We start from the raw sequence: 111,079 nt of genomic DNA, 5'->3' as shown, positions 1-111,079 counted from the left end.
AGCGCTGCTGCAGCACAAGAAAGCGGTGTTGCTGACCTTTACCCTGACCATCGGCTGCTCGTTGTTCTTCTACACCTTCACCGCCTACATGCAAAAGTTTCTGGTGGTGTCGGCCGGCATTCCGGCGCCGACCGTGAGCATCATCATGGCCTGCGCGCTGGTGATCTTCATGATCTGCCAGCCGCTGTTCGGGATGCTCGCGGACAAGATCGGCATCCGCAACAACATGATTATCTTCGGCCTGCTGTCGACCTTTCTGGTCGCACCGCTGCTGACCACCATCAGCACCGTGCAAACGCCGTTCATGGCCTTTGTGCTGGTCATGGCCGGGCTGCTGATTGCCGCGTTCTATACCCCGGTCACCGGTGTGCTCAAGGCCGACCTGTATCCGCCGACCGTGCGCGCCCTCGGCGTGGGCCTGCCGTATGCGGTGGGTGCGGCCATGTTCGGCGGCTCTGCCGAATACGTGGCGCTGACCTTCCGTTCAATGGGGGTCGAGCACTACTTCTACCTGTATGTCGCCGGCATCGGTTCGATCACCCTGATTTCTGCCTTCCTGATGCCGGACCTCAGAAAGCACGGCTATCTGGACGGCGATGGCCAAGTCGAAAACAACATCGGTTTCAAGTCCGGCGCGCGCTCGGCCAAACCCGCGTCCATCGCCAAGAATTCACTATGACCGGTGCTGGAGACTCGCATGCGTAACCCTGCTTCTATCAATGTCTTCAGGTTCGATGTCTGGTATCACCCGGTCATGCAGGAACGCTTTGCCCAGGCCGACGGTTTTGAGCTGCACACCTGCGCGCGGCAATCGCCCGACACGGTGATTTTCGAGCAACTGCAACGGGCGGATGTCTATCAGATTCCGTCCGCCAGGGACGAGGTCGCCGAGCCGTGGAAAATAACCCGCGACCTGCTGCAAGACCTGCCCAACCTGCTGTGCGTTTCAACCAACGGCGCAGGCTACGACACCGTGGATGTGCAGGCCTGCACTGCTGCCGGCGTGCTGGTGCTGAACCAGTCCGGCGCCAATGCCCAGTCGGTGGCCGAGGCCACCATCGGCCTGATGCTCGATGTGTCGCGGCGCATCAGCGAGTCCGACCGGCGCCTGCGCACCTGGCGTGGCTACAGCCGCGAAGACCTGATGGGCGCCGAGCTGTTCGAGAAAACCCTGGGCATCGTCGGCATCGGCCACATCGGCACCCGCGTGGCCAGGATTGCCGCCGCGCTGGGGATGAACGTCATCGCCTGCGACCCTGGCCTGGCCGAAGCCGATATCAGGGCGCGTGGCGCAACGCCGGTGTCTCTCGACACCTTGCTGGCCCAGGCCGATGTGGTCTCGTTGCACTGCCCTCGATCGCCCGAAACCCAGGGCTTCATCGATCGCGAGCGCCTGCAGTCGATGCGGCCCGGCGCCCTCTTCATCAATACCGCCAGAGGCGGGCTGCACGATGAAAGCGCACTGTACGAAGCCCTTCCCAGCGGCCATCTGGGCGGCGCCGGTCTCGATGTCTGGGACCAGGAGCCGCCGCCGCTGGATCATCCGTTGCTGACGCTGGACACCGTGGTCGGCCTGTACCACACCGCAGGCGTGACGCTCGAGGCCCGTCGGCGGATGGGGGACTGGGCGGCGCAGCAGATTATCCAGACGTTTCAGGGCGGCCAGCCGCCGCGCAGGGTCAATCCGCAGGTGTGGGACAGGTTCGCCCAGCGGCTGGCGGCGCGGCGGTCAGCGTAAATCATTCACTGAATAGTTGAAAAATGACGGGGTCATCCCCGTCATGCAGGCCCCGCCATTCACCCGCGCTAAAATTTCCCACCAAGAAAAAAACTTTCCAGATTTATCTGGACGGCACGTCCTCTTTCACCTATAAAACGACCTCAAGAATATTTAATTCCCATCAGGAATTTTTATTCACCCCTGAAAAATGATTTCACCCCTGAATTTTCGCCCTGCGCTGAGCTGCCGCCACTTTCCGAGGACGTGCCATGCAACACGAAAAGAACCATTTCATCCTGAAGATAAGCTGCCCGGCGACCTCCGGCATCGTTGCGGCCGTGACCTCGTACTTGGCCGGCAACAGCTGCTACATCGGTGAAATGGCCCAATTCGATGACGAATTCAGCGGCCGGTTCTTCATGCGTGCGGTGTTCCGCTTCAACGACGGTCATCAGGGCGATATCAAGCAGCTCAAGGCCGGTTTCGCCGATGTCGCCGGCAACTTCACCATGGACTGGGAGCTGCATGACACCCGCGAGCCGATGCGCGTGCTGTTGATGGTGAGCAAGTTCGACCACTGCCTGACCGACCTCTTGTACCGCTACCACAAGGGCGAGATGGACATGAACATCACCGCCATCGTCTCCAACCACCTCGACCTGCGGCCCATGGCCGAGCGCGAGGGCATTCGCTTTATCTACCTGCCGGTGAACAAGGACAACAAGGCGGCCCAGGAAGCGGCGCTGATGCAGGTGGTCAACGACACCGGCACCGAACTCGTCGTACTGGCGCGCTACATGCAGATTCTCTCCGACGACTTGTGCAAGCAACTTTCAGGCCGCGCGATCAACATCCACCACTCGTTCCTGCCCGGCTTCAAGGGCGCCAAGCCCTATCACCAAGCCTACGAACGCGGGGTGAAACTGATCGGCGCCACCGCGCACTACGTCACCAGCGACCTGGACGAAGGCCCGATCATCGAGCAGGAAGTGCAGCGTGTGGACCACGTCTATCTGCCGGACGACCTGGTCGTCACCGGGCGCAATACCGAAACCGTGGCGTTGTCGAAGGCGGTCAAGTACCACCTGGAACACCGCGTCTTCCTTAATACCGACAGAACGGTGATCTTCCGGTGAGCACATCCCAACTGATTGATGGCAAGGCCGCAGCCGTCCGTGTGCTGCAACAGGTCAAGCAAGACGTCCTGGCCCTCGAGGCACAAGGCATCACCCCGGCGCTGGCGGTGATTCTGGTCGGTGAAGACCCGGCCAGCCAGGTCTATGTGCGCAACAAGATTTTGCGTGCCGAAGAGTGCGGCATCCGCTCGATCGAACACCGGCTGGCGGCTGACTGCGCCGAAGACCGCTTGCTGGCGCTGATCGCCGAGCTGAATGCGGACCCTTTGGTCAACGGCATTCTGTTGCAGTTGCCACTGCCCAGGCACATCGAAGAAACCCGTGCCCTGCAAGCCATCGACCCGCGCAAGGATGTCGACGGCTTTCACAGCGAGAACGTCGGTGGCCTGAGCCAGGGCCGCGAGGTGCTGGCGCCCTGCACGCCGACCGGCTGCCTGTATTTGCTGGAGCAAACCCTTGGCGATCTGAGCGGCAAGCACGCGGTGGTCATCGGCCGCTCGAACATCGTCGGCAAACCGATGGCCGCGCTGCTGCTCAAGGCGCACTGCTCGGTCACCGTGGTGCACTCGCGCAGTCGTGATGCCCAGGCGTTGTGCAAACTGGCCGATATCGTCGTCGCCGCCGTCGGCAAGCCACGCATGATCGACGCCAGCTGGCTCAAGCCGGGCGCGGTGGTCATCGATGTCGGCATCAACCGCATTCAGGACGGCGACCGCAGCCGGCTGGTCGGCGATGTCGATTTCGACAGCGCCCTGCCCCAGGTTTCCGCCATCACCCCGGTGCCCGGCGGTGTCGGGCCGATGACCATCGCCTTTCTGATGCACAACACCGTGACGGCTGCGCGTCAGCAGCTGCAATCCCACGCTCAGCCCCTTAACAGCCAGCCGGAGGCCGCATGCCTTTCAGTCTATTGAAATACGGGCTCAGCTCGGAATACCCGGTCGAGGTCGACCTGCCGGCGCCCAAGGAACTCAAGTCCAGCTACGACGTGGTGATCATCGGCGGCGGCGGCCATGGCCTGGCCACGGCGTATTACCTGTCCAGATACCACGGCATCACTAACATTGCGGTGCTGGAAAAAGGCTATCTGGGCGGCGGTAACACCGCGCGCAACACGGCGGTGATCCGCTCCAACTACTTAACCAGCGAAGGCGTGCGCTTCTACGCCGAATCGGTGCGGATGTTCGAAGGCCTGTCCAACGAATTCGACTTCAACATCATGTACTCGCATCGCGGCCAGCTGACCCTGGCGCACACCGACGCCACGGTGCGCTCGTTCCGTCAGCGCGCCGAGGTCAACAAGCACTTTGGCGGGCGTACCGAGATGATCGACCGCCAGCAGATTCGCGAGCTGGTGCCGAGCCTCAACCTTGATCCCGGTCATTTGCCGGTGATCGCCGGCCTGTGGCACATCGACGGCGCGACTGCACGGCACGACGCCGTGGCCTGGGGCTACGCCAAGCAGGCGGCCAAGCGCGGCGTGGAAATTCACCAGCTCACCGAAGTGCAGGAACTGGTCATCGAGAACGGCACCATCACGGCGGTGAAAACCAATCGCGGCACCATCAAGTGCGGTTGCGCGGTGCAGGCGGTGGCGGGCATGAGTTCGCAGATGATGAAAAAGGCCGGCATCCGCTCGCCGATCCAGACCTTCCCGTTGCAGGCGATGGTCACCCAGCCGTTCAAGCCGTTTCTCGACCCGCTGGTGAGTTCGTCGGCGCTGCACTGCTATGTGCAGCAGACCAGCCGTGGCGAAGTGGTGTTCGGCGGCGGCTCCGATCCGTACCCGCTGTTCAACACCCGCTCCACGCTGGACCTGAAAGAAAGCCTGCTGGCCCATGCCATCGAGATGTTCCCGTTTCTGGCCAACGCCAAGTTGATGCGCCAGTGGGCCGGCATCACCGACATGACCCCGGACTACAGCCCGATCATGGGTCTGTCGCCGGTGAAAAATTACTACCTCGACGCCGGCTGGGGCACTTGGGGCTTCAAGGCCACGCCGATCTGCGGCAAGACCATGGCCGAGCTGGTCGCCAGCGGCGGCAAGGTGCCTGACCTGATCAAGCCGTTTGGCCTGGAACGCTTCTCGACCTTCCAGCAAGTCAACGAAATGGGCGCCACAGCGGCCAGCCACTAACGGAGAGCGACAGATGAAAGTCATGACATGCCCGCTCAACGGGCCGCGCAATATCAGCGAGTTCACCTACGGTGGCGAGTTCAAGGTCATGCCCGACCCGCAGACCTGCAGCGACGCCGAGTGGGCCGACTACGTGTTCAACAGCGAAGACACCCTGGGCGTGGTGCGCGAATGGTGGATGCATAACCCGTCCAGCTACTGGTTTCTGGCCGAACGCCACACCGGCAGCGATGAAATCATCCGCACCTTCGACCCCCGCGAGCTGTTCAACAGCCGGGTCGACTTCAGCACCGCCGGCCCCAAACCCACTCAGGAGATCGCAGGATGAGTACCGCCAACCGCCTGCCCGCCCCCATGGGCCTGCTGATCGAGCGTGATAAAACGCTGAGCTTCAGCTTCGACGGCAAGACCTATCAGGGCCTGCAAGGCGACACCATCGCCAGCGCCCTGCTCGCCAACGGCCGCTATCTGCTGTCGCGTTCGTTCAAGTACCACCGCCCGCGCGGCCCGCTGAGCATGGCAGGCCAGGACGCCAACACGCTGGTGCAACTGCCGCGCGAACCCAACGTGCTGGCCGACACCTTTGCCTTGCAGCACAACCTGCAAGTGAGCGGGCAGAACTTCAACGGCTCGCTGGACAACGACAAGGACGCCCTGCTCGGCAAGTTCTCCAAGTTCATGCCGGTGGGCTTCTATTACCGCTCCTTCTACAAGCCCAAGGGCATGTGGAAAGTCTGGGAGCCGGTGATCCGCAAAAAGGCCGGCCTTGGCGTGCTGGACCTGACCTTCCAGCCCGAGTACTACGACAAGGCTTACCTGTTCACCGATCTGGCCGTGATCGGCGCCGGTCCCGCCGGCCTGCAAGCGGCGCTGACCGCCGCCAATGCTGGCGCCAAGGTGCTGCTGATCGAGCAACAGCCGATTCTTGGCGGCTCGCTGACCTACGCGCGCTTCGACCTGCATGGCCAGCGCGCCGAGCAACTGCGTCGTGAACTGGTGTCGGCGGTGGAAAGCCACGCCAATATCCAGGTGCTCAAGCAGGCGACCTGCAACGCCTGGTTCACCGACAACTACCTGCCGGTGATTCAGGGCAAGCGCATGTACAAGGTGCGCGCCAGCCAGTGCCTGGTGTGCAGCGGCGCGTTCGACCAGCCGGTGATCTTCCGCAACAACGACCTGCCCGGCGTCATGCTGACCAGCGCCGCCCAGCGCTTGATGAAGCTGTATGCGGTCAAGCCCGGCCAGCGCGCCGTGGTGCTCACCGGCAATGACGACGGCTATCTGGCCGCCCTGGACCTGCACGATCAGGGCGTACAGGTGGTGGCGCTGGCCGACATGCGCACCCAGCCTTCGGACCGCGCCTTGCTGGTCGAGCTGGAAAAGCGCGGCATCACCTGCCACGCCAGCACCACCGTCTATGAGGCGCTGCACGAAAAAGGCATGCGCCACGTCAGCGGCGCCGACCTGCGCAAGATCACCGGCCAGGGCCAGGTGGCCAGTAGCGGCTTTACCGTCGATTGCGACCTGCTGTGCATGTCCGGCGGCTACATGCCGGCCTATCAGTTGCTGTGCCAGGCTGGCGGCAAGCTGGCCTACAACGACCAGAACGCCGCGTTCACCCTCAGCGGCCTGCCGGCCAACCTGCGCATTGCCGGTTCCGTGCACGGTTATTACGCGCTGGACAACGTGCTGGCGGATGCGATTCATGCCAGCGCCGAGATCGTCGCCAGCCTCGGTCTGGAGCTGACCGCCAAGCCGTTGCCGTTGAGCGGCGAGGCGCCGGTCAACTTCCCGTGGCCGATCTTCCCGCACCCCAAGGGCAAGGATTTCGTCGACTTCGACGAAGACCTGCAAGTGCAGGACATCATCAACGCCACGCGCATCGGTTACCGCGACGTGCAACTGGTCAAGCGCTACTCCACGGTCGGCATGGGCCCGTCGCAAGGCCGCCACTCGGCGTTGCCGACCGCACGCCTGGTCGCCGCCTCGACCCAGCGCAGCGTCAGTGAAACCGGCGTCACCACCGCGCGGCCGCCCTTCGAGGCCGAGAAACTGGCTCACGTTGCCGGTCGTGCGTTCGACCCTTACCGGCAAACGCCGATGCACAGCCGCCACGTGCAGGCGGGCGCGAAAATGATGCCTGCCGGCATCTGGCAGCGCCCGGCCTACTACGGCAAGCCCTCGCAGCGCGATGCCTGCATGCAGGCCGAGGCCCACCATGTGCGCAACAAGGTCGGCATCATCGATGTCTCGACCCTGGGTGGCCTGGATGTGCGCGGCCCGGACGCTGCCGAACTGCTCAACCGCATGTACACCTTCGCCTTTCTCAAGCAGCCGGTGGGTCGCTCGCGCTATGCGCTGATGACCAACGAACACGGCGTGGTGATCGACGACGGCGTGTGCGCCCGCTTTGCCGAAAACCATTTTTACGTGACCGCGACCACCAGCGGCGTCGATCGCATCTACCAGCAAATGCTCAAGTGGAACGCGCAGTGGCGCCTGAACGTCGATATCGCCAACGTCACCGCGGCCATTTCAGCGGTCAACCTGGCCGGTCCCGACTCGCGCAAGGTGCTGGAAAAGGTCTGCACCGACCTCGACCTGTCGGCTGAAAGCTTCCCGTACCTGGGCGTGCGCACCGGCACCGTGGCCGGCATCAAGGCACGCTTGCTGCGGGTCGGTTTCGTCGGCGAGCTGGGCTACGAGATCCATGTGCCGGCGCGTTATGCCGTGCAGCTGTGGGATGCGCTGGTCGAGGCCGGCAAGGATTTCGACATCAAGCCGTTCGGCGTCGAAACCCAGCGCTTGCTGCGCCTGGAAAAAGGCCATGTGATCATCAGCCAGGACACCGACGGCATGACCCATCCGGTCGAAATCGACATGGGCTGGGCAGTCAGCCGCAGCAAGCCGTTCTTCGTCGGTCGGCGCTCGGTGGACATCCTCGAAGCCCAGCCGCAAAAACGCAAACTGGTCGGCTTCACCTTGCCCAAGGCCAGCCCGCAACCGCTGGAAGGCCATCTGGTGCTGCAAGGCCCGGATATCAGCGGCAACGTCACCTCGTGCGAGTACTCGCAAACGCTGGACAAGATCATCGGCCTGGCTTACGCCGCCTTCGATCAGAGCCAGCCCGGCCAGCAGATTCCGATCCGCGTCGAAGACGGCGTGGTGGTTCAGGCCACGGTGGTGCCCTTGCCTTTCTTCGACCCTGAAAACCTGCGTCAGGAGCTTTGAACATGTCCAGCCTTGCCACTGAAAAACCTGCTGTACAGCGCCTGGTCGACGCCGGCGCGCAACCGCTGTGTACGCTTGAAGACCTGACCGATCTGGCGCGGGTCGGCTTTCGCGGCACGCAAAGCGCCGAGTACCTGCTCGGGCGCGGCTTCGAGCTGCCCCAGGCGCCGAACCGCGCCGTGACCCAGGCCGACGGCAGCCATGTCGCACGCCTGTCGCAGACCGAATACTTCATCCTCGGCAGCCGCGCGGATGAAGGCCAGCGCATCGCCGACGAAGAAGCGCGCTGGGAGCTGGATCACCTGGCCAACTACCTGCTGCCGCGTCAGGACAGCCATGCGTGGCTGCAACTGTCGGGCGTGGCCGTCAGCGAGGTCATGGCCAAACTGTGTGGCGTCGACCTGCGGCCCCAGGCCTTCGGGCCGGGTGCCGTGGCGCAGACCTCGGCGGCGCGGATCAACGTGATCGTGGTCAACGCAGGCTCTGCGCTGACGCCGTGTTTCCAGATTCTGTTTGACCGCTGCTCACGGGAGTATTTCAAGGCCGCGGTGAGTGATGCGATGGCAGAGTTCGCCTGATCCCCTGATACCCGGAGCCTTGCGCATGATCGAAACCGCGGACAAAGACACCGACTACAGCGTCCCGGCCCTGGCCCGGGGGTTGAGCGTGCTGGGCCTGTTCAATGCGCAGGTGCGCTCGCTGGGCATTCAGGAAATCGCCGAGCAACTGGGGGTCAGTACCTCGGCGATCTACCGGATTCTGTTTACCCTGACCCAGATGGGTTACCTGAACAAACGCAACACCCAATACGAACTCGGCGCGCGGGTGATCAGTGACGGCTTCAGCTATCTGGCCAGCCGCGACATTGTCGATATCGCCATGCCGCACCTGAACGAGTTGCGCGACAAGACCTCGTTGTCGTGCCACCTGAGCATTCGTGAACACACCGACAGCCTGTACCTGTACCGCGCCTTCGCGGCCCAGCGGCTGTCGGTGAATATCCCGGTCGGCACGCGCATCGCCTGCCATTGCACTGCCATGGGGCGCATGCTGCTCACCGAGCTGGACGACGCCCGTTTAGGGGCGCTGTACCAGCACATTCGTCTGGACGACTACCCGGCGCCGGCGCCGCGTACCCTGCCCGAACTGCAAGCCATGATCAGCGAAGACCGCGAACGTGGCTGGGTGCTGCACCGCTCTGACTACTCGACTGCGATTGCCACCTCGATCATGGATCACGCCGGCACGGTCACGGCGGCAATCAACCTGTCAGGCCCCGATGCCGTGATGGATTCGCAAGGCGCCCGCGAACGCTTTCAGGCGCTGTTACTGGAGTGCCGCGAACGCATCAGCCAGGAGTTGGGTTATCGGGTCAAAAATACCCAGGTTTGAATACTCGAAGCGTCGCGCATGCCCATTTTCCGGCTGCACCGGGTTCGGCACGCGGCGTGCATCAGCAGTGGCCAATTGCGATGTATAAAAAGAAGTCCGGAGCCTTAAATGAATATCAAGCAAAAGCTGACAGGGGCGTTCGCGGTCATCGCGTGCCTGCCCATTGTCGTTGTAGCCAGCATTGTGATCGTCAATCTGCGCAGCGAGGCCACGGAAGATTTTGTCGACAACAGCGGACGTGAAATCCGCCAGGTCGAAAACGCCATGCAGTTGTTTCTCGATGGCATCAGCCAGAACGTTGAATACCTGGCGGCCAACCCGTTGCTGGCCAATGCCGGCAACGACGTCAAAAGCTTCATGGGCGCCGACCCGACAACGACGCCGGCGTCGGAAACCGATAAACAATTGTTCGACATGTTCACCCGCCTGGCGCAGAGCCACCCTTCTTATTCCTATGTGTCCTACGGCCTGGCCAACGGCAGCTACGCAATGTGGCCCGAAGACAAGACCCTGAAAAACTACGACCCGCGCGTGCGCCCCTGGTACAAGACCGCACTGGCCAACCCCGGCAAGACCGTGCGCAGCGAGGCTTATTACTGGGCCAACGACGATGCTGTGCTGGTCAGCACCATCCGCGCGATTCCCAACTCGTTGGGCAATCCCGGTGGCGTGGTCAACATCGACGTGTCGCTCAAGCAACTGAGCAACATCGTCAAGCAGATCAAGCTGGGCGAAAGCGGCTATCTGATGCTGCTGGAAAACAACGGCAACGTGCTGGTCGACCCCAAGCAGCCAGAGCACAACTTCAAGAAACTCGGTGAGCTGGGCGGCGGCTTTGCCGAGCTGGCCAAATCGCCCAAAGGCCTGATCGAAGTCGAGCTCAACGGCGAGCGCTACATGGCCAACGTCTACCCGGCCGACAAACTGGGCTGGAGCTTCATCGGCCTGATCAAGCAGGACGAAGTCATGGCCTCGGCCAACAAGCTGACGTTGCTGATCGGCATTATCGCCGCCGTGCTGGCGCTGGTCTTTGCCTTGGTCGGCGCCAGCTTTGCCAGCCTGATCGTGCGGCCCATCAACGGTGTGTCCAGCGGCCTGGAAGGCATCGCCCAAGGCGAAGGCGACCTGACCGTGACCCTGCCGGTGCGCGGCAACGACGAAACCGCGCAACTGGCCGGCTGGTTCAACCAGTTCCTCGGTGCGATCCGTGGCCTGATCCAGCACATCGGCCAGGCCGCCTCGCGCATTCTGGACTCTTCGCAGAGCGCTACCCGAGTCTCGGGTGATATGGCCGAAGCCGCCAACCGCCAGCGCGAAGCGGTGGACATGGTTTCGACCGCGTTCCATGAAATGGTCGCCACCGCCAACGAGGTCGCCCGCTCGTGCAGCCAGGCGGCGGACTCTGCCGACACCAGCCAGCAACAGGCCCGCGCCGGGCAAAAGCAGATCGACGATGCGGTGGAAAGTGTCGACCGCCTGAGTGAAGAAATCTCGCGCTCGGCCCAGGACATGACGCAACTGGAGAAAGACAGCAACGATATCCAGTCGATCCTCAACACCATCCGTTCGATTGCCGAGCAGACCAACCTGCTGGCCCTCAACGCGGCCATCGAGGCGGCGCGGGCGGGCGAGCAAGGTCGTGGCTTTGCCGTGGTCGCCGACGAGGTGCGGGCGCTGGCCAAGCGCACTGCCGACTCCACCGCCGAGATCGACAGCTTGCTGGGCAACCTCGCCCGCCGCACCGCTTCGGTGGCGCAGCAGATGCACGCCAGCCTGGAAGTGTCGCAGCAGTCGGTGAGCAAGATCGGCCAGGCGCGCACCAGCTTCGGCCAGATCCGCGAATCGGTCGATGTGATCCGCGACATGAACACCCAGATCGCCACTGCCGCCGAAGAACAGCATCAGGTCGCCGAAGACATCAACCGTCACATCAGCCAGATTCATGGCGATGCGCAACTGGTGGTGGAACTGGCGCAATCGGCACGCACCGATTCGCAAAGCCTGGCGTCGCTGTCCAATGAGCTGGACGGCCTGGTACGCAAGTTCCGCACCTGATTTTTCCCCTCCCCCAAAGGCCCTGTTCAGGGCCTTTTTCTTTAAAGAACACCGTTCGTCGGCCGATATAACACCGTCACATTTCCGCGTTCCCGGATTTCCTGGGAGGACCTCGCCTGCGTGCACCTGGCAGTGGCGTGATCATGGAAGATAAGAACAATCCGGAGACAATATGAACATCAAGCAAAAGCTGACGGGGGCGTTTGCGGTCATCGCCTGCCTGCCCATCGTCGTGGTCGCCAGCATCGTCATCGTCAACCTGCGCACTGAAGCCACCGACAGCTTTGTCGACAGCAGCGGGCGCGAGATTCGTCAGGTCGAGAACGCCATGCAGCTGTTCTTCGATGCCATCACCCAGAACGTCGAATACCTGGCCGCCAACCCGTTGCTGACCAACGCCGGCAACGATGTCAAAAGCTACATGGGCGCCGACAGCAAAAGCATTCCAGAGTCGGACACCGACAAGAACATCGTGGCCCTGTTCAACCGCCTGGGCGCCAGCCACCCGGCCTACAGCTACATCGCCTACGGCCTGGCCAACGGCAGCTATGTGCCGTGGCCCGAAGGCCAGACCATCAACAACTACGACCCGCGCGTACGCCCCTGGTACAAGACCGCGCTGGCTAACCCCGGCAAAGCCATCCGCACCGAAGCCTATTACTGGGCCGGTGACGACGCCGTGCTGGTCAGCACCGTGCGTGCGATCAACAACGCGCTGGGCAACGCCGGCGGCGTGGTCAATATCGACGTGTCGCTCAAGCAACTGACCACCATCGTCAATCAGATCAAGCTGGGCGAAAGCGGCTACCTGATGCTGATGGAAAACAACGGCAATGTGCTGGTCGACCCCAAGCAGCCCGAGCACAACTTCAAGAAACTCGCCGAACTCGGTGGCGGCTACAGTGAGCTGGCCAAGGCCGGCCAGGGCCTGCGCCAGGTGGAAATCAATGGCGAGCACTACATGGCCAACGTGTTTCCCTCGGACAAGCTCGGCTGGAGCTTCATCGGCCTGATCAAGCAAAACGAGGTCATGGCTTCGGCCAATAAACTGACCTGGCTGATCGGCATCATCGCCGCCGTACTGGCGGTGATCTTCGCCCTGGTCGGCGCCAGCTTTGCCAGCCTGATCGTGCGGCCCATCAACGGTGTGTCCAGCGGCCTGGAAGGCATCGCCCAGGGCGAAGGCGACCTGACCGTGACCCTGCCGGTGCGCGGCAGCGACGAAACCGCGCAACTGGCCGGCTGGTTCAACCAGTTCCTCGGCGCCATCCGCAGCCTGATCCAGCACATTACCCAGGCCGCCAGCCGCGTGCTGGACGCCTCGCACAGTGCGACCCGCGTGTCGGGCGACATGGCCGAAGCCGCCAACCGCCAGCGCGAGGCGGTGGACATGGTTTCGACCGCGTTCCATGAAATGGTCGCCACCGCCAACGAAGTCGCGCGCTCGTGCAGCCAGGCCGCCGATTCGGCCGACACCAGCCAGCAACAGGCCCGCGCCGGGCAAAAGCAGATCGACGACGCGGTGGAAAGTGTCGATCGCCTGAGTGAAGAAATTTCCCGCTCGGCGCAGGACATGACGCAACTGGAGAAAGACAGCAACGATATCCAGTCGATCCTCAACACCATTCGCTCGATTGCCGAGCAGACCAACCTGCTGGCGCTCAACGCCGCCATTGAGGCCGCGCGGGCCGGTGAACAGGGTCGCGGTTTTGCCGTGGTCGCCGACGAGGTCCGCGCGCTGGCCAAGCGCACCGCCGATTCCACCGCCGAGATCGATGGCTTGCTGGGCAACCTCGCCCGCCGCACCGCCTCGGTGGCGCAGCAGATGCATGCCAGCCTGGAAGTGTCGCAACAGTCGGTGAGCAAGATCGGCCACGCCCGCACCAGCTTCGGCCAGATCCGCGAGTCGGTGGACGTGATCCGCGACATGAACACCCAGATCGCCACCGCCGCCGAAGAGCAGCATCAAGTCGCCGAAGACATCAACCGTCACATCAGCCAGATTCATGGCGATGCACAACTGGTCGTGACCTTGGCGCAATCGGCGCGTACCGACTCGCAAAGCCTGGCGTCGTTGTCCAATGAACTCGATGGTCTGGTGCGCAAATTCAGAACCTGACCCAGGTACAGCCGCCATTGTTGCTCATTCTCAAACGCGTTTATTCATCCCAAAGTCGTAGGAAATAAGTGACCGGCCAGTCACACAACAATACCCTCACATGAAATAATGGCAATCAGCCATTTGCCTGATTGAAGCGCTCTGTTCCATGCGCCTGGCGAATGAATCGGATTGCCTTATTTCAGGACGGCACGCTTAAACAATGACTTTGGTAGCTGAAAACCCGGATGTGATGTATCGCCTGCTGGTGCAGAGCGTGGTGGATTACGCCATCTACATGCTGACCCCCGAAGGGATCGTCGCCAACTGGAACAGCGGCGCCCAGCGGGCCAAGCAGTATCGGGCCGAGGAAATCGTCGGCCAGCATTTCTCGATCTTCTATAGCGAAGAAGAACGGGCGCGCAATGCGCCGATGATCGGCCTTGAGACCGCACGTGCCACCGGACGCTTCGAGGCCGAGGGCTGGCGCGTGCGCAAGGACGGCAGTGTGTTCTGGGCGCACGTGATCATCGATGCGATTCATGACGATGACGGCCAACTGGTCGGCTTTGCCAAGATCACCCGCGACTGCACCAGCCAGCGCCAGGCGCAACTGGCCCAGCGTGAGCAAGAGCGGCGTTTTCGCCTGCTGGTGCAAGGCGTCACCGACTACGCCATCTACATGCTCGACATCGACGGTCATGTGGTGAACTGGAACTCCGGCGCCGAGCGGGCCAAGGGTTACCAGGCCGGCGAAATCGTCGGCCAGCACTTTTCGGTGTTCTACACCCCCGACGACCGTGCCCGCGGCCTGCCCCAGCAGGGACTGACCACCGCACGCTGCGAGGGCCGCTTCGAGGCCGAAGGCATTCGGTTGCGCAAGGACGGCACGCACTTCTGGACGCACGTCGTGATCATGCCGATTCATGATGACGACGGTCAGTTGATCGGCTTTTCCAAGATTACTCGCGACATCACCGAACGCCGCGCCGCCGAGCTTGAAGTGCTGGCGGCCAAAGAACTGGCCGAGCGCTACAGCGAGAAAATGGCCGCCCTGTCGCGCTTTCTCGACTCGGTGATCGGCAGCATTCCGGCCAGCGTAATTGTCCAGGACGCGCAAACCCGCGAGATTCTGCTGGTCAACCAACAGGCGCAGCGCATCTTCGGTGCCAACGACCAGCCCATGGTCGGCCAGCAGGCGGATGAGTGCATGCCCAAGGCTCTGGCCGGCTACATCAACGAACAGACCCGGCAGTGTTTGAACCTGCCGGCGATGCGTCAGACCGAAGACCGTCTGCGCACTGTCATTGGCCCGCGTGTGCTGCGCACCAAGACCCTGCGGCGCATCGACAAGGAGGCTCAAGCCGACTATGTGTTGCTGATCGCCGAAGATGTGACCGACGAGATCGCTGCCCGCGAGCAGATTCACCACATGGCGCACCACGACGCGCTGACCGGCCTGGCCAACCGCACCTTGCTGCACGAGCAGCTCGACACGGCGTTGAAGGAGTGCAGCACCAACTCGCGCATGGTCGCCACCCTGTGCCTGGACCTGGACAAATTCAAGAACATCAACGACGCCTTCGGCCATGCCTTTGGCGACAAACTGCTGCGCGCCGTGGCCGAGCGGCTGCGCGGTGTGCTGCGTGAAGAAGACACCCTGGCCCGCCTGGGCGGCGACGAGTTCGCCATCGTCCTGCCGCGCATAGAACATGCCGAAGACGCTTACCGCACGGCACGTCGGGTCATCGAATGCATTGCGCCGGCGTTCCTGATGGACGGCCATAACTTCCTGATCGGCGTCAGCATCGGCATTGCCGTCACCCGCAATGCACAGTTGCCCAGCGACCAGTTGCTGGTGCATGCCGACATGGCGCTGTACGAGGCCAAGCGCAACGGCCGCAACCGCTATGAAGTGTTCCACCAAGACATGGCCGAAGCCGCGCAACGCCGCCGCAGCATGGAAATTGACCTGCGCAAGGCCCTGCACCTGGGTCAGTTGCAGCTCTACTACCAGCCGATCGTCGGCATCGACGACACACGCATCACCGGCTACGAGGCGCTGATGCGCTGGCAGCACCCGAGCAAGGGGCTGATCATGCCGATGGACTTCATTCCGCTGGCCGAAGAAACCGGGCTGATCCACGAGGTCGGCACCCGCGCCCTGAACCTGGCGTGCCAGGAAGCCTGCACCTGGAACACCGAACAAAGCGTGGCGGTCAACCTGTCGCCGGCCCAGTTCAAGAACCGCGAGCTGGTCAATATCATCAAGCTGGCGCTAAACGACTCTGGCCTGGCACCGCACCGCCTGGAACTGGAAATCACCGAGTCGGTGCTGCTGGAGAACAGCGAAGAGAATATCCAGACCCTGCGCGCGCTCAAAGCGCTGGGCGTGGGCATTGCCCTGGACGACTTCGGCACCGGCTATTCGTCACTGGGGTATTTGCGCTCGTTCCCGTTCGACCGGATCAAGATCGACAAGTCCTTCGTGCACGAGATGGACAACAGCCGCGAGGCCATGTCGATCATTCGTGCCATTACCGGCATCAGCAGCAGCCTGCTGATCAAGACCACCGCCGAAGGCGTCGAAACCCCGGAACAGTTCGCCCTGTTGAAGGCTGAAGGCTGTTCGCACTTGCAGGGCTATCTGTTTGGCCGGCCGGTGCCCATCAACGAGCGCAAGCGCTAACCGGAAGGCAAAAAAAAGGCCGCCCCTTATGCCTTGACGGGACGGCCTGAAGCTCACTGTACTTGAAGGTTGAACACGTTACTTGGCGGTGATCACCGACAACTTGGTAATGCCGGCGCGTTCAATGGACGCCATGGCGCGTGCCACTTCGCCGTAGTTCACGCCGTTATCGGCCTGCAACTGGACCCGCACTTGTGGGTCCTTGTTCTTGGCGGCCTGCAGGTTGGTTTCCAGCAGATCAGCCTTGATCTCATCCTTGTTGATGAACACCTTGCCTTCGCCATCGATGCTCACTACCAGTGGATCCTTCTGCTCGGCCGGGGCAACCGCCTCGGTCTTGGGCAGGTTGATCGGGATCGAGTTGGTCAGCAGCGGCGCGGTCACGATGAACACCACCAGCAGCACCAGCATCACGTCAACCAGCGGCGTTACGTTGATCTCGCTGAGAACTTCATCACTGTCCTGGGTCGAAAAGGCCATATCAGGATGCCTCCTTCACTTTCTGACCGCTGACAGTGGCGCCGGATTTCAGCACCGGGTGCAGCAGCACGCGGAACGAATGTTTCTGGGCCAGGCTGTAGAAGTCATGGGCGAAATCGTCCAGGTCGGCAGCAGTCAGCTTCAGGCGGCGCAAGAAGTAGTTGTAAACCAGTACCGCAGGGACCGCGACGGCGATACCGACACCGGTGGCCACCAGTGCAGCACCGATGGGGCCGGCCACGGTTTCAAGGCTGGCCGAACCGGCAGCGCTGATACCTTTCAGGGCCGACATGATGCCCCACACCGTACCGAACAGACCGATGAACGGCGAGGTACTGCCGATACTGGCGAGCACGGCCAGGCCGGTTTCCAGCGAGCGACGCTCACGAACGATCTGTTGACGCAGGGCACGTTCCAGGCGGTCCTGGTGGTTGATCGACTGGCTCAGATCGGTCTGGGCATGTTCCTGAACCTGAATGGCTGCGTAGCCTGCCTGGGCAACACGGGCAGCGGCGCCTGGCTTGTCATGGGCCAGCTCGGCGGCCGAATCAAGGCTGGAAGCGGCCCAGAATTGCTTGTGGAACGACTTGTCCTGGCCCTTGAGGCGCGAGAACTGCACGCCCTTGAGCAGGGCCAGGCCCCAGGTGGCGACAGAGAACAGAATCAACAGCCAGATAACGCTGTGTTCAACGCTTTCGAATGGGGAATCAGTCAACAGGTTCATGGGCGGTACTCTCGTGCAAATGCGTCAGGTCGGGTATGCGATGCTCCTTTTGTCAGGTCGCCCGCTGAAATTTGAAAAATTCGGGTGAAGCGTTATTTGAGCTTGAAGTCGATCGGAACGCTGACCCAGCCATCGACCGGTTGGTCGCCTTGCTTGCCGGGTACGAAGCTCCAGCGCTTGACGGCCGTGACAGCGGCTTCGTCGAGCTGGTCGCGACCACTGGTCTTCTGAATCTGGATATCGCCCGGACGACCGCTGGCCAGTACATGGACCCGCAGCAGCACGGTGCCTTCCCAGCCGCGGCGCATGGCCAGCGACGGGTATTCCGGTGCCGGGTTACGCAAGTAACCGGCGTTGGCCGAAGGCGGCGTCACCGGCTTGGGCGCAGGCGGTGCTGGCGGCGCAGGTGGCGCAACCGGTGCTGGCGCAGGCGGTGTCGGCGCCGGTGGCTGCTCGACAGGCTTGGGTACCGGCTTTGGCACAGGTTTGGGCGCAGGCTTTGGCTTGGGTTTTGGCGGTGGCGGCGGCTTGACGGCCAGCTCGTCCTCGACCGGTGGCGGCGGCTCGACCACAGGCGGTGGCGGCTCAACCACAGGCGGCGGTGGTGGCGGCTCGACCGCAGGTGGTGTCGGCGATGAAAATTCGATGGTCATCGGCGGAATTTCCGGCGGTACGACCGGCAAGGCAGGCGTCGGATTCTGGGCGACCCAGTAGATCACGGCACCGTGCAATACCACGGCGAACACGCCCAACAGAATCCCTTCCCGGCGGCCCAGAACCCGCTTGGGCGTGCTGTGCAATCGCGACAGCGCCAAGGGGCCACGGTAAGGACGGCCCAGGTCGACCAACTCACCGCTTGGCGCCTGGCGCCGAGGCACCTCAAGTGCACTGGCAGCGGTCTGGACATTGCCCATTGATTCACTCCTGCATTTTTTCAGTAAAAATCCAGGTTCTGTTGGTATCAGTCACCTTTCTTCAAGTGTCTTGCGTTGAAGGCAATGATCTCTGAAACCATATGCTCCCGAAAGGAATATTTAGTTCTCCATTTATTCAAAAATGGCATATAGACATCCACGCCGGCACTGGACCCGCGCGCTTTATCGCAGCCAGCGAAAGTCTCTGGAAATGGCATTGCAGAGGCCTGCAAGTAAAAAGCCCCTGGCTGTCCACGACAGCCAGGGGCTTTCACAAGGCGCTCAGCGGCGCGCGTTCAGTGCTGGGTGGCGGGCTTTTGCGCTCGCCTCGGCAGGCAGACCGCATAGGCCATTGCCTCGTCACGGGTATTGAAGGTCGCCAGCCGGTCATGATCGGTGCAGACCCGCCACGGGCCGTTGTTGACACTGATGACCTGGTAACCGTTGACTTGCTGTTTATGAAGCATCGAAGCACTCATATGCACCTCCACAGATGCGGGTGTGTTGCAACGCCTACCTTACACCCGGGATCGTCTGTTGTGAGCACCGCTGGGCACAGACGTGTCAAGGCAGCTCAACAAGGCCTGCTTGCACCTGCAATAACAACAACAGCTCCGGGTCGCTCGGATAAAAACGCAAATCACCGGAAGGACGCAACCTGAACTCGGGAAGCTCGGTCACCTCATACAAGAAATTGGCTGCATAAAACTTTTTCAGCCGCTCAAGCTCGGGAATTTGCATCTGGATATCCTGAAACCTCAGGTACGCCAGTTCTTCCCCATACTTTTCAGCCGTGGCCGGGTCTGCCGACTTCAGCTTTTCCAGCAACTGCCGTTTACGTTCTCGTTTCTCAGGGGTATTGGCGCGTGCCTGCGTAAGCGCTTGCAGGTTCTCGATGCAGTCTTCACATCCCTCATTGACGCCTTTTGTCCACAGACGATAAGCATCCAGTCGACGCCCTTCCCTGTACGCCAGCGTACCCAGCCCTTCATACGCTTGCGCATGCCCCTGGCTGGCAGCACATTCGAGCATCGACCTGGCGAGAGGAAACAGCTCTTTGGCGCGCACAAGAATGGTGTTGCTCACATAGGTCATTGCATGAGGACTGCCCCGGTCAATCGCCGCATCTTCCAGGTAATACATGTCGCTGTTCTGGTAAGGCCAGAGAAACTTGCCGTACCGATACATGGCCATCGGTACACTTGTTGCCAATTTCTGCAATCGTGCAGAAAGCTCATTCACTGCTTCGGGCTTTCTTTCGAAGCGTAATGCCCCTAGAACATCGACGTACTCGGCCCTCCAGCTACCTGCCTTGACAGCGGCTTCGAGCAACGCTTGCCGGCGCTGACGATGAGCTTCCTCTGACCAGAAGTTCTCGTCCTGCTCGCCGATCAGGGCGTACGCCATGAACGCATCAAAGGCCCGCGCGGCCGTCTCGCTTTCTGGCGGTGTGTGGTCCTCGACCTTGTTGCAGATGAACGCCTTACCGCTGAAACGACTGACCAGGTCAGCGTCCGTGCTGACGATAGGCGGCTGCGAGGAAGGCATGTGGTTGAAGTCTTCCAGCGGGCTGGACAGGTCCAGCGCTGAAAGATGGCTTGAAAAAACCACCAGTGTTAATACCGCCAACATCCTCATGCGACATCCTCAAGCACACATCAGACTTTCCTGCTTATGACTTCAACCTTTCAGCGTGCGAGCCGACGGCATCAATGCCCGGCATGCGCACCATGCGCATCGCTGTTCAAGGCGCGCGCCGGTGCCAGCACTTCCAGGGTCTGACGTACACCCTTGTCGTCCTGCACGGTCAGGGTCAGCGGCACCTGGTCGCCCTCCTTCACCTGGGCCACCAGGCCGATCAGCATCACGTGATAGCCGTTGGCGTCGAACACCACGGTCTTGCCGGCCGGCAGGTCGACGCTGCTGACCGGTTTCATGCTCATCACATCGTCTTTCATCGTGGTCTGGTGCACCTCGACGGTCTTGGCGGCCGGCGAGGCCACGCCGACCAGTTTGCTGTCGGTGCTGGCGGTCAGGTGCATGAAGGCGCCGGTGGCGGGCTGGCCAGCCACGGTGGCGCGCACCCAGGCGTCATGTACTTGCGTGTCGGCGTACGCCGGCAGGCTCAGGCCGGTCAGGGCCAGGGCGGCCACGGCCATCTTCAAAGAGGTACGGGTCAGGGTATTCATCAACAGACTTCCATAAGAGTGAGCAAATCTTCGGTGCATTGTTGTGCGGTCAGCCTGTGCGACAGGCTCAGGCGCAGCACGCCGCGCGAGTCGTAGACATAACTGGTCGAGGTGTGCGAGATCGTGTAGGTGTCGCCCAGCGGCACCTTTTCATAGAACACGCCGAACTCCTTGGCCACCGCCGCGGTTTCTTCCAGGGTGCCGGACAGCGCGACAAAGCTGGGGTCGAAGGCCTTGACGTATTTGTCGATGATCTGCGGTGTGTCGCGCTCAGGGTCCAGGGTGATAAAGATCACCTGAAAGATCGGCGCATCGGCGCCCATCAGCTTCTTGATCTGCGCCGCACGCGCCAATGCCGTGGGGCACACGGCCGGGCATTGGGTGAAGCCGAAGAACACCAGCGGCATATAGCCGCGAAAGCTCGACAGGCTTTTGTAGTTGCCATCGACATCGCGCAGCTTGAAGTTGCGCCCCACGATCTCGTTGCTCATGTCCTTGCCGTGCTTGAACGGCAGGACGTTGGAGTTTCCGCAGCCGGCCAGCAGGCCGCCCATGCTCAGCATGGACAAGCCGGCGACGACCTGGCGGCGGGAGAAATTATTGCTCATGCACGACGGTCCTTTTCCAGGATCGGGACGGGACAGACTCCCGTTTATAGGCAGGCCTGCAGCGTTGCAGGCCTTCGGCTATTTACACAAGGCTGCTCAAGGCGCTTGCGCAACACGGCCCGGGGAGGTGTGCCGGCCTGGCGGCAGGTTCAGGCGTTCGCGCAGGGCCAGGCGGCTGGAAAGCACCCGTAACAGCCAGCCGACGGCGGCAAAGGTGATCAGCGCATTGCCCAGTTTGCCGGCGAAGGCGCAGTCGAACTGCGCCAGTTGCATGATCAGCCCATGCGCATCGTGCAACACATGATGTGCTGCCTTGGCAGGTGCCGGCAGCGCCGCAGAAGTTAAGGCCGTATCGCCACAGATTTCGCTGGCGGGCACCGGTTGCCACGCCGCCAGTATGCGGCCATGGCCGATGCTGCACGCCAATGCGCTGAGCAAGACCAGGGCGGCCAGCATGCAAGCGACAAAGGGGCGATGAGTGCGGGCAAATTTCATGGCGGCGAATTTACCACTGCACTGCCTGGCCGAACACCGTCATTGCTGTAGCGCGAGGGTCAGAGCCGGCGTAAGCCCCGCTACAGCCGGGCCGGGCAAGCGCTGCGGCAAAATGGCGCACGCTTGTTCGCAGCCGCCTCAACGGCGGCTGGCCCCGTCCAGGAAAAACTGCCGCAACAGCCCCGGCATCTCTGCCCGCGCTACGCGGCCGCGGCGCTGCGACTCGACCAGGCCGAAGATCAGCGAGGCGAACACCTCGGTGAGCATCGCTGCGCTGAGGTCGATGCGAAACACGCCTTCATGCTGGCCGCGCAGGAAAAACGCATCCATGGCATTCGAATAAGGCTGCCAGCGGCGGACTTCGGCGTCTTCGAGCATGCTGTCGGGCCGCCACTCGGCCATCATGAACAGCAACATCTCGCGATGGGTCAGGTGCCCGTCGATCAGGTTCTGCAACGCTTGCAGCGGCGGCGCATGCTCAAGATCGGCATCGCTGATGATCTGGTTCATCAGCGTGGTGCTGTGGTCATGGAGCATTTCAATCAGGTTGGCACGGGTGCCGCAAAAGCGGTTGAGGGTGGCCTTGCTTACGCCGGCGGCCTCGGCAATGTCCTTGAACGTACCACTCTGGTGATCGACCACGGCAACGGCCAGGGCCTTGAGGAACTTTGCATCGGCAGCGGGTAAATCCATGAGGCGTTCATTCACTCGGCAGGAATAGCGTGGGCGACATTTTGCAGAAAAAGCCTACAGACTCAATGTCCATGACAAATTTGCTCACAATTGCATCATATGAGTCAATATTGACTCATATAGCACAAAGCCAGATCATTGCCAGTTTTCGGGTAGAGACGGGCCTTGGCCCTGGGGATGCAATGGACAACATGCGCAAAACGCGGATCGCTTCAGTGATCGCGCTGGTGGCCCTTATCGGCCTGACCGGCTGTGACAAGCAACAACCCGCAGGCCAACACGGCGCAGGTGCCCCCCGGGAAGTCGAAGCCCTGACCCTCAAGACCGAACCCTTTACCGTGGTCAGCGAACTGCCGGGCCGGGTTGAACCGGTGCGTGTGGCACAAGTACGGGCGCGGGTTGCCGGCATTGTGCTGAGCCGCAACTTCACCGAAGGCAGCGACGTCAAGGCCGGCCAGGTGCTGTTCCAGATCGATCCGGCACCGTTCAAGGCTGCGCTGTCCAAAGCCCAGGGCGACCTGGCGCGCACCGAAGCCACCCTCGCCGAGGCGGCGGCCACGCTCAAGCGCTATGAACCGCTGGTGAAGATCGAAGCGGTCAGCCAGCAAGCGTATGACACCGCCAAGTCTGCACAAATGAACGCCCTCGCCGCCCGTCGCGCCGCCCAGGCCGATGTCGAAACCGCCCAGCTCAACCTTGGCTATGCCACGGTCAAAGCGCCGATCTCCGGGCGCATCGGCCGCGCCGATGTGACCGAGGGCGCGCTGGTCGGCCAGAACGAAACCACGCTGCTGGCAACCATCCAGCAACTGGACCCGGTGCATGTCGACTTCACCCAGCCGGTGGCCGAAGCGCTGCGCATGCGCGCCGCCATGCAGGACGGTCGTCTGCCCAAGGGCGGCGAAGACGCACTGACCCTCAGTGTCGAAGGCACCGATTATCAGCGCCGCGGTACCTTGCTGTTTACCGATGTCGACGTCGAGCGCAACACCGGCCAGGTCGCGCTGCGTGCGCGTTTCGGCAACCCCGACGGCCTGCTGCTGCCAGGCATGTACGTGCGCGTGCGCACCCCGCAAAGCGTGGTCAACGAGGCGATTCTGGTGCCGCAACGCGCCGTACAACGCGGCAGCGACGGCACCGCCAAGGTGCTGGTGATCGGCAACGACGGCACGGTTCAGGCCCGCCCGGTAAAGACCGGCGCGATGCAGGATTCGCGCTGGCAGATTACCGAAGGCCTGAGCGCCGGCGAGCAGGTCATTCATGGCGCCATGACCGGCCTCAACCCTGGCGACAAGGTGGTGCTCAAGGCAGCCAAGCCCCAGGGCGATGCCAACAGCCAGCCGTCCAGCGCCCAGTAAGGCCGACTTCGAGGAACGTCCATGTCTGACTTTTTCATCAAGCGGCCCAACTTTGCCTGGGTCGTCGCCCTGTTCATTCTGCTTGCCGGGCTGATCGCCCTGCCGCAACTGCCGGTGGCGCAATACCCGGTGGTGGCGCCGCCGCAGATCACCATCACCGCCACCTACCCCGGCGCCTCGGCCAAAGTGCTGGTCGACTCGGTGACCAGCGTCGTCGAAGAGGAGCTCAACGGCGCCAAGGCGATGCTGTATTACGAGTCGACCAGCAACGCCAACGGCATCGCCGAGATCAACGTGAGCTTTCAGCCCGGCACCGACCCGGACATGGCTCAGGTCGAGGTGCAGAACCGCATCAAGAAGGCCGAAGCGCGGCTACCACAGGCGGTCCTGACCCAAGGCTTGCAGGTCGAACAGGCCAGTTCCGGCTTTCTGCTGATCTACGCCCTGAACTACAAGGGCGACAGCGAAGGCCGCAGCACCGTGGCGCTGGCCGACTATGCGGCGCGCAACGTCAATAACGAACTGCGCCGGGTGCCCGGCGTCGGCAAGCTGCAGTTTTTCGCCTCCGAAGCGGCCATGCGGGTGTGGATCGACCCGCAGAAACTGGTCGGTTATGGCCTGTCGATCACCGACGTGACCACCGCCATCAGTGCGCAAAACATTCAGGTGCCAGCCGGCAGTTTCGGCAGCACTCCAGGCGCCCAGGGCCAGGAGCTGACCGGCGTGCTGGCGGTCAAGGGCACGCTGGACAACCCGGATGAATTCGCCCGCATTGTGCTGCGCGCCAATCAGGACGGCTCCAACGTCACCCTGGGCGATGTCGCGCGTCTGGAAGTCGGCAGCCAGGATTACAACTTCGATGCGCGCCTGAACGGCAAGCTGGCCGTGGCCGGCGCCGTGCAGCTGTCACCGGGTGCCAACGCCATCGCCACCGCCGAGGCGGTCAAGCAACGCCTGCAAGAGTTGTCGGTGAACTTCCCGGACGACGTGGAATTTTCCGTTCCCTACGACACCTCGCGATTCGTCGACGTGGCCATCGACAAGGTGATCTACACCCTGATCGAAGCCATGGCGCTGGTGTTCGTGGTGATGTTCCTGTTCCTGCAGAACATCCGCTACACCCTGATCCCCAGCATCGTGGTGCCGGTGTGCCTGGCCGGCACGCTGGCGATCATGTACCTGATGGGTTTTTCGGTGAACATGATGACCATGTTCGGCATGGTGCTGGCCATCGGCATTCTGGTCGACGACGCCATCGTGGTGGTCGAGAACGTCGAGCGGATCATGGCCGAAGAAGGCTTGTCGCCGCCCAAGGCCACGGTCAAGGCGATGGGTCAGGTGTCCGGGGCGATCTTCGGTATCACCATGGTGCTGTCGGCGGTGTTTCTGCCGCTGGCGTTCATGGGCGGCTCGGTGGGCGTCATCTATCAGCAGTTCTCGCTGTCGCTGGCGGTGTCGATCCTGTTCTCGGGTTTCCTGGCCCTGACCTTCACACCGGCACTGTGCGCCACCCTGCTCAAGCCGATCCCGCAAGGGCACCACGAGAAAACCGGCTTTTTCGGCGGCTTCAACCGTCTGTTCGGCCGTTTGACCCAGCGCTATGAACGGCTCAATTCGAGCCTGCTCAAGCGCACCGGGCGCTACATGCTGATCTACGTCGGCATCGTCGCGCTGCTGGGCTTCTTCTATTTGCGCCTGCCGGAATCCTTCGTGCCGATCGAAGACCAGGGCTACACCATCGTCGATGTGCAACTGCCACCCGGCGCCACGCGGGCGCGTACCGATGCCACCGCCAAAGAGCTGGAGAAGTGGCTGGTCGAGCGCGAGGCAACGGGTGCGGTGACCATGATTCTGGGCTTCAGCTTCTCGGGCATGGGCGAAAACGCGGCCCTCGCCTTCCCGACCCTCAAGGACTGGTCGGAGCGCGGTGACGGGCAATCCGCCGGCGATGAAGCGGCAGCGTTCAACCAGGCCTTTGCCAACATCAGCGACGGTACGGTCATGGCGGTGACCCCGCCACCCATCGACGGGCTGGGCACCTCGGGCGGCTTCTCGCTGCGCCTGCAAGACCGTGGCGGTCTGGGCCGCGAGGCCTTGCTTGCAGCCCGTGACCAGTTGCTCGGCCAGGCCAACGGCAACCCGCTGTTTCTTTACGCAATGATGGAAGGCCTGGCCGAAGCGCCGCAACTGCGCCTGGACATCGACCGCGACAAGGCGCGCACGCTGGGGGTGAGTTTCGAGTCGATCAATAACGCCCTGTCGACCGCCTTCGGTTCGGCGGTGATCAGCGACTTCGCCAATGCCGGGCGCCAGCAACGGGTCGTGGTGCAGGCCGAGTCCGCCTCGCGGATGACGCCCGAAAGCGTGCTCAAGCTGTTCGTGCCCAACAGCGACGGCACCCCGGTGCCGCTGGGCGCGTTCATCACCACGCACTGGGAAGAAGGCCCGGTGCAGATCGCCCGCTACAACGGCTACCCGTCGATCAAGATCGCCGGCGACTCGGCACCGGGCGTCAGCAGCAGCCAGGTCATGGCGGAACTGGAGCGGATCATCGGCGAGATGCCGGCCGGCATCGGCTATGAATGGACCGGCCTGTCGTATCAGGAGCGGATCGCCAGCGGTCAGGCGACGACCCTGTTTGCGCTGGCGTTGCTGGTGGTGTTCCTGCTGATGGTCGCGCTGTATGAAAGCTGGGCGATCCCGCTGGTGGTGATCCTCATCGTGCCGGTCGGCGCGCTGGGGGCGGTGCTGGCGGTCACGGCGGTGGGACTGCCCAACGACGTGTACTTCAAGGTCGGCCTGATCACCATCATTGGTCTGGCGGCGAAAAACGCGATCCTGATCGTCGAGTTCGCCAAGGAACAATGGGACCAGGGCATGCCATTGCGTGAAGCGGCACTGGAAGCGGCACGCCTGCGCTTCCGGCCGATTGTCATGACCTCGCTGGCGTTCATCCTCGGCGTGGTGCCGCTGACCCTGGCCACCGGCGCCGGTGCCGCCAGCCAGCGTGCGCTGGGCACCGGCGTCATCGGCGGCATGCTCAGCGCAACGTTGCTGGGGGTGGTGCTGGTGCCGATCTTCTTCGTCTGGGTCCTGACCGTACTGCGGCGCAAGCCGCACTTGTCCCTGGAAAAGCAATAACGGTTCACACACATCCGTAGGAGTGAGCGATAGCTCGCGAATGCTGACTGTCAGTCACCTGACAGGTTGAAGATGCTGGCCTGTTCGCGAGCTTTACGCTCGCTCCTACGGGTTCTGTGTCGACCCTGCGACAGCATTCACCGGCGGCACCTTGCCCTGCCATGGCCGCGCACGCTCCAGTTGCGCGGCCAGCGACATCAGCAGGGCATCCTCGCCAAAGCGCCCGATAAAGTGCGCGCCCAGCGGCAGCCCTTCGGGGCTCCAGTACAGCGGCACGGACATGGCCGGCTGGCCGCTGGCGTTGCACAGGGCGGTGTATGGCGAGTAGCTGTGGAAATGCTCGATCAGCCGCGCCAGCGACCAGCTGTCATCCTGCGCATTCAGCTCACCGATGGCCGGCGGCAGTTGCGCCAGGGTCGGGGTGAGGATGATGTCGTAGTCCTGCATGAACAGCGCCATGCGCCGGCCAAAGGCATGGATCCACTCCACGGCAGCGGCGTATTGCGCGCCGCTGACCTGGCCTTTTTCGCGCAGGATAATCCGCGTGCGCGCCTCGACTTCGGATTCGAACACCGGCGCACCGCGCATCTGCCCCAGCACGTCCAGGTAGTTGCGGGTACTGGCGCCGATGATGGTGAACACCTGATCGAGAAACTCCGGCAACACCACCGGCAAGCGCTCGGGCACCACTTGATGCCCGAGTGATTCGCACAGTTGCGCGGCGTCATTGAGCGCGGCCCGGCTGTGCGCCGACACCGGCCAGGGGCCGACCTGCTCGACCAGCGCAATGCGCAACGACGCCGGTGCGTCTTGCACCGCCAGGCGGTACGGCCGCGTCGCCACGGGTGCGGCATACGGAGCGCCGAGGTCGATGCCTGCCGTGGCATCGAGCAACGCGGCGCTGTCGCGCACGCTCAGGGTAATCGCGTGGCCGGTGCCCATCCCCGCCCAGCCTTCGCCGACGATCGGCCCGGACGGCAACAAACCACGGCTGGGCTTGAAGCCGAACACCCCGCAGCACGAGGCCGGTACGCGCAGCGAGCCGCCGCCGTCGTTGCCATGGGCAAACGGCACGACACGCGCTGCCACCAGCGCCGCAGCGCCACCGCTGGAGCCGCCGCTGCTGTGGTCCAGGTTCCAGGGATTGCGCGTGGCGCCAAAACGCTCCGACTCGGTCGAGTACGAGGTGCCGAATTCCGGCGACGTGCTGGTGCCCATCAACAGGCAACCACTGCGCCGCAACCGGGCGACCAGTTCACCGTCGAAATCCGGGCGCGCCTGGCCCAGCGCCTGCGAGCCGTTGCTCATCAGCGCACCAGCCAGCGGCGAGAACAAGTCCTTGACCAACGTCGGTACGCCGGCAAACGCGCCGTGGCGGGCTACCGGTTGCCCGGCGGCCTGGCGGGCCTGGTCGTAAAGCCGCTCGACCACGGCATTGAGCTGCGGCTCGACGCGCTCAAGGCGCACGATGGCCGCTTCCAGCAGCTCGCCGGGATGCACCTCGCCCTTGCGCACGCGGGCCGCCAGCGCGGTGGCGTCTTCCTGGTCGAACAGCGCCTGGATGTCTTGCATGATCGTCATTCCTGATTATTCAAAGGGGAAGCCACAACAGCCGGCACCTGTCGACGTTGCACGGCGACCAGCGCACACAGCAGCGCCAGGCTGAAGCCGGCCATGGCCAGATAGAAGATGGATTGCGGCACGCCGCCGGCCTGGGCCGCCACCGCGAGCACCACCACCGGGCTGATGAACTGGCCCAGGTACAGGCAGGCGGTAAACCCGCCAAGGCCGCGACCACGAGTACTGGCGGTCAGGGCATTCATCACTGGCGCCATGACATTGGGCACCAGCAAGCCGGCGCCTACGCCGTGGATGAACACCGCCAACAGCACCGCGTTGTAGCTTTGCGCGTGCATCAGCAGCCACAGGCCGCCGCTCATCAGTGTCAACAACGCAGCGTTGCAACCCGGCACACCCAGGCGCCGGCGCAGCAACGGCCACAACAGCGAGCCGACCAGCGTCGACAGCAGGCCCAGCCCTGCCGACAAGCCGATCAACGTGCTGGAGGTCACGCCTTGCGCCACCAGCAGGCCGGGCGTCTGGATCGGCACCACGAAGGCCAGCAGCATGCCGCTGAACACCAGCGCGTAACCGGTCAGCACACGGCTGAGCGACACCCGGCCATCCGCTTCGGCACCGGGCTGCGACGCGAGGCGGTCCGGCTCCCAGAGCCAGCGCATCATCAAGGGCACCAGCAGCAATGGCAGCAGGTACAGGGCAAACGGCAGGCGCCAGGAATGCTCACCCAACGCACCGCCAGCGACGAAGAACAGCGCACCCACCACGCTGATGGTCACCACCTGGCGGTTGACGTAGCGCAAGCGTTGCTCGCCATGCCAGTAGTCGGCGATCAGTGCCGCGCAGCAGGTCATCACCGCCGCCTCGGCGCAGCCGAACAACAGCCGCACACCGACAATGGTGCGCAAATCGTCGAGCAACAGCGGCAGGAAGCCCAACAACGCATACAGCAGCGTGCCGATGATCAACAGGTTCTTGCGTCCGATACGGTCGGCCAGCCAGCCGGCCAGTGGCGCGAACAGGGCAATGGCCAGCGCCGGCCCGGTCACTGCCAGCGGCACCAGCACCTCGGCATGTGCCGTTGTGGGACCGAATTCGGCCCCGATTTGCGGCAGCACCGGGGCGATCATTACCGCGCCCATGATCGTCAGGCTGCTGCCGAGCATCAGCACCACGCCTTCGCGGCTTCCACGGGGCAGCCGTACGCCGCCCTCATTCAAGGTAGTCATGCAAAAGTCCTCAGAAACTGTGGGCGATGCGCAGCGCGACCGTGTAGCCCTCGGCCCGGTTGCGGCCGTCGAACTCTTTGTAGGCATGCAGCCAGACCGGCGGCAGGCCCGGCTTGAAGTAACTGATTGCCGGCCCGACAGCCACGACATGGGCACGATTACCCGTCGTCAGATTGGGTGCATCGTCATCGGTGAACTGGCGGTAGTAATAGCCGCCGATGCCCGCTGTCCACGGCCCGAAGTGCTGGCCCACGGCAAATTCGTGGCGGTACTCGACGCCGCTCTTGTAGTCGGTGGCCTTGTTACGGGTGTTGATATCGACCTCGAAGCTGGACGACACCTCAAAACCGGTGTCGCTGATCCAGGTCGCATTGACGATCGGCGAGAAGGTCCAGTGGTTCAGACCCGGCGACACCAGGCGGTCTTCGTCATAGTCACCGGTGGGTATCTGGATCTGGAACTGGGTGTTAATGAACAGATTCGGCGCCAGGTTCCATTGCAGGATCAGCGGCACGATCTGCACATCGGCGAGGCGAAACGGATCGGCCTCGAAATCCAGGCGGCCGACCGGTGTGTCGACGCCCAGTCTGGCATCCATCTTGAAAAACGGTGCGACCACGCCAAACCCGTAGTTGGCCCCCAGCAAGCGGGTGTCGGTCATGCGAAAGTACGCCAGGCTCAGCGACAGCACGCTGATCGAGAAATCGTTGTCGACGTCCTTGCCGTTGCGGTCTTTCTGCACCTTGGCCGAGTACCAGGCGCTGCGATGGCCGAGGGTGCCGTTGGGCGTGACCGGCGGCGTCATGCCGGCGCCGAAATCGTAGACGCCCACCGCCGTGGTCGGCGAGCCGTTTTCGGTGGCCTGGGCCGTTGCGCAAAAGCCTGCCAGCCCCAGCAGCAGGGTGGAACAGACTGCGCGCTTATAGTTGTTGTCGTGCTTCATCGGATGCCCCCTTGCATCGTGTTGGTGGGGTCATCCTGAAACCTGCGAAGCCTGAGTCGTTATCCGTTTTCAGCACAGCTTGCGCGGCGCAGGGTCTGTGACGGCAACTCGCCGAACAGTTGCCGGTACTCGCCGGAAAAGCGGCTCAGGTGCCAGAAGCCCCAGCGCGCAGCGACGTCCTGTACCGAGGCCGATACGCCACCGGCAAGCAGCTCGCGGCGCACCGCATTGAGGCGCACTGCACGTAGATAGGCCACGGGGTTGGTGCCCAGTGCTTCCTGAAAGCAGTACTGCAATTTGCGCCGGCTGGCGCCGATGCTGTTGCACAGGTCGAGCATCGAGAACGGCTGGTCCAGATGATTGAGCGCGTAGTCGCGGGCGCGGTCGACCATGCGTTTGCGTGCGGTGGCATTCAGGGGCTCGGCGTCATGGGCGACCTGTTCGAGCAGCTGCAGCATGATTGCATCGCGCAGGCCATGACGAATGGCTTCGTACTTCAAGGCGGAGTGCCCGGCGTCGACGCTGAGCAGGTCATCGAGCAACTGGCGCATCTCGATGGGTAACCCCGGCTGCTCCAGCCGGTAACACGCGGGTAACGCGGTAATCCTGAATTCGCTGTTCTGGCGCTGCAACATGCTCTCCAGCGCCTGACGGTCGACGGCCACGCAAAGCAGGTCCAGCGCGCCCGGCGTGCGGATATGCGGCAGGTCAGAGGCAGGCGCCACCAGCAGACTGGGGGTGCGAATGTTGTGCCCGGCGCAGTACACCTCGCCATGCGGCGCCAGCGGCAGGCTGAAAGTGATCGAGCCTTTCCAGGCCTCACCGCTCTTGACCATGGCCTGATTAGAGCGGTCGCGGACCAGTTGCATCCAGTCGCAACGCAACTCGGTCAGCTCGCCATCGAAGCGTCCAGGCGTCATCTGGTCATAGCGCACCTGCCAGCTGGACAGGTTATGCGCATGCTCATCGATGTCACTGGCGCGGCTGTGGCGAATGCTGCTGTGGATGGATGCAGGTGCGTGGCCTGCCGTGCTGGTGCTGTTCATCGCCCGTCACTCCCGACGTAATCGACAGGCATGAGGCAAGTTTCATTCCGCGCGGCACAGGGTCTGACGATTTGTGCCGGAAATGGATAGTGCGTATTTGCACCGGTCACAGATTTTTTATTGGCAATGTAGAAAGCACTTGCACGCCCGATCTTATGGTATACCATCATACGAAATACAACAGCCACTCTCCGGGAGTCCTCCATGAGCTTCGAAATTCGCAAGATCGTCACCTACACCGAAGAAACCCTGATCGAAGGCGGCAAGGCTGCCGACAAGCCGGTGACCATGGTTGGCCTGGCCGCTGTGGTCAAGAACCCATGGGCTGGCCGCGGCTTCGTTGACGACCTGAGCCCGGAAATCCGTGCCTGGTGTTCCGACCTCGGTGCCTTGATGGTCGAGCGCCTGACCGCCGCCATCGGTGGTGCAGACAAGATCGAAGCGTATGGCAAGGCCGCTGTAGTCGGTGCCGACGGCGAAATCGAACACGCCTCTGCCGTGATCCACACCCTGCGCTTCGGTAACCACTACCGTGAAGCGGTCAAGGCCAAGAGCTACCTGAGCTTCACCAACAAGCGCGGCGGCCCGGGCACCTCGATCCAGATCCCGATGATGAACAAGGACGACGAAGGCCTGCGTTCGCACTACATCACCCTGGAAATGCAGATTGAAGACGCGCCACGCGCCGACGAAATCGTCGTGGTACTCGGTGCTGCCAACGGCGGCCGCCTGCACCCGCGCATCGGCAACCGCTACATCGATCTGGAAGAACTGGCCGCTGAAAAAGCCGCCCAGTAATTCAACCCGACACCTATAAAAAGACGCCTGTGCAGGAGCAATCCATGATTCAGCTCACCGCTGAGCGCACCCCGGCCGGCACCAGCTACCTGGAAACCGGCCATGGCCATCCTGTGGTGTTGATTCACGGGGTGGGACTGAACAAAGAAATGTGGGGCGGTCAGATCGTCGGCCTTGCGCCGAACTACCGGGTCATTGCCTATGACATGCTCGGCCATGGCGCCAGCCCTCGCCCGGACCCTGAAGCCGGCCTGCCAGGCTATGCCGCGCAATTGCTGGAATTGCTCGACCACCTCGGCGTGCCGCATGCCACAGTGATCGGCTTTTCCATGGGCGGCCTTGTGGCCCGCGCCTTCGCTCTGCATTATCCGCAGCGCCTGGCCGGGCTGGTGATCCTCAACAGCGTGTTCAACCGCACGGCCGAGCAGCGTGCAGGCGTGGTCGCCCGCACCAGCCAGGCCGCCGAACACGGCCCGGATGCCAACGCCGGCGCCGCCTTGTCGCGCTGGTTCAGCCGTGAATACCAGGCAGCAAACCCTGCGCAGATCGAAGCGCTGCGCCAACACCTGGCCAGCAACGATCCGCAGGGTTACCTGACCACCTATAAGCTGTTTGCCACCCAGGACATGTATCGTGCCGAGGACCTCGGCACCATCGATGCGCCGACGCTGGTTGCCACCGGCGAACTGGACCCGGGTTCGACCCCGGACATGGCCCGGCAACTGGCCATGCGCATCAAGGGCGCTGAAGTGGCGATTCTGCCCGAGCAGCGGCATATGATGCCGGTCGAGTCGCCACGCCTGGTCAATCAGGTGCTGCTGGATTTTCTCGACAAGTCCGCTGTTTTACACAACCCGATCAAAGGGGATGTTGCATGAGCCTCACTCGCTTCCAGATGTGCATCGACGGTCAATGGGTCGATGCCCTCTCCGGCAAGACCTTCGACAGCCTCAACCCGGCGCTGGCCGAGCCTTGGGCGCAATTGCCCGATGCCGATGAAGCCGACGTCGAACGCGCCGTACAATCGGCGCAGAAAGCCTTTGAAAGCCCGGCCTGGCGTGGCCTGACCGCTACAGCGCGGGGCAAGCTGCTGCGGCGCCTGGGCGATTTGATCAGCGATAACAAAGAACGCCTGGCGCAGCTTGAAAGCCGCGACAACGGCAAGCTGATCCGCGAAACCCGCGGCCAGGTCGGCTATCTGCCGGAGTTCTTCCATTACACCGCAGGTCTTGCCGACAAGATCGAAGGCGGCACCCTGCCGCTGGACAAGCCAGACCTGTTTGCCTACACCGTGCACGAACCGATGGGCGTCGTCGCCGGCATCATTCCGTGGAACAGCCCGCTGTACCTGACTGCGATCAAGCTGGCCCCGGCGCTGGCCGCCGGCAACACCATCGTGCTCAAGCCATCGGAACATGCCTCGGCGACCATTCTGGAGCTGGCGCGCCTGGCCCTTGAAGCCGGCTTTCCGCCCGGCGTGGTCAACGTGGTCACCGGCTACGGCCCGACCACCGGTGCGGCCCTGACCCGCCACCCGCTGATCCGCAAGATTGCCTTCACCGGCGGCGCCGCCACCGCACGCCATGTGGTGCGCAGCAGCGCCGAGAACTTTGCCAAGCTGTCGCTGGAACTGGGCGGTAAATCGCCGAACATCATCTTTGCCGATGCCGACCTCGACAGTGCGGTCAACGGCGTGGTCGCCGGCATCTATGCCGCCTCCGGGCAAAGCTGCGTGGCCGGTTCGCGCCTGCTGGTGCAGGACGAGATTTTCGATGAGTTCGTCGAGCGGCTGGTCGAGCGTGCCAAGCGCATTCGTATCGGCAACCCGCAAGCCGAAGACACCGAGATGGGCCCGATGGCCACCGCCCAGCAACTGGCGGTCGTCGAAGGCCTGGTCGCCGATGCCCTGGCCGAAGGCGCGCGCCTGCGCCTGGGTGGCAAACGCCCGGAAAACGCCGAGGCCGGCTGGTTCTATGAGCCGACCCTGTTCGAGTGCGACAGCAACTCGATGAAGATCATGCAGGAAGAGGTCTTTGGCCCGGTGGCCTCGGTCATCCGCTTCAAGGACGAGGCCGAAGCGCTGGCGATTGCCAACGACTCGCAGTTCGGCCTGGCGGCCGGTATCTGGACCCGTGATCTTGGCCGTGCACACCGGCTGGCTCGCGACGTGCGTTCCGGTATCATCTGGGTCAACACCTACCGCGCGGTGTCGGCCATGGCGCCGATCGGCGGTTTCAAGAACAGTGGCTACGGCCGCGAGAGCGGCATCGATTCGGTGCTGGCCTATACCGAGCTGAAAACGGTATGGATCAACCTCTCGCAGGCACCGATGCCCGACCCCTTCGTGATGCGTTAACCGAGACTGCAGCAATGATCGAACCCGGTATCTACAAAGAAGTCATGGGCTCCTTCCCGTCAGGGGTGACCATCGTCACCACCCTGGACCCGGAAGGCAATCTGGTCGGCATCACCGCCAGCGCCTTCAGTGCCCTGTCGATCGATCCGGCGCTGGTGCTGTTCTGCCCCAACTACGCATCGGACACCTACCCGATCCTGCGCGACAGCAAGCGTTTCGCGATTCACCTGCTGTCGGCCGAGCAGACCGCTGAAGCCTACGCCTTTGCCGGCAAGGGCAAAGACAAGGCCAAGGGCATCGAGTACACCCTGAGCGAGCTGGGCAACCCGCTGCTGCCCAAGGCCACGGCGATCATCGAATGCGAGCTGTGGCGCGAATACGATGGCGGCGACCACGCCATCATCGTCGGCGCGGTGAAGAACCTGATCCTGCCGGAAACGCCCGCGACCCCGATGATTTATCATCGCGGCAAGCTCGGCGCCCTGCCGGTCCTGGCGTAAAGAGCGCCACAAATGGGCAGGCTTGTTGGTTACTGGCAAGCGCGTGATAAACTCGGCACCGGCCCGGGCACCCCCAGGGTGCCCGGGCTTTTGCATAAGCCCAGCCCACCCCTGGCCGCTTGCAGGTTCGCGTGTTCGGTCTGTGCACCGATTCTCGGCCTCAGCCAGCCTTACTCCGAGCCGAACCGATGAAACGCCTGCCCCTCGACGACACCTTCAAGGTCAACCGTAACCCCGTTACCCTGCGGGAAATCGTGTTGGACAAACTGCGCAGCGCGATCATGAATTTCCAGCTGTTACCGGGCGACCGCCTGGTCGAGCGTGACCTGTGCGACCGTCTCGGGGTCAGCCGCACCTCGGTGCGCGAGGCGCTGCGGCACCTGGAGTCCGAAGGGCTGGTGGAATTTGCCGATGCCAAGGGCCCGCGCGTGGCGATCATCACCCTGGCCGATGCCTGCGATATCTATGAACTGCGCTGCGTGCTCGAAGGCATGATCGTGCAGTTGTTCACCCTGCGCGCCAAGCCAAAGGATATTCGTGCCCTGGAAAGTGCCCTGGAAGAAAACCGCCAGGCGCTCAAGGAAGGCGAGCTGCAACAGGTGATCGACTCGGTACAGGGTTTCTATGATGTGCTGCTCGAAGGCTCGGGCAACCATGTCGCCGCCACCCAGTTGCGCCAGTTGCAGGCACGCATCAGCTACCTGCGCGCCACCTCGGTGTCGCAGGAAAACCGCCGTGGCGCCAGCAATCAGGAAATGGAGCGCATGGTCGAGGCGATCAAGAGCGGCGACCCGCAGGCGGCGCATCAGGCTTCGGTCGATCATGTGCGCAATGCCGCCCGCGTCGCGCTTGAATACCTGCAATCGAAACAGGACGACGGCGCCAAGGCCCGCGATATCGTGGCCCCCGTCGCACTCAAAGACCCACGCATAGGTCACTGACATGCCGCTGCCGTGTTACTGCCCGCAATGCGGCAGCAAAGACCTCGCCCACCGCACCCCGGACGGCGATACGCATGAACGCCTGATGTGCGGCGCCTGCCAGTACATTCACTACATCAACCCGAAGATCATTGCCGGCTGCATCATCGAGCAGGACGGCAAGTACCTGTTGTGCCAACGCGCGATTCCGCCACGCCCCGGCACCTGGACCTTGCCCGCAGGCTTCATGGAAGGCGGCGAAACCACCGAGCAGGCGGCCCTGCGCGAGGTGTGGGAAGAAACCGGCGTGCGCGCCGAGATCGTCTCGCCCTACTCGATTTTCAGCGTGCCGAAGATTAGCGAGGTGTACATCATCTTTCGCGCCCTGGCCCTGGAAATCACCGGGCAATATGGGCCGGAGACCATGGACTACCGCTTCTTCGCCCCCGAAGACATTCCATGGGACAGCATCTACTACCCCGCCATCCGCCAGATTCTGGAGCGCTACATCTGTGAGCGTCAGGCCGGGGTGTACGGCATCTACATCGGCAACGACGACAGCGGCAAGGTGCATTTCATTCGGTAGCAACCAAGGATCCGGACATGCTCGACCCAGCCACCACCCGCCCATTCTTCTGGCGCGATGCGCAGTTGCCGTTCATCGAGGCGCGGTCGGTCGAGGATGGCCGCAAGGTGTGTTACGCGCGCCATTCGCACACGGTGTTTTCCATCGGTGCCATCACCGCAGGCGTCAGCACCTATCTGCTGGAAAAATCCACCCTGCGCATCAATACCGGCACCGTGGTGTTGATGAATCCGGGCCAGGTACACGCCTGCAATCCCATCGATGACCAGCCCTGGTCGTACATCATGCTGTACGTCGATCCGCAGTGGCTGGCTGCCATTCAGGACGAAGACTGCGCGGCTCAGCCGTTCCAGCCGCTGGCGCCGTCGCACAGTCACGACCCGCAGCTGTTCAACGGCCTGCTCGACCTTTACGCCACGCTGATCGACCCCGAGGCCACGCTGCTGCACAAGCAATGCACGGCGGTGGCGTTTTTCAGCCTGATGCAGCGTTTGCTGGGCGGTGCGCAGTCATTGCGCGACAAGCCTGCGCCGCGCATCGAGCGCGCCGCCGAGTACATCAACACGCATTTCAGCCAGAGCATCCGCCTGGACGATATCTGCCAGGCCGTACACCTCTCGCCCTCCTACCTGATTCGTGCCTTCGAGCAGCGTTACCACATGACGCCGCATGCCTACCTGCTCAATCTGCGCATCCAGCAGGCTCATCGGCAACTCAAGGAAGGCCGGCTGATCGCCGATGTCGCCTGCAACACCGGCTTTGCCGATCAGGCCCACTTGCAGCGCGAATTCAAGAAGCACCTGGCCGCCACGCCCGGACAGTACCGGCTTTGACCCGCGCCCTTCAATCCAGCAACAGGTACAACGCACACGCGACCAGCAACACCGCCATCACCCGGTTGAACAGCCGCACCCGCGCGGCGCTGCGCAGGTACTGGCTCAGGTGCGCGCCGGCCACCGACCAGCAGGCCAGCGACAGGTAGCAGACCACCAGGTAGATCGCCGCGAATTGCCAGATCAGCGTTGGCTGGCCGTCGGCGACGAACACACCCATGCCGGCAATCGACGCCAGCCAGGCCTTGGGATTGAGCCATTGCATCAGCGCGCCTTGCCACATCGTCGGCCGCGTCCGGGCCTGTTCGACACTCAGGTGGCCGTCATCGCTGGCCAGTTTGAAGGCCATGTACAACAGAAAAGCCACGCCCGCCCACTGGATGGTGCGGGTCAGGAACGGCCACTGCTGCAGCGTTTCGTTCAGGCCAAAACCGATCAATAGCAACAACAGGGTAAAACCCAGCGTCGCGCCCAGCACATGGCGCAGGCTGGCGCGCAGGCCGAAGCGTACCCCAGCGCTCAGGGCGACGATATTGACCGGGCCCGGGGTAATCGACGAGGCCAGGGCGAAGGTCGCCATTGAAATCAACACACTCATGTTCACAACCTCTTGGGGATCAGAATGACCCTGGCAAGGTAGTGGTCGGTGCGTGACGCTGTATTGAAGGAAATTACCCTTACAGAGCAGGTTGCCTGCATCAGAAAAACCGTCAGGTACTTGCTTTTTTATGGTTTAACTCTACAAATGCGACGTGTGAGGCAGCCCAACGCCATTGTTGTCACTTATCGAGTTCACTCCATGTACAAAGCCCTTGTTTTTGCCGTCGCCTTCAGCCTGTCCGGGACGGCACTGGCCGCTTGCCCGGCGAACACGCCGGTCGACACCGCACGCTGGATCTACACCCAGCACGCCGATTTCTATGTCAAGGGCAAGGGCGGGCCGCAGTACCTGTCGGCAACGCTGTTTGAATGGTTGAAAAAGGATTGGGCCTGCCAGGCCTCAGGCGATCAATGTGCACTCAGCGCCAATCCGTGGACCGATGCTCAGGACGGCGATATTCAGGAGCCGGTCACCTGGAAACAGGTGTCCAGTGTCGACAAACAGGTGGTGGTCGAGATGAATTACCTGCTGGGCTACAAGAATGCCCCGGCACAACCGGGCGTGGAACAAACCACCCGGTTGCTGCTGACCAGAAACCCCGGCACTCAGTGCTGGGTGCTGGATAACCTGCAAGGCCCAGGCGATCTGCCTCTGCTTGAAGCCTTGCAGGAGTTTCCTTACGACGGTGACTGATTCAGTTCAAGCCTGGCTCCACTCCACGTTGGTGATACCGAAGTGCTCCGCATAGGGTTTTGAAACCTGCGGCACGCGCTCCAGCCGGTACTTGGGAATACGCGCAAGACCGGCATCCACACTTGCGTAGTGCCAGGCGTGAGCATTGTCCATGTTGATGGCACGAATATAGAAACTCTTGAAAGCACCGTTCAACAGGTAATCGATCCGGTAGTGTTTTTCCTGAGCCATTAACAGCATTGCCTCCCTTATTGATAATCCCCGTGCCCCCTCGCAAGACAACCTGCCAGGCAAGTAAAAGAAGTCATTGCCGGCTGCCCGGAATCTCCCCCGATCCAGGCAACGGGCAATCTTTCGTTTGCCAGGCAACGCCTTGCGTCATGAAAGGGCACTGAGTAATAAGGGACCTGAAGGCGGTGGGAAAGATTCCGTGTTTTTTCTCAACGGTCGTTCAGCGGCATGTCTGGCTAGCGAATCGCAAGCCTTTTTGCCAGTCGGCTGAGGTTGGCGCGGTCGACGCCGAGTTCGCGCGCGACCTCGGCCCATTTGCCGTGATGGCGGGCCAGGGACTGCTCGATCAGGCGCCGCTGGAAGGCATCCACCGAGGCCTTGAGGCCTTCGCCACCGGCCAGCAGCGGATCGGTGTCCGCAACCTCTGCGCCCGGTGCCGGCCTGACGTCGTGGTCAAGCCCGAGCATGGCGGCTTCGACGGTCAGAATCCTCGGCCGCCCAACATGCGCCGATAACGCCTTGAGCACGGCACGGCTGATCAGGTGTTCCAGTTCACGCACATTGCCGGGCCAGGCATACGCCAGCAGTTGCTGCTGCGCCTCGCCGTTGAGCCGCAGGCTGCGCAGGCCCATGCGCACGCGGTTTTGCTCAAGGAAAAAACCGGCCAGCAACAGCACATCGCGACCGCGTTCGCGCAGCGGCGGCACCGTGAGCGGGTACACACTCAAGCGGTGATACAAGTCGGCACGGAAGCGGCCCTCACGCACCTCTTCGGCCAGGTCGCGGTTGGTGGCGGCGATGATGCGCACATCGACGTGGTGCTCCTGATCCGAACCCACGCGCTGCAACTGGCCGCTTTGCAGCACGCGCAGCAGCTTGGACTGCACTGGCAGCGGCAACTCGCCGACTTCATCGAGAAACAGCGTGCCGCCATCGGCCAGCTCGAACTTGCCGCTGCGACCGCTCACCGCCCCGGAGAACGCGCCGCGCACGTGACCGAACAGCTCGCTCTCGACCAGCGTCTCGGGCAAGGCCGCGCAGTTGATGCTGATCAGCGGCTTGTGCGCACGCGGTGAATGCAGGTGGATGGACTCGGCGACCAGTTCCTTGCCGACCCCGGTTTCGCCGGTGATCAGCACCGTCAGCGGGCTGTTGCCGACCAGCAGGATTTCCTGCTGCAGGTGCTTGTGTGCCGGGCTCTGGCCGATCAGTTCGCGCGGTGAAGAACCGCCGGCCACGCGCTTGTAGACCTCGACCAGCTGGCGCTGATCCTCAAAGCCGCGCAGCAGTTGTTGAATGCGCTCGCTGGCCATGACCGTGGCGGCCGCCAGGCTGGCAAAGGCTTGCAGGGTTTCCAGATCGACGCTGCCGAAACTGGCGGCATCCAGCGAATCGAGGGTGATCAGGCCCCAGGGTTTGCCCTGGATAATCAGCGGGCAGCCCAGGCAGTCATGCACTTCAAGGGTGCCATGGCCGTCGAGCAGGCCGTCGTAGGGATCAGGAAGCTCACAATCGGCGGCGAAGCGCACCGGTTTGTCGCTGTACAGCAGAATCTCCAGACGCGGATGCTCATTGACCCGAAAGCGCCGGCCCAGCGTGTCGGCGCTCAAGCCATCGACCGCCAGTGGCACCAGCACATCGTCTTCAAGCTTGAGCAACGCCACCGCATCGCAGGGCAGCAGCTGGCGCAGGGAATACAGCAACCGCCGATAGCGCTCCTCGTCGGGCAACTCACGAGACAGATCGGCCACCAGCGGCAACAGCGAACGCAGCATGGGATGAGGCATCAAGGCTCCTATTATGTAGGAGCGCGCTTGCCCGCGACCGGCTGCGTTAGCAGTCGTAAATTTGTGGCGTTTCATCAATTTTGCGAGCGCTTCGCACTCGGTCGCGGGCAAGCGCGCTCCTACAGGTTGGTGTTGCAGGTTACGGCGCCGGGTTTGGCTGGCGCGTGTGGATCGCTTCTATTCCGGCAATCACTTCATCGGACAACACCAGGTCGATGCTCGCCAGGTTGCTGGCCAACTGATCAAGGTTGGTCGCGCCGATGATGTTGCTGGTCACGAACGGCCGGCTGGTGACGTAGGCCAGGGCCAGTTGTCCAGGGTCCAGGCCGTGCTCGCGGGCCAGCGCGACATACTGCTCGGTGGCGCGTTGTGCCTCGGGGTTGTTGTAGCGCTGGAAGCGCTCGTACAGGGTCAGGCGGCCATCGGCAGGACGGGCGCCATTCAGGTATTTGCCGGTCAGCACGCCGAACGCCAGCGGCGAATAGGCCAGCAGGCCGATCTGCTCGCGAATGGCAATTTCCGCCAGGCCCACTTCAAAGGTGCGGTTGAGCAGGCTGTAGGGGTTCTGGATCGACACCGCGCGTGGCAGGTTGAGGGTTTCAGCCAGGTGCAGGAAGCGCTGGGTGCCCCACGGGGTTTCGTTGGACAGGCCGATCTGGCGGATTTTGCCTTCCTTGACCAGGTCGCCCAGCACCGACAGGGTTTCTTCGATGGCCACCGAGTTGTCGCTGGCATCGTGCTGATAGCCCAGCACGCCAAAGAAGTTGGTCTTGCGGTCCGGCCAGTGCAGTTGATACAGGTCCAGGTAATCGGTGTTCAGGCGCTTGAGGCTGCCCTCGAGCGCGGCGGTGATGTTGCGCCGGTCAAGACGCGGGTTGCCGTCGCGGATGTGTTCCATGCGGCCGGGGCCGGCGACTTTGCTGGCCAGTACCCAGTCATTGCGGTCGCCGTACTTCTTGAAGTACTCGCCGATGATGCTTTCGGTGCGGGTGTAGGTTTCGCCGCGCGGCGGCACCGGGTACATCTCGGCGGTGTCGATGAAGTTGACACCGGCCTGCTTGGCCAGGCGAATCTGTTCGAAGGCCTGTTCCTGAGTGTTCTGCTCGCCCCAGGTCATGGTGCCCAGGCTGATGGCGCTGACAGAAATGTCCGTCTTGCCGAGTGAACGAAATTGCATCGATGACTCCCTTTTATCGAAGAAATACGAAGGCCTATGCCGCCGCTGTTCAGGTGCGCTTCAGACAGCGCAGGTAACGCTCGTTGACCCGCTGGGCAAACCAGGCGGTGGTCAGTTTACGGGTGATCTTCGGGCTTTGCAGGGTGATGCCCGGCAGTATCGCGCGTGGCAGCTGAAAGCCGGCTGTCTGCTCGGCCAGTTCGAAGACCCGTGCATACACCCGGGTGCTTTCAAAGTCCTGGCCATCACCCTTTTTCAATTGGTTATAGATCGCCGCGTTGCTCAGGTCCAGACGCGGGCCAAGGCTGCGCACGGCTTGCTCGGTGCTGCCGGGGTCCAGCGAGTCGCGGCGGATCAGATCGCCGTCCAGCGCCAGCTGTTTGCCGGTCAGGCGGCTGACGGCACTCTGAAACGCGGCGTTGCGGCTGGCGTACCAGCCGGCATTGAAATCGGCGAAGCGGTACAGCGGCTCGGGGTAATCGACCGGGTAACCCAGCAAATGGGCGATGCCGAAGTACATGCCGCCACGGCGGCTGAACACCTCACGGCGAATCGAGCCGTCGACGGCGTACGGGTAGCCTTTGGCGCGCGCTTCGGCAAAGGCGATGCTGACCTGCATCGGCCCGCCGGTGTGGACCGGGTTGAACCGGCCGAACAGGGTCTGGCCCAACGGCACGATGTCGATGAAGTCGTCGAAGATGCCGCTCAGCTGCTTTTCCGTGCGCGCCGCTGCCAGGCGCGCCGCGTAGGTCTTGCCGTCGGGCGAACGCAGGCTCAATGCGGTGTCGATCAACGCGGAGGGAATGTGCAGGCGTGCCGCACGGCGGTCGATTTCTTCACGGGCAATGCGCCCAAGCCCCGGCACAGCAGGGTCGGCCTGAAAGGTCGACTCCTGTTCGGTAACGGCCAGCGCGGCGCAGATGTTTTCAGGTGTCAGGGCAATGTCCTGGGTACTGAACGCGGTCTGGATATCGCCCGCCCAGCCCTGACGGTCCTTCACGCTGGCCGGCAGCAGCGCCACGATGCGTTCGCGGGCCTGTTCGGGGCTCAGCGGCGGCGGTCCTGATGGCCGCGTGGCACAACCGCTCAGCAGCAGCGCGGTGACGGCCGTCAGGCTCAATAGCAGGTTTGAACTCACCTCGATCTCCTGAGTCATGAGAAAGACCGAGGCATCGGCCTCTAGAATACCGACCACTCGATCCGCGCGCTCAAACGTTCCAGCGCTGCCATACCGACCAGCGAGTTACCGGCAGCGTTCAACTCCGGGGACCAGACGCACACCGAGAAACGCCCCGGCACCACCGCGACAATCCCGCCCCCTACCCCGCTTTTACCCGGCAGGCCGACGCGATAGGCAAAGTTGCCGGCCTCATCGTACAGCCCGCTGGTGGCCATGATCGAGTTCAACTGGGTGGTCTGCCGTGCGGTCAGAATCTGCTCGCCGCTGTGGGTGCAAAAGCCCTCGTTGGCAAGAAACCCGAACGCGCGCGCCAGATCGACGCAGTTCATGCTCAGCGCGCAGTGATGAAAGTAGCTGCGCAGCACGTTTTCGACTTCGCCATGGAAATTGCCGAACGACTTCATCAGCCAGGCCGCCGCCGCATTACGCGAGCGGTGCTGGTACTCGGACTCGGCCACCTTGGCATCGGAGATCACCTTGGGGTTGCCGCACAAACGCCGCACAAAATCGCGCATCGACAAGGCCGGCGCGGCATACCGCGCCTGATTGATGTCGCTGATGATCAGGGCACCGGCATTGATGAACGGGTTGCGCGGCTTGCCACGCTCGAACTCCAGCTGCACCAGCGAGTTGAACGGCTGGCCGGACGGCTCGTGACCGACCCGCTCCCAGATTTCTTCACCGGAATGCTGAATCGCCTGAACCAGGCTGAAGACCTTGGAAATACTCTGGATCGAAAACGGCGTGAGTGCGTCTCCCGCGTGGAAGACCTCGCCACTGTTGCTGTACACCGCGATACCGAGCTGATCGGGGCGCACCTCGCCCAGCGCCGGAATGTAATTGGCGACTTTGCCCTGGCCGAGCAATGGCCTGACTTCATCGAGGATTTCGTTCAGCAAGTCTTGCATGTGGGCGCCCCGTGTTTTTGGGTGCGCACACTACACCAAGTGCTGAAAAATTACCTGTGAAACGGGCGCCTGAACGCCCGTGACCGCGATCAATTCTTGTAATCGGTGCCGTGGCGATCCAGTTCGCGGATCAGCGCATTCCAGTGGCGCGCCACGCCCGGGCCGTTACCGTCCTTGAATACCTTGGCCTGCTCTTCGACCTTGGCCACCACTTCCGGCGGCGGCAGGAGCAATTCGTCGTTGCCGGCCGACTGCGCGGCGATCTGGATATTGCACGCATATTCCAGACCCTGCAGTTGCTGGAAGGCGTGGGCAACGCTGACACCACCGGTCAACAGGCCATGGTTGCGCAGGATCAGCACGCTCTTGTCACCGAGGTCGGCGACCAGACGCTCGCGCTCGTCCAGCTCCAGGGCAACGCCTTCATAGTCGTGATAGGCCACGCGGCCAGAGAACCCCAGGGAATGCTGGGAGATCGGCAGCAGACCGCGCTTTTGCGCCGACACAGCGATGCCGTCGCGGGTGTGGGTATGCAGCACCGCCTTGAGATCATGGCGGGCGCCATGAATGGCGCTATGGATCACATAGCCTGCGTAGTTGATGCCCAGGCCGGTCGGGTCGTCGACGATGGTGCCGTCGAGCGCCACCTTGACCAGGTTCGACGCGGTGATCTCATCGAACAGCAGGCCGAAGGCATTGATCAGGAAATGTTCATCAGGGCCGGGCACGCGGGCCGAGAAGTGGGTATAGATGTGGTCGGTCCAGCGCTTGAGTGAAGCCAGGCGATAGGCGGCGGCAAGCTGGACGCGCACTTCCCACTCTTCAGCCGAGACGCGATCACGCACATTGCCCGAGGGCTGGTGGGCATCCTGTTGGACGGGCAAGGCACTGACGTTGCTCATTGGGTGTGGCTCCTGAATGACGTGTGAAGCAAGTCATCCAAGACTATGCGCATAACAAGATCTTGAAAAAGCACATTTTCTTCTAAGCTAATTATTAAAAAATAGAATATTAAAATTCATCTTTATGCTTTGATCCTCGCTCGCGATCCATTACCGACCCCTTTGCCAGGCGGAGGTCTTCAATTTTGACCCGCCTGGAGCCTGATCATGACCGCGTCGCTGAACCGTACGCTGACCCTTGAACTGCACGCCGATGTATTGATTATCGGCGGCGGGCTGGCCGGCACCTGGGCCGCCGTGGCCGCCGCCCGTGAAGGCGCGCGGGTGGTGCTGGTCGACAAAGGCTACTGCGGCACCAGCGGCGTGACCGCCACCGCAGGGCCCGGCCACTGGTGGGTGCCACCCGATGCCGGCGTGCGCCAGGCGGCCATCGACAAGCGCCTGGGCACCGCCTATGGCCTGGCCGATGCGCGCTGGATGGCCCGCGCCATCGACACTACGTGGACCAGCCTGCCAGGCATCAGCGGCTACTACGACTTTCCCGTGGACGAAAAAGGTGTGGTGCAGTACCGCGGCCTGCGTGGCCAGGAATACCTGCGCGGCATGCGCCGCCTGGCGCTGGATAACGGCGTGACCATTCTCGACCACAGCCCGGCACTGGAGCTGCTGCGCGACGCGCAAGGCACGCTGGCCGGTGCGCGCGGCTGGCGTCGTCAGGCCGGAGGCGACTGGCAAGTGCGGGCGCCTTCGGTGGTGCTGGCCAGCGGCGGCTGTGCGTTTCTGTCCAGCCTGCTGGGCAGCCACACTAACACCGGCGACGGCTACCTGATGGCGGTCGAGGCCGGGGCCGAACTGTCGGGCATGGAGTTTTCGAACTACTACTGCATCGCCGCCGCTGGCAGCAGCATGACCCGCTCGATGGTCTACAGCTTCGGCGAATATTTTGATGCCAGCGACCGCCTGCTGCCCATCGGGCCCGGCCCTGATTTCACCGGACAATTGGCCCGCGCCCTGCTTGAGGGCCCGGTTTACTGCCGCCTGAACCGGGTGCCGCACGACATTCGCCGGCAGTTGCCGACCATCCAGCCCAACCTGATGCTGCCCTTCGACCGGCGCGGCATCGACCCTTACACGCAGCGCTTCGCCGTGACCCTGCACCCGGAAGGCACCATCCGTGGCGTCGGCGGCCTGCGCCTGGTCAACGATGAGTGCGAAACCCGGGTGCCAGGCCTGTACGCCGCCGGCGACGCCGCCAGCCGCGAACCGATTGCCGGCGCCACCTCGGGCGGTGGCGCGCAAAATTCCGCCTGGGCGTTGTCGACCGGGCAATGGGCAGGCCGCGCAGCGGCGCGTCGGGCACTGCAAGCGCAAGCACCGGCAGGCGCCGTGCACGGCTTCGACGGTGCCGGCTTGCGCCATACGGTGGCCGACGGCCCGGCGCTGATTCGCCGCATCCAGAACGAAGTCCATCCGCTGGACAAGAACCTGTTCCGCAACGGCGCGCAGCTCGGCCGCTCGTTGCAGGCGCTGGACACGGTCTGGGATGAAGTGCGCCACGGCGCGCAGGCCATCGTCGATAACCCGCTGCGCGCGCGTGAACTGGTGGCCATGGCCGCCACCGCCCGCTGGTGCTATTACGCCGCCGAGCAACGCCGCGAAAGCCGTGGCATGCACCAGCGCAGCGACCAGCCCGAACAACTCACCCGCTTCGATGCGCACCTGCGTATCGGTGGCCTGGACCAGCCCTGGCATCGCTTCGATGCGCTCCAGAGCCGCCCGCACCTTCAGGAACTGCCTGCATGATCGAATTGATATTCAAAGACCTGTGCGACGGCTGCGGCACCTGCGTGCAGGTCTGCCCCACCAACGCCCTCAGGATCGGCGCCGACGGCCTGCCGGACATCCGCGACCAGTCGGCCTGCCAGACCTGCTTCATGTGCGAGCTGTATTGCGCAAGCGATGCGCTGTATGTCGACCCGGACTGCGAGCAACCGCGCCAGCCGGACCCCGAGGCCATACGTGCCAGCGGGTTACTGGGGCAATTTCGCCGCGACTCGGGCTGGGATGAGTGGGCAGAAGATGCCCGCTACGCCAATTTGCATTGGCGCATGGACGGCATCTTTGCCTTGGCGCGGACGACCAACGGCGGGCGGACGTGAATCACTCCTGCAGCGATTCGACGCCCAGTTCGTTCCACACTTCTTCGGCCAGGTGGAAGGTCGCGTTGGCGGCCGGAATACCGCAGTAGATCGCGCTCTGCATCAGCACTTCCTTGATCTCGTCGCGGGTCACGCCGTTGTTTTTCGCGGCGCGCAGGTGCAGGCGCAGTTCGCCTTCGCGGTTCATGCCGATCAGCATGGCGATGGTGATCAGGCTGCGGGTATGGCGCGGCAGGCCTGGACGGGTCCAGATGTCACCCCAGGCGTGGCGGGTGATCATTTCCTGAAACTCTTCGTTGAACGGCGTGAGTTTTTTCAGGCTGTTGTCGACGTGCGTGTCGCCCAGTACCGCGCGACGCACTTGCATGCCGGCGTCATAGCGTTCTTTTTCGTTCATGGCTTATTCCTTGGTGAAATGTGTGTGTTCCGCCACGGCGCGCTCGACCCAGCGCCGGGCCTGGCCCAGGTAATGGGCCGGGTCCAGCAGGCGGTCCAGTGCCTGGGCATTGAGGTGTTCGGTGACCTGCGGGTTATCGCCCAGCACCTGACGCAAGTGCGCGCCCTGCTCTACCGCGCGGCGGCAGCTTTGTTCGATCAGGTGGTGCGCCGCATCGCGGCCGATGCAGCGCGACAGGGCGATGCTCACCGCCTCCGCCAGCACCAGGCCTTTGGTGGACTCCAGGTTGCTGCGCATGCGCGGGGCATCGACTTCCAGGCCCGGCACCACCAGCAATGCCTGTTGCAGCGCGCCGGAAACCAGGCAGCACAGTTCCGGCAGGGTTTCCCACTCGGCGTGCCACAGGCCCAGGCTGCGCTCGTGTTCTTGCGGCATGGCCGACAGCAGGGTCGACACCAGCCCCGGTGCGCGGGTCGCGGCGCCGATCAGCACCGCAGCGCCCACCGGGTTGCGCTTGTGCGGCATGGTCGATGAGCCGCCCTTGCCCGGCGCCGAAGGCTCGAACACCTCGCCGACTTCGGTCTGCATCAACAGGCTGATGTCGCGGCCCAGCTTGCCCAGGCTGCCGGCGAGCGTGCCCAGCCAGCTGGCGAACTCCACCAGCCGGTCGCGCTGGGTGTGCCAGGGTTGTTCCGGCAAGGTCAGGTCAAGCTCTTCAGCCAGGGCCTGGGCCACGTCGAAGGCTTGTTCGCCCAAGGCCGCCAGGCTGCCCGAAGCGCCACCAAATTGCAGGCTCAGCAAACGCGGCTTGAGTTCGGCCAGGCGCTGCCGATGACGGGTGACCGCGCCCAGCCAGCCGGCGATTTTCATCCCCAGCGTGACCGGCGTTGCCTGTTGCAGCCAGGTGCGCCCGGCCAGCGGCGTGTCGGCATGACGCTGCGCCTGGGTGGCCAGCGCTTCGGCCAGTTGCGCCAGATCGGCTTCGAGCAGCACGATGGCGCGGCGCAGTTGCAGCACCAGGCCTGAGTCCATGACGTCCTGGCTGGTGGCACCCATGTGCACATAGCGCTCGGCCTCTGGACTGTGCGCGGCAATCTGCTTGCCCAGCGCCTTGACCAGCGGAATCGCCGAGTTACCGGCGCTGCCGATGGCGATGGCCAACGCCTCGAAGTCGAACAGTTCGGCGCGGCATTGCTGCTCGATATCGGCCACCACCGCCTGAGGGATCAGGCCGACCCGCGCCTGGGCACGGCTCAGTGCCGCCTCGAAGTCGAGCATGCCCTGCACACGGCCGGCGTCGGAAAAGATCCGGCGCATGTCGGCTTGAGTGAAATAGGCATCAAACAGTTGATTGCTCGGTGTGCTCACAGCAGCGCTCCCTGAAAAGATTCATCTGGTACCAGAAAGATTCATGTGGCATCCGCATGGCTGAACCGGCCCTTGAGCAGGATCGCGATCGCTGCCAGCGCGGCCGGCACGATCAGCGCGGTCAGCACCTGCTCGAAACTCCAGCCCAGGCCCAGCAGCGTGGCACCGGCCCAGGCGCCGAGGATCGCGCCGAAGCGGCCGATGCCCAGCATCCACGACACGCCGGTGGCGCGGCCTTGAGTCGGATAAAAACGGGCCGCCAGCGAGGGCATGGCCGATTGCGCGCCATTGATGCACATGCCGGCCACCAGCACCAGCGTCGCCAGCAGCACGACATTGCCCAGGCTTTGACCGACCAGCCAGGCGAATGCTCCGGCCAGTGCATAGGCGCCGCCGATCACCCAGTGCGGGTTATAACGGTCCATCGCCCAGCCCACACCCACCGCGCTAAGCACGCCGCCCAACTGGAACAGCGCGCCGATCACCGCCGACTGCTCCAGGCTGGCGCCGCTGTCGCGCAGCAGGGTCGGCAGCCAGCTGGTCAGCAGATAGACGATCACCAGGCCCATGAAATAGGTCAGCCACAGCAGCAAGGTGCCGGTGCTGTAGGTGCCGGAAAACACCACTTTGAACACGTTGCGGCTGCCCACGCTTTTTTGCTCCGGGACACTGAAACCCGTCACGTCCTTCAGCGCGCCCGGATTGATCGGCGCCAGCACCTTGCGCACCCGCTCGGCACCGCGATTGCTCACCACCAGAAAACGCGCCGATTCCGGCAGCCACAATGCCAGCGCCAGGGCCAGAATCAACGGCAGAATCCCGCCGAGCATCAGCAGGCTTTCCCAGCCCAGCGCCGGGATCATCTTGGCCGAGATAAACCCGCCGCTGGCCATGCCGAGGTTGAAGCCGCAGAACATGCTGGTCACCAGCATCGACTTGAGGCGTTCGGGCGTGTACTCGGAGAGCAGCGTGGTGGCGTTGGGCATTGCCGCACCCAGGCCGATGCCGGTCAGCAGGCGCAGGATCAGCAGTTGATCGAGGCTGGTGCTCCAGGCCGACAGCAGGCTGAACAGGCCGAACACCGAGACGGCGACCACCAGCACCAGCTTGCGGCCGAAGCGGTCGGCCAAGGGGCCGGAACCCAGCGCGCCAAAGACCATGCCGATCAGGGCGGCACTCATCACCGGCCCCAGGCTGGAACGGGCGATGCCCCATTCCTGGCTCAACGCCGGCGCAATAAAGCCCATGGCCGCGGTGTCGAGGCCGTCGAGAAAAACGATCAGAAAGCACAGCGCAACCACTCGCCATTGAAAGGCTGACAGCGGTTGTTCATTGATAAACGTCTGGACATCGAGGGTCCGCCCCCCGGCCGCACTTGCAGAAAGCGTCATGTGATATCCCTTTTATTTTTATGTAGGAAAGCCTCCGCACCGGGCAGTGCAGAGGCTTGAAAAGCACGCAACCGGCTTAGAAGTCGAAGAACACCGTCTCGCCTTCACCCTGCACGCGGATATCGAAGCGGTAGGCCAGTTGGCCGTCCACCGTACAACGCTTGGCCACCAGCGTCTCGCGGCGCGGGGCCTGCTCGATCAGGTTGAGCACCGGGTCCTTGGCATTGGCGGCGCTTTCGTCATCGAAATACAGACGCGTGTGCAGGTGGATATTGATCCCGCGGGCAAACAGCGAAATGTTGATGTGCGGCGCCATCGGCACGCCGGCGCCATTGGTGACCACGCCCGGCTTGACGGTTTTCACCGTCCAGACACCGTCGTCGTCGGTGGCGGTGCGGCCGAAACCGTTGAAGGGTCTGGCCTGATCGTAGGTCGGGTCGTAAGCGCCCTGATGGTCGGCCTGCCACAACTCAAGGTACGAATCGCGCATCAAATGGCCGTTGCCGTCGTAGACCGAACCCAGCAACAGAATGTGCTCGCCGGCTGCACCCGGTTGAGCCATCTGGTTCCAGATTTCAAGTTCGCGGGTCGGGTTGCCAGCCACTTCCAGGGCCAGGCCGATATGAACGTAAGGGCCGGCGGTTTGCGAAGGGGTTTCGGGCAGTAATTGAACGGGCATGACAACCTCCTCAGCGGTTTTCGAAGTGGGTCTGGCGCTGACCGCGCAGCACGATGTCGAAGCGGTAGGCCAGGCAATCCATCGGATTGGCCAGGCCCATGTCGAGCCGCGCCACCAGGCTCTGCACAGCCTCGGGGTTGGCGATCGACTTGACGATCGGGCACAGCGGAATCAGCGGGTCGCCTTCGAAATACAGCTGGGTGATCAAGCGCGTGGCAATCGACGGGCCGCTGACCGACACGTGGATGTGCGCCGGACGCCAGTCGTTGGGGCCGTTGCGCCATGGGTACGGGCCTGGCTTGACGGTGCGGAAACTGTAGTTGCCGTCGCGGTCGGTCAGGGTGCGGCCGACGCCACCAAAGTTGGGGTCGATCGGCGCCAGGTAATGGTCACGCTTGTGGCGATAACGGCCGCCGGCGTTGGCCTGCCAGATTTCCACCAGGGTGTTGGGCACCGGCTTGCCGTACTGGTCGACAACGCGACCGGCCACGATGATGCGCTCGCCGACCGGCAGGCCACCGTTGTTGAAGTTGAGCAGCAGGTCGTTGTCGTGGCGACCAAAGATCAGATGGGAAAAATCAGGGCCCGTGGTTTCCGAGATCGACTGCGGAATGCTGACCAGTGCCTGGCGCGGCGAGCGCAGCACGGAGGTCTTGTAGTCGGGCGTCAGGGCTTTGGGGTGCCAGTTTCGATCACGGATGACGAAGCGGCTGTTGTCGGCAACAGACATGGTTCAGGTCCTTGCGTTGTTTTTATTGTGATGCGCAGTGCGCTGCGCCTCAGGCTGGGCACAGTGTCAGGGGATCGAGCCGCTTCGAAAAATGAAAAAATATCAACGATCCATAACCAAATGGTTATGGATTGAAGTTGTAGGCACCGTTGCGGTACGCCTCACCCACCTGCCGCAGTTCATCCACGCACCACAACGCCGCCCGCGACAACGGCACGGCCGGGTTGCTGCACAGGCCTACCGAGCCGCCTGGTTCACGAATGCCCATGTCCAGTTCGACCAGGCTGCCGTCCTGCAACTCTTGCAGCACTGCATCGAGTGGCGCGATCCAGATCGCATTGCTGCGCTCGACATAGCGCCGGCTGAGGATCAGCGACAGGGTCTCAAGGCGCTGGCGCGGCGGCTGGATGCCGTATTGCACGAACAGGCTGTCGGCAAAGGCGCGAATCGTGGTGCCGGCCAGCGGCAGCACCAACGGATAATCCTGCAGGCTTTCACGACGCAGCGGGGCCGCCAGCAACGGGTGGTCACGGCGCGCCACCAGGGTCATCGATTCGTTGTACAGGTGCTCGAAACTCAGGCCATGAATCTGCGGGCTGTCGGTCATGCGCCCGACCACCAGGTCCACTTCACCGACGCGCAGTTGCGACAACAGGTAGGCGCTGGGGCCAGTCATCACGCTGACGATCAGCGCCGGATGGCGTTCATGCAAACGGGTCAGTACCTCGGGCATCAACAGGCTTTCGGCCGTGGACAGCACGCCCAGGCGCACCGTGGCGGTTTCGTGCTCGCCGGAGCGCAGGCTGTTGACCCCTTCACGCAGCGCCTGGACGCTGGGCCCGGCAAAGCGCATGAAGGCCACGCCGGCCTCGGACAACTGCGCGCCATGCTTGCCGCGCAAGAACAGCACCGCGCCCAGCAAGCCTTCAAGCTCCTTGAGCGCCTTGGACAGCGCCGGCTGGCTGATCGCCAATTGATCGGCAGCCTTGGCCAGGCTGCCCTGGCGCGCCACCTCAAGGAAGCACACCAGGTGGCGGTATTTGATTCGGGTATCGATATTCAAGAAGTGATGGGCCTGCGCAGAAAATAGGCGACCTGCTCGGCATCGAACGGCCAGTCAAGCTCGGCACCGCTGTCGACACGGCGCAGCACCGGGATGCGCAGGCCGTAATGTTCAGCCAAAGACTCGTCTTCAGCGATATCCACCAGCTCGACCATCAGGCCGTGTTCGATTAAAGGCAGTAACACCCATTCGGCCAGTTCACAGAGGTGACAACCGGGGGTGCCGAGCAATTGGCATTCGGGTGGCATGGCAGATTTCTCGTGATGACAGGTAAATGTGGCCAGTGGCTTGATGATTTTAGGCCTGCCGGTGAAGAGCGTCGAGGCTTAACAGGTAAATGCGGCGCTCTACACAGGATGCGCGATGCGCTATAACTGGCCGGCGCAACGCCTGCGCCTGAACACGGAGGTCTGAAAAGTCATGACGGTTTTTGATGCTGAACGGTTAGCCAGCGTGGCGCAAACAACCCGGCCCGGTGACGCGCCGTGTACCTGTCTGGAACGGGACCTGAGCGGCTGGAGCGGCTGGCCGGCCACTTACCATGAAGAACAGTTCGTCAGGGTCGGCACCCTGGCGCAGGTTCCCAGGGATGAGGCGACGCTTGAGGAATATCACCCGGCCAATACCTCTTACTGGTCAGCGGATGCGCCCATCGCGCCGCGCTTTTACCCTTATAACCAGTGCGGCGTGTGGACCTGCGTATCGTGCGCCAGGCTGTACCTGCGCCATAACGATGAAGGCGCCTATCACTCGGAAAAACGCATCCGCCGCGTGTTGCCCGAACACATCGTCGACGCGCCGCTTAGCGAGGATTCGCCACCGGCCTGACCCGGGACTTGAAGCGGCGCCTGGAAAAAGCGTTGGCCCGGTCCAGCACCGGCTTTTCGAAGAGGCGATACCCTACCCAGCCGTAGCACAGCACCGCCATCATCATCAGCACCGCAAAGACCAGGTTGTCGAGGTAACTTTGCGGCGCTGGCCCCAGCCACAGCCAGAGGCGCCCGATCACGCCGAGCACCAGCAGGTGCGACAGGTACACGGTGTACGACATGTCGCCGATGGCCACCAGCACCGGGCTCAGGCGCAGATGGCCGCGACGTTCCAGCAGCGCCATGCTCAGCACCAGCACACCAAAGGTTGCGCCCACCGCCAGCATGCGCGCCAGGCCGTGCCCCTCATACAGATGGAAAAACCCAATCAGCGGCATGCCCACCAGGGTGGCCAGCAGCAGCGCCGCCCACACCAGCGCATCGGGCAGCCGCGCGCTGTGCGGGCCATAGAAAAACAGCGCCAGCGCCACGCCGGCAATGAATTCCAGGGCATACGGATGCAGGATGATCTGCACCAGCGGCGAATAGTCCTGCCAGTCCTGCAGCGCATTGAACACCAGCAGAATCAGCGCCCAGACCGCCAGAAAGACCGGCAACAAACGCTCGCGCCACGGCATCAGGCCACTGAACACCAGGTAGAACCACAGCTCGAACACCAGCGACCAGGCGACCATCACCAGCAGCACCTTGTCGCTGGGCAGCAAGAAAAACGACAGCAGCAGATTGGACTCGCCATGGCCGCTGTTGACCATGCCCGGCTGCACCAGATACACCGCCAGGGTGATAAAGAAATACAGCCAGTACGTGGGATAGATCCGCGAGACGCGGTTGAACACAAAGCGCTGCGCCTGAACACCGTCCTGAAAGCGCCCACGGCTGACGATCACCATGACAAAGCCGCTGATCACGAAAAACAGGTCCACGCCCAACTGGAAGAAATCCAGAAAGCCTGGCAGCAGCCGGTCGCCACCGGAGTATTTGGCCTCCACCGAGGTCATGTGAAACAGCACCACGCCCAGTACCGCCAACCCCCTGAGCCCTTGCAGGGAAAACAGCCGCTCCATGCATCACGCCCCATTGCTGACCGGCGAACACGCCGGTACTAACAGATGTCATGAGCCTGTCCAAGGCTCTCATGGGTCTGAGCATAGCCAAGGGCTACGATTTTGGAAGGACGGTGTGCGGCACGGCCCAGAGGCCTTGAGCGCGCCGCAAAGCCTAGACTGCCGAACGCCGGGCCACCCCGATCCGCACCTGCGCCACCACAATGCGCAGCAGTTTGCCCGGCATCTGCCACTGCCAGGCAGGCAGGCGCGGCGACTCGAAGCGTTCGGCGATGATGAACACGGTGACCGACAGCATGGCGATGGCATGTGCCTCGCCGGCCATCAATGTCAGCAGCATCAACCCGCCGCAGGCACCAAAGCAGGACACGCCATTGATCAAGCCATACTGCACGACACTGCGGTCTGCCGGGCGCCCGAAGGCTGCCAGTGCAGGCTGGCGATGGCACAGGTTCAGGCAATATTGCCTGGCCGGCGTCCCTTGCCAGAGCAGCACGGCAGCCCCCACCACCATCAGCCCCACAGCCCCCGGCAGCGCCGCACCAAGCACGCTGGCCACCCCATACAACACCAGACTGCCCAACCCCCAGACCGCACTGTAGCCTGCCACGAACAGCAGCAGGCTGCGCCGTTTACGGCTGGTGAACGAACGGGCACGCACGTGTTGAAGCGGCGCCAGGATAACCAGCGACATCATCGCGGCCATCATCAGCACCCAGCCATAGACGAGGCTCAGCGGCGAGTGCGCCGGCCCCGCCATGTGATGCCCGCTGTGCAGGTGCATGGGCATTGCGCCCATGGGCTGGGCGCTGCCAAACGTCGGCACGGGCATGCTGTGGGGCAGCACGGCAATGGCGCACCATGCCGCCAGGCTGATGGCCGCCAGTATCAGCAGAAGTGAATCAGGCCAGGCTCGGGTACGCATCACGTGCTGGCTCCTTATTGGCCCTGACGGAACAGGCTGATGCGCCCGATCGTCACATTGGCCGAGTCCGGAATCGGATGGCGCGGTTCAAGGCGCACCTCAATGGCCGGCAAGGTTGCAGTGCCGGCCAGTTGCAGCGCATCGAAAAAACGGGTGATATCCAGTACATAGGTCACTCCGTCGCCCGCGTGACCGTCTGCCGTGGTAGACGCCGAACTGACCCCGAACAGGCCAATAGAACCTACCACCTGCTCGCCGACATCGGCGCCCTCGGTGGTGGCGGCGACATGAGCAAACACCTTCAAGGTAAAACCGTCTTCATCGGCGCGCACATTTTCCAGGTTCAGGAATACCCGGTCCGGCAGCGCCACCTGAGCGGAAAGCCGCGCACTGAAGCGGGCCGCCACTTTGTTATGGACATCGCCAGCCAGCGCCACGCGACTACTCACCCCGCTGCCTGACAGCGGGATGTTATGCGCACTGGCACCCAGCAGCTCGACATCCTGGGAAGGTTTGCTCACGTTCGCCACCTCGGCATTCAGGCCCAGCGCCTTGGCCCGCAATACAGGCGTCGTGATCGGGTTGGCAGGGCTGTAGTCATCATAGCTGTAGCCCAGCGCTTGCAGGCTGATCATCTGCTGCGGTTCATAGTTCCAGGCTTCGCCTTCAGGGGTTGGCATCACGAAAGGGTGTTCGCCGACGGCAGTCGGACCTTTTAGCCAGTTGCTCTCGGTGGGATTGCCCAGAGAGGTGGGCAGGTCTACCCAGGTTTGCCACAAACGGTCGATGTTGGCATGGTGCAGCCAGAAAATCGGGTCAAGTCCCGCCGTGCGCGGTGTGCCCATCAAGCCCTTGACGACATTAAGCGGCGGCTTGTACCCGCCTACATAGACATGGACCATGTCATGCGGCTGGTTTTCGAACGCGCCGTGCACTTGCCCGCTGTGGCTATAGCCGGTTTCGACGCCACCAAAACCCGGGCTGCCGCCGGTCGAGACCCCGGTAAACTCAGGTTCGCCCAAGGCGTCTTCGTTGACGTCGTCAAGCGGAATGAAGACTTCACTGTTGTTGTCAGGCCCGTAGCGCGCAACCACATACAGCGGGTTGTCGCCCGTGCCGTCTGGCCAGTCCGGCGAATTGAACGCTGGCGGCAGGCCATTCTGGCCGGTACGGAAGTAGTTCCAGTACGGCATGGCCCAATCGCTGGGGCCGCCAAGCTTGATGATTTCACCGCGCAGAATGTTCTCGATGGCCAGGATGTAACCCCGGTGCCACGGCAGGAAGTACCAGCTACCGTGCTGACACTGCAGCCAGTACTGCGCTTGCACGGCCTTGTCGGGCAGCGTTTCACCCAGCGTCAAATACCCCTGTTCAAGCCATAGCGCCTCTTCGAAGCCGTGTATGGCGGCATAGAAACGCCAACTGGTCGGGTCGTCGAGCGGTCGTGCCTGCATCGCCTTGACCCCGCGCGCGTACCACAGCAACGGCTCGGCCCAATCGGAACCCAGTTCCCAGACATTCTTGCGTACATAACCCATTGCACTTACTCCATGTGTTGGCAGAGGGTGGCGACAGGGAAACGACTGGTTGCCCCATGGCCTCACAAATCAGAGATATCGCCCGTTCGGTGGCGGTGCCGCGACAGAGCCCGGACGAGACTAGCTGAAAGTTAATAGCTCAAAGCCATTACCAGGAAAAATTTTTGCGCCGTTCTTTGCAGGCTGTCCCGAGGATCGGGGTCACGGGTACCTGGCCGTGTTCTAATGCGCGGCCATTCGGGGCGTTCATACCCGTGCCCTTAATCACTATTCGAAAAGGACATCACTTCAGTGACCCGGGAAATCATCCTGATGCGCCATGGCCAGCCGGATCTGGCCAGCATTGCCAGGGTTTCACCACAAGGCATGCAGCGCTGGATAGCCGACTACGAACACTCGGTAATCATCGATCAACCGGTGCCCGACTCCAGTGCCGAACTGGCTGCCAGAGCGCGCATCGTCGTATCGAGCAGCGCACCACGGGCGCTGACCTCGGTGGCCGCGCTGGGGCGTGAACCGGATCGGGTCGATGCCCTGTTCTGCGAAGCACAATTGCCCCACGGCCGCTGGGCGCAGCCGCGACTCTCGCCGTTCACGTGGGCATTTGTGTTGCGCATGCTCTGGCTGTGCGGCGCGCATGGCCAGGTCGAGTCGGTACGCACGGCCACCGCCCGCGCCAGGGCGGCGGCGCAGCAGCTTCAATCACTGGCGGACAACGGCAGCGTGCTGTTGCTCGGTCACGGCTTCATGAACCGCATGATCGCCAGGCATTTGCAGGCCAGTGGCTGGCAACGTCACGCCAATAGCGGCAGTGGCTACTGGGGTGCTGCGGTGTATCGAATCAGCAAGGAAGCGCAAGGGGCCTGATCGGGCCCGTCAATTCAGCGAGATATTGCGCTGTACGCCCTCGTCGGTATTCACATGGCTCAGGCGTCCTTCGCGGTCGAACAGCAGCCAGTCGGCACCGCGGCAACGCACGCTCATGTCGTAGAAATCATGCAGCGGCCACTCGATCACCGCGCACAAACGGTCGGTATCGCGGTGGATCAAGTGATAGCGGGTTTGCTTGTCCACCGTGGTATAGCCGATCCCCAGCCAGTGCTCGAAGGGGAACAGGATCACTGGATCCTGGTCCTCTTCAACTTCACCCCAGTCGATCAAGCGGTAACCTTTACGTTCTTCCTTGCCCTCCAGCACCAGGACCGGATCTTCGCCCTGCATGCGCTTGAGCCGGTACTCGGTGACCTGGCCGCCGGGGCTGAACAACTGATTGCTGTCTTCATAGGTTCGTGCGGGCATCGGTTCGCGGCTGACCAACCGGCGCGAGGGCAAGCTGTAGCACCAGAACTGGCTGGCGCTGGTCGAGCTGTGCAGCCACCAGTTTTCGTGATGCGCATCGTCATTGATGTGAATGATGTCGCCGGGCAGGTCACTGACATGCCACAGCGTGGCAAAGCCGCGATCAACGTCCACCACCCGCACCTGCTGACCCAGGCCGATGGTCCAGGCCATGCCGTCGAATGATTTGGCATACACCGAGAGCTTGTGCACGCCCAGGTCGGTCGCCGTGCGGTTGACCAGGTCCAGCTTGCTGATGCGCCACACACCGTCGTGGCGGGCCAGCACCAGCGCCACTTGCCGGCTGTGGGCCATGACGATGGCCTGGGCCGGCACCGCAAAGTGCGACAGCGTCTTGCCGGTGGCATCGATCACCACGGCACCCGCCTCGCCCAGCGCCAGCAGGTAACGCGAACCTTCCATCGTCACGGCGTCGAGAATCGCCCGGCTGCCGCGTGGCGGCGCGCTCCATTGATGGTGTTCCTTGACGTGTTCAAGCCCCGTGCGCGACACGGGCAACAGCGCCATGCCCGGCAGGTCGGCCTGCAACAGGCTGTCCTGGCTCATCGTGACCAGCGCTTGCAGCTCATTGTTGGAAAAGCGCCCGTGACCGCTGGCCTGATCGGCAAGAATCGCATGGGTCATCGCCCCGCTGAGCCAGGCCAGTGCTTGCGGCTGATCCTTGTTCTGCAACAACGCCTCGGCCAGCGCCGCACGCTCGGCGCAACGCTGTGGGTCATCGCGCAGTTGCTCGACCCAGGTGCCGTAGCCTTCAACGGTGTCGGGCAACAGAATGGCGCGCTTGACCAGCGCATAGACCGCCAGCTTGCCGCCGGCCGCTTCAGCATTGAGCAACCATTGCGCCGCGCGCTGGCGTTCGGCCGGCAGGCGCCAGATCACGTCCACCGCTTGCAGCCACATGCCTTTGTCGGCAAAGGATTGCGCCCACTCAAGGTGCAGACGGTTGGCCTGCTCGGGCCATTTGTCGCGCAGCATCAAGGCCGCATCGGCAAAGGCATCGTCACGCCGGGCCACCAGCAAGGCACGCTGCCAGTCATCGGCCAGGCACAGCAAGCGCACCAGGGTCGACGACGGCATGTCCCAGCCCAGCGCCAGATCGGCCGCCTGCTGGTAACGGCCATGTTTTTCCAGGTAGTCGAGCGCTTCCTGACGGACTTTCAGCAGCTCGGCGAGGATAAACACCGCTTCATCGATCCGCCCTTCGCGGTCCAGGCGCTCGAAGGCCTGGCGGTAAATCTGCTTGAGGTGCGCCTCCATGTCCTCCTCGAACAGCATCGAGCGACCGGGCGCGGTGGTCTGCCTGACGTTCAGGTCTTCGCGCCGCTGTGGCGTACCGAACGACTGCTCGACCGGGCCCTGGCCGCTGCCCAGAGGAATCGCGTGGCGCAAGGCTTCCTGCAGGTCGCCGTCTTCGAACATCTCCAGCATGCGGCGCATATAGGCCGCCTGGCGCTTGCCGTACAGATCGGACAGGCGCGAGTTCTGGGTCAGGCGGGTCAACCAGCGCCGCCAGGTCGCGGGCTTGTGCCAGGCGCGGGAGGCGCGTGGCGGCAAGGCTTGCACGGCGGGTTTTGTCGCGGTCGGTACCGGCACCTGGCGCACCGATGACGGGCGGCGCAGCAGTGTGCGGATGCCCAGTAATAACAAAGCGAACAGCAGCGCAGCGACGATGATGACCACCGCTGAAGACTCGGCAGAAGCCCCCTGATGACTGGCCTGCCCCGCCAGACCCGCGACCAGCATCACCCCCCCAAGACCCACCGCCACCTTTAGCCAGGCTGGAGTCGGGTGATTGTCAGGCTTTTGCCAGGGATCGTTGGCGCTCGGGCTGGACGCTTGCCCGGACGGCTTTCCATTGCCGGTGCCGGTGCCGGTGCCCTTGCGCTTGCGATCGAGCAGCGCTTGCAGCACCTCGGCCTGTTCGGGGCTGACTGGCGGCAACGAGTCGCCGAGGATTTCGCGTACATCGCGGGTCACCGCCAGGGGTTCGAGCTCCGGTTCCGGCAGGATGCTGCGGCAATCGTAGGTGTCCAGCAGCGTATAGGCGCTGACATCGAGCCAGTCACCGGGCGCAATCGGCGTCGCATCGCGCAGTTGCAAGGCGCTGACCTGGCTGCCGCGCACCAGCCAGACATCGGCGGCTGGCAGGCTTTGCAGTTCATGCGCCGTCAACCGTGCCGAACACAGCGCGCGGCCCTGGCGGATCAGCGGCCAACCCAGCTGCGCCTCGCAATACACCGACTGCGGCTGGCGAAACTGCAATAAGTGGCCGTCGGCGAAGCGCCAGGCGCTGGCGCCGGTTTGCCATCGTTCAAGGATCAGGCGTGCGCATTCATCATCGCTAAAGCGCTCGACAGGCAACCACAGCCCTTCGATCTGTTGATGCCCGGTCAATACCGGGCGGCGAATCACGGTGGCGTCATGCTCAGGCATCGGCGTCTTCCTTGTGTTCCAGCGTGTGCTTTTCGGTGAGCTGGTTGCACATCACCTGCAAACGCAGCCGGCGCCAATGCACCGAATACACCAGCAGCTCGCGGGCACTGGTGATGGCGGCGACCACCGTGCTGAGATTGCAGAAACTGACTCTGGCAATGGGTTCAGTGGTGGTGAACAGCACATTTTGCTGGCCTTCGCACCACAGTCCAACGCTGTGTTTGTCGGGGCTCAGCAACACCAGCGCATAACGTAGGCTGCCTTGCAGCACCAGCAAACCCAAGGCCTTCCAGCCCGGCGCCAGAAGAATGTGCTCAGGTTGTTGCGGCGCCGAGCCTTCGGCGGCGAGCAACCGCCAGCGCTGGCTGCCATTTTCGACAGAACCCAGCGCACAGCCGCCTATGGACTTGCGCCACGCGGGGCTGGCGGCGAACAACACTTCGCTGGCGCCTGCGGCATCGCCAATCATGCCGCCACACATCTGGTTGCCGTCGACATCAATCGAATGGGCGTACAACCGCCCGCCTTCGTTGCGCACATAGGCCACCAGTTGCGCGTCAACCTTGGCCATGCCGAGCACTTTGTCGGTCAGCCGGTGGGTTTTGTCCTCCACCGACGCCACCAGGGACTTGCCGCCGCGGGCGATCCAGTACGCCAGATGGCCCTGAGTGTCGAGCAGAAACAAACGCCCTCCCTGACGCCCGTGCAGCCAGGCGATGGGCAGCCAGGTGGCGGTGCCCGGCGGCAATTGCAGCTCTTCGCGGCCCGGTTTGTCGACCGGCCCCAGGCCGCGCACGTTCCAGAAGGTCAGGTAGTTATCGTTGCTCATGACCGCCGCCACGGTACGGCTCATGAACGTCACCGCCAGTGGCGTGCGCTCGGCGCTCCAGTAAGGCGTATGGACCTGCAGGCTGGTTTTGCGCTCGCCAGACGGCAGCCGGATCACCGCCATGCCCGGCTCGTCGAGCAATCTGAGGGCGATATAGTTGCCGTTGGACGAAATGACCGGCGGCAGGGTCAGCGACACCCTCGGCACGCTGCCGCGCACCACCGATCTGGCCACTTCGTCCTTGAACTGACCCTTGAGCAGCGGCACGGCCAGCTGTTCGTCCGGTATCGGCAGTGTCACGCGCCGGGTGGTGGCGGCCTGCACCTCGAACGCCAGATGCTTGCCGTCGAGGCTGCGCTGCACCTGTACGCGATGGGTACACGGCTGGTTATCCGCCCTGGCCAGGCGTTGCCCCACCAGCCAGCACTCGCCAGCGGTGTGCGGCTGTTCGCCAAGCCAGGTGCGCCAGGCTTGCCAATGCGCGTCGCTGACCATTTGCCAGGTGCGCGCATTGAGCAACTGGCGCAGCTGTGCGGCGCTGTCCAGTTCAAACAGGCAAGGGTCGTTTTGCAGAATGCCCCAGCGCAGTTCGGCGCCAGCCTCTTCTGCACGGCGTGCCAGCAGCATCAGCAGCGCCAGGTGCACCAGACGCGCGGCGCCCAGTTGCAGAGGGCCGGCATCGAACAGCACGACAATCAGCCGGTTGGCCTGGCGGGCACGGTATTGCGGCGCCAGGAACAGGTGCTCACCGACCACCGCCCGGCGCAGGAACTCGTCGGGCATCTCTTCGGCCAGCAGCCATTCGCTGGACAGCAACCGCTCATACGCGCCGCGCCGCTGCAAGTCGCCCAGGCCATCGGGTTCCGGTACGCCGCCCTGTTGCAGGCCGCGCAACGGGCCCAGCAACGGATTCAAACGCCCCAGCAGGTCAGAAAACAGCGGCAGATACTGCGGCGCAAACCATTCCAGCCATTGGCGCCAGGGGTGCAACGATTCAGGTAATTGCATCAGCCTTTCGCCCACCAGGTTTCGATGCGCTGCAACAGCGCGGCGTTGAGTGGCAGCAGCCGGTCAAGCGGCACGGCGAGCGTGGGCGCATGCCAGAGCAAGACCGGTGAGCGGGCAAACGCGGTTGCCAGTGCCTGCCCCAACAGATCGACCGGCACGTCCGGTTCCCAGCTGGTCGGCAGCCATAACCCCGGCGCTTGCGCCACGGTGCAGGCGTACTCGACCCCTTCGACCCACGGCAGGTCCGCCGTTGCGCCAGTCACCACCAGCACCTCGCGATTGGCCGTGGCGCGCAAACGCCCGGCCTGCCCGGCCTCGATCAACGCCAGCCGCGCATGCAGGCGCTGCGCCGCCTCGCCCCAGGCCACGGCCGCTTGTGGCTCGGCAGGCGTCAGCCTGGGCCGCCAGCGCCAGGCCATTGCCAGGCCGGTCATACGGCAAACGTCAACAGTCGGGTCAGTTTGCCGCGCGCATCCTGCAACGATGCCGGCATTGTCTCGCTGTTGAAATTGGAGTCGATCTCGCGCAGCAGGCTCTCAAGCTGCTGGTTGGACGGCGGCTCGCTGCGCGCCAGGTACTCTTCAGCGGTTTCCAGCAGCCGGTTGAGCCGCGACATCGGCTGCAAGGTCGCCTCTTCCACTGCGCTGAACAAATGGCTGTTGCTCGACCCGGCGAACAGTTCACCGAGGATCTCGCGGCCACTTTGCTGGGTTTCCTGGGTCGGCAGCACATACAACAGCGGCCACAGGTCAGCCTCGCTGGCTTCGGTACGCCCGCCGAGCAAGGCAGCGGCCGCGATCAGCCGTTGCGATTTGACGATGCGCCGGTCGGACAACTGGATGCCGGCCTCGCGCAGACGGCGGATCGCCTGAGCCAGCAAGGGCCGCACGGCGGTCAGGTCGACATTGCCAAGGGCCTGGCTCAGCGTGTCCAGTTCGTTCAAGCCCAGCAACGACGGCACCTGGCGCTGCTCGCTCTGCCAGCCACCGGCAAGCATCGCCTCAAGCTGGTTGTCCGGCACCGAGTCGACAAACAGGTGCAGCAGAAAGCGGTCGCCGAACGCGGCCAGCGCTTCATCCTCGGGCAAGCCGTTGGAGGCCGCTACACAGACCCGCAGCGGGCAATCGATTTGCGTGTGGCCACGGCGAAAACGCCGCTCGTTGAGCACGCCCAGCAGGGTATTGAGAATGGCTGTAGAGCCGAGGAACACTTCGTCGAGAAAGACGATATCGGCCTCTGGCAGCATGCCGCTGACATCGGTTTCTACCGTGCCTTCGCGCAGTTTTTTCAGGTCGACGGTGCCGAACAGTTCCGATGGCTCGGTAAACCGTCCCAGCAGGTACTCGAAATAGCGCCCGCCCATCGACTGCGCCACGCGCCGCACCACCGCACTTTTAGCGGTGCCGGGCGGGCCGATCACCAGGATGTGCTCCTGGGCGACGGCGGCCAGCACAATCAACTCGGCCAGTTGCTCGCGGCCCACCAGACCTTCGGTGGCGGTGCGTACGACCTGGCGGATGTGTGTGGCGGCGCTGTGCAATGAAGCGTTCATGAACATCCTTCCCTGAATTCAAACAGGCCTCATAGACCGGAAAAAAACCGAAAAGATCCGTAACACATCTGGCACACCCGCCTTATGACCGATCGGTCACTGCAGCCGACACAGCACTGCGCCGAACACAAAACAGATATTTTCATTTCAGGATGTGTTGTCTACGATGGCTTGGCATGGACAAATCCGCCGCCTATGGACTGCCTGATGAACCTGTCTCACTCGACAAAAGTGGCCTTTCTGGTCGCCGCCACGTTTTTCATGGAAAACCTCGACGCCACGATCATCGTCACGGCCATGCCGCAGATGGCGCACAGCTTCGATGTGGCCGCGGTCGACCTTAACGTGGCCGTCAGCAGTTACCTGATCGCACTGGCAGCGTTCATTCCCATCAGTGGCTGGCTGGCCGATCGCTTCGGCGCGCGCCTGGTGTTCGCCAGCGCGATTGCGATGTTCAGCTTCGCGTCCTTGTTGTGCGGGCTGAGCAGCAGCCTGGAAGCGTTTATTGCCGCGCGGATTCTACAAGGCATCAGCGGCGCCATGATGGTGCCGGTCGGGCGCCTGGCCGTGCTGCGCACCACCGAGAAAAAAGACCTGGTCAAGGCCATCGGCTACATCACCGCGCCGGCGCTGATTGCCCCGGTGCTGGGGCCGCCGCTGGGCGGGTTGATGGTCACCTATGCCAGCTGGCCGTGGATTTTCTACATCAACCTGCCACTCGGGTTGCTGGCGTTTATCGCGACCTTTTCGCTGATCCCCAACGCACGCACCGAACGCAGCCGGCCCTTCGACTGGCTGGGTTTCCTGTTGCTGGGCAGCACCTGCGCCGCCTTGCTGTACGGCTTCGAGTGGCTGGGCCAGGACCTGAAAAACTTCCTGCCGGCCAGCCTGTTGTGCCTGGGCGCCTTGTTGCTGGGCGCCTGCTCGCTGTGGCACATGCGCCGCAGCCCGCACCCGTTGCTGGACCTGAGCGTTATCAATATCCCGACCTACAAGGCCAGCCTGATCGGCGCCTCGCTGTTTCGTGCGTGCATCACCGCATTGCCGTTTCTGCTGCCACTGATGTTCCAGCTGGCCTTCGGCTTGTCGGCGGTGACGGCAGGTTTTCTGGTCATTGCGGTGTTCGCCGGCAACCTGGCGATGAAGGCGTGCACCACCTGGGTGATCAACCGCTGGGGCTTTCGCCAGGTGTTGCTGGTCAACGGTGCGCTGGGCGTAGCGGCCATCGCCGTGTGCGCCAGCTTCGATGCGGCGATGGATCATCGCTTGATCATGTTGCTGCTGTTCTTGGGCGGGCTGTCGCGCTCGCTGCAATTTACCGCCTACAACACCCTGGGATTCGCCGATGTGCCGCAGCCGCAGATGAGCAATGCATCCACCCTGTTCAGCATGATTTTTCAATTGAGCATGGGCCTGGGCGTGGCGATTGCCGCCCTGCTGCTGCGCGGCGCGATGCTGGTACACGGCAACGAGGGCACCGCCGACACGGCGGATTTCCAGCTGGCCTTCATGCTGTTGAGCGTCATGGCGCTGGTGGCGATGTACGACAGTTTTCGCCTGCAACCGCAGGCGGGTGCGGCGGTGTTGAATCGTCCGTGACAGCGCGTGGCTAGCCCACCACTTTACGCAAGACTCTGGACAGCTCGTCGACCGAATAGGGTTTGTGCAAAAGCTCAAACCCGTCTGTTCCACTTTGCGCCAGAACATGGCTATAGCCCGAGGTCAGTACAACGGGTAATCGCGGGTAAAGCGTGCGTATTTCCTGGGCCAGATCGATACCGCTCATGCCAGGCATCACGACATCGGAGAACACTACATCAAACCGGTTTGAACCCACCTTGAGTTCATTCAAGGCGTCGTGGGCGCTGGTGGTCAAATACGTGACATATCCAAGTTCCGAAAGCGCCTGCTTGGCGATACTGCCCACATCGGCGTTATCTTCCACTACCAGCACTCGGGTGCCATGCCCTTGTTCCAGTGTTCGCACCGGCATCTCGAAAGGCGGTGCCTGCACTTCCTGGCTGACGCGCGGCAAATACAGGGTAAAGGTCGAGCCTTTGCCGATCTCACTGACCACGGCCACTTCACCGCCCGACTGTTTGGCAAATCCAAAGACCTGACTCAGTCCCAGGCCGGTGCCTTTTCCGACGCCCTTGGTGGTGTAGAACGGCTCAAAAATATTATCGAGCTGAGTGGCAGAAATGCCCGTGCCGGTATCCGTGATCGAGATGGCAACGAAGGGACCTTTGACAGGAGGATGAAGCCGAATCATTGGCATCGACTCGACGCCGCGCACGGTAATCGTCAACTTGCCCTCACCAGCCATGGCATCGCGCGCATTCGCGACCATATTCACCAGGGCGGTATCGAACTGGCTAAGGTCCGCATTGACGAAGCAGGACTTCTCGGGCAGTTCAGTCACCGTTTCAATGCGAGATCCGGTCAGGGTCTCGATCACTGCACTGATGCTGCGCACGCTGTCACATGCCGCGAACACTTTGGGTTTCAGCGTCTGCCTTCGTGCAAACGCCAGAAGCTGCCCAGTCAGTTGCGCGGCTCTGTCCGCCGTATCGGAAATCGCCTGTATGTAGCGCGCTCGCCGCTCATCACTGAGATTCGGACGCTGTAAAAGGTCGGTGGATGAGCGGATAACCGTCAACAGATTGTTGAAGTCGTGGGCGACTCCGCCGGTCAACTGACCTACCGCTTCCATTTTTTGCGACTGTCGCAAGGCCTCTGCCTGCTCGCGCTCGGAAGTCACATGACGGCCAGCGGCATACACACGGCCATCCTGGAAACTTCCAGTCCAGCTGAACCACCGGTAAGACCCGTCTTTATGCCGCAGCCGATATTCAAACGGTACGACCAAGGGCTCCTTGAAGATTCCTTCGAAGGCTGCATGGGCTCCCTCAAGGTCTTCAGGGTGTGTGAAATCGGAAAACCTGGAGCCCTGAAGTTGCTCTTCTGTCCAGCCCAGTTGCTCATGCCAGCGGGCATTCACCTCATCAAGCGTGCCGTCAGGCGAGGCAATGACCAGCAACTCTCTTGAAAGCCCCCACGCCCTGTCCCTTTCCTGTTCCCTGAGGGCCAGGCTGGCCGCATGCTTTTTCTCCTGAGTGACATCGCGGGCGCGGCAATAGACCTTGCCCTCCTCCAGAACCGCCACCCATGACAACCAACGATAACTCCCGTCACGATGTTGATATCTGTTTTCGAACCGAAGTACCGGACGTCCGTCTGCCGCATCGGAAAAGACCGCTTCGCTTGCACTGAGGTCGTCCGGATGAACAAACGAAAGAAACGTGGCTTGCAGGTCTTCTGGCGACCAGCCCAGCACATTCAGCCAGGCAGGATTGGAGGCTTCAATTACGCCCGAGGCACTGATGACTGAAAGAAGATCCGGACTCAGCAGCCATGTACGACTTCTTTCAGTCGCCCGTTCATGGACCTTGCGCTCAAGCTCCGCGTTTAAAGCGCGCAACTCGTTTTTGCTTTTGAGCAGGCGCTGGTCCAGCTGGTGTCGTTCAATCGCCAGTGCAGCCGTTTGTGCAATGACCTGAATGGCTTCTATATCGCTGTAGGTCGGGGCTCGCGGCTCACCGTAATACATCGCAAAGGTACCCAGGACAACCCCGTCAGAGGCGGTAATAGGCATGGACCAGCAAGAACGCAAGCCATGGGAAACGGCCAGTTCGGCATACCCTTCCCACAGCGGGTCGGTGGCAATGTCAGTGACATAGACCGGCTTTTTTCGAGCGGCCGCCGTACCGCATGAGCCGATACCCTCACCGATGGCAATGCCATGGATGGCCTGATTGTAGGCATCGGGAATACTGGGGGCGGCGCCGTGCAGCATGTGTTGGCCATCTTCGCTCAGGAAAAGAACGGAGGCCATCATGCTCGGGCGATGCGCTTCAACAGCGATCAGCAGATCGTGAAGCACCTCTGCCACCGGCACGCCTCTGGCAATCTGACCCAGAACGATTCGCTCACGTTCTATCAGTGCCAGCGGCGAGAATTCCTCTTCTGCACCTCGCTGCACAGCGGGCGATGTAGCGTCTTGCTCTAACACGCTCAATTACTCTCCAGATCATCGACGCCTGAAATGCGCGTGACCACAGAAATTGAAGCATCATAAAGCTGCGCGGCAAGTGCGACCAGCCCATTGGGCTCAGCTTCACCGGTGGCCAACGCGATCACGCCAGAACACCGCCAGCAGAAACGAAGAAAGCCAGCAGCTTTTCGGCTTTGTGGGGATTTTGCCCGTAGTTGTTACCCGGAAAACTGGCCCAGATATTCGAGCACTTGAGGATGGCCTGGTCGACTCTACCGGTCTTGATATCATCCAGTGCGTGACGCTCGCGGATCTGTTGCAGCGCCACACGATCCTGATTCTCCGGGATATATCCGCCTTGCAGACGCAGACTGTCCCGGTAAGCATCCCAATAGCGGGACAGCAACTGATAACGGCCCGCTGCGGTACTGGTGACAGGCTTGCCATTGATGGGAAAGGTCAGGCGCTGCCGTGGGTGATCAAGGTAACCCGTGAACAAGCCACCGCCATAGAGGACGTTGTAACCGTCGTCGCTTCCTTTGACGGTCGAAGTGCCTTCCGAATAAGCAATCATGTCCAGAAACGCGACCACATTTTTTCCACCGGCGGCGGATTCAATAATTCGTGCCATTCACTTTCTCCAGACGTAAAGAAGCCGCACTCATACAATGCTCAGCGACCGAGGGCTGTTGTCCAGGCGGGATTTGTAATCATTGCAGCGGCTCTAGACTGCGAGGCCGCCAGCATTCAGGGGGATCAGGGTTTCGTGTGGGGAGACTTTTTTCGAGAACGGCATGAAAAACTCCTTATGCGAGAAGTAGCGAATATTGAACAGATCAATAATGTCGCCAGCCGCCTATCCTCTTGCGGCGCCGACCAAGAATATGCCACTGCGTCGCGTATTTAAATAGCCGCCGCGCATGCCGTTTGTGACGTTTTAAATGCTGCAAGGATCTGTTTGCTGATCCCGTCCAGCACTTGGGGTCCAGGTTATGACCTGGTCATGATTATGCTGTAGGGTCTGTACGAAAAGTTGGCGACCGGGCATAGCCACTTTACGTACAGAGCCGAACGTACTGAAGGAACTACCACTGTGGAACTGCTCCCCTATTTACTCCTGGCTGCTCTGATCGCAGTGATCTTCTATGCGCGCAAGCGAGGCAAAGAAAAGCTCGATGTGGAATTCCGCGCAGCTCTCGCAACGCTCAACATCGAGCAGTACAAGCTGCTGGTGGACAAGGTGGTTACACCAAGTACCGATAGAACGGCTGAGGTTTACCGCATCGTGCGGAACAGCCAGGACAATTACTTCCTGTACCTGAAGATCGGCAGCTCCCCCGGCATTCTTAAGCCCCTGTCCAAAGAGCGCGCGATGCTGGCGGTTCAGGCAAACGGTTAGCCCTTTCTTACGCACGAATGAAAAACCCGCACAGTGGCACGTCAGGAATTGATCGGGATATGATCAGGCCATCAAAGGACAGGTGGCACTTATGAAACTATGGATTGGATTGGTACTTGGCCTGGCGCTGAGTGGATGCGGAACCGTTCGAACAGTGTCAGACCAGGCGAAAGCCGTGGACGACCTGGCAAGGTGGCAGACCGACTGCCACACGATCCCTCGGGCCTATAGCGGCGTTGCCTATCAGTTTTGCAACCTGAATGGCCCTCAGCGATCAGGGGCTCACTGGGCGCCCTTCCCTATCTTGCTGGACATGGCCGCGTCGGGCGTTGTTGACACCGTCATCCTTCCCTATACCGGTTATCAGCAATACAAGCGCGGCAACGTACCTATTCGAAGACTCGCGTACTGACAATGCCGCTCGGGCTTTTCGTATCTGCCCTACCCCAGCCGCCTCATGGACAGCGTCATCTGCGCCATCAGGTCCCTTTGCTCTTTCAGCGAAAGCACGACCTTGGCAATCGAGCGGCTGGTCGCCAGATCAGACAGCGGAATGCTTGCCACGTACAACTCGATCTCGCCTGAGACAGGGTTGATAAGCTTCACCGACAGGCTGTCACTGGTCGCACTGGCGCATTCGCACTTGCTGGGTAGAAAGGCGGTTTCAAGCACACGCTGCAGCTCGGTTTTCGAATACATGGGTTGTCCTTGTCAGGCTTTTGTTTAACCAACTATAGACGAAAGAGGTTAAATCATGGCCAGACAAAATTCCCAGGCAGTAAAGCCACTGTCGCTCTGCGAATTGCCGGGTACGTGAGCCAGGAATGGGGTTTTCCATACAACGACAGTGCGATGCAAGCGAAGTCCCGCAAAACGTACACACATGAAAAAGGCCAATGCTGTGAACATTGGCCTGAGTCATTGAAAATATTGGTCGGGACGGAGTGATTCGAACACTCGACCCCTTGCACCCCATGCAAGTGCGCTACCGGGCTGCGCTACGCCCCGACTCCGGTTTTGAAACGCTTCCAATGCTGCGGAAGTGGTGAGGAATATACCCTAAGCTTTTGAATTGTGGAAGCATTTTGCCGAACTGATTTTATGACTTGAGCAAAACCAGTACATCTTCCAGATCGGTAATCATCTGCCGAATCATCTGCTTGTATTGCTGGGCATCATCCTTGGGCTCGCCAGTGGTGAGGCGCAGACGCGCGCCACCAATGGTAAAGCCCTGCTCATAAAGCAGGGCGCGGATCTGCCGGATCATCATCACGTCCTGGTGCTGATAATAACGGCGATTACCGCGTCGCTTGACGGGGCTGAGCTGAGGAAACTCCTGTTCCCAATAGCGCAAAACGTGCGGCTTTACCGCACAGAGCTCGCTTACCTCACCAATGGTGAAGTAGCGCTTGCCCGGTATGGGCGGTAGCTCGTCGTTATGACTTGGTTCCAGCATAAGCTTCAACTCGGGCTTTGAGTTTCTGCCCTGGACGAAAGGTTACGACACGGCGAGCTGTGATAGGAATTTCTTCCCCTGTCTTCGGATTTCGACCCGGTCTCTGGCGCTTGTCGCGCAGGTCGAAATTGCCGAAACCGGACAATTTGACCTGCTCGTTATCTTCCAGAGCGTGTCTGATTTCCTCAAAGAACAGCTCAACCAGTTCCTTGGCTTCTCGTTTATTCAGGCCTAGCTCATCGTACAGACGTTCGGCCATCTCAGCTTTCGTCAGAGCCCCCATACGTTACTTCCTTAACGTGGTGTTTAACCTTTCCTCAAGTGAGGTGAGGATTGCAAGCGTCGTTGCATTGACCTCATCGTCGTTAAGAGTGCGCGATGGATGCTGCCAGGTCAAGCCGACAGCAAGGCTTTTTCTATGCGGATCAATGCCTTTACCCTGGTACACATCGAACAGCCTGAGATCGGTAAGCCACTCGCCGGCATTTTCTCGAATCACATCAAGAACAGCACTGGCCGCTACGTCGCGATCGGCCAGCAGAGCCAGGTCGCGGCGCACTTCAGGGAAGCGCGACAGCTCGTGGAATTTCGGCAGGCGACCTTCTGCCACTTCGGCCAGAATCAGCTCGAAGACGAAGACCGGACGATCCAGACCCAGGTTTTTCGCAAGCTCCGGATGGATAGCACCCAGATAGCCCACTTCACGCCCATCGCGCTCGATCAGGGCTGTCTGGCCCGGATGCAGCGCCGGGTGCTTGCCCGGCTTGAAGGTAAAGGCATCCAGCGCGCCGGCAAAGCCCAGCACTGCCTCGACATCTGCCTTGACGTCGAAGAAATCCACGACATCGCGGCCTTGCGCCCAGCCTTCCGGCAGGCGGCTGCCACACACCACGCCCGCCAGCATCGGCTCTTGCTTCAAGCCTTCAAGCTGGCCGACGAAACGCAGCCCGCTCTCGAACAAGCGCACGCGATCCTGCTGGCGATTGAGGTTGTGCTGCAATGCCTTGACCAAACCCGGCCACAACGACGAGCGCATGGCGGCCATGTCGTTGGAGATCGGATTGGCCAGCAGCAGCGGCTTGGCGCCCGGATTGAACAGTTCGAACCATTTCGGATCGATGAAGCTATAAGTGATCGCTTCCTGATAACCACGGGCAACCAGCAGACGACGCAGTTCCGGCAAATCGCCACGCGCTTCGGCCTTGGCCTGTGGCGCCAGGCGCGCTTGCGGGTAGCGAACCGGCAAGCGGTTGTAGCCGTACAGACGCGCCAGCTCTTCGATCAGGTCGATTTCAAGGCTGATATCGAAACGATGACTTGGCACTTCGACGCGCCATTCGCCGTCAGCCTGACGAGTCGTGGTCAGTTCCAGCCCCGTCAGCAGACGCTCGACTTCAGCGTCTTCGATCACCAGGCCAAGCATTTGCTCGACGCGGCTGGCACGCAAGGTGATCGGCGCAATCGACGGCAGGTGTTGCTCGCTGGCAACCTCAACGATCGGACCGGCTTCACCGCCAGTGATGTCCAGCAGCAGGCCAGTGGCGCGCTCCATGGCTTCACGTGCCAGTTGCGAGTCGACACCGCGCTCGTAACGATGCGAGGCATCGGTGTGCAGGCCGTAGGAACGTGCCTTGCCCGCCACGGAAATGGTGTCGAAAAAGGCGCTTTCCAGGAAGATATCCTGAGTCTTGGCGGTCACGCCGCTATGCTCGCCACCCATTACGCCGGCGATGGCCAGTGCGCGTTGATGATCGGCGATGACCAGGGTGTCGGCACGAAGCGTGACTTCCTGACCATCGAGCAGGACCAGTTTCTCGCCCTCCTCGGCCATGCGCACACGAATGCCGCCGTTGATTTCAGCCAGATCGAATGCGTGCAGCGGCTGACCCAGCTCGATCATCACGTAGTTGGTGATGTCTACCGCCGCATCGATACTGCGGATGTCCGAACGACGCAGACGCTCGACCATCCACAGCGGGGTCGGACGCGACAGGTCGACATTACGGATCACCCGGCCCAGATAACGCGGGCAGGCGTTTGGCGCCAGCACTTCAACCGGGCGCACTTCGTCGTGGGCCACGGCAACCGCTGGAACCTGTACACGGGTAACCGGCGCGTCGTACAGCGCACCGACTTCACGGGCAAGACCGGCCAGCGACAGGCAGTCGCCACGGTTAGGGGTCAGATCAACCTCGATGCTCGCATCGTCCAGCTGCAGGTAGACACGGATGTCCTCGCCCACCGGCGCATCGGCGGCCAGCTCCAGCAAGCCGTCGTTGCCTTCACCCAGCTCCAGCTCGGCAGCCGAACACAGCATGCCGTTAGACTCGACGCCGCGCAGCTTGGCCTTCTTGATCTTGAAATCGCCCGGCAGTTGCGCGCCGATCATGGCAAACGGAATCTTCAGGCCGGGGCGCACATTGGGCGCGCCGCACACCACCTGGAAAGTCTCGCCGCCATTGCTGACCTGGCAAACACGCAGCTTGTCGGCATCGGGATGCTGCTCGGTGCTCAGCACCTCGCCCACCACAACACCTGAGAATACGCCGGCGGCCAGCGTCACGCTGTCAACCTCAAGACCGGCCATCGACAGACGAGCCACCAGCTCATCGCGGGATACCTGCGGGCTTACCCAGCCACGCAGCCATTGTTCACTGAATTTCATCCTGCTCTCCTGAAAGATTCGTTACGGGCCCGACTAGCGAAATTGCGCAAGGAATCGCAAGTCGTTGTCGAAGAACAGGCGCAAATCGTTGACGCCGTAACGCAGCATGGCCAGACGCTCGACCCCCATACCAAAGGCGAAGCCCTGGAATTGCTCGGGATCGATGCCGGACATGCGCAGCACATTCGGGTGCACCATGCCGCAACCCATGACTTCAAGCCAGCCGGTCTGCTTGCAGACACGGCAGCCTTTGCCGCTGCACATCACACATTCCATGTCCACTTCTGCCGAAGGCTCGGTGAACGGGAAGTACGACGGACGGAAACGCACGGCCAGTTCTTTTTCGAAGAACACGCGCAGAAACTCTTCGATGGTGCCTTTCAGATCAGCGAAGTTGATGTCGCGATCAACCAGCAGGCCTTCGATCTGATGGAACATCGGCGAGTGGGTGATATCGGAGTCACTGCGATACACACGGCCCGGGCAGACGATGCGGATCGGCGGCTGCTGAGCTTCCATGGTCCGCACTTGCACCGGCGAGGTGTGGGTACGCAACAGCATGTTGGCGTTGAAATAGAAGGTGTCATGCATCGACCGGGCCGGGTGATGGCCTGGGATGTTGAGCGCCTCGAAATTGTGGTAGTCGTCTTCGACTTCCGGGCCTTCGGCAATGCCGTAGCCGATATGGGTAAAGAACTGCTCGATACGTTCCAGAGTGCGGGTAATCGGATGCAGACCACCAGTGGTCTGACCACGGCCCGGCAGGGTTACGTCAATGCACTCGGCCGCGAGCCTGGCAGACAGTTCTGCCTCCTCGAACGACGCCTTGCGGGCATTGAGAACCTCTGTGACACGCTCCTTGGCAACGTTGATCAGGGCGCCGACTTTAGGGCGCTCTTCAGCAGGCATATTGCCCAGGGTCTTCATCACCTGGGTCAGCTCGCCTTTTTTGCCGAGGTAGTGGACCCGGATTTGCTCCAGGGCATTGATATCTTCGGCGCTTTGCACAGCCTCAAGAGCTTGGGAGACCAGCGCGTCCAGGTTTTCCATGTACAGACTCCAGATACGAAATAGGGGAAGAGCGCAGGCTCTTCCCCTATTTATGACGTTCAATACCGGCCCTGAAAATCAGGACCGGTGACTGTCGGGGACTTAGGCCAAAGTGGCTTTAGCTTTCTCGACAATCGCAGCAAACGCCGCTTTTTCGTTCACAGCCAGATCAGCCAGAACCTTACGGTCGATCTCGATGGACGCTTTTTTCAGGCCAGCGATGAAACGGCTGTAGGACAGACCGTTAACACGAGCACCAGCGTTGATACGAGCGATCCACAGAGCGCGGAACTGACGTTTTTTCTGACGACGGTCACGGTAGGCGTATTGGCCTGCCTTGATAACCGCTTGCTTGGCAACACGGAATACACGCGAACGTGCGCCGTAGTAGCCTTTTGCAAGTTTCAGAATCTTTTTGTGACGCTTACGGGCAATGACGCCACGCTTAACACGAGCCATGAGTTACTTCCTCTTAATTCTTGATCAAAATTAGCGCAGGCGCAGCATGCGCTCGACTTTTGCCACGTCAGATGCGTGCAGCTGGCTGCTGCCGCGCAATTGACGCTTACGCTTGGTCGACATTTTGGTCAGGATGTGGCTCTTGAAAGCGTGTTTATGCTTGATGCCGTTAGCAGTTTTCAAAAACCGCTTGGCTGCACCGCTTTTCGTTTTCATCTTTGGCATGTTCGGATACTCCGCATTCAGTTGATAAACATAACCGCAAGGCCTGCCGTGCCCTGGTGGTTACTTCTTCTTTTTCGGGGCGATGACCATGATCAGCTGGCGTCCTTCCATCTTAGGATGCTGTTCGACGGCGCCGTATTCCACGAGGTCGGCTTCGACCCGCTTCAACAACTCCATACCCAGCTCCTGGTGGGCCATCTCACGGCCGCGGAATCGCAAGGATACCTTGGCCCTGTCCCCGTCACTCAGGAAACGTACCAGGTTGCGCAGTTTTACCTGGTAATCCCCTTCCTCCGTCCCTGGACGAAACTTGATTTCTTTAACCTGGATCTGCTTCTGGTTTTTCTTCGCAGCTGCAACCTGCTTCTTCTTTTCGAAGAGCGATTTGCCGTAGTCCATGACTCGGCAAACCGGGGGTACAGCGTCGGCAGAAATTTCTACCAGGTCCAGTTTCGCCTCATCGGCGATACGAAGCGCTTCATCAATAGAGACGATGCCAATCTGCTCGCCATCAGCGCCAATTAACCGAACCTCGCGCGCCGAGATATTCTCATTGATCGGGGCTTTTGGTGCAGTTCGTTTATCTTGTCTCATATCACGCTTAATAATAATTACTCCGAATCTTGGCGACCACGCCGGGAAACCGCTTGCGTAAGGAACCCAGCGAATTGGGCGACCGGCATCGAGCCAAGGTCTGCGCCTTCGCGAGTACGCACAGCGACTGTTTGCGTTTCGACTTCCCGATCCCCTATCACAAGGAGATAAGGAACCTTGAGCAAAGTATGCTCGCGGATTTTAAAGCCGATTTTCTCATTTCTCAAGTCGGACTTGGCACGGAATCCGCTTTCGAGCAGAGTTTTTTCGACCTGCAGGGCAAATTCGGCCTGCTTGTCGGTGATGTTCATGATCACCGCCTGGGTCGGAGCGAGCCACGCAGGGAACGCACCCTCGTAGTGCTCAATCAGGATACCAATGAAGCGTTCGAACGATCCCAGGATCGCGCGATGTAGCATTACCGGGTGCTTGCGGCCGTTGTCTTCGGAGACATATTCGGCACTCAAACGGATCGGCAGGTTGAAATCGAGCTGCAGGGTACCACACTGCCAGACACGACCCAGACAATCCTTGAGAGAAAATTCAATCTTCGGACCGTAGAACGCACCTTCGCCCGGCTGCAACTGGTACGGCAGGCCTGCGCTGTCCAGTGCCGAGGCCAATGCGCTTTCAGCGCGGTCCCACAAATCATCGGAACCGACACGCTTCTCGGGACGGGTCGACAGCTTGAGTTCGATGTCCTTGAAGCCGAAGTCGGCGTACACGTCCAGCGTCAGCTTGATGAAAGCAGCCGACTCGGCCTGCATCTGCTCTTCGGTGCAGAAGATGTGCGCATCGTCCTGGGTAAAGCCACGCACGCGCATGATGCCGTGCAGCGCACCCGAAGGCTCGTTACGGTGGCACGCACCGAACTCGGCCAGACGCAGCGGCAGCTCGCGGTAGCTCTTCAGGCCTTGGTTGAACACCTGCACGTGGCAAGGGCAGTTCATCGGCTTGATAGCGTAATCGCGGTTTTCCGACTCGGTGGTAAACATGTTGTCGGCATAGTTGGCCCAGTGCCCGGATTTCTCCCAGAGGCTGCGATCGACCACTTGCGGGGTCTTGATCTCCAGGTAGCCGTTCTCGCGCTGAATCTTGCGCATGTACTGCTCAAGCACTTGATACAGGGTCCAGCCCTGCGGGTGCCAGAACACCATGCCCGGCGCTTCTTCCTGGGTGTGAAACAGGCCCAGGCGCTTGCCGATCTTGCGGTGATCGCGCTTTTCAGCTTCTTCGATGCGCTGAATATAAGCAGCCAGCTGTTTCTTGTCGGCCCAGGCAGTGCCATAGACACGCTGCAACTGCTCATTCTTGGCATCGCCACGCCAGTAGGCGCCGGACAGCTTGGTCAGCTTGAATGCCTTGAGAAAGCGAGTGTTCGGCACGTGCGGACCGCGGCACATGTCGACGTATTCTTCGTGGTAATACAGGCCCATGGCCTGCTCGTCCGGCATGTCTTCGACCAGGCGCAGCTTGTAGTCTTCCTGGCGAGCCGCGAAAACCTCGATCACTTCGGCGCGCGGCGTCACTTTCTTGATGACGTCGTAGTCCTTGTCGATCAGTTGCAGCATGCGCTGCTCGATCGCCGCCAGGTCGTCCGGCGTAAAGGGGCGCTCGTAAGCGATGTCGTAATAGAAGCCTTCGTCGATGACCGGACCGATGACCATTTTGGCAGTCGGGTACAGCTGCTTGACCGCATGACCGACCAGGTGGGCGCAGGAGTGGCGGATGATTTCCAGGCCTTCCTGATCCTTGGGGGTAATGATCTGCAGGCTGGCATCGGTGCTGATCAGGTCGCTGGCATCAACCAGCTTGCCGTCGACTTTGCCAGCCACGGTGGCTTTGGCAAGGCCTGCGCCAATGGAAAGCGCGACGTCGGCAACCGACACCGGATTATCGAAAGAACGTTGACTGCCGTCGGGAAGAGTAATGATGGGCATGGCGCCTCCTCTCCTAGTGGTGACCCCTACCAAAGGTCACGTGGGTTGGGATGAGCCAGTACGCGATTCGGTGGTATGCCTGCCTCACAGTGGCAGGAGCCGTCAGGCCAACCTTGAACCGAACCAGATGACTGGATTATACGAAACGTGATTACAACAGGACGCGCATCCTAGCACAGCTCCCTGAATAGACACGTATCGGCCTGAAAATAGATCGAATTCGTCTATCGGGCTGAACCGTCGCGCCCGGATATCGTCAGAACAGGTGTCTCAAGCCCGTAAAGAATGTTCCAGCGAAGGAGAACATCATGAAGCTTCCAAGCCGTTCTGCACTTCTCTCCTGCCTTGTTCTGGCCACCCCGCTGGGTGCTCAGGCGGCCATGGACAGCGCAACCCGCAGTACTTTCACCCAGCAATGCATCAGCGCTGCCAAAGAGCAGAAACTGGATGAAAAGAGCGCCAAGGCTCACTGCGAATGTGGCGCCAAACAGATCGATGCGAACTTCAGCGACAAGGAAATTGCAGCCATGAACAACCCATCTGCGGCTCCAGACCCTGCGCTGGCCAGCAAACTGCAGAATCTGGTGGCGCAACACTGCGTAAAATAGAAACATTTTACGCAGTCGGTAAGTTTTCTGTCCGAAAGACTCGAAGCCCTGTATTTACGGGGCCTTGAGCCGCACAACCAGCCGTTTAAAAACGCCGTTATGCGTTGGAAAAAAGGCTTTTGGCGTGATCAGGCGCAGATTTGTGCACCTGCTCCCGATAAAGTTTCTACCTAAATGGCGCGTGACTCGTGCATTTGGACTATCATAGCGGCGTGTGCCCAGTTGGCCTGAGCAGCACGTTACTGAAATTCATGTTTCCGGAGATTCACCATGTCCAATCGCCAAACCGGCACCGTTAAATGGTTCAACGATGAAAAAGGCTTCGGCTTTATCACACCTCAAGGTGGCGGCGACGATCTGTTCGTACACTTCAAGGCAATCAAGTCTGACGGCTTCAAGAGCCTGAAAGAAGGTCAAACAGTGACCTTCGTTGCTGCGAAAGGCCAGAAAGGCATGCAAGCAGAAGAAGTCCAGGTGGCCTGATTTTCAGTCCCTTGTGACATAAAAAACCCCGTCCTTATGTGACGGGGTTTTTTTATGTCCTTGAAAAGCCTTGCAGCATCAGCCGCAGTTGACGCGAATCACTTTGCCACTCATATCAGTGTTGACGTTGACCCGCTCGGAACGATATTCCAGGGTAACCATGTCATTGGGGCTGAGGATACGCGCATCCATGGCGCCGGACTGGGTGCGGACCTGATTGAGAAGCTCGAGCGTGGCTTGCTTGCCGACCGCGGACTGCGCGCCACTGGCATCACAACGACCATCCCCGACCGGACCTGACGCAGCTGTAGTTGCCGCTTCAGCGGCACGCGGCGCCTCGGTGGCAGGTGCGGGTGCAGACGTGCTGCTGCAGCCTGCCAATAACGATGTCACTGCGACAAAACCTAGTGTTGCGAATTTCCAGGGCATTACAGCCTCCTTTACCGATAAACAGAACCAGACCCTTTGCGACCACGCCAGCGCGCAATGGTTGCACGTTGCCGCCCCGGGAGCGCGAGTCTGCCCTAGCCCATGACCGGATGGGGCAGGCAAATCGTCACAAAACATTAATCAATATATTCCCGTGACCGCCTGCCCGCTGCGTAAGTCGAAGTGCCAAAGTTCTTCAGCAATGGTTTACTGCACCCGCTCGACAGACGTCGCGCAGCGGGTCGTTTTTCACACAGGATCTATAGAGACATGGCAACCGTATCCATCGAAGCGGATATCAAGGCCCGTTGGCCGCAGGGACAATGCGCACACAGCCCGGGCTCGGCAGAAGAGCTCACCATCATCGCCATTGACCTTCTGATCAAGGAACTGGGCACCGAAAGCGCCCATGCCTTCATCAGCCAGGTGCTGAGCCGCCATGCCGGCTCAGCAATCACGGCCTGAGGCCTATTTCAAGCGGCCCAAACGACTGGCCAGCAGATCGAAGAAGCCCTGAGCATCGCCGTTTTCGATCCACAGCACGTTTTCGGGCTGCTTGAGAGTCCCATACCAGTCGGCGACGGTCTGACCGAAGCCGACGCCCTCGCGACTGTCGATGGCCATATGAATACGTCTTCCGCTGAAAAGCTCAGGCTGTAGCAGCCAGGCGATCACACTGGCATCGTGCACCGGCCCGCCAGGCAGCCCGTAATGCACCATGTCGAGCTTGACGTACTCATTGAGAATATCCCCTACCCGCTTGCCAGCCTGATTGCCCAACGCAGCGATCTGCGCCAGGCGTGTCTCGCTGGTCAGGATCTTGTGGGTGACATCCAGGGGCACATACGTCAGCTTGACGCCGCTATCGAGTACAACCTGCGCGGCATGAGGATCCGCGAACAGATTGAATTCAGCCACCGGGGTGATGTTGCCGCCATTGAAATGCGCACCGCCCATGACCACCACTTCCTTGATACCGCGGGTGATTTCCGGCGCCTGGGTCAGCGCCAGGGCCAGGTTGGTCTGTGGCCCGAGCATGGCGATGGTGATGCTGTGCGGTTCGGCCTGGCTCAAGGTGCGGATCAGAAAATCGACTGCATTGCCCTGAGCCAGCCCCTTTGCCGGCTCGTAGACGGCAACGCCCGGCAAGCCCTCCTGGCCATGCACGTTGTCGGCATAGATCGGCGTGCGCACCAGCGGCCGTGGCGCACCGGCATACACCGGCACCTCTTCGCGCCCTGCCCACTCGCGCGCCAGCCGGGCATTGCGCGAGGTCTTGTCGAGCCGCACATTGCCCGCCACCGTGGTGATCGCCAACACATTGAGCTCCTCGGGCGAGGCCAGGGCCAACAGCAAAGCCACCACGTCATCGGCGCCCGGATCGGTATCGATGATCAGATCACGCTTTTCAGCGCCTTGAGCACTCACAGCTGCCAGCATGGACACAAGCACGACTCCCCTTAACAGCGTATTGAACAGTGATATCCCTTTCACACGACTCTCCTTTGGGCTTTACGAAAACACGACACCGGCCACCAGCGCCACATTGCTGTAAGGATGGCATTCGCCGGTTCGTACGATGGCCTTGGCACGGCGGCTCAAGGCTTTCAGCGCTTCATGGCTGACCCAGCTTTGCTGGCCCAGTTGACCATCAAACTGCAAGGTCTCGATCATTTGCAGGGCCGGCGGCTTGACCTCGATCATTTCGCTGGCCAGCACATGGCTTTCAACCTCCATTTCACTGAGCACGACATCCAGCACCCCGACGAAATCCGGCACGCCGCGGGTCAACGCCAGGTCGATCAGTTCGACACCCGGCGGCACCGGCATGCCGGCGTCGACGATCATCAGAATGTCGCCGTGCCCCAACGAAGCGATAACCCTGGACAAGGCAATATTGAGCAGCGGGGTTTTCTTCATGGGTTCAATAACCTCTGCACGTCATCCAGCGATGGAATCGAAGGCTGGGCGCCGGCGCGGGTGACCGACACGGCCGCGGCCGCTTGAGCGAAGCGTACGGCTTGCGCCTGTGATTGACCCTGTGCCAGCGCCGCAGCCAGCGCCCCCACAAAGGTATCGCCTGCCGCCGTGGTGTCCACCGCCTGCACGGCATGCGCCGGCAGGTGCTGGCTGCTTGCGGTGCTAGCCAGCAGCACGCCCTGCTCGCCCAGCGTCACAATCACATTGCGTGCCCCTGCGGCGAGCAAGACCCGCGTGGCGGCATCGGCGGTGGCCGGCGAATCCACACTCAGTCCGGTCAACGCCTGCGCTTCGCTCTCATTGGGAATCAGGTAATCGATCAGCGGATACCACTCGCCCGGCAAAGGCCCGCTGGCCGGGGCCGGATTGAGAATCACCGTGCAGCCCAGTTCACGCGCACGGCGCAAACCGTGCAGCACGGTAGGTGCTGGCACTTCCAGCTGGCAAACGACCACTTTGGCACCCGCCAGCAGCGCGTCGAAACGCTCCAGCGACGCAGGCAGCAACTGCCCGTTGCCACCTTCGACGATGACGATCGCATTCTGGCTGTGTTGATCGACCAGGATCGAGGCAATGCCGGTGCTGACGCCCGCCACCTGCGTCACACCCTGGCAATCGATGCCTTCGGCCAGCAACGCCTCGCGCAGTTGCGTGCCATAGGCATCGTCACCGACGCACCCCAGCATGGCCACGCGCGCCCCCAGCCGCGCGGCAGCCACCGCCTGATTGGCGCCCTTGCCACCGGGCACGGTGGCAAACGACTCACCGACCAGCGTTTCGCCCGGACGCGGCAGTCGCGGCACGCGAACCACCAGGTCCATATTCAGACTGCCTATTACCACTATGTCTGCTTGCATGATTGTGGCCACAGCCCCATCGAGAATTGAGTTGAAAATCGCCGTTATTGTCTTTCAGAAGCATCTGGCGCCCAGGATGTCGACTCGCGCACCACCACGCTGGGCTCGACCCGGCGCTTTTCGATCGGCAGCGCCGGGTTGGCAATCCGCCGCAGCAACATGGCCGCCGCAGTTTCGCCCAGTTGCATGATCGACTGGCCGACGGTGCTCAGCGCCGGGTACACATAGCGGCTGAGCTGGATATCATCGAAGCCGATCACCGACAGCGCCTGCGGCACACCGATGCCGCGCTCGGCAGCGGCGCGCAACACGCCGATGCCAATCATGTCGTTGCCGGCGAAGATCGCTGTCGGACGCTCGCCCTGCAGCAGCCGCGCTGCCGCCTCGTAGCCGGCCGGGCTGGTGAAGTCACTGTGCAGCGCCCAATCGTCGCGCGCCTGCAGGCCGGCCTGATGCAACGCGCGTCGGTAACCGTCCAGACGCAATCGGGTCACGGCGGTATCGCGCGGCCCGGCGATACAGGCAATCTGCCGATGCCCCAGATCGATCAAGTGACGGGTCGCCAGCCAGGCGCCCTGCTCATGGTCGATGTGCACCAGATCGGCCTCGACGCCTTCCAGTTCACGGTCGACGATCACCAGCGGCGTGCGCACCGTCGCCAACCCGCCAGCCATGCCCGCATCGCCATCGACGGAAGACACAATCAGGCCATCGACACGCTTTTCCAGCAGCACGCGCAGGTAGCTGCGCTGTTTTTCCGGGTTATCGTCGGAGTTGCACAGAATCACGCAAAACCCGTTGCGCTCGCAGTGATCCTCGATGCCTCGGGCCAGCTCGGCAAAATACGGGTTGATGCCGTTGGGGATCAACAAACCGATGGTCGCGGTTGCCTGGGCCTTTAGCGAACGCGCCACGGCGCTCGGCACATAATCGAGCTGGACGATAGCCGCCTCGACCTTGAGCCGCACCGCATCACTGACCGGCCGGGTCTTGTTCAGCACATGCGACACCGTGGTGTAGGAAATGCCTGCCAGCGCCGCTACATCTTTGATGGTTGCCATATCAGCCCTGCCGTTGTGCGCGATGGCTGCGGTAGGTGTCGAGCACCACGGCAATCACGATTACCGCACCGGTAATAATCCGCTTGGTCGGTTCTGTCGCACCGATCTGCGCCAGGCCTGCCGCCAGCACCGAAATGATCAGCACGCCGAAAAAGGTGCTGATGATCGAGCCGCGCCCGCCCATCAGGCTGGTGCCGCCGATCACTACAGCGGCAATCACTTGCAGCTCAAGACCCGCGCCAGCGTTCGGATCGGCGGCTTCCAGACGGGAAATCTGGAACAGCGCCGCCACGCCGGCCAACAAGCCCATCAGCGCAAACACCATGATCTTGTAGGGTTTGGGATTGATGCCGGCCAGACGCACGGCCTCTTCGTTGGTGCCGATGCCGATCAGGTAGCGACCGAATACCGTGCGAGTCAATACCGCCTGGGCGACAAAGATCACCAGCAAGGCGATCAGAAACGAAGGTGCGATGCCGAACGCGACCGGTTCAGACAGCCAGGCGAACGCATCACCGATGTAAGCGGTGCGCGAACCGGTCATCTGATAAGCCAGTCCGCGGGCCATTTCCAGCACACCCAGCGAGACGATAAACGACGGAATACGCCAGGCGACGGTGATCGAGCCGGTCACCGCGCCGGCCAGGGTCGCGCAGGCGATGCCCAGCAACGCTGCCGGAAACACGCTCCAGCCCCAACCGAGAATCGCGACACTGACCGCCGATGCCGCCAGCGCCAGCACCGAGCCCACCGACAGGTCGATGCCGCCGATGATCAACACCAGCGTCATGCCCACCGCCAGCACCATCAGGTCGGGAATCTGGTTGGCCAGGGTGCTGAAGGTTTGATAAGACAGAAAGTGATCGCTGAGCATTGAGAACAACACGATCATCGCCAGCAAGGCGCCCGCCAGCCCCAGATAAGTGCCAAGGCCAAAATACTGGCCACCGCGCCGGGTGGGCAGCGACGAAGCTACAGCGTCTTTTGAAGGATTCATTGCACATTCCCGCGCGCGGCTTCGCCATTTGGCACCGCTTGTTGTTGATAACCGGCAAATGCGGCTGCCAGCAGTTGGTCCTGCGTCCAGTGGTCGCGCGCAAAGGTGTCGATCAGTTTTCCGGCCGACAGCACCGCAATGCGGTCGCAGATCAGCATCAACTCGCGCAGGTCGCTGGACACCACCACCAGCGCCCGGCCCTGACGGGTCAGTTCGCCGAGCAGCGCATAGATATCGAACTTGGCACCCACATCGATGCCGCGCGTGGGCTCATCGAACAGCATCACCGGGCAGTCGCGCTCCAGCCAGCGGCCGATCACCACCTTCTGCTGATTGCCGCCCGATAGCTGCGAAACAACCTGCTGCGGGCCGGCACAGCGAATCCGCAGCGCCTCGACCTGACGCTGCGCCAGCGCCCGCTCACGCTGTACGCTGACCACGCCACCGCGGGCAATACTGTGCATGTTGCCCAGCGCCACATTGGCCGCAATCGACTGCGACAGCAGCAATCCTTCGCCCTTGCGGTCTTCGCTGATCAGCGCAATGCCCTGGCGCACCGCATCGCTGGGCGAACGAAGCGTTACCGGGCGCAACGGCTGGCCAATCTCGACATGGCCGCTGTCAGCGCGGTCGGCGCCATAGATCAGGCGCAGCAACTCGGTACGCCCTGAACCGACCAGCCCGGAAATACCGAGGATTTCACCCTGGCGAACCTCGAACGACACATCCTCGACCTTGCCCTTGCGCCCCAGGCCCTTGACCGCCATGGCCACGGCGCCGATAGACCGAGGCCCCAGGTCCAGATGCTCGCCCATCTCGCGGCCGACCATCAGCGTCACCAGTTGCTGGCTGTCGTAGCGGCTCATGGGCTCGACACAGACCAGCCGGCCATCGCGCAGCACGGCAATGCGCTGGGCGATGCGTGCCAGTTCTTCGAGACGGTGAGAGATGTAGATGATCGAAACGCCACGCGCCTGCAGCCGGGCAATCTGCTCGAACAACAGCTCGACTTCACGCGCGGTGAGCATGGCGGTCGGCTCATCCAGAATCAGCACGCGGCACTCGCCGATCAGGTTACGGGCGATTTCCACCATCTGCTGGTGGCCGATACCCAATGCGCTGACCGGCGTATCCGGATCGATTGCCTCAAGGCCCACACGGGCCATGGCCTCGACAGCCTGCTGGCGCAGGCGTTTGCGGTCGATCCAGCCGAACCGACCGGGTAACCGGTCGAGAAACAGATTCTCGGCCACGCTCAGGGTCGGCAGCAGGTTGAGTTCTTGCATGACCATGCGCACCCCGCCCCTTTCGGCCTCGGTGCGACTGCCCGGCTGCCAGGCCTGCCCCATGAACTGCATGTGCCCGGCACTGGGCGTCACCAGCCCGCCGATGATCTTCGACAAGGTACTTTTGCCCGCGCCGTTCTCACCGGTCAGGGCCAGCACCTCGCCACGCAGCAGGGTCAGGTCGATATCCGCGATTACCGGCTGCGCGTAAGTCTTGCCAATGCCCTGCACCGACAGCACAACGTCTGTGGACGTCGTCATAAATAACTCCCGCCGTCACTGCGGCTGAGTGACCAGTTCGACAGGTGTCTGAATCACGCCGTCAACGCTGCCCAACGGCTCACCCTTGATCGCCTTGAGCGCCGCCTCGATGCCGAACACGGCCTGGCGGGCAGCGAACTGGTCAGCGGTGGCCAGAACCCGGCCATCCTTGAGCATTGGCTTGATGGCATTGATGTTGTCGTAGCCAACGACCTTGACCTTGCCGGCCTTGCCTGCGGCGCGCACGGCCGAGACCGCGCCCAGCGCCATGCTGTCGTTGCCGGCCAGCAAGGCCTTGAGGTTGGGGTATTCGTTGAGCATGGCCGAGGCGACCGCGTTGCCCTTGTCGATTTCCCAATTGCCGGACTGCACAGAAACAACCTTGATCTGCGCCGCCTGCATGGCGTCCTGGAAGCCGGCAGTGCGCTGCTGGGCATTGGTGGTGGTCGGCACGCCTTCGATGATGCCGACCTCGTCACCGGCCTGAAGCTGCCTGGCCAGATAGTCACCGACCAGTTGGGCACCCTTGCGGTTGTCGGGGCCGACGAAAGGCACTTCGATACTTTTGCTTTTGAGCACGCCTGCATCGAGCTGGTTGTCGATGTTGACCACCTTGATCCCGGCGTCAATGGCTTTCTTGATCACCGGCACCAGGGCTTTGGAGTCGGCCGGCGCAATGACCAGGGCATCGACCTTCGAGACGATCATTTGCTCGACGATACGAATCTGGCTGGCGGTGTCGGACTCGTCCTTGATGCCGTTGGAAATCAGATCGAAATCACTGGCGTGTTCTTTCTGGTAAGCCTTGGCGCCATCTTCCATGGTCAGGAAAAATTCGTTGGCCAACGACTTCATGACCAGCGCGACCTTGGGTTTGTCGGCGGCCTGAGCCTGAAAGGATGAGAGCGGGGTCAGCGTGGTGGCGGTCGCGAGCACGGCGACAGCGAGCAAGCGTCCAGCGAAGGGCAGCTTCATGGGGAACATCTCCGATTCTTGTGATTATTGTTCGGTCGCGCATTGTGTCGCCGATTGAAATCGAGACGCAAACGTTTGCGAGACCCTCACTATCGAAGTCGATCCCGATTTTGTCAACTGTTCAGGCTTGAGTGCTGAGCGTCGTCGTGGGCTGGTTCAAGGTGGTGATCAACAATCCCGACACCAACTGGATATCACTGTTGGTCAGCATCACTTGGCGTTGCAGGCTGAGAATGCGTGGCAGGCGAACCACATCAGGCTGCACGGACTTGAGCGCCGCACGCAATTCCTGACGCAGCTTGCGCAAACGTTCGTGCAGGTCGGCCAGACGATCGACCAGCGTGTCGACCACCTTGCCAAGCCCGGTGGCTGACTCTTTTGCAGGCTCGGCCGAGGCATCGCCAAGCGCCAGCAGCAAACCCTTGCTTGCGTCGTCTTGCTCGCTATCGATTGGCGATGCATGACCTGCCACACCGGCCGGCTGGGTGATGCTCACGAAGGATGCTGGCAGTCCGATGGACAGCGACATGATCATTCCTCTGATGAATTTCAATCCTGTCAGGGAATCGGCCGGCAACTGTATTTCTTCAGTACCGTTCGGCCGGGGGATCAGCTGGTCTCGCGGCCTCACGCCAGGGTTGCGAAACTTGCGGCCGTGAAATACTGTACGCCCATACAGATAATCAGGAAGACCCCTTCGTGGCCAAACAACGCGCAGCAACCGCTTCTCCGCCCAGTACCTATGAGCTTCTGGGCATGCGTATCCAGAAAATCATCAATGCGCCCGCCTCGCAAAAAGCCAAATCGGCCCTGATCACCCGCCACCCTGACGAACTGGAAGAAGACTGGGCGCAACTGCTCGAAGAGATCGCCGAGAACGATAACGTCACCCTCGCCTGGCGCGACGATGGGGGCGTGCAGATTTTCTGGACAATACCCAAGGAAGACTGAGGCAATGACCGTCAGATTTTGCGCCCTGCTGCGCACCAGCCTGCTCATCGGCCTGCCCTTGAGCGGCCTTGCCCTGAACGTCCACGCAGAAGCGCCACGTACCTTCAGCGAAGCAAAAACGATTGCCTGGAAACTCTACGCACCGCAGTCCACCGAGTTTTATTGCGGCTGCAAATACACCGGCAACCGTATCGACCTGGCCGGTTGCGGCTATGTACCGCGCAAGAATCCCAAGCGCGCACAGCGTATCGAGTGGGAACACATCGTTTCGGCCTGGCAGATCGGTCATCAACGCCAATGCTGGCAGAGCGGCGGACGCAAGAATTGTTCGCGCAACGACAAGCCTTTTCAGCTGGCCGAGGCCGACCTGCATAACCTGGTGCCCAGCATTGGCGAGGTGAATGCCGATCGCAGCAACTTCAGTTTCGGCTGGGTGGCCGAACAGAAAGGCCAGTACGGAGCCTGCCAGACCCAGGTGGATTTCAAGGCGCGAAAGGTACTGCCTCGCGCCTCGATTCGCGGCATGGTCGCGCGCACTCACTTCTATATGAGCAAACACTACAACCTGCGCCTGTCACGCCAGGACCAGCAGCTTTATCAAGCCTGGAACAAGACTTACCCGCCCCAGGACTGGGAACGCCAGCGTAACCAGCGCGTGGCCTGCGTAATGGGTCGCGGCAACGAGTTCGTCGGGCCGGTCAACCTGAAAGCCTGCAGCTGAACGAAACAGCCCGGTCATGGACCGGGCTGGCAGGGCATCAGATAGCCGGGTAATCACCCGTGCCATCGGGCCAGGGCGTCAACACTTCAAAGCCGGTCTCGGTGACCGCGATCATGTGTTCCCATTGCGCCGACAGTGACTGGTCGCGGGTCAGCACGGTCCAGCCATCGTCCAGGGTACGGGTGCCGGGCTTGCCGGCATTGATCATCGGTTCGATGGTGAAGACCATGCCGGCCTTGAGCTTGAGGCCCTTGCCCGGCTGACCGTAATGCAAGACCTGCGGCTCATCGTGGTAGATCTGGCCAATGCCGTGCCCGCAATACTCGCGCACCACGCTGAAGCCCTCACGATGTGCCACCGTCTGGATCGCATGACCGATATCGCCCAGCGTCGCACCGGGACGCACGGCATGAATGCCGGCGCGAGTTGCTTCATAGGTGGTTTCGACCAACCGCCTGGCCAGCGGACTGACCTCGCCGACCAGGTACATGCGGCTGGTGTCGCCGAACCAGCCATCCTTGATGACAGCCACATCGATGTTGACGATATCGCCGTCCTTGAGCACATCGGTTGGCGAGGGAATGCCATGGCACACCACCGCATTGGGCGAGATGCACGTGGTCTTGGTAAAGCCGTGATAACCGACATTGGCCGGAATCACTTTCAGCTCTTCGACGATGTAGCGATTACAGATGTCATCCAGCGCCTCGGTACTCACGCCAGCCTTCACGTACGGGGCGATCATGGCCAGCACCTCGGCCGCGAGCCGGCCAGCGACCCGCAACGCAACCAGATCCTGTTCGCTTTTCAACGGAACACCACGGCTCATGACGCCACCTTCTCGACAGCTGTCACGTCCAGCAGTTGAACACCCAAAACAACACCGCGGTTGCTTTCGGCCTTGAGCAGCAATTGGCAGATGTCGCTGTACGCCAGTGCCGGGTTGAGTTCGGCGAGCATGCCGACACGCATCCAGTGCTCGGCCTGAGCGTTGATCGAACGACTCAATGCAGCACTGGCTGTGCGCACATTGGCGTGCATATGTTCAGAAATTTTTACCAGACCCATGTTTGACCTCGCATTCAATATACGGATCATATACGTTTCGTATATTCACAAACAAGCATGGATAGGTTTAATGGCCAAGCATGCCCTCGGATAACGAGGAGGCCAGAACGCTGATTGCGTGTTTTTGCGCCGGGGCCAGCGCCCGAAAGCGGGTGATGATTTCACGCTCGGCAGACGACAGTACGTCCAGCTCCAGAGGCGTGCGCTTGCCCGAAATCAGGTAAAGCACATCAACCCCTTGTTGCGAGAGCGCAACCAGATAATCGGAACGTGGAATGCGTACCCCGCTTTCATACATTGCCTGCGCGTTGGCCTCGACGCCGCCCAACGCCGCAAACTTCTGTTGAGTCAATCCCTGAGCCCTGCGTTCCTGTCTCAAGCGAGCAGCTAAAGAGTCCATGCGAGTGTCCCTTGAAGCGGGTAATACTCACACCATAGCCTGCGCCTGCGCTGATTCAAAACACCTGGTCAGGCGCTTTACAGGGCTATTCCAAAGCCAGGGTCAGACGTGGTTCACTGGCGATACGTCGCGCTGGTGTCACTGGCGTAACCTGTGCCTGACAGGCATTGAAACGGCGCAGGGCAGCTGCCAGAGCCAGAAAGTCTTCACGCTGCATTTCTTCGTAGATGCAGCCACGGGGCAATGAGGTTGGTACGTTTTGCTGCACAGAATCAAGAGACATGGTCACAACTCCTTTAACTACTGTATGCGTATACAGTATTAGGATCGTGACACCTGCGCAAGACCAGACGCGACGAACGGACGCCTGGTAATCCGCCGATCAGCCCGCCTGAGCCAACTCACCGAGTTGCGCCCATTCGGCCACTGTCAGTTCGACGCCCTCATTCATCGACCTGGCTCGCTCGACATAACGCCGGTCACCCGGCATGCGCTCCTGGCCCACGTCATGCAGCTGTCGCACCAACGCTTCGCTGCGCTCGGCGAATGCCTGCCCGCTGCCGCCGCGATCAGGATCGATCACAATCAGCAATTGGCCGGTCCACGGGGTTTTCGCGCCGGGATGCTGTGACCAGTCAAACTCGAACGAGAAATTCCCGCCGGTAATGCCTGCCGCCAGCAGTTCGACCATCATCGACAGCGCCGAGCCCTTGTGGCCACCGAACGGCAACAGCGCGCCACCATCGAGAATGGCCTTGGGATCGCTGGTCGGCTGGCCCGTCGCATCGACGCCCATGCCCGCCGGCAACGACTGCCCTTCTCTTGCCGCGATCTGCACGTCGCCATGGGCAATAGCGCTGGTGGCCATGTCGAAGACCAACGGATCGCCGCCAGCACGTGGCGCGGCAAAGGCAATCGGGTTAGTGCCAAACAACGGCTTGCGCGCACCATGCGGCACCACGCAGGTCATGCTGTTGACGACACTCAGCGCAACCAGGCCTTGCTCGGCAAACGGCTCGACATCGAGCCACAGTGCTGCGAAATGATGGGAGCTGCGAATGGCCAGAATAGCGATCCCCGCCTGCCGGACCTTTTCGATCAGCAGCGGCGTGGCGGCCTCCAGGGCCGGCTGGGCAAAGCCATTGGCGGCATCGACCCGCACGAACGCTGCGCCCACATCTTCAACCACCGGTAATGCCTTGCCGTCGACCCAGCCGCTGGCCAGCGTCGAGAGATAGCCGGGAATACGAAAAATACCGTGGCTGTGCGCACCGTCTCGCTGTGCGCTGGCGCAGTTGTGCGCCAGCACCCGGGCAACCTGCGGTGCCGTGCCATGCGCCAGAAAGACCTGATACATGCGTTCGATGAGCTCGGAAAAGGCAACCTTGACGGTCGGGGTCGATGCAGACATACAGCGCTCCGTTGCTGGAAAAGACTTGAGCCAGACAGTTCTTGACGTCAAAAACCTGTATTCGACAGGTCTTGGATGAGAGCCTCTGACATTTACACAAAAATGCAACCTAATGTGATCGCTATTGGTTATCCATTGTTCTCACTCGTCAATAGCCAGAGGTAGAATCCTTTACGGCACCCGCGGAGAACCCATGAGCCAGACCACGTCCAGTCCAGTCAACGACGACACGATCACCGAGGCCGCCGCGCAGTGGTTCATGCGCCTGCAGGACCCAGACTGCACGGACACCGAACGCAGCACCTTTTCCCAGTGGCTGGCCGCTGACCCCAGGCATGCCCGCGAATATGACGCCGTGTGCAAGACCTGGCAGGCCTGCGAGGGTTTGCCACCGGCGTTTGCCGCACCGGCAGCCACTGCCAGCATGACTGCTGCGCCTGCAGCCCGTGCGCCAGTCACACGCCGTTATAGACGCACCTTCAGCTTCGCCGCCGCAGTGGCTGCACTGACACTGGCCCTGGCAATCGGCTGGAATCAGGGCTGGGTGCCAAGCGAGTACCACACCTACGAAGCCGAGAATGCGACGCGCCTGGTGACCCTGCCCGATGGCAGCCGCGTCGAGCTGAACATCAGCACACACATCAGCTACATCCGCTACAAGGACCGGCGCATGGTCAACTTCGACAAGGGCGAGGCCTTTTTCGAGGTCGCGCACGATGCGCTCAAGCCCTTCGTGGTAAAGGCCGGCAAAGGCAGCATCCAGGCCACCGGCACGCGCTTCAATGTGTGGATGTATCAGGACCAGGTCAACGTGATCCTGGTCGAAGGCTCGGTACTGGTACTCGGCGACCGCTCGCAACCCGATCGCAGCGTGCGCCTGTCGCCCGGCATGCAGGCCCGTTACCGCAACAGCGACGCGCAGCCCGAAACCAGCCTGACCCAGGCCGGCGATGCCAGCCTGGCCTGGCGCTATGGCAAGCTGGTGTTCAATGACCTGCCGTTGCGCCAGGCACTGCCGTTGATCAATCGTTACCTGCCCACGCCGATCATGCTGGCCGACAGTGCCACAGGCGACCTGCGCCTGGGCCTGAGCTACAACATCCGCGAGATGTCCAGGTTACTGACCTCCCTGCCCCAGGTACTGCCGGTGCGTATCACGCTCAATGAACAGGGCCAGCCGGTACTGCACAAACAATCGAAGACTGCACCGCGCGGCTGAATTCCTTCATATCCTGCAACAACCTTAACTTTTCTTCACAATTGCTCAAAACCCCCGTATTTAAAGGCTCGGCACCTCATCGACGGGCTTTTTGATGCGCACCGGCGCAATTTTTTTATCCTTCAGGATGAGGTTTTTTTGCGCTCGTTCGTCTTATTACATGTGAACAGTAATAAACGAAGCCTGAAAAGGAGTTTGCGCATGTTGAATCGCCAAGGAATAACCACCCGCACTCTGCTGCGACAGAACGCTATTGCCGCCCAGGCTCAAGTGCAGACACCTGCGCCTGAAAGCGACCGCGCCGGCAATGAACACATCCGGTCGCTGCTGAAGAATTTCGGCCTGCGCACCAGCCTGGTCCGCCTGAAAGTGCTCGATACCCTGCTGGCCGCCAGCGAAGAAGGCCAGCCGCTCGGCGTGCGTGGCATTCATAGCCAATTGTTGCGTGTGGATGTGCCGCTGTCGTTTCTGAGCGTGCGCGAGGTGCTCAAGCGCCTGTGTGACGAGGGTGTCATCGTCCTGGGTGCCGACAAGGCCTATACCCTGCACCCCCGCGCGCTGGAATGGCTCGACACCGAGGCTAACCCGCCCATCCAGTGAGCGGGCGCACCCTGCCCCGCAATGATCAGCGCTTGACCTTGCGCCGCATGATGCCGTTGAGGATCACCACAAGCACCGCGACACTGATCGCGATGTACTGGAAGGTCTTCTCGGTGATCACACCGGTTTTCTGCAGATGGGTAAGACCCAGCATGATTGCCAGCACGGACAGGGCAATCAGAACCGAATAGATCAAGCGTTGTTTATTACTCATGACGTTTTCCTGAATTCAACATGATCAGCCGTTGGGGCGCCCCTTGGCTGCGCGAAAGCGCGTCCATGGTACGCCGATCAGCCGGTGATGGCACCGCCAGCCGCGCATACGCCCTGCCGCGTTCAGGCAGCCTTTGCAACCGATCCGCCATTGCCCTGTCTACGGCAGCTGTGTTTAATGCCGCCCAATACAGTGGATTGTTCGAGATTCACGTTTGCAAAGGAGTTTTACCATGCCTCATGAAAGCAGCCTGCTGCAGGCCGCTGTCGTGTTCCTGCTCGCCGCCGTACTCACCGTTCCGCTGGCCAAGCGCCTGCAACTGGGCTCGGTCCTGGGTTACCTGTTCGCCGGCGTGATCATCGGCCCCTCGGTGCTGGGTCTTATCGCCAATCCGGAGAGTGTCAGTCACATTTCTGAACTTGGGGTGGTATTACTGCTGTTTATCATCGGCCTGGAGCTGTCGCCCAAGCGCCTGTGGGTCATGCGCAAGGCCGTTTTCGGCGTTGGTCTGCTGCAAGTGTTGCTCTGCGGCCTGGTGATCGGCGGCATCGCCCTGGTGGCCTTTGATCAGCCGATGAACACAGCCATTGTGCTGGGCCTGGGCCTGGCACTCTCATCGACCGCTTTCGGCCTGCAAAGCCTGGCCGAGCGCAAGGAGCTGAACAGCCCGCATGGCCGTACCGCCTTTGCGATTCTGCTCTTCCAGGACATCGCAGCCATTCCGCTGATCGCGTTGGTGCCCGTGCTGGCCGGCGCCAACCACCACCTCAGCACCAGTGAGAGCCTGACCCACGCGCTGGAAGTGTTCGGCAGCATCGCCATCGTGGTGATCGGCGGCCGCTATTTACTGCGCCCGGTGTTTCGTATCGTGGCGCGCACCGGCATTCAGGAAGTCTCCACCGCCACGGCGCTGCTGGTGGTGATCGGCACCGCCTGGCTGATGGAGCTGGTCGGCGTGTCGATGGCGCTGGGTGCCTTTCTGGCCGGCCTGTTGCTGGCCGACTCTGAATACCGCCATGAACTGGAAGCACAGATCGAACCGTTCAAGGGCCTGTTGCTGGGCCTGTTCTTCATCAGCGTCGGCATGGGCGCCAACCTCAGCCTGCTGCTCACCGACCCGATCGTGGTGCTGGGCCTGACCTTGCTGCTGATCGGCCTGAAGCTGCCGCTGCTGATGTTGATCGGGCGCATGGCGGCGGGGCTGGAACGGCGCAATGCCGCGCAACTGGGACTGGTACTGGCGGCCGGCGGCGAGTTTGCCTTTGTAGTGTTCAAGCTGGGCAACACCGAAGGCCTGTTCGAGGCGCGGGTCTACGACATTCTGGTGCTGACCATCACCTTGTCGATGGCGTTGACGCCCTTGCTGTTCATGGCCACCGCGCGCTGGCTCAAGCCACGGCCGAAAGCCACGCCGGTGCCGCCGGAATACCGTGACATCCACAGTGACAGCCCGCGCGTGGTGATTGCCGGCATGGGCCGTATGGGCCAGATCGTGGCGCGGATCCTGCGCGCTCAGCACATTCCTTTCATTGCGCTGGACACGGCGGTCGAAAGCATCGAGTTCAGCCGCAGCTTCGGCAATGTGCCGGTGTTCTACGGTGACCCGTTGCGCCCGGAAATCCTGCGGGCGGCCAAGGTGCATGAGGCCGAGTTCTTCGTGATCGCCACCGACGACCCGGAGACCAACATCAAGACCGCCGAACTGATCCGCAAGCTGTACCCGCACATGAAGATCATCGCCCGCGCCCGTAACCGCCAGCACGTGCATCGCCTGATCGATGTCGGCGCCCACGCGGTGCGTGAAACCTTCTATTCAAGCCTGGAAATGAGCCGCCAGACGCTGCTGGGCCTGGGCTTGAGCCAGGCCCAGGCCGATGCGCGCATCGAGCGTTTCAAGTGCCACGACGAGAAAGTCCTGGCCGATCAGCACCTGGTCTATGACGACGCGGCCAAGGTGCTGCAGACCGCCCGTGAAGCGCGTACGGAACTGGAGCAGTTGTTCGAGTCCGACCAGCTCGACGAAGAGCAGGCGCTGAAGCACTGAGCGACCGCTTAAAAGCCGCCGCCCAGTGACGAGTAAAGCCCGACCAGCGCCTGCGCCTGGGTGGTCGAGCTTTGCACCCATTGTTCCTGGGTGCTGAGCAAGGCCCGCTGCACCGACAACACATTGAGAAAGTCCGCCACGCCTTCGACGTACTGGCGCTTGGCGGTGTTCAGCGCCACCTGGTTGTGTTGCACCGCGTCCTGCAACTTGCGCTGCTGCAACTGGCTGGCGTTGTACAGGCTCATGCTGTCGTCGATTTCCTGCCAGGCGCGCAGCACGGTCTGCTGATAGCCGAGCGCCGCTTCCTGCTCTTGCGCCTCGCGCAGTTGCAACATGCCGCGCAACCGGCCGCCGGAGAAGATCGGCAGGCTGATCTGCGGCCCGAACGCGAATTGGCGGGCGCCCCAACTGCCGAAATCCGACAGCTGCAAGGCCTGCAAGCCGACATTGCCCGACAGGGTGATGCGCGGGTAAAAGTCGCCTTCGGCAACGCCGGTACTGGCGGTCGCGGCATGCAAGCGGGCTTCGGCGCGGCGGATGTCCGGGCGGCGTTCGGCCAGTTGCGAAGGCAGGCCCACCGGAATCCGGGTCGGCACGGCGGCCATTTGCACAGGCTTTTCAAGCTCGGCCTGCAAGGCGCGCGGTGTCTGCGCCAGTAACAAGCCCAGCGCATTGATCAACTGAACCTGGCGCTGTTCGAGCACCGGCAAGCGTGACTCCACCGCCGAGACCTCGGCCGCCGCTTCTGCGACATCCAGGTCGGTGGCCACGCCGTTTTGCAGGCGCACTTGTGACAATTCCAGACTGTTGCGTGCCAGGTCCAGATTCTGCCGGGTCACCGCCACCGTGCTCTGCACACCACGCAAGGCCAGGTACTGGCGAGCGACTTCGGCTTGCAGGGCCAGCAAGGCCGCGCGCTGGTCGTTTTCAGCCACCTGCACCTGCGCGCCCGCCGCTTCGACCTCACGGCGTACACGGCCCCACAAGTCCAGTTCCCAACTGGCACCAAAACCGCCATCCCATTGCTCGAACGGCGCCTGACCCTGATTGCCCGACGGGTCATTGAGGCCTTTGCCACTGTTGCGCTTGCGTTGATACCCCAGGTTGGCGTTGACCTCAGGCAACTGCTCGCCGCTGCTGACCCGGTACGCCGCCCTGCTCTGCTCCAGGCGTGCGGCTGCCATGCGCAAATCAAGGTTGGAGGTGGTGGCGCGGTCGATCAGCGACGCCAGTAACGGGTCCTGAAAAACACTCCACCAGTGCGCGTCGATAGGTGCCGCCACCGGCTGGCTGGGGGCTTGCTCGCCCGTCACCGGCAACCACTGGATACGATCGTCGTTGGCCGGACGCTGAAAGTCCTTGCCTACCTGACAGCCTGCCAGCGCGATAACGATTGCCAGGCTCAATGCCGTGTTTTTAATCATCGCGCCGTCACCGTAGCTGTTTGCGGCAGCGCCGTGGTATCGATACTGGCCTCCACCGACATGCCGACCCGCAAGCGCTCGGCCAGAGGCTGGCCAGGCTCCAGCACGATTTTCACCGGAATACGCTGCACCACCTTGGTGAAGTTGCCGGTGGCGTTATCCGGGCGCACCGCCGCGAAGGTCACGCCCGTGGCTGGGGCAATGCTGTCCACATGCGCCTTGAGCAACTGGTCCGGGTAGGTATCGACACGCACCTGCACTGCCTGGCCCACGCTGACGTGGGTCAGCTGGGTTTCCTGAAAATTGCCGAGGATATAGGCCTGCTCCAGCGGTACCAGCGACAACAGCTTGCTGCCCGGCACCACATAGTTGCCGACCCGCAGCGCACGCTCGCCGACCGTGCCGTCGATGGGCGCGACGATGCGGGTATACGACAATTGCAAGCGCGCCTGGTCATGCGCGGCTTCGGCGCGTTGCAGGGCCGCTTGCGCGCTGTGCTGCTGGGCGACGAGGATATCGACCTGCTTGCGCTCGGCCGCCAGCGTGGCGCTGGCACTGGTGTGCTGGGCATTGGCGGTGTCGATGCGGGTGCGCGCCTGCTGGGCGTTCTGCACGGTCCCGGCACCGGCGCCGGCCAGGTGCTCGTAGCGGGTACGCTCCTGTTCGGCGAAGGTGACCGCCGCCTGGCTGACCAATAACGCAGCCTTGGCTCTGGCGATCACCGACTCCTGACGTTGCAACAAGGCGCTGGCCTCATCGCGACGCGCGGCCGCGGCCTGGACTTCGGCCTCGCTGGCGGCCAGCGCCGTTTGCAGGTCGCGATCATCAATGCGAGCGAGCAAGTCACCGGCCTTGACCAACTGGTTATCTTCGACCAGCACCTCACTGATAAAGCCGGAAATCTTCGGCGCCACCACGGAATAGTCGGCCGCGATAAACGCATCGTTGGTGCGCTGGCGCTCATCCTGTCCTGCCAGCATGTACAGCCCGAGGCCGGCCACCACGATGGCGGCGCCACACAGTGCCAGCGTCTGTTTCGAAGTCATCTTCATGACCGTATCTCCAAAAGGGTCAGTTCAATGCCCGCGGCGGGTAGACCCGCGTCGGCATCACAGGAATCAGCAGCATCAGGGCAACCGCCAGCCAGCCCATGCAGTAATAAAGATCGGCGCTGGTCAGCACCACGACCTGCTCGTGCAGGCGGTGACTGAGCGCGACCGGGTCAGCGCCGCTGCCGTCGCCGCTCAACCACGGTGCGTTGCCCAGGCGATCGACGAGGTTATTGGAATGAAAATGCTGGCGCGCCGTGGTCAGCGCTTCGATCACGCCAGTGGCGACCACGCTGGCCAGGCCGCGCACGGTATTGAACCAGGCGGAGGCGAAAGGCCCGTCTTGCGGCGCGATGCCGCCGGTGGCCTGGATCAGCAGCGGCAAGACCGCCATCGGCTGGCCAAGCACTTGCAACATTTGCAGCGCATAGAAGTTGTCGCGAATCCACTCGGACGTCATGTGCGTGGCCAGTGCGCAATGCACCGCCAGCAACACCAGCCCCAGCGCCAGCACCCAACGGCAATCGACCCGGCGCAGGTTGCACACGGCCGCCAGCAGCGGCAGCACCAGCAACTGCGGCAAGGCGACCATCAGCATCAGCGGTGCGGTCTGCAACGGCCGATAGCCGTGTACCTGCGCCAGATACGCCGAAGGAATCGAGGCCACGGCAGTAAGCACCACCAGCACCCCGCCCAGTGTCAGCAAGGCATGCGACAGGTTGCGCCCGGCGAGCATCTGCAACTTGAAGAACGGCACCGGGGTAAACCACTCACAGAACAGAAACGCCACCAGCAGCACCAGGCCTGCGCCCAGCAGAAAAACGATCAGTGACGACTCGAACCAGTCCAGCCGATTGCCTTCGAGCAAACCCAGCACCAGCATCACAATGGCCGGCAGGCCCAACAGCAGGCCCCGCCAGTTGAAGCTCTTGAAGCGCTCCAGCCGCGGCGCGTCCTGGACGATGCCGTGAGACACAGCAATCATCGCCACCAGGCACGGCGGTATGACCTGCCAGAAGGTCCATTTCCAGGTGAAGTATTCAGTCCATAACGCCGCCAACGGCGTGCCCAGGCCAGGGCCGAACGTGGCGGTCAAGGCATAGCCGGCAAGCCCGTACAGCTTGATCGACGGCGGCAGAAAACGCAGCGCCACGGTCATCAGCATCGGCGGCAGGCAACCGGCGGCCAGGCCTTGCAGAATGCGCAATACCAGCAGGCTCTGGTAATCGGGCGCCAACGGGCACAACAAGGCCAGCACGACGAACGCAGTGATAGCCCCCAGCGTGAAGCGCCGCAGCGACAGGGTCACGGCAAACCAGGGTGCAAAGGCCATGGCGGCGACAGAGCTGGCCGAGTAACAGGCGATCAACCAACTGGCCTCATCGGCACCGATAAACATCGCGCCGCGAATGTCGGCCATTGCCGTGCGGGTCACGCCTTCATTGATGCCTGCGACCAGAACGGCCAGCAACACGCCGAGCAAGCCAAGCACCCGCTCCAGGCCAAACGCCGGTGCGGCAGGCGCGGAAGGCTGGGCAACGGGGGCTGGCGTGGCGAGAGAGGTCATGAACAGGCAATCCGGGGCATTGGAAACCCCGGCAGTTTAAAAAGAGTCCGTCATGAATAAAATTTACATTTAGGCAGCTTATTAGTGCGTCGGGCGCACGGGTCACGGATTGTCGATTGCGTGAATCGTTATCCACCGTATGGGCTGTCCCAATAGCGTTTGTACATGCCCAGGCGCTTTTTCCAGGCGACCGGCAGGCGCTTTTCATGGCGGCTGAGCTTGTAGGCAGTCAGCTTGAGGGCGTTGCGCAGAATCGACATCGGCCACCACCACCAACGGCGTGGCCCGATAAACGCCAGTTCCGATTTCACATAGCGCATGCCCTCGCCGGCAATGCCGCCAAAACTTGCGTAGATCCAGCGCTCGCGGTCCTGGAACACGCCGATATCGAAGTAGCGGCGAAACTCTTCGAGCAGGCTGTAGTTATGCGAATGGCGGCACACCGCCGAGCCTTCATAGGCGACCTTCCAGCCATCGAGCAGCATTTTTGCCGCCACATACATGTCTTCGGACAGAATCACATGGCGCGGAAAACCGCCCACCGCCAGCAACGCCTCACGCCGGTAGGCCGCAAAGGAATTGGACATGAACGGCGTCTTGATCCCCAACACATCGGCATCGGCCAGGGTCTTGATCTGCGAGGTCGGCGGGTAGTTGAACAGCCGGGCGTGCTGGGCCAGCAGGTTGGCGTCGCGGTGCGGCAACTGCCGGCCGCACACGGCACCGACCTTGGGATCGGCAAACGGCAGGAGAATATTGGCAATGGCATCGCTCTGCTCAAGGCAGGCGTCCTGCGTCATATAGACGTAGACGTCGTAGCCCGGATGGCGCTCGACCATCATTTGCCGGGTGCCACCGTGGTTGAAATCCTTGCTGTCGATGACCGTCACGTTGGCGCAACGCGAACGTGCCAGTTCCAGCGTGCCATCGCTGGAGCTGGAATCGACGATCAAGGTATCGAATGACGCACTCTGCAACACCAGAGAGTCCAGCAGACGCTCCAGGTCCTTGCGCCCGTTATAGGTCGGGATCACACAGGCCACACTCAAAGACGGCATAACAGTACTCCAGGGCAAACTCCATTGGCCCAACGTGTCAGCGTCTTTGAGGCTAGCTCATGTTTGCCGGTTCCTCAGCCCAGCACTTCGCTCAAGGGAATGAAGGTCACCGCATCGCCTTCGGCCAGCGTCGTGCCTTCGCGCACCTCGATCAGCCCGTCGGCCCAGGCGGCGCTGCGCAGCACCCCGGAACTCTGGTTGCGATACGGCAGCGCACGGCCCTGCTCCAGGCGGCCGCGCAGGTATTCGCGGCGCGTGCCGGCCTTGCTCCAGGCAAACGCAGCCGGCACCTGGAACTGCAACGGCGTCAGCGCTTCGACGCCCAGTCGACGCAGCAGATAAGGCCGCGCCAGCAAGGCAAAGGTCACCAGCGTCGAGGCCGGGTTGCCCGGCAGGCCGAGCACCGGCACGCCGCGATAATGGCCGAAAGTCAGCGGCTTGCCGGGCTTGATCGCCAGCTTCCACAGCGCCAGCTCGCCGTCTTCGCGCAGTGCATGCCCGAGAAAATCCGCCTCGCCCACCGACACGCCGCCGGTGGAGATAATCAGGTCCACATGGCCCAGAGCGGTCAAGGCGGCGCGGGTCTTGTCCAGGTCATCGGCGAGAATGCCGGCGTCGATCACCTCGCATTCCAGGCGCTGTAACCAGCTGCACAGCACCACGCGGTTGCTGTTGTAGATTTGTCCCGGCCCCAGCGGCTGTCCGGGTTCGACCAGTTCATCGCCGGTCGACAACACCGCCACGCGCGGGCGGCGAATCACTTCAAGTTCGGCCACGCCCAGCGATGCCGCCAGGCCCAGTTCCACCGGGCCCAGCCGTGTGCCGGCCGCCAGCACCCGTTCACCGCTGCGGGTTTCCTGGCCCTGAGGGCGGATGTTCTGCTCAAGGCTCAGCGCCTGAGTGAAACCCACACGGCCGTCCTCCAGCACCTCGGCGTTCTCTTGCATCTCGACGCAATCGGCGCCGGCCGGCACCGGCGCACCGGTGAAGATCCGCGCACAGGTGCCCGGCCTCAGCGGCGCAGGCGCGGTGCCGGCGAGAATCCTCTGGGAAACCGGCAACGGCTCACCGTTCCAATCCGCCAGGCGCAAGGCATAACCGTCCATGGCGCTGTTCGGCCATGGCGGCAGGTCGAGAGTGGCGACGATGTCCTGCGCCAGCACGCGCCCCAACGCCTGGGCCAAAGGCTGCGTTTCGCGCTCGGTAATCAGATGGGCCTCGGCGCTTTCGAGCAACCGGGCCAGGGCCTGTTCGACTGGAATCATCGGTATCAGCCCCGCGTGCCGCAGGGTTCGGCTTTCTTGAGATGAGCGACGAAGTTGCACGGGCGAAAGCGCGAATCGAGTTGCTGGGCAAGAATGCCGTCCCAACCGGTGCGCACCGCATTGGTCGAGCCCGGCAGGCAGCACACCAGCGTGCCGTTGGCCAGACCGGCCAGCGCGCGGGACTGGATGGTCGAGGTGCCGATATCGGCCACGGAAATCTGCCGGAACAGCTCGCCAAAGCCGTCGACCTGTTTGTCCAGCAGGCAGGCCACCGCCTCTGGCGTGCTGTCGCGGCCGGTAAAGCCGGTGCCGCCGGTGATCAGTACCACCTGCACGTCATCGTCGGCAATCCAGGTCGCGACCTGGGCGCGAATCTTGTACAGGTCGTCCTTGAGCAACACCCGCTCGATCAAGCCATGACCGGCTGCGCTCAGGCGATCGACGAAGGTCTGGCCCGAGGTGTCGGTGTCCAGGGTGCGGGTGTCACTGACCGTCAGCACCGCGATATTGAGGGGGACGAAAGGGGTATCAGCCTTGACGCTCATGGTCTCGATCCGGTTGTGGTGAAAACAGCCCGGTGTTATATCACAGCCCTGCTTTTGACTGCCCGCACAGGATCTGCCATGACCGAAAACGCGCTGCCACCCTGCTCGATCCTGTTGCTGGCCGGTGGCCAGGGCCAGCGCATGGGCGGACGCGACAAAGGCCTGCTCGACTGGCAAGGCCGGCCCTTGATCGAAACGCTGCACGCTCGGGTACGACCGCTGACCGACGACCTGATCATTTCCTGCAACCGCAATCAGGAGCGTTATGCACGTTATGCCGATCAACTGGTCGAGGATGCCGAAAGCGGTTTTCCGGGCCCATTGGCCGGCATCCTTGCGGCCTTGGCCGTGGCGCGTCACGACTATTTGCTGGTCCTGCCGTGCGACGCACCGCTGATCGACGAGGCCTTGCTGACGGACCTGCGGACCACGGCCGTTCTGCATCCGGGCCGGCCGGTGATGGTGCGCGAAGGCGAGCACTGGCAGCCGTTGCTGTGCATCATCCCCACCGCGCATGCGCCGTTACTGCAGGCCGCCTGGCAACACGGTGAACGCAGCCCGCGCCGGGCATTGTCGCCCTTGCAGCCGCTGGCGCTGCAATGCCCGCCCGGCGATGCCCGGCTGGCCAACCTCAACACCCCGCAACTGCTGGCGCAGATCGAGTCTGACGCTATAGCTGATCGCCATTAGCCGTGCAGGGAACTTGCGACTAAGCTGCACGTCATAGTCGTCATCAAATCAGTATCCACCCGGAGAAACAGCCATGAACTACAAGACCCTGCCCGCCGCTTTCGTCCTTGCCCTGGGCCTCGCCTCCCTGGCCGGCTGCTCTTCGCCTACCGTGATCACCCTGAACGACGGTCGCGAAATCCAGGCAGTCGACACCCCGCATTACGATAACGACTCGGGCTTCTACGAATTCGAACAACTGGACGGCAAGAAGACCCGCATCAACAAGGATCAGGTCCGTACCGTCAAAGACCTCTAAGGTCGCCGTGACAGGGTGAGTGATCGAAACGGTCATTCACCCGCCGATACCAGGCCTCAGAATTCCAGCCGCAAGCGGCTTTCAAACTCGCGCAATTCCCCACTCAGCGGATCGATGAACCGCAAACCCCGGGCCAGCAACTTCAACGGCCGCGGGTAATCGTCCTGCGCATCCTTGAGCACCTCCGGATAGAACGGGTCGTTGCAGATCGGCGCACCGAGCGCATTCATGTGTACACGCAACTGATGCTTCTTGCCGGTGACCGGGTACAGCGCATAACGCCACAACGATTGCCGCCCCTCAGACTCTTGCCGCTCCAGCACCTCGATGCGGGTCAGCGTATTGGCCGGCCCCTCACCTTCCTGCATGCGAAAGAACGGTTCGCCATCAACCAGCCGGCTGGCGTGCTCGCGCGGAAATTCCAGGTGCGGCAGCGCAGGCGCAATGGCTTCGTAATACTTGTCGATCGAGCGGGTGCGAAACAGCGCCTGATAAGCCGAGCGGCTGGCCGGGTTGGCCGAGAACAGCAGCAAGCCTGCGGTGTGCCGGTCGATGCGGTGCAGCGGCACCAGATCGGGATTGCCCAGGCGCTGAATCAACCGGCGCAACAAGGTCTGCTCGACGTATTCGCCCGACGGCGTCACGGGCAGAAAATGCGGTTTGTCGGCCACCACCAGATGCTCATCGACATGCAGCACCGATTCGGTAAACGGAATCGGCGCTTCGTTGGGGACTTCACGAAAGTAATGGACCTTCAGGCCTTCGCGGTAAGCCAGGTCGACTGCAATCGGCTGGCCATCGCCATCCAGTACCCGGCCACGGGCAATACGCTCCAGCCACTGGCTGCGGTCGATGGCTGGAAAGCGGGCGCACAGGCACTCAAGCACTGTGCTCCAGGGGCCGGCTGGCAGATACAGGGTACTGGCCTGGTGTCGGGCGGCACTGAAAGAAGACTCGGTCATGCAAAGGCTCGGCGGATCGAAAAGGCCGATTATCCGTGAAGCACCCGGCAGAACCTAGCTCGATGTACCCGGCAAGGCGTGTCCAGCGTCGTGCGATCACCGAACACAATCCTGAACAGGCTCTGCGACGCTGCATACAGCCTTATTAACCATCTGGTACATTTATTCGCAGCGGATTGCGCCACAACAACAAGAGACTTTCCCCATGACCCAGATTCAACACCCTTCCGTGCTCGCCCCTTCAGTGCTCGCCGGCCTCATCGGCTCCGGCATCCAGGCTTCACGCACCCCTGCATTGCACGAGCATGAAGGCGATGCCCAGGGCCTGCGTTATCTGTACCGCCTGATCGATATCGATGCGCTGGGGCTCGACAGCAGTGCCTTGCCACGCTTGCTTGAAGGCGCCCAGACCAGCGGCTTCACCGGCCTGAACATCACTTTTCCGTGCAAACAGGCGGTCATCCCGCTGCTCGATGAACTGTCGCCTGAAGCCCGCGGCATCGGCGCGGTCAATACCGTGGTGTTCAAGGACGGCAAGCGCATCGGCCACAACACCGATTGCCTGGGCTTTGCCGAAGGCTTCAAGCGTGGCCTGGAAGGCGCTGCGCGCCGTTACGTGGTGCAGATGGGCGCCGGTGGCGCTGGTGCTGCCGTGGCCCATGCGCTGCTGAGCGCCGGTGTCGAGCAACTGGTGATCTTCGAAGTCGAGCCACAACGCGCGCAAGGCCTGGTCGACAACCTCAATGCCCATTTCGGCGACAGGCGCGCCCAGGTTGGCCTGGACCTGACCCGTGCGGTGGCTGAAGCCGACGGCCTGGTCAATACCACGCCAGTGGGCATGGCCAAGTTGCCCGGCTTGCCGCTGCCGGCCGAACACTTGCACAGCGGCCTGTGGGTGGCGGACATCATCTACTTTCCGCTGGAAACCGAACTGCTGCGCCAGGCCCGCAGCCTGGGCTGCCGCACACTGGATGGCACCACCATGGCGGTGTTCCAGGCGGTCAAGGCTTTCGAGCTGTTCAGTGGCCGGCCGGCCGATGCCGAGCGGATGATGACGCACTTTCACAGCCTGTAAGGCTGATCGCGGCAATCATTCAACGCCTGGGCTGTGTCCCAGGCGTTGTCGTTTTATCGAAGCCTAGCGCTGCAGATAGCGCAGTACCGCGTCGCAGATCATGGTCTTGTGACGCTGCTTTCTTTGCTCCTCGGACAGGTCGATCTTGAAGATCGCGCCCAGCGTGTGCCGGTTCGACACCCGGTGAAAGCAGAACGAGCTCATCAGCATGTGCAGATCGACCGCGTCCACGCCCTGACGAAACACACCGGCAGCCTCACCGCGACGCAGGATGGCGTCCAGCGTCTTGATGGTGTTCTGGCTTTTCGCATGAATGGTTTCCGACTGCTTGACGTTCTCGCCATACAGCAGGTTTTCGTTGCAGACGATGCGCACGAAATCGACATTGCGGTCATGGTGATCGAAGGTGAATTCCACCAGCCGCAAAATCGCCGCGTGTGGCTCAAGATCGGTCAGCTTCAGCAGGCTTTCGGTGTTGCGGATATCGCCGTAAAGCTTCTCCAGCACATCGACGTACAACTGCTCCTTGCTGCCGAAGTAGTAATAGATCATGCGCTTGGAGGTCTGGGTCCGCTCGGCAATCGCATCGACCCGCGCACCGGACAACCCCCTGTCGACGAATTCGGTGATCGCCGCCTGAAGAATGTCTTCACGGGTCTTTTCCGGGTTGTTCTTGCGGCTCTTGCGCGCAGCCTCCAGAGGCTCGGGCGCAGTGGAGTCGGTAATTGTATTCATTGTTGGCTCACGACCACGGTAGAGCGGCTGATTATGAGGCCCAGCCCCTGCACGATGGAAGCCGCAGAGCCTGCAAGGCCATGAATGCCCTTCATGCAAAGGTAAAACCTGCATGCAAATGTCAAAAAAAGTGGCGATGCGGCTTGCGCCGACATCGCCACTTTTTTCAGAAGCACACCTTCACAGATACGGTTTCAGAGCCGTGCGCGCGGCGCCGCACCGCTACGCGCCTTGGCCATCGCCGCCAGGCGCACCGGGACGTTGGCCGCGCCATAACCGGCGTAGCCGTTCTTGCGTTGCAGGATTTCGAAGAAGAACCGTCCGTCGAAGGCATCGGTGTAGACGTGAAACAGCTCGCCACCGTTGCTATCACGGTCGTAAAGCACGTTGTAGTAGGCCAGTTCGCTGAGGAACTCGTCGTCGAAGTCCAGGCGCGCGGCCAGGTCGTCGTAGTAGTTCAGCGGGATTTCCAGCAACGGCACACCGGCCTCTTTGGCGCGACGCACTTCAGCGAAGATATCTTCGCAGGCAAAGGCGATGTGATGCACGCCCGAGCCGCGATAAGTCGACACCGCGTGGGAAATGGCCGTATTACGGTTCTCGGAAATGTTCAGCGGCAAGCGCACGCTGCTGCAACGACTGCGCAATGCGCGGCTCTTGACCAGACCGTACGGGTCGGGCAACACCACTTCGTCATCGGCCTCGAAGTCCAGCAAGCCCTTGTAGAACAGCACCCAACTGTCGAGGCTCTCGGCCGGCAAGGCCATGGCCATGTGGTCGATGCGTTGCAGGCCACCGGTCACTGGCGCCTGTGGGCTGACGACAAAATCGCTGTCGTAGATCGACTGGCCGGGTTCAGCGCCTTCGATCAGGTAGATCAGGCTGCCGTCCGGGGCGCGAACGGCCGGGATTTCCCGCTCGTTCGGGCCAACCAGCCCACGGTACGGCTGGCCCTTGAACGCCCGCGCACGCTCCAGTGCCTGGGACGCATTGTCGACCCGCAAGGCCATGGCGCACAGCGACGGACCATGCACTTCGAAAAAGCTGTGGGCGAACGAGTAAGGCTCGGCGTTGAGCACGATGCGGATATCACCCTGCCCCAGCAGGCTGACGGCCTTGGAGCGATGCGCACCGAGGCGAGCAAAACCCAGACGCTCCAGCCAGCCACCGAGGCGCGCACTTTGCGCTTCATCGACGGCGAACTCAAGAAACTCCACGCCATCGAGCTGGCTGGCCGGCGGTGGATTGAACAACAACTCATCGGCCACAGGCTTGGCGGGCTGCTCGCTGGCCAGCAACGCGCGGGTTTTCTCTTCCAGGTACAGCAACGAACGCAGGCCGTCGGCCGCATTGGCGCGGGTAGGCGCGGCGCGGAAACCGTCGTTGAACACTTCCAGCGACAGAGGACCGGTGTAGCCGCTGCGCAGGATCGGCGCCAGAAAGCCTGGCAGGTCGAACTCGCCCTGGCCGGGGAAGCAACGGAAATGCCGGCTCCATTCCAGCACGTCCATGGCCAGGATCGGCGCATCGGCCATCTGCACGAAAAAGATCTTGTCGCCGGGGATTTGCGCGATGGCGCTCGGGTCGCCCTTGAGCGACAGAGTATGAAAACTGTCGAGCAGCACGCCCAGCGCCGGGTGATCGACCTGTCGCACCAGTTCCCAGACCTGTTGCCAGGTATTGACATGGCGGCCCCAGGCCAGTGCCTCGTAACCGACGCGCAATTGCCGCGCACCAGCACGCTCGGCCAGCAGACTCAGGTCATCGAGCAGGATATTCTTGTCGCCCACCGAATCGGCGGCGGCGTTGCTGCACACCAGTACCAGGTCAGTGCCCAGCTCTTGCATCAAATCGAATTTGCGCTCGGCGCGATCGAGATTGCGTGCCAGACGGTCACGACGGCAACCTTCGAAATCGCGGAACGGCTGAAACAGGGTGATGGCCAGGCCCAGGTCGGCGCACATCTGCCGGACGTTGCGCGGGCTGCCGTCGTAATACAAAAGGTCATTCTCGAAAATCTCGACACCGTCAAAACCGGCTGCGGCGATGGCTTCGAGCTTTTCTGGCAAAGTACCGCTCAAGCAAACGGTGGCAATGGAACGCTGCATGTTGTTGGACTCCTGGACGAGCGCGGCCCTCTGGGCCACCACTGAATTGCACCGCAGGCAAGGCGGTCAAGCGCCTTGATTATGGATGCGGCGTGAGTATTTCGCTGTCAAAATATACGAGCAACTTAATATGTACGAACTGGTTAGTTTTTCGTTCGATTATCGAACAAAACCGATTTTGCTCGATTGACGATATATTCGCCAACGCCCACCATCTGTTTCGCAGTGCGAAAACGAGCCTGATTCTTTATATCGCCCCACACTGCCCAGTTTATGAAGCACCCGATGAACCTAAATAACAATTTCAAAAACAGGATAACTACCCATGCGCGCCCTCCCCGACTTCTCCGCACACCCGCTTGGCATCACTGAGACTTCGAGTAGACGAACCCGTTCGGCCATTTCGATGACCGCTTCCCGGTTCGCCTGATATCAAATTGCGCGCTCGCGTGCGCCCGATCTGTCAGAATCCGCGTCTCGCACCCCGGCCACCTGCCACGCACCCTGGCCGACCCGATGCTACGCAACACCCTGACAGCTCCCGGTTACCGCGGGTAGTTTCTCAGTCCGGCTGACGCCCTGGCGCAGTCCTGGAACGGATGATCGAACCATCATGCTCAACACCCAATCCAATCCTCTGGCCAGCGCTGCGCGCGCCGGTATCGGTGAAAAGGTCCGCGGCGCCCTGGCCGTCGGCAAGACCCGTTGGGGCATGCTCGCCCTGGTATTCTTTGCCACCACGCTGAACTATATCGATCGCGCCGCCCTCGGTGTCATGCAGCCCATCCTTGCCAAGGAAATGAGCTGGACGACGATGGACTACGCCAACATCAACTTCTGGTTCCAGGTCGGCTACGCCATCGGCTTCCTGCTGCAGGGGCGCTTTATCGACAAGGTCGGCGTCAAGCGCGCCTTCTTCCTCGCCGTACTGCTGTGGAGCCTGGCGACCGGCGCCCACGGCCTGGCCACCTCGGCGGTCGGCTTCATGGTCTGCCGGTTTATCCTCGGCCTGACAGAAGCGGCCAACTACCCGGCCTGCGTGAAAACCACGCGCCTGTGGTTCCCGGCCGGCGAACGCGCCGTGGCCACCGGCATCTTCAACGCCGGCACCAACGTCGGCGCGATGATCACCCCGGCCCTGCTGCCCATCATCCTCAGCGTCTGGGGCTGGCAAGCCGCCTTTATGGCCATGGGTTTCCTGGGCCTGTTCTGGGTCGTCACCTGGCGCCTGAAGTACTACAACCCTGAAGATCACCCGACCGTCAAACAATCCGAACTGGACTACATCAACAAGGATGTAGAACCGGAGCCGGTGAAAGTACCGTTCTCGCACATCCTGAAAATGCGCGGCACCTGGGCGTTCGCCCTGGCCTACTCGATCACTGCGCCGGTGTTCTGGTTCTACCTGTACTGGCTGCCACCGTTCCTGAACCAGCAATACAACCTGGGCATCAGCGTGACCCAGATGGGTATCCCGCTGATCCTGATCTGGCTGACCGCTGACTTCGGCAGCATTGGCGGCGGCGTTCTGTCGTCCTGGCTGATCGGCCGCGGCGTGAAAGCGACCAAGGCGCGCCTGGTCTCGATGCTGATCTTCGCCCTGACCATCTGCAGCGTGGTGTTCGCCGCCAACGCCAGCGGCCTGTGGGTTGCGGTATTGGCCATCTCGGTCGCCGTCGGCGCCCACCAGGCCTGGACTGCCAACATCTGGAGCCTGGTCATGGACTACACGCCCAAGCATCTGATGAGCACCGTGTTCGGTTTTGGCGGCATGTGCGCTGCGATCGGCGGGATGTTCATGACCCAGATCGTTGGTGCGGTTCTGACGGCTACCAATAACAACTACAGCATCCTGTTCACCATGATCCCGGCGATGTACTTCATTGCCCTGACCTGGATGTACTTCATGGCCCCGCGCGAAGTGCCGGACATGAATAAATAAGCTGCAAGCTGCAAGCTGCAAGCGATAAGCGATAAGCGATAAGCGATAAGTTAAAAGGCCCGGTGATTTTTGTCACCGGGCCTTTTTTTGTGGGTACGGGGTTGTTCGGGGTGGTTGTGGTGGGCTTTGGGAGTGGTTCCGACCCTTTTCGGGCCGGGTTACTTTGTCATGGCAAAGTAACCAAACCGTCTGCTCCTGGTTCCGGCCCCTTCGGGGTGCCCTCCCTCCGGCATTGCTCCGGGGGTCGCCACTTAAGGCCATCCATGGCCTAAGCGGCTAACGGGCCCTCCATGGCCCTTTT

Annotated in this window: 111 protein-coding genes, 1 tRNA gene and 2 pseudogenes (1 of these 114 cut by a window edge); 43 read left to right on the top strand and 71 right to left on the bottom strand. The window is 61.9% G+C overall.

What is annotated here, in order from left to right:
- From ACYAS9_RS26940 to ACYAS9_RS26875, 14 genes and pseudogenes are all read left to right on the top strand, one after another.
- Positions 1-679: the 3' portion of an MFS family transporter gene (locus ACYAS9_RS26940; protein WP_463571472.1), read on the top strand. It extends 698 nt beyond the left edge of the window; the window shows 679 of its 1,377 coding nt (coding positions 699-1,377); its start codon lies off the left edge, out of view; its stop codon occupies positions 677-679.
- 18 nt (positions 680-697) lie between these two features.
- Entirely contained in the window at positions 698-1,738 is a 1,041-nt protein-coding gene (locus tag ACYAS9_RS26935) for a hydroxyacid dehydrogenase (RefSeq protein ID WP_463571471.1), read from the top strand.
- Positions 1,739-1,989: 251 nt separating this feature from the next.
- The gene (purU, locus tag ACYAS9_RS26930) at positions 1,990-2,856 is read left to right on the top strand and encodes a formyltetrahydrofolate deformylase (RefSeq protein WP_463571470.1); all 867 of its coding nucleotides are present in this window, start codon (positions 1,990-1,992) and stop codon (positions 2,854-2,856) included.
- Positions 2,853-3,770 (top strand): bifunctional methylenetetrahydrofolate dehydrogenase/methenyltetrahydrofolate cyclohydrolase FolD, encoded by a 918-nt coding sequence (folD, locus tag ACYAS9_RS26925; RefSeq protein ID WP_463571469.1) that lies wholly within the window; start codon positions 2,853-2,855, stop codon positions 3,768-3,770. The genes purU and folD overlap by 4 nt, the downstream gene beginning before the upstream one ends.
- Positions 3,752-4,993, top strand: coding sequence for an FAD-dependent oxidoreductase (locus ACYAS9_RS26920; RefSeq protein WP_463571468.1), 1,242 nt, complete (start codon positions 3,752-3,754; stop codon positions 4,991-4,993). The genes folD and ACYAS9_RS26920 overlap by 19 nt, the downstream gene beginning before the upstream one ends.
- Before the next feature lie 13 nt (positions 4,994-5,006).
- Positions 5,007-5,321 (top strand): sarcosine oxidase subunit delta, encoded by a 315-nt coding sequence (locus ACYAS9_RS26915; RefSeq protein WP_463571467.1) that lies wholly within the window; start codon positions 5,007-5,009, stop codon positions 5,319-5,321.
- The gene (locus tag ACYAS9_RS26910) at positions 5,318-8,224 is read left to right on the top strand and encodes a 2Fe-2S iron-sulfur cluster-binding protein (protein WP_463571466.1); all 2,907 of its coding nucleotides are present in this window, start codon (positions 5,318-5,320) and stop codon (positions 8,222-8,224) included. Before ACYAS9_RS26915 ends, ACYAS9_RS26910 begins: the two co-directional genes overlap by 4 nt.
- Positions 8,225-8,226: 2 nt before the next feature.
- Complete coding sequence (locus ACYAS9_RS26905) at positions 8,227-8,802, top strand: sarcosine oxidase subunit gamma (protein WP_463571465.1); 576 nt, start codon at positions 8,227-8,229, stop codon at positions 8,800-8,802.
- A 25-nt stretch (positions 8,803-8,827) separates the two neighbouring features.
- On the top strand, positions 8,828-9,616 hold the full coding sequence (locus ACYAS9_RS26900) for an IclR family transcriptional regulator (RefSeq protein ID WP_463571464.1): 789 nt from the start codon (positions 8,828-8,830) through the stop codon (positions 9,614-9,616).
- A gap of 108 nt (positions 9,617-9,724) precedes the next feature.
- Positions 9,725-10,813: pseudogene (locus ACYAS9_RS26895) on the top strand (HAMP domain-containing protein); the annotation flags it as partial.
- Positions 10,814-10,903: 90 nt separating this feature from the next.
- The gene (locus ACYAS9_RS26890) at positions 10,904-11,671 is read left to right on the top strand and encodes a methyl-accepting chemotaxis protein (RefSeq protein ID WP_463571697.1); all 768 of its coding nucleotides are present in this window, start codon (positions 10,904-10,906) and stop codon (positions 11,669-11,671) included.
- 172 nt (positions 11,672-11,843) lie between these two features.
- Positions 11,844-12,932: pseudogene (locus tag ACYAS9_RS26885) on the top strand (cache domain-containing sensor histidine kinase); the annotation flags it as partial.
- 90 nt (positions 12,933-13,022) lie between these two features.
- Positions 13,023-13,790 (top strand): methyl-accepting chemotaxis protein, encoded by a 768-nt coding sequence (locus ACYAS9_RS26880; protein WP_463571695.1) that lies wholly within the window; start codon positions 13,023-13,025, stop codon positions 13,788-13,790.
- Between the two features lie 202 nt (positions 13,791-13,992).
- Entirely contained in the window at positions 13,993-16,458 is a 2,466-nt protein-coding gene (locus ACYAS9_RS26875) for a sensor domain-containing protein (RefSeq protein ID WP_463571463.1), read from the top strand.
- A gap of 78 nt (positions 16,459-16,536) precedes the next feature.
- Here the strand turns inward: ACYAS9_RS26875 and ACYAS9_RS26870 are convergent, their stop codons facing one another.
- From ACYAS9_RS26870 to ACYAS9_RS26830, 9 genes are all read right to left on the bottom strand, one after another.
- Positions 16,537-16,938: an ExbD/TolR family protein gene (locus tag ACYAS9_RS26870; RefSeq protein ID WP_459743972.1), complete on the bottom strand. Its 402-nt coding sequence runs from the start codon at positions 16,936-16,938 to the stop codon at positions 16,537-16,539.
- 1 nt (position 16,939) lies between these two features.
- Positions 16,940-17,662 carry a MotA/TolQ/ExbB proton channel family protein gene (locus tag ACYAS9_RS26865; protein ID WP_463571462.1) on the bottom strand — a complete coding sequence of 241 codons (723 nt, stop codon included), beginning with the start codon at positions 17,660-17,662 and terminating at the stop codon, positions 16,940-16,942.
- Positions 17,663-17,754: 92 nt separating this feature from the next.
- Complete coding sequence (locus tag ACYAS9_RS26860; RefSeq protein WP_463571461.1) at positions 17,755-18,576, bottom strand: energy transducer TonB; 822 nt, start codon at positions 18,574-18,576, stop codon at positions 17,755-17,757.
- A gap of 296 nt (positions 18,577-18,872) precedes the next feature.
- Entirely contained in the window at positions 18,873-19,055 is a 183-nt protein-coding gene (locus ACYAS9_RS26855) for a DUF2188 domain-containing protein (protein ID WP_463571460.1), read from the bottom strand.
- An 85-nt stretch (positions 19,056-19,140) separates the two neighbouring features.
- Complete coding sequence (locus ACYAS9_RS26850) at positions 19,141-20,214, bottom strand: SEL1-like repeat protein (RefSeq protein ID WP_463571459.1); 1,074 nt, start codon at positions 20,212-20,214, stop codon at positions 19,141-19,143.
- Positions 20,215-20,285: 71 nt separating this feature from the next.
- Positions 20,286-20,765 (bottom strand): copper chaperone PCu(A)C, encoded by a 480-nt coding sequence (locus ACYAS9_RS26845; RefSeq protein ID WP_463571458.1) that lies wholly within the window; start codon positions 20,763-20,765, stop codon positions 20,286-20,288.
- Positions 20,765-21,373 carry an SCO family protein gene (locus ACYAS9_RS26840; protein ID WP_463571457.1) on the bottom strand — a complete coding sequence of 203 codons (609 nt, stop codon included), beginning with the start codon at positions 21,371-21,373 and terminating at the stop codon, positions 20,765-20,767. Before ACYAS9_RS26840 ends, ACYAS9_RS26845 begins: the two co-directional genes overlap by 1 nt.
- Before the next feature lie 96 nt (positions 21,374-21,469).
- Positions 21,470-21,868 carry a hypothetical protein gene (locus ACYAS9_RS26835; RefSeq protein ID WP_463571456.1) on the bottom strand — a complete coding sequence of 133 codons (399 nt, stop codon included), beginning with the start codon at positions 21,866-21,868 and terminating at the stop codon, positions 21,470-21,472.
- Between the two features lie 138 nt (positions 21,869-22,006).
- Positions 22,007-22,561 (bottom strand): TetR/AcrR family transcriptional regulator, encoded by a 555-nt coding sequence (locus ACYAS9_RS26830; protein WP_463571455.1) that lies wholly within the window; start codon positions 22,559-22,561, stop codon positions 22,007-22,009.
- A 182-nt stretch (positions 22,562-22,743) separates the two neighbouring features.
- On the opposite strand from ACYAS9_RS26830, the gene ACYAS9_RS26825 reads away from it, so the two are divergent.
- Together ACYAS9_RS26825 and ACYAS9_RS26820 are read left to right on the top strand one after the other, a co-directional pair.
- On the top strand, positions 22,744-23,919 hold the full coding sequence (locus ACYAS9_RS26825) for an efflux RND transporter periplasmic adaptor subunit (RefSeq protein ID WP_463571454.1): 1,176 nt from the start codon (positions 22,744-22,746) through the stop codon (positions 23,917-23,919).
- A 21-nt stretch (positions 23,920-23,940) separates the two neighbouring features.
- Entirely contained in the window at positions 23,941-27,060 is a 3,120-nt protein-coding gene (locus tag ACYAS9_RS26820; protein WP_463571453.1) for a multidrug efflux RND transporter permease subunit, read from the top strand.
- A gap of 105 nt (positions 27,061-27,165) precedes the next feature.
- On the opposite strand, the gene ACYAS9_RS26815 is transcribed toward ACYAS9_RS26820, so the two are convergent.
- From ACYAS9_RS26815 to ACYAS9_RS26800, 4 genes are read right to left on the bottom strand one after another with little or no spacing between them, the layout of a single operon-like run.
- The gene (locus ACYAS9_RS26815; protein ID WP_463571452.1) at positions 27,166-28,632 is read right to left on the bottom strand and encodes an amidase; all 1,467 of its coding nucleotides are present in this window, start codon (positions 28,630-28,632) and stop codon (positions 27,166-27,168) included.
- 5 nt (positions 28,633-28,637) lie between these two features.
- Positions 28,638-29,867, bottom strand: coding sequence for an MFS transporter (locus ACYAS9_RS26810; RefSeq protein ID WP_463571451.1), 1,230 nt, complete (start codon positions 29,865-29,867; stop codon positions 28,638-28,640).
- Between the two features lie 10 nt (positions 29,868-29,877).
- The gene (locus tag ACYAS9_RS26805; RefSeq protein ID WP_463571450.1) at positions 29,878-30,810 is read right to left on the bottom strand and encodes a SphA family protein; all 933 of its coding nucleotides are present in this window, start codon (positions 30,808-30,810) and stop codon (positions 29,878-29,880) included.
- Positions 30,811-30,869: 59 nt separating this feature from the next.
- Entirely contained in the window at positions 30,870-31,856 is a 987-nt protein-coding gene (locus ACYAS9_RS26800; protein WP_463571449.1) for a helix-turn-helix domain-containing protein, read from the bottom strand.
- 204 nt (positions 31,857-32,060) lie between these two features.
- Here ACYAS9_RS26800 and ACYAS9_RS26795 point away from each other — a divergent pair, with 204 nt between their 5' ends.
- The 7 genes from ACYAS9_RS26795 to ACYAS9_RS26765 all read left to right on the top strand — a co-directional run bounded on the left by ACYAS9_RS26795 (position 32,061) and on the right by ACYAS9_RS26765 (position 37,849).
- Positions 32,061-32,654 (top strand): amino acid synthesis family protein, encoded by a 594-nt coding sequence (locus ACYAS9_RS26795; protein ID WP_463571448.1) that lies wholly within the window; start codon positions 32,061-32,063, stop codon positions 32,652-32,654.
- Between the two features lie 44 nt (positions 32,655-32,698).
- Positions 32,699-33,532, top strand: a complete 834-nt coding sequence (locus tag ACYAS9_RS26790; protein ID WP_463571447.1) for an alpha/beta fold hydrolase — start codon at positions 32,699-32,701, stop codon at positions 33,530-33,532.
- The gene (locus ACYAS9_RS26785) at positions 33,529-35,010 is read left to right on the top strand and encodes an aldehyde dehydrogenase (RefSeq protein WP_463571446.1); all 1,482 of its coding nucleotides are present in this window, start codon (positions 33,529-33,531) and stop codon (positions 35,008-35,010) included. Before ACYAS9_RS26790 ends, ACYAS9_RS26785 begins: the two co-directional genes overlap by 4 nt.
- Before the next feature lie 14 nt (positions 35,011-35,024).
- Positions 35,025-35,510: a flavin reductase family protein gene (locus tag ACYAS9_RS26780; protein WP_463571445.1), complete on the top strand. Its 486-nt coding sequence runs from the start codon at positions 35,025-35,027 to the stop codon at positions 35,508-35,510.
- Between the two features lie 188 nt (positions 35,511-35,698).
- Positions 35,699-36,451 (top strand): GntR family transcriptional regulator, encoded by a 753-nt coding sequence (locus ACYAS9_RS26775; protein ID WP_463571444.1) that lies wholly within the window; start codon positions 35,699-35,701, stop codon positions 36,449-36,451.
- A gap of 1 nt (position 36,452) precedes the next feature.
- The gene (locus ACYAS9_RS26770; protein WP_463571443.1) at positions 36,453-37,016 is read left to right on the top strand and encodes an NUDIX hydrolase; all 564 of its coding nucleotides are present in this window, start codon (positions 36,453-36,455) and stop codon (positions 37,014-37,016) included.
- A 17-nt stretch (positions 37,017-37,033) separates the two neighbouring features.
- Positions 37,034-37,849 carry an AraC family transcriptional regulator gene (locus ACYAS9_RS26765; RefSeq protein ID WP_463571442.1) on the top strand — a complete coding sequence of 272 codons (816 nt, stop codon included), beginning with the start codon at positions 37,034-37,036 and terminating at the stop codon, positions 37,847-37,849.
- A 10-nt stretch (positions 37,850-37,859) separates the two neighbouring features.
- Here ACYAS9_RS26765 and ACYAS9_RS26760 read toward each other — a convergent pair whose 3' ends face one another.
- On the bottom strand, positions 37,860-38,447 hold the full coding sequence (locus tag ACYAS9_RS26760) for a LysE family translocator (RefSeq protein ID WP_463571441.1): 588 nt from the start codon (positions 38,445-38,447) through the stop codon (positions 37,860-37,862).
- Positions 38,448-38,648: 201 nt separating this feature from the next.
- Here ACYAS9_RS26760 and ACYAS9_RS26755 point away from each other — a divergent pair, with 201 nt between their 5' ends.
- Positions 38,649-39,143, top strand: a complete 495-nt coding sequence (locus tag ACYAS9_RS26755; protein WP_463571440.1) for a DUF3828 domain-containing protein — start codon at positions 38,649-38,651, stop codon at positions 39,141-39,143.
- Positions 39,144-39,149: 6 nt separating this feature from the next.
- Here the strand turns inward: ACYAS9_RS26755 and ACYAS9_RS26750 are convergent, their stop codons facing one another.
- From ACYAS9_RS26750 to ACYAS9_RS26725, 6 genes are all read right to left on the bottom strand, one after another.
- Entirely contained in the window at positions 39,150-39,374 is a 225-nt protein-coding gene (locus ACYAS9_RS26750; protein ID WP_463571439.1) for a DUF6555 family protein, read from the bottom strand.
- A 236-nt stretch (positions 39,375-39,610) separates the two neighbouring features.
- Positions 39,611-41,161, bottom strand: coding sequence for a nitric oxide reductase transcriptional regulator NorR (gene norR, locus ACYAS9_RS26745; protein WP_463571438.1), 1,551 nt, complete (start codon positions 41,159-41,161; stop codon positions 39,611-39,613).
- A 139-nt stretch (positions 41,162-41,300) separates the two neighbouring features.
- Positions 41,301-42,338, bottom strand: a complete 1,038-nt coding sequence (locus tag ACYAS9_RS26740; protein WP_463571437.1) for an NADP(H)-dependent aldo-keto reductase — start codon at positions 42,336-42,338, stop codon at positions 41,301-41,303.
- A gap of 49 nt (positions 42,339-42,387) precedes the next feature.
- On the bottom strand, positions 42,388-43,476 hold the full coding sequence (locus ACYAS9_RS26735) for a DUF1615 domain-containing protein (protein ID WP_463571436.1): 1,089 nt from the start codon (positions 43,474-43,476) through the stop codon (positions 42,388-42,390).
- A gap of 41 nt (positions 43,477-43,517) precedes the next feature.
- Complete coding sequence (gene glsB / locus ACYAS9_RS26730) at positions 43,518-44,426, bottom strand: glutaminase B (RefSeq protein ID WP_463571435.1); 909 nt, start codon at positions 44,424-44,426, stop codon at positions 43,518-43,520.
- Between the two features lie 89 nt (positions 44,427-44,515).
- On the bottom strand, positions 44,516-45,328 hold the full coding sequence (locus ACYAS9_RS26725) for a class II aldolase/adducin family protein (RefSeq protein ID WP_463571434.1): 813 nt from the start codon (positions 45,326-45,328) through the stop codon (positions 44,516-44,518).
- Positions 45,329-45,535: 207 nt separating this feature from the next.
- On the opposite strand from ACYAS9_RS26725, the gene ACYAS9_RS26720 reads away from it, so the two are divergent.
- Positions 45,536-47,131, top strand: coding sequence for an FAD-dependent oxidoreductase (locus tag ACYAS9_RS26720; RefSeq protein WP_463571433.1), 1,596 nt, complete (start codon positions 45,536-45,538; stop codon positions 47,129-47,131).
- Positions 47,128-47,487 (top strand): 4Fe-4S dicluster domain-containing protein, encoded by a 360-nt coding sequence (locus tag ACYAS9_RS26715; RefSeq protein WP_463571432.1) that lies wholly within the window; start codon positions 47,128-47,130, stop codon positions 47,485-47,487. Before ACYAS9_RS26720 ends, ACYAS9_RS26715 begins: the two co-directional genes overlap by 4 nt.
- 1 nt (position 47,488) lies before the next feature.
- Here ACYAS9_RS26715 and pcaC read toward each other — a convergent pair whose 3' ends face one another.
- The 7 genes from pcaC to ACYAS9_RS26680 all read right to left on the bottom strand — a co-directional run bounded on the left by pcaC (position 47,489) and on the right by ACYAS9_RS26680 (position 53,363).
- Positions 47,489-47,884, bottom strand: coding sequence for a 4-carboxymuconolactone decarboxylase (gene pcaC / locus ACYAS9_RS26710; RefSeq protein ID WP_463571431.1), 396 nt, complete (start codon positions 47,882-47,884; stop codon positions 47,489-47,491).
- 3 nt (positions 47,885-47,887) lie between these two features.
- Positions 47,888-49,252 (bottom strand): 3-carboxy-cis,cis-muconate cycloisomerase, encoded by a 1,365-nt coding sequence (locus ACYAS9_RS26705; protein WP_463571430.1) that lies wholly within the window; start codon positions 49,250-49,252, stop codon positions 47,888-47,890.
- A gap of 41 nt (positions 49,253-49,293) precedes the next feature.
- Complete coding sequence (gene pcaK, locus ACYAS9_RS26700; RefSeq protein ID WP_463571429.1) at positions 49,294-50,643, bottom strand: 4-hydroxybenzoate transporter PcaK; 1,350 nt, start codon at positions 50,641-50,643, stop codon at positions 49,294-49,296.
- A 76-nt stretch (positions 50,644-50,719) separates the two neighbouring features.
- Positions 50,720-51,322, bottom strand: a complete 603-nt coding sequence (pcaG, locus tag ACYAS9_RS26695) for a protocatechuate 3,4-dioxygenase subunit alpha (protein WP_463571428.1) — start codon at positions 51,320-51,322, stop codon at positions 50,720-50,722.
- A 10-nt stretch (positions 51,323-51,332) separates the two neighbouring features.
- A complete protein-coding gene (pcaH, locus tag ACYAS9_RS26690) occupies positions 51,333-52,052 on the bottom strand; it encodes a protocatechuate 3,4-dioxygenase subunit beta (RefSeq protein WP_463571427.1) in 720 nt (239 codons plus the stop codon).
- Positions 52,053-52,176: 124 nt separating this feature from the next.
- On the bottom strand, positions 52,177-53,115 hold the full coding sequence (gene pcaQ, locus ACYAS9_RS26685) for a pca operon transcription factor PcaQ (RefSeq protein ID WP_463571426.1): 939 nt from the start codon (positions 53,113-53,115) through the stop codon (positions 52,177-52,179).
- Positions 53,112-53,363 (bottom strand): glutaredoxin family protein, encoded by a 252-nt coding sequence (locus ACYAS9_RS26680; protein WP_463571425.1) that lies wholly within the window; start codon positions 53,361-53,363, stop codon positions 53,112-53,114. Before ACYAS9_RS26680 ends, pcaQ begins: the two co-directional genes overlap by 4 nt.
- A 172-nt stretch (positions 53,364-53,535) precedes the next feature.
- Here ACYAS9_RS26680 and ACYAS9_RS26675 point away from each other — a divergent pair, with 172 nt between their 5' ends.
- Positions 53,536-53,943, top strand: a complete 408-nt coding sequence (locus ACYAS9_RS26675; RefSeq protein ID WP_463571424.1) for a hypothetical protein — start codon at positions 53,536-53,538, stop codon at positions 53,941-53,943.
- Here ACYAS9_RS26675 and ACYAS9_RS26670 read toward each other — a convergent pair.
- The 3 genes from ACYAS9_RS26670 to ACYAS9_RS26660 all read right to left on the bottom strand — a co-directional run bounded on the left by ACYAS9_RS26670 (position 53,918) and on the right by ACYAS9_RS26660 (position 57,472).
- Entirely contained in the window at positions 53,918-55,009 is a 1,092-nt protein-coding gene (locus ACYAS9_RS26670) for an acyltransferase family protein (RefSeq protein ID WP_463571423.1), read from the bottom strand. The genes ACYAS9_RS26675 and ACYAS9_RS26670 overlap by 26 nt on opposite strands.
- A 154-nt stretch (positions 55,010-55,163) precedes the next feature.
- Complete coding sequence (locus ACYAS9_RS26665; protein ID WP_463571694.1) at positions 55,164-55,934, bottom strand: copper chaperone; 771 nt, start codon at positions 55,932-55,934, stop codon at positions 55,164-55,166.
- A 14-nt stretch (positions 55,935-55,948) separates the two neighbouring features.
- Positions 55,949-57,472, bottom strand: coding sequence for a tyrosinase family protein (locus ACYAS9_RS26660; RefSeq protein ID WP_463571422.1), 1,524 nt, complete (start codon positions 57,470-57,472; stop codon positions 55,949-55,951).
- A gap of 291 nt (positions 57,473-57,763) precedes the next feature.
- Here ACYAS9_RS26660 and ACYAS9_RS26655 point away from each other — a divergent pair, with 291 nt between their 5' ends.
- A complete protein-coding gene (locus tag ACYAS9_RS26655; RefSeq protein WP_463571421.1) occupies positions 57,764-58,339 on the top strand; it encodes a histidine phosphatase family protein in 576 nt (191 codons plus the stop codon).
- Between the two features lie 9 nt (positions 58,340-58,348).
- Here ACYAS9_RS26655 and ACYAS9_RS26650 read toward each other — a convergent pair whose 3' ends face one another.
- The 4 genes from ACYAS9_RS26650 to ACYAS9_RS26635 are packed head-to-tail and all read right to left on the bottom strand — an operon-like array spanning position 58,349 to position 64,653.
- Positions 58,349-61,264, bottom strand: coding sequence for a bpX6 domain-containing protein (locus ACYAS9_RS26650; RefSeq protein WP_463571420.1), 2,916 nt, complete (start codon positions 61,262-61,264; stop codon positions 58,349-58,351).
- Positions 61,257-63,101 (bottom strand): hypothetical protein, encoded by a 1,845-nt coding sequence (locus tag ACYAS9_RS26645; RefSeq protein ID WP_463571419.1) that lies wholly within the window; start codon positions 63,099-63,101, stop codon positions 61,257-61,259. The genes ACYAS9_RS26650 and ACYAS9_RS26645 overlap by 8 nt, the downstream gene beginning before the upstream one ends.
- Positions 63,101-63,535, bottom strand: a complete 435-nt coding sequence (locus ACYAS9_RS26640) for a bpX5 domain-containing protein (protein WP_463571418.1) — start codon at positions 63,533-63,535, stop codon at positions 63,101-63,103. Before ACYAS9_RS26640 ends, ACYAS9_RS26645 begins: the two co-directional genes overlap by 1 nt.
- A complete protein-coding gene (locus ACYAS9_RS26635) occupies positions 63,532-64,653 on the bottom strand; it encodes an AAA family ATPase (RefSeq protein WP_463571417.1) in 1,122 nt (373 codons plus the stop codon). The genes ACYAS9_RS26640 and ACYAS9_RS26635 overlap by 4 nt, the downstream gene beginning before the upstream one ends.
- 207 nt (positions 64,654-64,860) lie before the next feature.
- On the opposite strand from ACYAS9_RS26635, the gene ACYAS9_RS26630 reads away from it, so the two are divergent.
- Positions 64,861-66,252, top strand: a complete 1,392-nt coding sequence (locus ACYAS9_RS26630) for an MFS transporter (RefSeq protein ID WP_463571416.1) — start codon at positions 64,861-64,863, stop codon at positions 66,250-66,252.
- A 10-nt stretch (positions 66,253-66,262) separates the two neighbouring features.
- Here ACYAS9_RS26630 and ACYAS9_RS26625 read toward each other — a convergent pair whose 3' ends face one another.
- From ACYAS9_RS26625 to ACYAS9_RS26615, 3 genes are read right to left on the bottom strand one after another with little or no spacing between them, the layout of a single operon-like run.
- A complete protein-coding gene (locus ACYAS9_RS26625) occupies positions 66,263-68,725 on the bottom strand; it encodes a PAS domain-containing protein (protein WP_463571692.1) in 2,463 nt (820 codons plus the stop codon).
- A 2-nt stretch (positions 68,726-68,727) separates the two neighbouring features.
- Positions 68,728-68,853, bottom strand: a complete 126-nt coding sequence (locus ACYAS9_RS26620) for a hypothetical protein (protein ID WP_463571415.1) — start codon at positions 68,851-68,853, stop codon at positions 68,728-68,730.
- On the bottom strand, positions 68,850-69,338 hold the full coding sequence (locus ACYAS9_RS26615) for a glycoside hydrolase family 24 protein (protein WP_463571414.1): 489 nt from the start codon (positions 69,336-69,338) through the stop codon (positions 68,850-68,852). Before ACYAS9_RS26615 ends, ACYAS9_RS26620 begins: the two co-directional genes overlap by 4 nt.
- 462 nt (positions 69,339-69,800) lie before the next feature.
- Here ACYAS9_RS26615 and ACYAS9_RS26610 point away from each other — a divergent pair, with 462 nt between their 5' ends.
- Both ACYAS9_RS26610 and ACYAS9_RS26605 read left to right on the top strand, forming a co-directional pair.
- Positions 69,801-70,106 carry a hypothetical protein gene (locus tag ACYAS9_RS26610; protein WP_463571413.1) on the top strand — a complete coding sequence of 102 codons (306 nt, stop codon included), beginning with the start codon at positions 69,801-69,803 and terminating at the stop codon, positions 70,104-70,106.
- Between the two features lie 91 nt (positions 70,107-70,197).
- The gene (locus ACYAS9_RS26605) at positions 70,198-70,518 is read left to right on the top strand and encodes a YceK/YidQ family lipoprotein (RefSeq protein WP_463571412.1); all 321 of its coding nucleotides are present in this window, start codon (positions 70,198-70,200) and stop codon (positions 70,516-70,518) included.
- Between the two features lie 29 nt (positions 70,519-70,547).
- Here the strand turns inward: ACYAS9_RS26605 and ACYAS9_RS26600 are convergent, their stop codons facing one another.
- The 10 genes from ACYAS9_RS26600 to thrS all read right to left on the bottom strand — a co-directional run bounded on the left by ACYAS9_RS26600 (position 70,548) and on the right by thrS (position 78,495).
- Positions 70,548-70,805, bottom strand: a complete 258-nt coding sequence (locus ACYAS9_RS26600; protein WP_463571411.1) for a DUF1652 domain-containing protein — start codon at positions 70,803-70,805, stop codon at positions 70,548-70,550.
- Positions 70,806-71,037: 232 nt separating this feature from the next.
- Positions 71,038-71,114, bottom strand: a tRNA-Pro gene (locus tag ACYAS9_RS26595).
- 91 nt (positions 71,115-71,205) lie between these two features.
- Positions 71,206-71,562, bottom strand: coding sequence for a MerR family transcriptional regulator (locus ACYAS9_RS26590; RefSeq protein WP_463571410.1), 357 nt, complete (start codon positions 71,560-71,562; stop codon positions 71,206-71,208).
- Positions 71,543-71,845: an integration host factor subunit alpha gene (gene ihfA, locus ACYAS9_RS26585; protein WP_437884046.1), complete on the bottom strand. Its 303-nt coding sequence runs from the start codon at positions 71,843-71,845 to the stop codon at positions 71,543-71,545. Before ihfA ends, ACYAS9_RS26590 begins: the two co-directional genes overlap by 20 nt.
- A gap of 3 nt (positions 71,846-71,848) precedes the next feature.
- A complete protein-coding gene (gene pheT, locus ACYAS9_RS26580; protein ID WP_463571409.1) occupies positions 71,849-74,227 on the bottom strand; it encodes a phenylalanine--tRNA ligase subunit beta in 2,379 nt (792 codons plus the stop codon).
- Positions 74,228-74,260: 33 nt separating this feature from the next.
- Complete coding sequence (pheS, locus tag ACYAS9_RS26575) at positions 74,261-75,277, bottom strand: phenylalanine--tRNA ligase subunit alpha (protein ID WP_459744083.1); 1,017 nt, start codon at positions 75,275-75,277, stop codon at positions 74,261-74,263.
- 102 nt (positions 75,278-75,379) lie between these two features.
- Positions 75,380-75,736 carry a 50S ribosomal protein L20 gene (rplT, locus tag ACYAS9_RS26570; protein WP_002553161.1) on the bottom strand — a complete coding sequence of 119 codons (357 nt, stop codon included), beginning with the start codon at positions 75,734-75,736 and terminating at the stop codon, positions 75,380-75,382.
- A 30-nt stretch (positions 75,737-75,766) separates the two neighbouring features.
- Entirely contained in the window at positions 75,767-75,961 is a 195-nt protein-coding gene (gene rpmI, locus ACYAS9_RS26565; protein ID WP_056839924.1) for a 50S ribosomal protein L35, read from the bottom strand.
- 60 nt (positions 75,962-76,021) lie between these two features.
- On the bottom strand, positions 76,022-76,573 hold the full coding sequence (infC, locus tag ACYAS9_RS26560; protein ID WP_459744168.1) for a translation initiation factor IF-3: 552 nt from the start codon (positions 76,571-76,573) through the stop codon (positions 76,022-76,024).
- Positions 76,573-78,495, bottom strand: a complete 1,923-nt coding sequence (gene thrS / locus ACYAS9_RS26555) for a threonine--tRNA ligase (protein WP_463571408.1) — start codon at positions 78,493-78,495, stop codon at positions 76,573-76,575. Before thrS ends, infC begins: the two co-directional genes overlap by 1 nt.
- A gap of 308 nt (positions 78,496-78,803) precedes the next feature.
- On the opposite strand from thrS, the gene ACYAS9_RS26550 reads away from it, so the two are divergent.
- A complete protein-coding gene (locus tag ACYAS9_RS26550) occupies positions 78,804-79,103 on the top strand; it encodes a hypothetical protein (protein WP_463571407.1) in 300 nt (99 codons plus the stop codon).
- Between the two features lie 270 nt (positions 79,104-79,373).
- Entirely contained in the window at positions 79,374-79,586 is a 213-nt protein-coding gene (locus tag ACYAS9_RS26545) for a cold-shock protein (RefSeq protein WP_459744089.1), read from the top strand.
- A 78-nt stretch (positions 79,587-79,664) separates the two neighbouring features.
- Here the strand turns inward: ACYAS9_RS26545 and ACYAS9_RS26540 are convergent, their stop codons facing one another.
- Positions 79,665-80,015: an I78 family peptidase inhibitor gene (locus ACYAS9_RS26540; protein ID WP_463571406.1), complete on the bottom strand. Its 351-nt coding sequence runs from the start codon at positions 80,013-80,015 to the stop codon at positions 79,665-79,667.
- A gap of 270 nt (positions 80,016-80,285) precedes the next feature.
- Between ACYAS9_RS26540 and ACYAS9_RS26535 the strand changes: the two genes are divergently transcribed.
- The gene (locus ACYAS9_RS26535) at positions 80,286-80,480 is read left to right on the top strand and encodes a hypothetical protein (protein ID WP_463571405.1); all 195 of its coding nucleotides are present in this window, start codon (positions 80,286-80,288) and stop codon (positions 80,478-80,480) included.
- 3 nt (positions 80,481-80,483) lie between these two features.
- Here the strand turns inward: ACYAS9_RS26535 and ACYAS9_RS26530 are convergent, their stop codons facing one another.
- The 8 genes from ACYAS9_RS26530 to ACYAS9_RS26495 form a co-directional block, all read right to left on the bottom strand.
- Entirely contained in the window at positions 80,484-81,455 is a 972-nt protein-coding gene (locus tag ACYAS9_RS26530) for a nucleoside hydrolase (protein ID WP_463571691.1), read from the bottom strand.
- A 72-nt stretch (positions 81,456-81,527) separates the two neighbouring features.
- Entirely contained in the window at positions 81,528-81,935 is a 408-nt protein-coding gene (gene rbsD, locus ACYAS9_RS26525; protein WP_463571404.1) for a D-ribose pyranase, read from the bottom strand.
- The gene (gene rbsK, locus ACYAS9_RS26520) at positions 81,932-82,852 is read right to left on the bottom strand and encodes a ribokinase (RefSeq protein ID WP_463571403.1); all 921 of its coding nucleotides are present in this window, start codon (positions 82,850-82,852) and stop codon (positions 81,932-81,934) included. Before rbsK ends, rbsD begins: the two co-directional genes overlap by 4 nt.
- A gap of 44 nt (positions 82,853-82,896) precedes the next feature.
- Complete coding sequence (locus tag ACYAS9_RS26515; protein WP_463571402.1) at positions 82,897-83,913, bottom strand: LacI family DNA-binding transcriptional regulator; 1,017 nt, start codon at positions 83,911-83,913, stop codon at positions 82,897-82,899.
- Between the two features lies 1 nt (position 83,914).
- A complete protein-coding gene (locus ACYAS9_RS26510) occupies positions 83,915-84,910 on the bottom strand; it encodes an ABC transporter permease (RefSeq protein WP_463571401.1) in 996 nt (331 codons plus the stop codon).
- Positions 84,907-86,457, bottom strand: a complete 1,551-nt coding sequence (locus ACYAS9_RS26505; protein ID WP_463571400.1) for a sugar ABC transporter ATP-binding protein — start codon at positions 86,455-86,457, stop codon at positions 84,907-84,909. Before ACYAS9_RS26505 ends, ACYAS9_RS26510 begins: the two co-directional genes overlap by 4 nt.
- Positions 86,458-86,472: 15 nt before the next feature.
- The gene (locus ACYAS9_RS26500) at positions 86,473-87,432 is read right to left on the bottom strand and encodes a substrate-binding domain-containing protein (protein ID WP_463571399.1); all 960 of its coding nucleotides are present in this window, start codon (positions 87,430-87,432) and stop codon (positions 86,473-86,475) included.
- Positions 87,433-87,553: 121 nt separating this feature from the next.
- On the bottom strand, positions 87,554-87,961 hold the full coding sequence (locus ACYAS9_RS26495; protein WP_463571398.1) for a hypothetical protein: 408 nt from the start codon (positions 87,959-87,961) through the stop codon (positions 87,554-87,556).
- A 170-nt stretch (positions 87,962-88,131) separates the two neighbouring features.
- On the opposite strand from ACYAS9_RS26495, the gene ACYAS9_RS26490 reads away from it, so the two are divergent.
- Positions 88,132-88,383 carry a DUF1654 domain-containing protein gene (locus ACYAS9_RS26490; protein ID WP_463571397.1) on the top strand — a complete coding sequence of 84 codons (252 nt, stop codon included), beginning with the start codon at positions 88,132-88,134 and terminating at the stop codon, positions 88,381-88,383.
- Positions 88,384-88,387: 4 nt separating this feature from the next.
- Positions 88,388-89,104, top strand: coding sequence for an endonuclease (locus ACYAS9_RS26485; protein WP_463571396.1), 717 nt, complete (start codon positions 88,388-88,390; stop codon positions 89,102-89,104).
- 37 nt (positions 89,105-89,141) lie between these two features.
- Here the strand turns inward: ACYAS9_RS26485 and map are convergent, their stop codons facing one another.
- The 5 genes from map to ACYAS9_RS26460 form a co-directional block, all read right to left on the bottom strand.
- Positions 89,142-89,933, bottom strand: coding sequence for a type I methionyl aminopeptidase (gene map, locus ACYAS9_RS26480; protein ID WP_463571395.1), 792 nt, complete (start codon positions 89,931-89,933; stop codon positions 89,142-89,144).
- The gene (locus ACYAS9_RS26475; RefSeq protein WP_463571394.1) at positions 89,930-90,172 is read right to left on the bottom strand and encodes a ParD-like family protein; all 243 of its coding nucleotides are present in this window, start codon (positions 90,170-90,172) and stop codon (positions 89,930-89,932) included. The genes map and ACYAS9_RS26475 overlap by 4 nt, the downstream gene beginning before the upstream one ends.
- Before the next feature lie 67 nt (positions 90,173-90,239).
- Positions 90,240-90,572, bottom strand: a complete 333-nt coding sequence (locus ACYAS9_RS26470; RefSeq protein ID WP_463571393.1) for a helix-turn-helix domain-containing protein — start codon at positions 90,570-90,572, stop codon at positions 90,240-90,242.
- Between the two features lie 85 nt (positions 90,573-90,657).
- The gene (locus ACYAS9_RS26465) at positions 90,658-90,855 is read right to left on the bottom strand and encodes a hypothetical protein (protein ID WP_463571392.1); all 198 of its coding nucleotides are present in this window, start codon (positions 90,853-90,855) and stop codon (positions 90,658-90,660) included.
- A 99-nt stretch (positions 90,856-90,954) separates the two neighbouring features.
- A complete protein-coding gene (locus ACYAS9_RS26460) occupies positions 90,955-91,983 on the bottom strand; it encodes an Ldh family oxidoreductase (RefSeq protein ID WP_463571391.1) in 1,029 nt (342 codons plus the stop codon).
- Between the two features lie 193 nt (positions 91,984-92,176).
- Here ACYAS9_RS26460 and ACYAS9_RS26455 point away from each other — a divergent pair, with 193 nt between their 5' ends.
- Together ACYAS9_RS26455 and ACYAS9_RS26450 are read left to right on the top strand one after the other, a co-directional pair.
- A complete protein-coding gene (locus tag ACYAS9_RS26455) occupies positions 92,177-93,202 on the top strand; it encodes a FecR family protein (RefSeq protein WP_463571390.1) in 1,026 nt (341 codons plus the stop codon).
- 201 nt (positions 93,203-93,403) lie between these two features.
- Positions 93,404-93,802, top strand: coding sequence for a Fe2+/Zn2+ uptake regulation protein (locus tag ACYAS9_RS26450; RefSeq protein WP_463571389.1), 399 nt, complete (start codon positions 93,404-93,406; stop codon positions 93,800-93,802).
- A gap of 25 nt (positions 93,803-93,827) precedes the next feature.
- On the opposite strand, the gene ACYAS9_RS26445 is transcribed toward ACYAS9_RS26450, so the two are convergent.
- On the bottom strand, positions 93,828-94,016 hold the full coding sequence (locus ACYAS9_RS26445; RefSeq protein ID WP_463571388.1) for a hypothetical protein: 189 nt from the start codon (positions 94,014-94,016) through the stop codon (positions 93,828-93,830).
- 232 nt (positions 94,017-94,248) lie between these two features.
- Here ACYAS9_RS26445 and ACYAS9_RS26440 point away from each other — a divergent pair, with 232 nt between their 5' ends.
- On the top strand, positions 94,249-96,060 hold the full coding sequence (locus ACYAS9_RS26440; protein ID WP_463571387.1) for a monovalent cation:proton antiporter-2 (CPA2) family protein: 1,812 nt from the start codon (positions 94,249-94,251) through the stop codon (positions 96,058-96,060).
- An 8-nt stretch (positions 96,061-96,068) separates the two neighbouring features.
- Here ACYAS9_RS26440 and ACYAS9_RS26435 read toward each other — a convergent pair whose 3' ends face one another.
- From ACYAS9_RS26435 to moaB, 6 genes are all read right to left on the bottom strand, one after another.
- Positions 96,069-97,481 (bottom strand): efflux transporter outer membrane subunit, encoded by a 1,413-nt coding sequence (locus tag ACYAS9_RS26435; protein WP_463571689.1) that lies wholly within the window; start codon positions 97,479-97,481, stop codon positions 96,069-96,071.
- Positions 97,481-98,536, bottom strand: a complete 1,056-nt coding sequence (locus tag ACYAS9_RS26430) for an HlyD family secretion protein (RefSeq protein ID WP_463571386.1) — start codon at positions 98,534-98,536, stop codon at positions 97,481-97,483. Before ACYAS9_RS26430 ends, ACYAS9_RS26435 begins: the two co-directional genes overlap by 1 nt.
- 19 nt (positions 98,537-98,555) lie before the next feature.
- Positions 98,556-100,100: an MFS transporter gene (locus tag ACYAS9_RS26425; RefSeq protein WP_463571385.1), complete on the bottom strand. Its 1,545-nt coding sequence runs from the start codon at positions 100,098-100,100 to the stop codon at positions 98,556-98,558.
- 128 nt (positions 100,101-100,228) lie between these two features.
- Positions 100,229-101,158, bottom strand: coding sequence for a glycosyltransferase family 2 protein (locus tag ACYAS9_RS26420; RefSeq protein WP_463571384.1), 930 nt, complete (start codon positions 101,156-101,158; stop codon positions 100,229-100,231).
- A gap of 74 nt (positions 101,159-101,232) precedes the next feature.
- A complete protein-coding gene (locus tag ACYAS9_RS26415; protein ID WP_463571383.1) occupies positions 101,233-102,423 on the bottom strand; it encodes a molybdopterin molybdotransferase MoeA in 1,191 nt (396 codons plus the stop codon).
- Positions 102,424-102,428: 5 nt separating this feature from the next.
- Positions 102,429-102,968 carry a molybdenum cofactor biosynthesis protein B gene (gene moaB, locus ACYAS9_RS26410; RefSeq protein WP_459745389.1) on the bottom strand — a complete coding sequence of 180 codons (540 nt, stop codon included), beginning with the start codon at positions 102,966-102,968 and terminating at the stop codon, positions 102,429-102,431.
- A 78-nt stretch (positions 102,969-103,046) separates the two neighbouring features.
- On the opposite strand from moaB, the gene mobA reads away from it, so the two are divergent.
- Positions 103,047-103,658: a molybdenum cofactor guanylyltransferase MobA gene (gene mobA, locus ACYAS9_RS26405; protein ID WP_463571382.1), complete on the top strand. Its 612-nt coding sequence runs from the start codon at positions 103,047-103,049 to the stop codon at positions 103,656-103,658.
- A gap of 73 nt (positions 103,659-103,731) precedes the next feature.
- Positions 103,732-103,956, top strand: a complete 225-nt coding sequence (locus ACYAS9_RS26400; protein WP_463571381.1) for a YgdI/YgdR family lipoprotein — start codon at positions 103,732-103,734, stop codon at positions 103,954-103,956.
- Positions 103,957-104,012: 56 nt separating this feature from the next.
- Here the strand turns inward: ACYAS9_RS26400 and ACYAS9_RS26395 are convergent, their stop codons facing one another.
- The gene (locus ACYAS9_RS26395; RefSeq protein ID WP_463571380.1) at positions 104,013-104,918 is read right to left on the bottom strand and encodes a pseudouridine synthase; all 906 of its coding nucleotides are present in this window, start codon (positions 104,916-104,918) and stop codon (positions 104,013-104,015) included.
- Between the two features lie 229 nt (positions 104,919-105,147).
- Between ACYAS9_RS26395 and ACYAS9_RS26390 the strand changes: the two genes are divergently transcribed.
- Positions 105,148-105,993 (top strand): shikimate dehydrogenase, encoded by an 846-nt coding sequence (locus ACYAS9_RS26390; RefSeq protein WP_463571688.1) that lies wholly within the window; start codon positions 105,148-105,150, stop codon positions 105,991-105,993.
- 63 nt (positions 105,994-106,056) lie between these two features.
- On the opposite strand, the gene ACYAS9_RS26385 is transcribed toward ACYAS9_RS26390, so the two are convergent.
- Both ACYAS9_RS26385 and quiC read right to left on the bottom strand, forming a co-directional pair.
- Positions 106,057-106,728: a TetR/AcrR family transcriptional regulator gene (locus ACYAS9_RS26385; protein ID WP_463571379.1), complete on the bottom strand. Its 672-nt coding sequence runs from the start codon at positions 106,726-106,728 to the stop codon at positions 106,057-106,059.
- A 194-nt stretch (positions 106,729-106,922) separates the two neighbouring features.
- Positions 106,923-108,836, bottom strand: coding sequence for a 3-dehydroshikimate dehydratase QuiC (quiC, locus tag ACYAS9_RS26380; protein ID WP_463571378.1), 1,914 nt, complete (start codon positions 108,834-108,836; stop codon positions 106,923-106,925).
- Positions 108,837-109,449: 613 nt separating this feature from the next.
- On the opposite strand from quiC, the gene ACYAS9_RS26375 reads away from it, so the two are divergent.
- Positions 109,450-110,778, top strand: a complete 1,329-nt coding sequence (locus tag ACYAS9_RS26375; RefSeq protein WP_463571377.1) for an MFS transporter — start codon at positions 109,450-109,452, stop codon at positions 110,776-110,778.
- Positions 110,779-111,079 lie beyond the last annotated feature (301 nt).

Source organism: Pseudomonas sp. HP_08 (genome assembly GCF_055284095.1).
The sequence above is the reverse complement of the archived record's forward strand: the minus strand, read 5'-3'. Positions and strand labels throughout refer to the sequence as shown.

Excerpts from the sequence above, each read along its gene's own strand:
- ACYAS9_RS26935 (WP_463571471.1), top strand. The coding sequence starts at position 698 with ATGCGTAACCCTGCTTCTATCAATGTCTTCAGGTTCGATGTCTGGTAT.
- purU (WP_463571470.1), top strand. The coding sequence starts at position 1,990 with ATGCAACACGAAAAGAACCATTTCATCCTGAAGATAAGCTGCCCGGCG.
- ACYAS9_RS26920 (WP_463571468.1), top strand. The coding sequence starts at position 3,752 with ATGCCTTTCAGTCTATTGAAATACGGGCTCAGCTCGGAATACCCGGTC.
- ACYAS9_RS26915 (WP_463571467.1), top strand. The coding sequence starts at position 5,007 with ATGAAAGTCATGACATGCCCGCTCAACGGGCCGCGCAATATCAGCGAG.
- ACYAS9_RS26910 (WP_463571466.1), top strand. The coding sequence starts at position 5,318 with ATGAGTACCGCCAACCGCCTGCCCGCCCCCATGGGCCTGCTGATCGAG.
- ACYAS9_RS26905 (WP_463571465.1), top strand. The coding sequence starts at position 8,227 with ATGTCCAGCCTTGCCACTGAAAAACCTGCTGTACAGCGCCTGGTCGAC.
- ACYAS9_RS26900 (WP_463571464.1), top strand. The coding sequence starts at position 8,828 with ATGATCGAAACCGCGGACAAAGACACCGACTACAGCGTCCCGGCCCTG.
- ACYAS9_RS26890 (WP_463571697.1), top strand. The coding sequence starts at position 10,904 with ATGGCCGAAGCCGCCAACCGCCAGCGCGAAGCGGTGGACATGGTTTCG.
- ACYAS9_RS26880 (WP_463571695.1), top strand. The coding sequence starts at position 13,023 with ATGGCCGAAGCCGCCAACCGCCAGCGCGAGGCGGTGGACATGGTTTCG.
- ACYAS9_RS26875 (WP_463571463.1), top strand. The coding sequence starts at position 13,993 with ATGACTTTGGTAGCTGAAAACCCGGATGTGATGTATCGCCTGCTGGTG.
- ACYAS9_RS26870 (WP_459743972.1), bottom strand. The coding sequence starts at position 16,938 with ATGGCCTTTTCGACCCAGGACAGTGATGAAGTTCTCAGCGAGATCAAC.
- ACYAS9_RS26865 (WP_463571462.1), bottom strand. The coding sequence starts at position 17,662 with ATGAACCTGTTGACTGATTCCCCATTCGAAAGCGTTGAACACAGCGTT.
- ACYAS9_RS26860 (WP_463571461.1), bottom strand. The coding sequence starts at position 18,576 with ATGGGCAATGTCCAGACCGCTGCCAGTGCACTTGAGGTGCCTCGGCGC.
- ACYAS9_RS26855 (WP_463571460.1), bottom strand. The coding sequence starts at position 19,055 with ATGAGTGCTTCGATGCTTCATAAACAGCAAGTCAACGGTTACCAGGTC.
- ACYAS9_RS26850 (WP_463571459.1), bottom strand. The coding sequence starts at position 20,214 with ATGAGGATGTTGGCGGTATTAACACTGGTGGTTTTTTCAAGCCATCTT.
- ACYAS9_RS26845 (WP_463571458.1), bottom strand. The coding sequence starts at position 20,765 with ATGAATACCCTGACCCGTACCTCTTTGAAGATGGCCGTGGCCGCCCTG.
- ACYAS9_RS26840 (WP_463571457.1), bottom strand. The coding sequence starts at position 21,373 with ATGAGCAATAATTTCTCCCGCCGCCAGGTCGTCGCCGGCTTGTCCATG.
- ACYAS9_RS26835 (WP_463571456.1), bottom strand. The coding sequence starts at position 21,868 with ATGAAATTTGCCCGCACTCATCGCCCCTTTGTCGCTTGCATGCTGGCC.
- ACYAS9_RS26830 (WP_463571455.1), bottom strand. The coding sequence starts at position 22,561 with ATGGATTTACCCGCTGCCGATGCAAAGTTCCTCAAGGCCCTGGCCGTT.
- ACYAS9_RS26825 (WP_463571454.1), top strand. The coding sequence starts at position 22,744 with ATGGACAACATGCGCAAAACGCGGATCGCTTCAGTGATCGCGCTGGTG.
- ACYAS9_RS26820 (WP_463571453.1), top strand. The coding sequence starts at position 23,941 with ATGTCTGACTTTTTCATCAAGCGGCCCAACTTTGCCTGGGTCGTCGCC.
- ACYAS9_RS26815 (WP_463571452.1), bottom strand. The coding sequence starts at position 28,632 with ATGCAAGACATCCAGGCGCTGTTCGACCAGGAAGACGCCACCGCGCTG.
- ACYAS9_RS26810 (WP_463571451.1), bottom strand. The coding sequence starts at position 29,867 with ATGACTACCTTGAATGAGGGCGGCGTACGGCTGCCCCGTGGAAGCCGC.
- ACYAS9_RS26805 (WP_463571450.1), bottom strand. The coding sequence starts at position 30,810 with ATGAAGCACGACAACAACTATAAGCGCGCAGTCTGTTCCACCCTGCTG.
- ACYAS9_RS26800 (WP_463571449.1), bottom strand. The coding sequence starts at position 31,856 with ATGAACAGCACCAGCACGGCAGGCCACGCACCTGCATCCATCCACAGC.
- ACYAS9_RS26795 (WP_463571448.1), top strand. The coding sequence starts at position 32,061 with ATGAGCTTCGAAATTCGCAAGATCGTCACCTACACCGAAGAAACCCTG.
- ACYAS9_RS26790 (WP_463571447.1), top strand. The coding sequence starts at position 32,699 with ATGATTCAGCTCACCGCTGAGCGCACCCCGGCCGGCACCAGCTACCTG.
- ACYAS9_RS26785 (WP_463571446.1), top strand. The coding sequence starts at position 33,529 with ATGAGCCTCACTCGCTTCCAGATGTGCATCGACGGTCAATGGGTCGAT.
- ACYAS9_RS26780 (WP_463571445.1), top strand. The coding sequence starts at position 35,025 with ATGATCGAACCCGGTATCTACAAAGAAGTCATGGGCTCCTTCCCGTCA.
- ACYAS9_RS26775 (WP_463571444.1), top strand. The coding sequence starts at position 35,699 with ATGAAACGCCTGCCCCTCGACGACACCTTCAAGGTCAACCGTAACCCC.
- ACYAS9_RS26770 (WP_463571443.1), top strand. The coding sequence starts at position 36,453 with ATGCCGCTGCCGTGTTACTGCCCGCAATGCGGCAGCAAAGACCTCGCC.
- ACYAS9_RS26765 (WP_463571442.1), top strand. The coding sequence starts at position 37,034 with ATGCTCGACCCAGCCACCACCCGCCCATTCTTCTGGCGCGATGCGCAG.
- ACYAS9_RS26760 (WP_463571441.1), bottom strand. The coding sequence starts at position 38,447 with ATGAGTGTGTTGATTTCAATGGCGACCTTCGCCCTGGCCTCGTCGATT.
- ACYAS9_RS26755 (WP_463571440.1), top strand. The coding sequence starts at position 38,649 with ATGTACAAAGCCCTTGTTTTTGCCGTCGCCTTCAGCCTGTCCGGGACG.
- ACYAS9_RS26750 (WP_463571439.1), bottom strand. The coding sequence starts at position 39,374 with ATGGCTCAGGAAAAACACTACCGGATCGATTACCTGTTGAACGGTGCT.
- norR (WP_463571438.1), bottom strand. The coding sequence starts at position 41,161 with ATGCCTCATCCCATGCTGCGTTCGCTGTTGCCGCTGGTGGCCGATCTG.
- ACYAS9_RS26740 (WP_463571437.1), bottom strand. The coding sequence starts at position 42,338 with ATGCAATTTCGTTCACTCGGCAAGACGGACATTTCTGTCAGCGCCATC.
- glsB (WP_463571435.1), bottom strand. The coding sequence starts at position 44,426 with ATGCAAGACTTGCTGAACGAAATCCTCGATGAAGTCAGGCCATTGCTC.
- ACYAS9_RS26725 (WP_463571434.1), bottom strand. The coding sequence starts at position 45,328 with ATGAGCAACGTCAGTGCCTTGCCCGTCCAACAGGATGCCCACCAGCCC.
- ACYAS9_RS26720 (WP_463571433.1), top strand. The coding sequence starts at position 45,536 with ATGACCGCGTCGCTGAACCGTACGCTGACCCTTGAACTGCACGCCGAT.
- ACYAS9_RS26715 (WP_463571432.1), top strand. The coding sequence starts at position 47,128 with ATGATCGAATTGATATTCAAAGACCTGTGCGACGGCTGCGGCACCTGC.
- pcaC (WP_463571431.1), bottom strand. The coding sequence starts at position 47,884 with ATGAACGAAAAAGAACGCTATGACGCCGGCATGCAAGTGCGTCGCGCG.
- pcaK (WP_463571429.1), bottom strand. The coding sequence starts at position 50,643 with ATGACGCTTTCTGCAAGTGCGGCCGGGGGGCGGACCCTCGATGTCCAG.
- pcaG (WP_463571428.1), bottom strand. The coding sequence starts at position 51,322 with ATGCCCGTTCAATTACTGCCCGAAACCCCTTCGCAAACCGCCGGCCCT.
- pcaH (WP_463571427.1), bottom strand. The coding sequence starts at position 52,052 with ATGTCTGTTGCCGACAACAGCCGCTTCGTCATCCGTGATCGAAACTGG.
- ACYAS9_RS26680 (WP_463571425.1), bottom strand. The coding sequence starts at position 53,363 with ATGCCACCCGAATGCCAATTGCTCGGCACCCCCGGTTGTCACCTCTGT.
- ACYAS9_RS26675 (WP_463571424.1), top strand. The coding sequence starts at position 53,536 with ATGACGGTTTTTGATGCTGAACGGTTAGCCAGCGTGGCGCAAACAACC.
- ACYAS9_RS26670 (WP_463571423.1), bottom strand. The coding sequence starts at position 55,009 with ATGGAGCGGCTGTTTTCCCTGCAAGGGCTCAGGGGGTTGGCGGTACTG.
- ACYAS9_RS26665 (WP_463571694.1), bottom strand. The coding sequence starts at position 55,934 with ATGCGTACCCGAGCCTGGCCTGATTCACTTCTGCTGATACTGGCGGCC.
- ACYAS9_RS26660 (WP_463571422.1), bottom strand. The coding sequence starts at position 57,472 with ATGGGTTATGTACGCAAGAATGTCTGGGAACTGGGTTCCGATTGGGCC.
- ACYAS9_RS26650 (WP_463571420.1), bottom strand. The coding sequence starts at position 61,264 with ATGCCTGAGCATGACGCCACCGTGATTCGCCGCCCGGTATTGACCGGG.
- ACYAS9_RS26645 (WP_463571419.1), bottom strand. The coding sequence starts at position 63,101 with ATGCAATTACCTGAATCGTTGCACCCCTGGCGCCAATGGCTGGAATGG.
- ACYAS9_RS26640 (WP_463571418.1), bottom strand. The coding sequence starts at position 63,535 with ATGACCGGCCTGGCAATGGCCTGGCGCTGGCGGCCCAGGCTGACGCCT.
- ACYAS9_RS26635 (WP_463571417.1), bottom strand. The coding sequence starts at position 64,653 with ATGAACGCTTCATTGCACAGCGCCGCCACACACATCCGCCAGGTCGTA.
- ACYAS9_RS26630 (WP_463571416.1), top strand. The coding sequence starts at position 64,861 with ATGAACCTGTCTCACTCGACAAAAGTGGCCTTTCTGGTCGCCGCCACG.
- ACYAS9_RS26615 (WP_463571414.1), bottom strand. The coding sequence starts at position 69,338 with ATGGCACGAATTATTGAATCCGCCGCCGGTGGAAAAAATGTGGTCGCG.
- ACYAS9_RS26605 (WP_463571412.1), top strand. The coding sequence starts at position 70,198 with ATGAAACTATGGATTGGATTGGTACTTGGCCTGGCGCTGAGTGGATGC.
- ACYAS9_RS26600 (WP_463571411.1), bottom strand. The coding sequence starts at position 70,805 with ATGTATTCGAAAACCGAGCTGCAGCGTGTGCTTGAAACCGCCTTTCTA.
- ACYAS9_RS26590 (WP_463571410.1), bottom strand. The coding sequence starts at position 71,562 with ATGCTGGAACCAAGTCATAACGACGAGCTACCGCCCATACCGGGCAAG.
- ihfA (WP_437884046.1), bottom strand. The coding sequence starts at position 71,845 with ATGGGGGCTCTGACGAAAGCTGAGATGGCCGAACGTCTGTACGATGAG.
- pheT (WP_463571409.1), bottom strand. The coding sequence starts at position 74,227 with ATGAAATTCAGTGAACAATGGCTGCGTGGCTGGGTAAGCCCGCAGGTA.
- pheS (WP_459744083.1), bottom strand. The coding sequence starts at position 75,277 with ATGGAAAACCTGGACGCGCTGGTCTCCCAAGCTCTTGAGGCTGTGCAA.
- rplT (WP_002553161.1), bottom strand. The coding sequence starts at position 75,736 with ATGGCTCGTGTTAAGCGTGGCGTCATTGCCCGTAAGCGTCACAAAAAG.
- rpmI (WP_056839924.1), bottom strand. The coding sequence starts at position 75,961 with ATGCCAAAGATGAAAACGAAAAGCGGTGCAGCCAAGCGGTTTTTGAAA.
- thrS (WP_463571408.1), bottom strand. The coding sequence starts at position 78,495 with ATGCCCATCATTACTCTTCCCGACGGCAGTCAACGTTCTTTCGATAAT.
- ACYAS9_RS26550 (WP_463571407.1), top strand. The coding sequence starts at position 78,804 with ATGAAGCTTCCAAGCCGTTCTGCACTTCTCTCCTGCCTTGTTCTGGCC.
- ACYAS9_RS26545 (WP_459744089.1), top strand. The coding sequence starts at position 79,374 with ATGTCCAATCGCCAAACCGGCACCGTTAAATGGTTCAACGATGAAAAA.
- ACYAS9_RS26540 (WP_463571406.1), bottom strand. The coding sequence starts at position 80,015 with ATGCCCTGGAAATTCGCAACACTAGGTTTTGTCGCAGTGACATCGTTA.
- ACYAS9_RS26535 (WP_463571405.1), top strand. The coding sequence starts at position 80,286 with ATGGCAACCGTATCCATCGAAGCGGATATCAAGGCCCGTTGGCCGCAG.
- ACYAS9_RS26530 (WP_463571691.1), bottom strand. The coding sequence starts at position 81,455 with ATGCTGGCAGCTGTGAGTGCTCAAGGCGCTGAAAAGCGTGATCTGATC.
- rbsD (WP_463571404.1), bottom strand. The coding sequence starts at position 81,935 with ATGAAGAAAACCCCGCTGCTCAATATTGCCTTGTCCAGGGTTATCGCT.
- rbsK (WP_463571403.1), bottom strand. The coding sequence starts at position 82,852 with ATGCAAGCAGACATAGTGGTAATAGGCAGTCTGAATATGGACCTGGTG.
- ACYAS9_RS26515 (WP_463571402.1), bottom strand. The coding sequence starts at position 83,913 with ATGGCAACCATCAAAGATGTAGCGGCGCTGGCAGGCATTTCCTACACC.
- ACYAS9_RS26510 (WP_463571401.1), bottom strand. The coding sequence starts at position 84,910 with ATGAATCCTTCAAAAGACGCTGTAGCTTCGTCGCTGCCCACCCGGCGC.
- ACYAS9_RS26505 (WP_463571400.1), bottom strand. The coding sequence starts at position 86,457 with ATGACGACGTCCACAGACGTTGTGCTGTCGGTGCAGGGCATTGGCAAG.
- ACYAS9_RS26500 (WP_463571399.1), bottom strand. The coding sequence starts at position 87,432 with ATGAAGCTGCCCTTCGCTGGACGCTTGCTCGCTGTCGCCGTGCTCGCG.
- ACYAS9_RS26495 (WP_463571398.1), bottom strand. The coding sequence starts at position 87,961 with ATGTCGCTGTCCATCGGACTGCCAGCATCCTTCGTGAGCATCACCCAG.
- ACYAS9_RS26485 (WP_463571396.1), top strand. The coding sequence starts at position 88,388 with ATGACCGTCAGATTTTGCGCCCTGCTGCGCACCAGCCTGCTCATCGGC.
- map (WP_463571395.1), bottom strand. The coding sequence starts at position 89,933 with ATGAGCCGTGGTGTTCCGTTGAAAAGCGAACAGGATCTGGTTGCGTTG.
- ACYAS9_RS26475 (WP_463571394.1), bottom strand. The coding sequence starts at position 90,172 with ATGGGTCTGGTAAAAATTTCTGAACATATGCACGCCAATGTGCGCACA.
- ACYAS9_RS26470 (WP_463571393.1), bottom strand. The coding sequence starts at position 90,572 with ATGGACTCTTTAGCTGCTCGCTTGAGACAGGAACGCAGGGCTCAGGGA.
- ACYAS9_RS26465 (WP_463571392.1), bottom strand. The coding sequence starts at position 90,855 with ATGTCTCTTGATTCTGTGCAGCAAAACGTACCAACCTCATTGCCCCGT.
- ACYAS9_RS26460 (WP_463571391.1), bottom strand. The coding sequence starts at position 91,983 with ATGTCTGCATCGACCCCGACCGTCAAGGTTGCCTTTTCCGAGCTCATC.
- ACYAS9_RS26455 (WP_463571390.1), top strand. The coding sequence starts at position 92,177 with ATGAGCCAGACCACGTCCAGTCCAGTCAACGACGACACGATCACCGAG.
- ACYAS9_RS26450 (WP_463571389.1), top strand. The coding sequence starts at position 93,404 with ATGTTGAATCGCCAAGGAATAACCACCCGCACTCTGCTGCGACAGAAC.
- ACYAS9_RS26445 (WP_463571388.1), bottom strand. The coding sequence starts at position 94,016 with ATGAGTAATAAACAACGCTTGATCTATTCGGTTCTGATTGCCCTGTCC.
- ACYAS9_RS26440 (WP_463571387.1), top strand. The coding sequence starts at position 94,249 with ATGCCTCATGAAAGCAGCCTGCTGCAGGCCGCTGTCGTGTTCCTGCTC.
- ACYAS9_RS26430 (WP_463571386.1), bottom strand. The coding sequence starts at position 98,536 with ATGAAGATGACTTCGAAACAGACGCTGGCACTGTGTGGCGCCGCCATC.
- ACYAS9_RS26425 (WP_463571385.1), bottom strand. The coding sequence starts at position 100,100 with ATGACCTCTCTCGCCACGCCAGCCCCCGTTGCCCAGCCTTCCGCGCCT.
- ACYAS9_RS26420 (WP_463571384.1), bottom strand. The coding sequence starts at position 101,158 with ATGCCGTCTTTGAGTGTGGCCTGTGTGATCCCGACCTATAACGGGCGC.
- ACYAS9_RS26415 (WP_463571383.1), bottom strand. The coding sequence starts at position 102,423 with ATGATTCCAGTCGAACAGGCCCTGGCCCGGTTGCTCGAAAGCGCCGAG.
- moaB (WP_459745389.1), bottom strand. The coding sequence starts at position 102,968 with ATGAGCGTCAAGGCTGATACCCCTTTCGTCCCCCTCAATATCGCGGTG.
- mobA (WP_463571382.1), top strand. The coding sequence starts at position 103,047 with ATGACCGAAAACGCGCTGCCACCCTGCTCGATCCTGTTGCTGGCCGGT.
- ACYAS9_RS26400 (WP_463571381.1), top strand. The coding sequence starts at position 103,732 with ATGAACTACAAGACCCTGCCCGCCGCTTTCGTCCTTGCCCTGGGCCTC.
- ACYAS9_RS26395 (WP_463571380.1), bottom strand. The coding sequence starts at position 104,918 with ATGACCGAGTCTTCTTTCAGTGCCGCCCGACACCAGGCCAGTACCCTG.
- ACYAS9_RS26385 (WP_463571379.1), bottom strand. The coding sequence starts at position 106,728 with ATGAATACAATTACCGACTCCACTGCGCCCGAGCCTCTGGAGGCTGCG.
- quiC (WP_463571378.1), bottom strand. The coding sequence starts at position 108,836 with ATGCAGCGTTCCATTGCCACCGTTTGCTTGAGCGGTACTTTGCCAGAA.
- ACYAS9_RS26375 (WP_463571377.1), top strand. The coding sequence starts at position 109,450 with ATGCTCAACACCCAATCCAATCCTCTGGCCAGCGCTGCGCGCGCCGGT.